We start from the raw sequence: 115,343 nt of genomic DNA, 5'->3' as shown, positions 1-115,343 counted from the left end.
ATTCCACTAGGAATTTTAACGGCATACCTGCAATCTTACTAAGAGCCAAAATATCATATCCTCCATCTCTTGTTTGCTTGGTTAAGTTTACCTCAAACCCTTTTTTAAACAGCATCTCAGCAATTATTTCTTCAAACTTAGTTGGATCTATGGTGTTAAGAAGTTCTTCATTTTTATAAATATCTGCAATAATAATTTTTGTGCTATTTACTACTTGAATAACTTGGTCTTCCTCAACTTCTTCGAACTGACCGTCCAACTGATACTCGTACCCCAACAACGTTGATAAATCACCAAAATACCGTTCAGCTTTAAAGAAATCAGACTTATCAATGAGGGTATATAATGGAGAAAACTTTATGTCAGTAACCATTCTGCTTGCACTAAGTATATCCTTAAATGGATTTTCCAATCCAAGTTTGTACATATTTAGCGCAGTGTAGTCCATCACCTTGATCGGTTTGAAAAGCTCCCGTATTTTTCTCTGCTTTTCTAAATACTCATATATATCCATAGAGAGGTAATATACAAAAAAATCTTTTCGATATGCCGGCTATTCTTGCTCACGAAACCATGTTAAATGAGCAATTGACTATTTAATTAAAGACAACCTGATCAATTTCTATTGCCGGAAGCGCATCACTGATCTTATACAGATATTTTGCTAACTTCATTCTTCCTACACTCTTTATACGTAGCATTGTCATTCTTGATTTTTTAAGTATCTATAATTCACCCAATCCACTTAACCTTGCCAGTAGCCTTGCTCTTCTAGAAACAAATGGAAGACCGCGTGCCCGAGCTTGTTCATATGGTATATCTATATTTCTCAGAGTGTATTGATCTGCCGTAATATCCTTAATATGGTTATAATTCGCTTTATCCACCTCACCGTCTTCATTTCTCCTCCATAAAAAATAATGTGTTCCTTGATTCCAATGATCGGGGTCTTGCAAGTAATTGACTTGCCATGTATGAGAGGCCCCGGTTAACCGGTATAAAACCTCCGAGGCAGCAAAGCAAAACCCAGTTGAATCAATCCCACTTTCGATGTTTTTTTCATACCAACCTATATCAAGAACTTGTCGCTTTATGTGATCATTAGAAAAAGCCTTTCTTAGCGCTTGTATAATGTCATTTTCATTCATTTAGTTATGTGTTATGTTATTCTACCAAAGGCTTTAAATATCTAGTATAAAATTAGTAAGGAATTTTATTTGCTTTTGAACGATGACTATCCAAAAAAACGAGAAATTATCGCCTAATCTTTAATTATTTAAAATAAAACAAGCTGACTTTCGTGAGATAATCGGCAAGACATTTATTTGATCAGTCCTTTCCCCAGTTCAAGTTCACTAAAAAGAACTTTCACAAAGCCACCATCAGCTTTGTACCTTTCCAGGTAGCTTGAGCATAGGTTTTCGAAAGGGTCATTCAAGGCAAACGTTTTGTCTTCAGCGTTCTTTCTGAACCTTTGTTTATTTCGTTTGTTCAGTTCATGAATTGTTATGTCAATTATTTTATCAAGGGATAGCTCCTTTTTTTGCAATTGGTTTAATCTGCTAATTAGAAAATCAATCCCGATAAACGACAACGGTTTAATCTGCTTGAATTGCAACTTCAGATCCGTACCTGAAAGTTGATTTTCAAATCCTTCTTGTAGATATTTTGCTATTCCGGGGAGTCCGAAATGAGGATCGGTATAAACAATTATTGGATAAATTACCAGATTCCTGGTTTTTATACTAAGCTCGTCATAGGATTCATTTTCAAAAGGTTTTGTCTTCAGCTTATGAAGCTGTTCGACCAATTGGTAGGTGCCTTTCCTTTTTGGTTTATCAGTATTATACTTCTTATCAATTTCCGCTTTTATACGGTCATAATTTTCCGAATCGATAGCTTCAGCCGAAAAAAACGCATCCTTAAGCTCAAAAAGAAAGATTTTTTTAGCATTTCGCACGTAAGCATCTGGGTGACCATCACATTTATCGTCATCAAAGTTGATGACGATATGCTTCTTTTTGAAGCAGCCTTTTACAAGCTTTCGAAACAAATATTTCTCAATGGCTTCCTGGCTAATGTACTGTTTGAATGAGGGAAATGTGTTAAATTTCTTTTCTTCCTTAATCCCCGATCTTTTATAGAAGTCAAATATCAGTCCATCATAGATCTTTCTTGAAAGAAAGTCCCAACTAATTATCAGATAATTATTTTCATCAATTTTTATTAATGGCTTTTCCCTAAAACCTTTGAAATTGCTCCTAACAGTTGGATAATCAGAACTGTATTTCTTCAGATTTATGCATAAGTCTTCATAGAACGAAATCCAGTAAGCATCTGCTTTAATTGAAAAAGGTTTGAACTGTCCGTTCCCTGTTCCTTGCTGTGCTAACTGAAGCGTGTTAGCAAATCGTAAGATATAGGATAGTGAATTCGTGTCGTTGAAGCGCCCGACAAAACTGTAAACGTATTTGGCATGCCCCGCCTTAAATTCGAGAGCATCAAAAAAGCATTTGGATTTTACAATAGCCAAAAAATAATTATAGGGATGATTGAGCAAAAGTTGACCAATCATCAGAGGCCATGTATTTTTTCTGAAAAAGTCATCTGGTGAACTGGTATTCAGAGCAAGATTTGCAGAACCATATACTCTGGATGATGCCACTAAATAGGCTTTAAATATATTTAACTCCTGTTCAGGTGTTGTATCTATAAATTTTGCATCCTCATGGTAGTGATGTAAAGATAGGTGCAGCAAATGGATGGCCAAATGGGTAGAAAAAACGTAATAACCGTCTGATCCCTTACGAGCATATTGCTGCATTATTTTTTTGTAAATAGCCTGCCGGACTTCATTGCTTTGCCTGCGGAGAATAAACGTTAAAATTTTTCCCTGAGATTTGATGCTTTCCTGGTTGAGATATAACTCTCCATTAATCACAGAAACAACACTAGCAATTACGACTGATGGTATTCCGGAAATAAGAGCAGAAAATTCCGGAGCGTTCCCTCCAAAAATATCTTCGTATGTTGGAATGATTCCGATTTTCATTTTAACCTTTTTGATGAATAAATTGCTAATGATTCTTGTCGTAGCATAGAATTTACACGAAAGATTTTGTTGCAACTCCATGTTTTAACTCTGTCAACATGGTTAGCTATCACATTATCAATAGGTTTACTTTCAACTGCTGCCACGGCCGTTTATTTTTATTTATTATTTACATTTGTGCACTCTACGACTCCCAACTTCTTTAATTCTCTGAAATACGGCTTATTCAGCCATATGTTCTGATCGCCTACAGCTGCGAAGCGATGTTTGGCTCGGGTAAGGGCAACATTTAGCAAGTTTGGTTTTTGAGAGGCCCACAAGGCAGCGCCCTTTGTCCTGTCATCGAGCCCGAGGCAGAGGATCACTCCCGCAGCCTGTTTGCCTTGGAAAGTATGGACTGTACCTATGCTTTTATTCAACCATTCCCATAGCTGACTACTTCCAACATTAGGCTTGTACCGTTTTACCGCGAAAAGCAGCTTAGGATAAAGAGAGGTTTTTAACTTATATGCGACTTCACTAAAAGGACTGATCACAAAAACATCTGGAAAGTCGCGGGCATGATGTGTCTCATTAAGAATAATTTCGTTTGATAACAGTGGCCTGGTTGCTGACAAAGTGCCGCCCTTCTACTTCCCCCGTGCAATGGATGAAATTCGTCTCAAAAAGAATATTGGGATTTGTGACAGGAGTAGATTGATACATTGTATTAGCATAAGCGATACTGTTGGCAATATCAAACATGGGGCTTAAACACCTCCTGTGAACAAGCAATGGTATTCCGACCCACACTGGCGCATCATCTGAGCTGAGTGTAGCGCCAAGTGGATTGATCCGATCCGCCAGTACCTGTACCGAAAGAGAATTGTTTATATTTTCCTTAGTTAGATTGTAATACTTGCTGATATTATTTGTTAATGTCGGAGCTATCGTCACCACTGGTTCTATTTGCAGCGGATCTCCAACCACCGCCACACGTTGGGACCGCCAGACCGCACCCGCTGCTGCCTGTGGCACGGCCTGGCCAGCTTCATCAATAAACAGCCAAGGAATATCTTCTTTATCCAGATCACGTAGCATACTTTGAATAGAGGCAAATGTGGAAGAGACCACGGGAATTACGAGGAAGAAGGTATCAAACATGGCCTTTACCTGTTGTTTAGTCACCTGCAAAGTTCCTTTCAGATATTCAAAGAAGGCCGCCATGGTATGTAATATGCCATTATTGGTGGAATTGGCCCGGAGAATGAACTTTTCATGAAGCTTCATAGAACTTATGAATAATTCAGACTGGAGCTGTTTAAACTTATCTGAGTACCAGGGACAAGCTTCTTGCACAAGTTTTGTTTCAATTGCCAGCCAGAATTCTTCGTCGGCATAGCTGTTTCCTAAATACTCTCTAGCTTCCCTTGTTTTAGTTTCCAGTAACTCATTCTGACGCTCCAGTTTTTCCAAATCCCCCTCGTGCTTGTTCAACTCCTCTAGGTTTCCACTAGCTTTTAGTTTACTTTCCTCACACAAACCCTCGTGTATTTCTAAATCTTTTACGAGGCTATTATAATTTAGAATTACTTTCTCAAGCGTCTCATTATAGGCTCGCCTTATGTGTCTGTTAAACCAGTATGTGAAGAAACCTGGTTTCGCAGCCTTTACAACAGACAGTTCATTCAGGGTGTTTGATTTCATCCTTTTCAGGCCATTCACTTTACTTAAAAGTGACTCCACCTCTTTATCTAGTTCCCGTTGCTGTTCCTGTAAAACCTTATACCGACTCGTTGTCTCATAAAGAGCATCTTTAACATCTAAAAAATGTTCATATTCCCTTGTAATACCCTTCAATGTCTCTCTTTCCTGATCAACCAGCTGCTGTTGCCTTCGAAAGTCAGCAACAGCCTCATGCCATTGAGCTTGTGTAATGTGATTATTCTTAAGGATTTCCCTCAGGTTATTTTCCTTAAACCAAAGGCTGTTAACCAACTTGCTGCGATTGTCGCTGTTACCTAAAATGGCAGCTATTATACCCCAGTATTCATTATCGAGACAGCTTTCTGCCACCTCCTTGAAATAGGACACATCCTTCTCATAGGGTTCAATCTCTGCTTTCAGAGGTAGTTCTTTTGAAATGTTCTCAACCGCTCCATTGTTGCTTGAAGCAATTAATATGCCTCCACGTGTAAGATTTTTGTCCAGCTGATAGATGTACGGAGAATAGTTCTCACTGATTGTAACTCTGCCCATTTCAGAAAGGGCTTCTTCCGGATCTTCTATTTTAGATAATGCCTTGGCTCGCTTTACAATGATAGGAGCAATTACATCCCGGAGCAGGGTTGTTTTACCCGTTCCTGGAGGACCGTTTACAGAGTAAATTCCAGATTGGTTTGCTCCTGACAAATTATTAAAAATAGTGTTGACTGCAAACTGTTGCATGAGGCTTAGCTTGAATGCAGATGGCCAGCAGCCATCTGGGTAATTCTCAGGTTTAAGGACTTCTTTAATTAAACTTATGTCCTTAGATAAATCGGTTCGCCGCGTGTTAATGTGGTTCATGCAACCCTTTAGATAATCTAGAAATGCTTTAGGTGACTTCTTGGGTTCAAATTGATCCATAAGTCTTTCTAAGTCTCGTATATAGAAGCTGTTTAGCAGATCTGCTGAGGAATTTTCTATAACATTTTTGGATTTGCGGACGAGTTGAGCAGTAATATATATAGTCTGATCCAATTCAAGGGGGCATGCGACTTCCTTTGATATTTTTCCTGATAAGGCCAACAACATGCTTATGTCCATAGGAAGTACTTCTTCGATGAACCCGTTATTTTGATCGCCCTTAATCGCATTAAGCAGGTCTTCCAAGTAACTCTCCACTTTTGTTTCCACTTCGTGGAAAGCCTCCACCCAATTAGGTGCATTTAGTTTGCCCTGCTTTAGTTGTCCTAGTGCCCAGGGCAGGGTGGAAATGCCCAACGAACCTCCTTTATATCGACCCTGTTCATCTAACTTCAGAGAAGCTGTACAGAGTCGATTGCTACGTTGATTAGGTTCTTCATTCCTATCTCTAAAAAACTCTTTGATAAAGACATTTACCTTAGCCTGCTCCGTAATGCCGAGGTAAATAGTATATTCAAGCGTCATCGCTTCACTAGATGCTTTTAATGGCCTTGTCCAGGGTTCTGGTGTTACCAATTCTGAACTTTCCTTTGGTAGTGACGCTGGACTGAAATGTTCAAGCTTATGCCAGCAGGCCAATACGTTGCTGTATTCTTCCATGTATTAATCCTCCACCATTAACGTGTGAACATGCCAGTCAAAATCTTGAAGTTTTTTTCTCATAGCTCTGCAGTTGAAAAACGTTTGAAATCGGCAGTAATAGTCTTTAGCTTCCTTTTATCGATCAAATCAAGACACTCAGGAAACAATGCCGTCATGTCCAGAATTGCTGCCATTAAGTATTTAGTAATTAATTGTATAGCCGTGGTGGTATATGCCAGCTCTACTTCATTTTCAAGGCCTCTTCCACGTATATTAGACTGCGTGTAAAATGCCCACGGAGTAGAATGAACTTGATTTGAGAAGAATCTATATAACGGCTTAAATTCACTAGTATCATGGCCTATACGTTTAGCTATTTCGTCATTCGAAAGGTACTTTGCCCGTACTCCTTTCAGAACACCATTCTGCTTTTGTTTATCCAATTTTTTAAAGAAAGGATGGGCCTGGAGTTTTTGTTTGTCTATGGGAAGATTCGTCTCAAAATCCTTCAAAAGGGGATCAGAAGGGTCGCATTCGTTAAAGAATTTGTACTTTTCATTGTTCAGGTGGAAGGTTAGCAATAACAGCCTGAATTCACGTTCGGGGCTCTCGATAGAATCGACGGCGATATAAAAAAGAGCATAATAATTTTCAACGAAGTTTCTCGTTAAAGAGGCTATTGAAAAGAAATCCCAGAATACCCTGTCAGTCGGAAACTGTCTATTATAGGGCATCAAGCGTATGGCGCTCAAACAGGTCATGTTTAACCTATTGAACAGCTGGTGTCCCCTGACCAAATGCCAAGGAATATTCTTTTTACCAGCGGTTGCCTCTGAAATGTCTAGGGCAAAATCGTGGTAATTCTGAAGTTTATTTAGCTGTTCTAAATATTCATTTTTTTCGGTCATTATTTTTGTTTGGTTTTGGGCTACTTGGTATTGTTAAGTATCAAACAACAGCTTCTAACTGAATACGCCGCCAGTAATCCACATCATCTTTAACTTCTCGCAGCCGGTTAATAATTTGGTTTTGCTGATTGATATCACTCAAATTAAAATTTCTGAAATATTGATTGTTGAGGCTAATGGCCGTTTCTCGTGGTATATTCAGCTCTATCATTTTTCTTGTTATAGGCATATATGCACCGATTTCTATAAAGCGCAGAAACATGTTCCCGGATGCCTTAATATCATAAATAGGTTTGAGCAGCATAGGTAGGCCATATGAGATATCCCTTTGTATCAGCGCTATCCTGTCATCTATTTTATTTGAATTGTCGAAATAAGCTGTACTTAATATTTGCTTTAGTGGTGTTTCTTTCATCCACTCCTTCGCAGTAATACAAGCAGAATAGAGTAGCCCTTCCGCAACGTTAAAATACCTTTGATAATACTGCGGAAATTCATTCAAAATTTGTGTAAGGAGAGTAGTCAGCTTTTGCTCAGTATTAATCTCGTTTATAGCAGTAGGGATATTATAGAGATTGCGTCTTTGGTACAGTGCATCAAGATCTAAAGGATCCCAATATCGGTTTTTATAGCACAGATCATGAGGAATGGAAAGTTGGTTCTGCAGGTAGTCGTAAATTTCCTGTAGTCGATCTTCACCTATATCAATGCCCACGGTCATCAAACGTTGGAAGGAGTTTTCTTTATGCCTAAGAATATTCTGACGGATGTACGTCATTAAAAATGCATACTCTTTATTATTGTCATTCTGGACAACATTTTCTGATAAGCCCTTTTGAATTTCCTTTTTAAATTGATTGTATTTTTCACCATACCCGGACCGAAGCATTTTTTCCGCTTCAGGGAATAGCTCGGCTTGTTCGGAAGCCCGTTCAAATGAATTCTCTTCCAGAATAAACGTTCTTCCAATGAAATCTTTTAACAGTCGCCCGGCGCGGCCCCTTAAATTAGCAATCTCATAGTCAGTTAATTTTGGTTTTACCCCCTTTTCTGCCCTAATTGCCAAATCAGGATTTCTCATGATTACATTTTGTGCTGGTAAGTTCACTCCTTGCATAAGTGTTGTCGTACAGACTACGTTTGATATTGTTTTATTGCGAATAGCGTGTTCCACAACAGCCCTAACATGTGATGGAGTTTTGCCATGGTGGTAGACAATTCCTTTAGGGATCGTACTGCACATGTCGTAATCGTTGTGGACAGTTTCCTTGATGTAGTTGACTAGGCTGTCGACCTCGTGGAAGCCTTTTGTTGGTTCCTTTAGCTTAGCTAATTGCACCGCCGTATTTCTGGCTTGTGAGGTAGTGGGGGAAAATATAATGTTACGCGACTGTTCGCCCAGATTGTTGGTAAACGCTGACAGATACTCTATAAAATCATTCTGGTACCGTGCTCCACCGTAACCTTTTATTAAATTAGAATTTGTAATAGTCAACCGGTTTGGCTTCGTTAGTACATCCGAATATTGGTTAAAGGAGTAACTGCTGCCTTTCTTGGATATAGCATAGGTGAAACTTGCAACGGGAGAATCGTTGGTTTTTTCTTCGTCAACTTCTCGTTCGTCGAATATTTCAACGCCAAGTTGCTTTAAACCCTCAACCCTGGGACCAGAGAGGATGGTTAAGTTAGTTGTGGTTGAATGCCTGAATTCAATCAACGTGTCATAGAGCGTTTTTGCCCGTTGATCTCCCTCAAACGGCACCTTTTCTATATTTTGGATTTCATCAACTACAAGAACTGCTACATTTTGGAATGGCTGTTCAGTTTGTGAAAAAGCAGAAATCGCTTTTTCCTGGGTTAAAATATATACGCTATCCTGCTCAATATCTTCGGAGTTGTATGTTGTGCAAATTTTATAGCGGGTAAGCTGAAACGCCTTGAGTTGGGAATTGAAGTCAGCAGAAACTTGTGCCACAAGACTTAAGGTTGGTACTATATAGATAATACTTCCGCCATTTTTCAATATCAGATCAATACACTTTAGCAGTATAATAAATGACTTTCCGGCCGAGGTGGGAGCCGAAACGCCCAATAGTTTAACCATATCAAATTTATCCCAAACGGATTTTTGGAAGTTGGTGACAAGGAATTTTCGGTTGCCAACGAAAATCTCATGATTTAATTGATGGATGGTAATCGCGAATTGATCGATGAGGCTATTGGTGCCGCCATATCTCCCGGTTCTTTGATCGAATTCGGAATCTATCATTATGGAGGAGGGAGGAAAGCCAACCCTGCAAAGTGTTACGATAAGAAAATCTTTGAGGCCTTCCCAATGATTTTCCCGGTACGTCCACAATATTGCAGCAGCAATAATTACTACCTTGCGGTTTTCGCTGTCCCTTGATAACTCATCCAGTAGGGCGACAGATCGTTTCATCAATGCATCATCTATCTTATTGCCCTTTGTTTCGACCAAACCCAGTTTGTCTGCAATCGCCTTATGTTCGATTGAGAGTAGTTCGCTAATTACCTGGCTATGTGCTTCACTAAGTTTCATGTTGTAGAGCCGACACGGAGTTGAAATGCATCTAATAACTGCTCTAAACTCCAAATGGGAAAAATGATGTAATTTATACGCCTCAATATTTTTTCATCAACAGCGTCAAAGCACTCCCTACCCAAGCTTTTACATCGATTTTCTATCACGGTTTTTATTGATTGCTTAATCTCAGTTTCAGTCATTCCATTTATATTCTCTGTTTCATTATAAGCTACCAAACAAATAAGTTCAAATTTTACGTTTTTTAACTTACCAGCTTTGTAATCCCTTGCAATTCCTTCAAGTTCTGGTTCTATAAAGTCGCCATAAAGGTATAATTCTAATTCTTTATTGAAATTCGTGACAGTGGTAACTATACTATCCAGTGACGTTTCAAAGGCTTTACGAAACTGATAATCACTCCTATAACATTTAGATTCACCTAGATATATTACATTATCCTCACCTTCTTTTTTGTAGTGAATGGCATCTGCACCAAAGCGTTCATGGCCTATGGAAGTGGTAATTCTTTGCTTTCGTAGTAAAGGTGCCGCTTTGAAGAAATATTGAATAAAGTTAAATAATAGAAGTTCACCAAACTGTCCTTGGGGATGTCCAGGGCGGAATTTTGAAAACGCCTGTGTCGTTAGGAATGTGTAAGCATTTTGGTGGTCTCCACCAGTTTCCTTAAGACGCTCATTCACTATTTCTTTTGTAATCTGCTTGTTATAGACCCAGTGAGTTACAGTGGTAATAAGCTCAGTAAGGAAGTCATGAGTTCTGTCGCTAATATCGGTCCAGTTAATAGTAGAGCCAATATGCTCTTTTTGGGGTTGAATACCAAAATCCTGATGAAACCAATAGATGTGATTTAACAGTAGTTCGGTAGAACTTAGTAGTTCTTTCATTAGTATATTATTATCAATTATTAACTATTTTATCATATTCCTCACAATCCTCACAAAGTCCAGCCTCGTTTACAGATGTTACGCGGTGCCCACAGTTATTGCATCTGTGTGCTTTAATAACTTCATACCCTTGTTGATAAATGAAACCTTTTCTATCAATGTCTGCATGAACAATCAGCATGTTGCCACATTCTGCAGCACATTCTATAGTGGTATTGTATTCGTCTATGGGTGTCAGCTCACCACAAGTACATTCCATATATTCGGCACCACACTCAGTGCATTCAGCAGTTCTTATTTTCGTCATAATTGATTTTAGAGAATCTTGAGCTGCAGTTTCAATATCGATACCTGGAAATTGAAGGGCCAATTGATCTTCATCGATAAATTCCTTATTTGGATCAACAACTTCAAAGTATTCAGAGAATTCAACAGTCGGAAAATTCATACTGTCACAAAATTTACAAAATAGCCTTTCATCTATGTGCTCTAGGAAGCGTGCTTCATCATCAGATAGAAACCGTTCTTCCAGTGAATCAACAAGTTGACGTAATGTGAAGTAAAATTCGGTATTTGTTTTGTTCAAGAAAGGTTCCAAATCTGGATGAATAACTTCTTTTTGTTCGGGTGATGAAAAATCTCCCTTATTGCTGGACACGAAAAATGATTCTGGAAAGAAATAGTCTTTACCATTTACCTCCTCAGGTAAAGGATGCTTGTGATTCTCATTAATAAATTCAATAGAGCTTAATAAAATCACAGCATCAGCCATGCTGTTTTTCTTATCTCCGATAAACGGAGCTTTTTTCAAGAGTGCCAGGTCGGTTGCTTCAATTTTACACTTGTCCGATATGGGTATCTTAATCGTTTGTTCCAGTAAGAACTTTTCGACTTTCTTAATGTGGTTCTTATGCTTTTTCAGTTTCTCCTCATATGCCTTCTTCAAGAGTGACTCTAGCATAGAAAATTCCTTAGGCTCATCCTGAATAAATCCCTTAATGGCTTTAAGCGTCTTCCTGTATGAGTTATATTTATCTCTAATATTTTTGATTTGGCTTTCGACTGTGGTCTTATTTCTTTTCCATTCTTCCAGCACTATGTCATTGATTAAAAAAACTATGCTCCCATCAGAAGTACGTCTTTCTATAATGTCAAAAACCTTCAAATGAAGTTCATCATACTTATTGGACAAAATGTTAAAACCATTTGAAAGGTGTATCCAATTATTAGTATCTAAGAATATGAACCTCATCGGCCAGTGTAGCTTTTATTAAAAAAATTAATAAATTTTTATTATTCATCAAAAATATTAGCAGTTTCTCAGCTATATATAATCGCTTACAATCAACGACAATCAGGTGCATTTAATCTAATCATCGCACTTAATAATAACCTCCTGAACTTTCCCAACAGTACGAATTACTTTGCAATGGTCATTTTTCAGTTTCCGTGCGGAATTTAAAGCTAGTAAATGCAGAACAACTTTGTCAATACCCAACCTTGGGTATTTTTGAGTTCATGTGTTGTGTTATTTGACGTTATGATCAATATTCAATCACCCCATTTTTGATCGCCCACAAGACAAGTCCAACTCTACTTTTTATATTAAATTTCTCAAAAAGCGACATTCGATAGCCGTCTACTGTCTTAGGACTGAGACACATCTGATCGGCAATCTGGTTATAGGTCATTTCCGAACAGGCGAGTTTGAGGAACTCTCTTTCTCTATCATTGATGTCGTAAAAATTGCTTTGCGTGCCTTCATTTTTTAAGGAATGGATCAATTTACCCGTAACAAAATCGGTATAGTAATAACCTTTAGCATAAATCGAAGCTAGGGCTTCTTTAAATTCACTTGGCTCGGCATCTTTGCATAGATAACCTTTAATACCCAGCTTTAGCATTTTTACTACTGTCTCCTCCTTTTCGATCATACTCAAAACCAAAATGCGAATGTCAGGAAAGTGTTGAGAAAGCCATTCCACCGTCTCAAATCCGTTCATTTCCGGCATATTAACATCCATTAATATTATATCGGGAGGATCTTGGCTATCCAGTTTTTGCTGCAGGTCAAGACCATTATCAGCTTCAAAGACGACAACATAAATATCAGAAATGGATTCGATCAAACTGCGTAGTCCACCACGGAACAGTTTGTGGTCATCTACTAAACCAAGCTTAATTGTCTGCTTCATTGGCCAGAGGGGTGTTAATTATTATTTCGGTTCCGGTGTTGACACTGCTATTTATTTGTAGGTCTGCACGTATCAATTTAGCCCGTGTCTTCAGGTTCATGAGGCCTGATCCTCCACTTTTGAGAGCTTTATCAATATTAAAACCAACACCGTCGTCTTTAAAAGTTAATTTAAGAAAATTACCAGATAGAGCAACCCCAACGGATATACAAGTTGCGTCACTATGTTTGAGTGTATTATTCAGTATTTCCTGGGACATGCGAAAAAGTATAATTGTTTTATTGGGATCAAGCCGTACATTTTTTGCGTCACCCTCGAACAAAACCTTATGTAGTCCGAGCCTTTTAATACGCTCTATTTCATCTTTCAGACCCTCTAATAATCCTGTATTAACTACATGATCACTGTTCAATGAAACACTGAGACTTTTAATATCTGATATCAGCTTTCTAATTAAGTTTTTTGTCTCATCCAGCTTTTCTTCGGCTTTTTCTCTAGCATTCAAGTCTATGATACTCAGGTTAATCTTTATCAGACTGGCTATCTGTCCAAGATTGTCGTGCAACTCATATCCAATGTGTTTTAGTGTCTGTTCACGTATTTCAAGCTGTGCCTCCAGCAGGTTCTTTGAGAATTGCTCTTTAATTTGCTGCTTTTCAAATTTGTGTTGTTGGTGCTTTCTTATAAATACAAGTGTGAATGCCACAATAAAGGCGCATAGGAGAAAAAACAATAATGAACCAGCAGTGATGGCAATAACTATATCCGATACAGGAAATTCTTTCATGGTCGTATGGGTTTTGTCTGCCTTCTATAGTCACTGTAAAAGCCAATTAAAAATACCAGATACATAATGGTGTTGAATACATCATGTATAATCCAGAGATTTTTAAGTAGACTGTCACTGTTAGCCATAATATAGTGCCACAACCCAAAGATTAGCATAGTACATGAGGTATAAAGAAATAACCCCAGAAGAAAGAGTAAATATGACCTTTGAGTACGTAGTAAACGATCATCATTTTCATAAATGTCCAATACACTCAACAATATCCAGGAGGTATAAACAAGATTATTAAAACAGAGCCATTCGGTAAGGAACTTGCTTTCAACGCCCCAATAACTGATAGAGATTACTCCCAACAAAAGACAAAGAACACCTAATATTTTGAAGATTTGTTGTTTCCTGATTGTACTGTAACTTCTTCTAAAAAAGAAGTACAAGATCAAAAGCTCTAATCCGACATTAATATTATAAAAAATATTGAGAGCAGGTATTCGCCCCAAAAAGGCCCTTGCCAATTGGGGAATACAGGCTGCTAAAACCAAAAGTAGTATCAGCCTAGACTTAACTGTAAGCCTGGTGTAAAAGAAGCATCCTGCCACAGCCGGTAGCAGGATGCTCCAAATGGATATTTTATTTATGATGTCCTGGATACATAAATTTAATATTTATTTTTTAACCTTAAATACTAATTTTTCCACTGCACCATCTCTACTTTTTAAGCCTTCGACCCGTTTCAGTTTGGAGACGACTGCCCTTGGAGGGTATTCACTTGCTGGCTCAACGGCAACGTATTCATCAGATTTTACTCCCACTGGTGTGTCGGAAGTACATCCGGCCACCACGACCGTGAATGATCCCTTGCCAAATTGTGAATATTGGGGATCTACTTTAGGATGAGCCCCAAGAACCACTATCAAATGAGTGACACCCGGCCTTAACATTTTCAAGATTTCATCCTTTTCAAATAGAAAGCCATTGAAATCGTTAATATCTTTCTTGAATGTGACAAGATCCTCCCTCGACAGACCATCGGGAAGTTCAAGGAAAGACATGGCCATTTTAGTTTTAATAGCCTTGTAAGTACCAATTATTTCGTTAGCTGTAGTCAGATTTATTGGTGCAAAAGCCTTTTCTAATGTGTTTTTGTTTGGCATGATAAAATTGTTTTAGTGTAACATTTCATCAAGTTAAGCTGAGAAATAACAACAAAATACCAACAACACCAGAAACAGGATAATTATAACAGCTTTCAGGGTTTTTCCTATTTGATTCTCAGGTGTTTTCCTCTGGAGGGCAAGCGGCAGGAAATCTACTTTTACATCATCACTAAACAACAAAAAATCATGAGAATAAAGACTATAATTATTTTAGTGGGCCTTCTGCTACCGGTTCATTTATTCGGTCAAAGTCTTAAAGCTATACTTTTTAACCCGAATGTATACAGAACCAGAGTAGATTTAACTGCAATACGTTTAATGGATGTAGATCAAAATAAAATCTACAATGATACAGTTGTTATAAATGCTGATAAGAGAAAACTAGATTACAAAGTAATAAGTCAAGACGAAAATGGTTACCTTATTATTAGAATACTTCCAAAAGCCAAAATTTTAATCCCGAAGGATAGTTCAAAGGCTATCACAGTCGTGCGTTACGATTCAACTCAATTGAAAAACGACTCCACTAATGCATACAATTACTATTTCGCGATAAAAAAAGATCAAATTAAACCTCTTGGGAAAACACTTTTGCACTCAGACATAGTCGGTACTCCTCTTGTACAACCATTTAGGCTTAGACCCGCAAAAAAAACCGAAGGCTGGACATTGGGAGGCGAATTTACCTTAAGCTACAATTTCGGTCTTCGGATAAAGCTTGGCAAAAATCCATTACGTCAAAACTTTCTTTCATTTATTCCCTATGGATTTGGTGTTGGAACAGCCCAATATTTTAAGGAAAATCCTGATGGAACCCTTTCTGAAAAGGAAGATGCATTTGCAGTGACCTATTACCAGGGGGGGGTATTGATTACTCTCGGAAAAGTAAACATTGGTGCCTTTACTGGATTTGATGCAATGATAGACAAAAAAAGAGATTGGTTTTATCAGGGTGAGCCTTGGATCTCGTTTGGCCTTGGCTATAAATTTAAAAGTGACTGATCAAAGAAATGATCATCTACTTCTCGAATTCATACGATATATAACTTAATAATCTGCAATTCACTTTTAGCTAATACTTAATGTTGCAACATATAATCCATCATAAATAAGAAAAAAATGAGAGCGTACATCCAACAAATTGACATTACAACTGATAAAAAAGTTGTTGTTTCTGGGCTACTTTCAAGAACCAATTTGAATGCTAAGCTAAAAGAACATATTTATATAAAAGAGCCTGAAGATGGACTCTGGGGCTATACACTTGAGGTAATCCCCACAACGGTCTATGGCGTTGATATGATGATCCCATTTTCTACGGAAGCACCGTGGACAGGAAATGAAAGTGCTAACGGATTAAGAATCACTCAATCAAGTCCTGACCCAGAACACAGGGATTACGAAACGACTCTGCTGAAGGTCAAAAAAGTAGAGAACTTCACAACTGAACAAGCCAACACCGTTGTGTTGCGAGGAGCATCTTTTGATGAACTAACAGGCCAATTAATTATTGATATTAATTACAGTGGTGGCTGCTTTCCTCATTCATTTGCTTTAGAATGGGACGGCTCAATTCTCAAAAGTATTCCACCTTACTATAGGCTAAATTTAGTAGATCTAAGCGATTATGACCCTTGCAAGGCACTCGTGCCAGCTCAACTACGATTCGACATAGAGACAACTGATATTCGAATTCAGAAACCTTCAGGAATTATTGTGGGAACACCCAGAGGTACCAGGCAGGTTATAATAGGTAGAAATCAAAACGGTTAAATGAAACGGCAGATCAGCCGTTGAAACAATCTTCCGCTAGTTTATACTTTTTTTTAATCACCTTTGCTATTTAGCGATCATGCTTAGCTCATAGTTGAGATATTTTGAGGAATCACAGAGCAAGTAAAAAAGAGACGGGTAGAATTATAGGCTGAAAGAGCACTAAAGCGGTACCCTAAGTGGGCATAACAAGTTGTGTTTAGAAGGCTTAACATGACTTGTTATGCCTCTTTTTTAATGCCATTCTTGATTTTTTTTATATTTATAATTCACCCAACCTCGCAGAAATCTTCCTCTTTAGAAACAAATGGAAGACCACGCCTACAAGCATTCTCGTATGGTATATCTATTTTTTTAAAGTGTATTGATTGGCAGTTTTTACAGAAAAAAGGGTGTTAAATTGTTGACACCCTTTATTTTTATAGAGATGTCTTCACTCACTAGGTATGAGAGAGAAAACGGAATCCGCTGCTTTATCAAGAACTTCATTTTCCAGATCAGCCAGATACGCTTCTGTAGAGACGTAATCAGTATGGCCGAGCATATCACCAATGACATTTGTTGAAATACCACTTTTTAAGCTTCCAGTAGCGAATGTGTGTCTTATTACATAACTTGTAAGCTTTAGTGGTAACTTAACATCCTCTCCGATTCTGTTAAGACGCTTATTAAATGTAGCACGCCGATTATTATAGATTTCGTACACCAAACTTGCCTCAAGATGAATGAATTTTTCAAGTATAGGGAAGACTAGATTTCCAGGCCGTTCTTCTTTTAAATAATATGATAAAATTTCCAAAGCCTCTTTTGGAAGTTTTACGTTTAATGTTTTCGTATTCTTTCTACTTTTGGTTTTAGTACGCATATACATTAGCCGGCCATCAACTATTTTGTCCCTTGTCAAAAAAGCTATGTCAACAAAATTCATTCCTCTACAGAAAAAAGAGAACAAAATATAGTTACGAGTATGCCACTTAGTTGTGCCTTCCTCGTAAGGAAGTTTGGCAATTTGCCGTATGTATTCAATCGGTATTGCTCTTTTCTGCGTTCTTGCGTTCTGAATAGAGTAACCAGTAGGTCCAAACGGGTAATCATTTCTGGTGACTTCGACGCTTTTGTCTTTGATTGCCAAATTATAGATTCGTCTTATATAACGAAGTTGGACACCATAACCATTAATTTTTACTCCTCGCCCTTTGCAGTGAGCTTCATAAGCCATCAACATAGTTTCATCTATATCTTTTAAATAGACATCGCCGGCGTATCTCGTAAATACGTTGATTGCCGACTCCATTCCCTTGGCCATTCCGAATCTTTTCGCCTCTCGATATACTTTAGCTACCTTTTTACCATATTCTTTTAGAGTAGTTCGTCTTATCTCGTTAATAGGAAAGTTTCTTGTACTAGTTTCGTTGATCTCTTTTTTTATAATCTCGGCTAGCTGATAAACAGACATGTCCTTCAAGTTAAAGTCATACATTGCAATTAAGCTTTCAGCAGCACTGAACTTTGAGGTTATCTGAGCATTAACCCTAGTGGAGTTTGGATAGGATTTTTTTACCCTCTGTTTTTCATTGTTCCAATCTTCAAAAGAGGTCTTGTAGCCTAATGGTATCATCTTAGGAATTCCCTTGTGAGACAGCCTTATTACTATCGGAAACTTTTTTGCTTTCTTGTTTCTTGTATCGAGTATAACTGAAATTGTTGCCATGGACTTTAATTAACTGGTTTATGAAATGCTAGAATCCATAGCTCTACCCCCTCAACACTTTGCTACTTTTTTGCTATGATTTTAACATTTAAACCAACGCTAACATATATATTTATGTTGCGAAAAAGTGCTTTAATTATTTATTAAGGCACTTTTTGTACTATTAATATAGCAAAACAATTAGATTTGGAATCCCCTGATTAAATGTGCTACAGAATGTTTGGGCACTGCCCCGGATCGGGGAGATTCCTGATATTTTCATTAAATTCCTGCATAGAATACGTTCACGTGCGAAAATTCAGGAATGACGGTTTTGGGCGTAGTTCATGCCATTTTTTGAGTGTGATATCATACGTTAAAATCAACCGAATAATTAGCAAAGTCAAAACTCCATCTCCGCGTCGGAGGGGGCATTCTGCCCAAGGCTAAACTACAAGGGGCAAAATTAGCAGCACTGTTGAGTGATGGTATGTCAGAATGTTTAATGGACCACTTGTATGTCAAATTATTATATTTGCCGCATAAAAATGATTCTAATGAAATATAGGTTGGTTTGTTTACTGTTATTGTGCTTTGTAGCTGAAATATCTTATGCTCAAGAGCTGACGAAAAAGAAGAAGAATAAGGGGGGAATTACCCAGGAGTATTACGTGCTAAAGGCTGATAAAAATATGAAGTATGGAGAGTCGCTAACCACTTTTAAAGATATTTTGAATAATCAGTTTCTCATTGAGTATGGTTATTATAAGTATGGAATAAAGGATGGTGTCTGGCTGACTTTTTATTATTCAAACCCAAGTAATTTTCTGAAATCAGCTGGCGAGTATAGGAATGGGAAGAGAGAAGGAAACTGGAGGTATTATTATCCGGGATTAAGTAATGGTAAGAGCTTACAAACTTTGCTTGGAGCCGAGAAGAGAACTTCGGCGATCAGTGGTAAGGATGGGTTCATTGTAGCGTTTGATTCCACCGGGCAGCAAATTGTGTGTTCTGGTAAGTACAGTGAAGATAAAAAGGTGGGTGTATGGAGTTATTATTCAAGATCAGGCTATTTGATTCATCAATTTGATCACTCCTCAAAGGAGTTTGTTCTGAACCGTTTGCGAGAGGAGGATAATGATTTTTTAGCCTTTTTAGGAGGGCCGGAGAGATTTTATAACAGCTACCATACACTTCAGTTTGAGATAAAAATGAAATCTCCCATATCCAAGTCCTCAGAAGTAGTTTATGAAGTAGATCAAAATGGTACTTATAAATTTATTCATGCCCATGGTGACGAGAAATTTAAAGAGCAAGTGGAACAAGTTCTAAGCGAAATCCCTAATGATTGGGTGTGGCTGGATGCTGAAAGTAACAAGAAGTTACAGATTGTCTCTAAAGTCCTATATAATCCTGATTCGTTTAACAGATATCAGTTTTCACTGGATTTAAATGTAGTAACTCCGTAGGGTTATTTTGTGCTTGAATAAACTGATACATGCTTGTGAAAATACAGCGGGAGTTTCTACCCGTCATTCCAAACGCAGCGAAGCGGAGCTTTGGAATCCCCTGATTAAATGTGCTACAGAATGTTTGGGCACTGCCCTGGATCGGGGAGATTCCTGATATTTTCATTAAATTCCTGCATAGAATACGTTCACGTACGAAAATTCAGGAATGACGGTTTTGGGCGTAGTTCATGCCATTTTTTGAGTGTGATATCATATGTTAATCAACCGAATAATTAGCAAAGTCAAAACTCCATCTCCGCGTCGGAGAGGGTTATACACCCTAAAGAAGCCGGAAATATCGGGTTTCGTATTGTATAGTTTCCTCCTTCTCCTTTATATTTTTAAAATTTTAAAAAGTTGATCGCGCTTGCGGACGGATATAGGGATCTCGGAGTGGTCTTCCAACACAACATAACCTCCTTCGCGCTTATCTATCCGCTCTATAAACTCGATATTGATTAAGTGCGAGTGGTGCACCCTGAAGAAGTTGTGATCAGATAGCAACTCATCATACTCCTTTAATGTTTTTGAGACCAATATTTTCCTGTTATGAGTCAGCGAAAACTGTGTATAATTACCCTGAGCTTCACACCGTATAATGTCAGGAATGGACACCAAGTGGATACTTTCTGTTGTTTTTAAAATGATCTTTTGTGGCGAGGAAGCTGTATGTTTATATGAATTGAGCAAAAGTGAGAACTGGTGTCGCTGATCATTGATACTATGTGCATCTATTGCTTTACTTACAGCTGCTTCAAGTTCTTCCGGGTCAATAGGCTTTAGCAGGTAATCCACAGCGCTATATTTAAAAGCTCTGAGGGCAAATTCATCGTATGCTGTAATAAAGATCAGCTTAAAGGCCGTATGGTTTACAAGCTTGAGCAGGTCAAAGCCGGTGCCTCCCTGGATATTTACATCCAGAAATACAAGATCAGGCATATACCTTTCTATTTGCATTACCGCCGAATTAACACCCTCCGCTTCTGCTACTACCTTTATTTCCGGACAGTGCACATGCAGCATATTGCGTATGGTGATACGGATATTTTCTTCATCGTCAATTATAATTGCTCGCATTATGCTAAACTATAGGGTATATAAAATGAGGCTTGTGTTCCGGTAATAAAATCATTATCATCCCGGAGTTCACTGATTTTCATCGAAGCAAGCGTGCTTTTGCCTTTGTACAGGTTGTTGAGGCGTTCACGGGTAATTTTTGTGGCTAGTGACTGGTGATCACCTGTATTATGCTGACCGGAAGCTTTAATACCTACTCCGTTGTCTGTTACACTGAAATGAATCCTGTTATCACTCATTTCAAATTTCACATTGACTATTCCTTTCTCACTTTTTTGTAAAATGCCATGCTCCAGGGAGTTTTCGATGAAGGGCTGGGCAAACATGGGAGGGATCATAACGTCTTCAGTAATTTCCGGGTCTACCGTGATGTTATACTCAAACTTGTTTTTAAACCGGAGGCGTTGTAATTCAAAGTAATACTGTAAAGCTTCCACCTCCTTGTGAATTGGCACAAAATCCAATCGCGAATTTTCCAGTATCAACCGCATTAGCCGGGCGTATTTAGACAGGTACTTCCCCGCCTCAGCCGGGTTGTTTTGATAAATAAAATGCTGGATACACATGAGCGAGTTGAACAGGAAATGTGGATTCATTTGTGTGCGGAGCAGCTTCTGCTCCAAGGTGAGGGTCTGTTGTTTAAAGCGCAACTTACGTTGGCCGATATAGGTACTGCCAGCCACCAGCAGTAAAACTGAAGTTATGGCTGATCCGATTAACCACATATTTTTTTGTTTAATTTCCAGTTGGTTGATTGAAGCCTCTTGCCGGAGGCTGTTGATTTGCTGTTCCTTTTTTTCGGTCTGATATTGTCGCTCCATTGATGCAATACGCTCTTTGTTTTGTTCACGAAAAATACTGTCGTTGAGCATGTGGAATTTTAACATGTAGCTGTAAGCCGAATCTGCATTACCTAAATTTTTATATACATCTCCCATTTGCCAATAAGAGTCTTTAATACTGGGGGTTAGCTTCAGGGTTTGTGCCAGCTTTAAAGATTCTCGGGCATAGACAAGCGCTTTCCTAAAGTTTTTAAGGGCCATGGCATTGTTTGATAGATTAAAATAGGTATCGCTTAGGTTATGCTGGTATCCAATGAGCTTGCCTATAGTTTCTGCTTCCAGCAGATATTCCCTTGCTTTGAAATGCTCATTATGGGTAGCATACAAGTTTGAAATGTTATTCAGGCACTCTACAAGATTTCTTTGGTTGTTGTTTTTCCTGTGAAGCTTTTCGGCTTTGAGCAGGTAAAACAGCGCCGAATCTCTTTCTGTTTTATAGTCAAACGTCATAGCAATGTTATTGTATCTGGATGCCATAAATTTTTCATCATTATTCATGGCATTGGCCTTTTGAAAATATCTTCTTGCCCTCTCATATTCACCCAGAGGATTACTCAGAATATTCCCAATGTTATTATAAATGGCAGAAAGCTTCTTCTTTTCGTCTATACTTTCAAGCATTTCCGCAGCTTGAAGCAGTAGTTTGAGCGCTTCCTCAGTCTGTCCTAACCTACTTGATGTTATCGAGAGAGAATTATAGGTTAACCCCATTGAGAGTGTATCTTTCAACAGTTGCGAGACGGATAGGGATTGCAGGTAATAATATTGGGCGCTATCATAAGTGCTGATGTTGTAAAAAGCATAACCAAGCCGGCCTAATAACTTAGCCTTGAGCTTTAACGCTGATAAATTTTCGGATGATTGATCCATAAGCCGGGCGGTTTTCACTAGTCCATCCCTTGCTATATCTATTGATTGGGTGTATTGTTGCTTTTCAGCATATAAGCTGCTTACATCAATCAGAGTTGTAATTTCTTTTTCAGTATTTCCCTCAAGGGAAGCATGATTGGCAATAGACAATAGGCTATCAATTTCCTGATGTTGTGCCATAACCGATACTCCCAGAGTAACCGTGAAGCAGAGACAGTAAAGGCTTCTGATAATCATTTCACAAATTAGCCAAAAACAGTGACACTCTTTATACACTGAGGCTTACTAAATTTATTGGTCAAGGGCTCCCAGTTGAGTAAGCTCTTCAAGGGTTATGCTTGGGGGCATCTCTCCCGATTCGATTTTGTTTACCATAAGTTCGGCCGTTTTCCGGGCGCTTAATTCAGATAGAAAACCTCTGTGACCGTGGATTGCCGGTATGGTGGGTTGAATAATTTTCCTCTTGCCATTAAGCCAGATCTCATAACCAAAGCTACCATCATTATTCTCTATGATTTTAATTTCTCCGGAGGTACCCTTGTGCGCTGAAATAAGGGGCGCATTTTCCACTCGGCTGCAGGCGGCCAGCGCTGTTGTCAACATAAGTAAATGAATAAGCTTTAACATATTTTTTTTGATTATGAGAGAGAAACTCCCCGCACAATGTTTATTAAAGTGCGGGGAATTTTATACATCGTTTAGTCTTCAATATATTTGAATGTAGAGCTAACAGAGCCGTTTCCTCCTATGATATAACCATATCCACCCGGAGTGCTGGTACTGGCTACCTGTTGCATGGTGTACGGCAGGTTAGATTTCATGGTCCAACTGTTTGCCACAGGGTTGTACTGATAAAAATCACTTTGAGCTACGTTAGTAACACCCAATCCCATATACCCATAAGAGCCGGTAGAAAAACCAATGCCTGAATTTCTGGCATCCCCGGGAAAATCTGTCTTTTGAGTCCAGGAGTTGGCTACAGGGTCAAATTCCCAGAAGTCTTTTAGCTTTACCGAGCCATTAAAGCCTGTACCTACATATCCTTTTCCGTTTACACTGAAGCCAGCAGCATATATTCTTACGGAAGCGGAGGCGGGCATTGATGCTTTTTCAGTCCAGGTATCACTGTCCGGGTCGTATTCCCACATATCTTTTTTGTAAGCATTATCTGATTTTCCTGTTGTAATGTACCCCTTGCCATAAATGTTAAAAGCTACAGCATGGAGTTTTGGCCCTCCCGGAAAATCCGCCTTTTGTGTCCATGTGTTTGCTGAAGGGTCGTATTGCCAGACTTCACTGAGTTGATTATAAGGGGACTCATTGTTTGCACCACCTATTACATAACCTTTGCCTGATAATGTAAATGCTGAAGCGTAAGCCCTGGATGTGCCTCCGAAATCCGCCTTTTGTGTCCAGGTGTCGGAGTCAGGGTTGTATTCCCAGAAATCTTTGGTTTGTAATTGCCCAAGTCCTGCGTAAACTTTGCTTCCGTAAGAAAAAGTGATGGCATCCATTCTGCTTGGTGACTGGGGTAACTGTGCTATCTTTTCCCATAGTCCGGGCAACACGGTGAAATCAGTTGCGGATACGCCATCAGTACCCCCGACATTCACGGTGATTTTACCCGTGGTTGCTCCTGAAGGTACTCTTACCCATACTATATTAGTACTAGGCAGGTAATAAGGCTCGGTTTCGACCCCGTTGAATTTTACCTTGATTAACTCAAGGCTGTCACCAAAATTACTGCCGTAGAGTTGTATCGTAGAGCCAATCCCTGCCTTATCAGGACCAAATGAAGTAACTACCGGTGCCAGTATTTCAAAATCCATGGCTGATATACCTGATTTTCCGGTAACCGTTATTTCAATTTTGCCGGTGGTAGTACCGTAGTTTGTTATCACTTTAAGCTGTGAGGAAGAAGCGTTGATAACTTTGGCTGCCACTCCGTTGAATTTTACAATATTATCTTCAGGAGTGAGGCTGAAGTTGGAGCCGGCAATAATAACCTGCCCACCTGCTACCCCTCCGGATGGATAAAAATTAGAGATTACGGGATTTTCAGTGATCAGGCTAAAGGTGGTGGCAGACTCTACTGCTTTACCATTGATGGTGACAGTAAATTTTCCTGTAGCTGCTCCGGTTGGAATGGAGGCTGTGATTTGAGTATCATTAACGGCAAGTACAGGAATAGAAAGGCTATTGAGAGTAAGTGTAACCAGGCTCTTGTTACTGCCAAAGTTACTTCCTGAAATAATCACTTCAGTGCCTACTTCCCCTGATCTTGGTGAAAACGAATCAACCGAATGAAGAGATAAAACAGTAAATTCAGGTCCGGTTGCTGTGTCGGCATTTGTTACTACACTTACTTTTCCTGAGGTAGCACCGGCAGGCACTGTCACGGTAAGCTTGGTTGCGGTTGCCGCCGTTAATTTTGCTGTGATAGCATTAAACCTTACCGTGTTTGTAGACATCTGGCTTCCAAAGTTAGTTCCTGTGATCTCAATGGTATCACCAACATAGCCGCTGGTGGGGGAGATGGACCGGATCTCCGAGGCTGCGGTAGGTTCAGGCTGAGGGTCAGCGTCATCTCCGGAGCAATTAGACAGGGTAATGAAAGTCATCGGCAGTACAATTATTATCAAAAGAAGCCTGATAACTGATCTGTAGCTTATGAGGTGCATAAAATTCTTATTCGTGTTCATGGGTATACTTAATTTTTACCCCGAAACTAGGTTGCCCTAACGAGCAAAACCTGACAAATGAGTAAGTGACTGCAATGAACGAGTAAGTGTTTGAGTTTTATTATTTGCTTGTGCCAGATGTATTTAGCTTGTTTTGGTTTACATTGTGTGAGAATGTGATGCAATATCAACATTAGTTTCAGAAGAGCTGGGTTTAGCTGAAAATAAAGAATGTTCAGGTTTATCATTTCGGAGGAATTTACCATTAGCTTTGCGGCTTAATTTTACCCCTATCGCGATGAAGCGTATAAATGAATACCGCAAGCTGTTTAGTGCTGATGCCAATACAGATCTTAAACAATTAAAAACCACTTACAGAAACCTTGTAAAAGAGTGGCATCCTGATAAATTTCAAGATGAGGCAGAAAAAGCTATTGCAGAGGAAAAAAGCCTTAAGATCATCGATGGATATTATTTTTTGGTGAGTATAGCTCCGGAGACCAAAGAGGCTAACCTGGAAGAATACCGCGTAACCACAAGCACATCAGGCATAGCGGACTTTAAACACAAAGGACTGCTGCTCGAAATCTCATTTCTTGATGGCACAACCTATGAGTACTTTGGAGTCAACAAAAATGTAGTTTCCAAAATGGTTAATTGTGATAACCCTTACCGATTTGCCAAGAGGAATATTTTCAATACCTATCTATATAGAAAGTCTAAGAAAGACCTCGAAGTAGCTTAGAAGCATAATTCTTTTAAAAGAAAAAACCACCCCAAAACGGAGGTGGTTTTCACTCGAGGTGCCATGCAGGAACCTTGCTTCCCCCTAATGAAGCTTTTTCTGCCGGCGCCGTTTACTACTACTACTACTGCTTTATAAAACTCTGCGTCTTTTTAATATCACCTGATTCAAATACCAGAATGTAAGTGTGACCGGCAGGCAGTCTGCTGATATCCACTTCCACGCGAGGCTCCAAAATAGTCTTGGTTTCCAGCGTCTTGCCATCAAGTGTCATTATTCTTACCAGTCCTTTATCTTCAAAACCGTCCTCAATGGTCAGCGCTATAGTTTCCGTATTGGCAGGGTTAGGAAATATCTTCATGCCCGCTGCTTCCCTGGCTGTTTCGGCGCCACCTTTTGAGGCCAGTGAGGAGCCATTGATGCTTACCGTATAATCTTCCACCTCTCCATAATCAAAACTTCCGCAGCTTGAAGGTGCATTTCTGTAGCGCATACTAACCCTCATGCGAGTAGTGACCGATGAGGCTCCGGAAGGCACGGTAAACGAGCCGGAGGAAGTGGATGAACTGGTACCACTGTACACCTGCTCTCCCGAGTCCGTAAAGTCTCCGTCGTGGTTGTAGTCGATCCATACTCTCCACACTTCACTGTAGCTGGAATACATGAAGCCGGGCGTCAGGCTAACGCTGTAGGTGTTGCCTGCTGTAAGCGAAACGGACTGGCTGGTGTTGTCAGCATAGCCACCGTCAGATGAAGAGCTGTTGTTAAGGCTGCCTACCGTTACATTTGCTATCCACTCATAGCTGACATCATTACCGGAAGAGGTGCAGTAGCTTACCGGATTGTTGCTCAAAGTGCGGAAAGTGGCACTGGAGGAATAGGCAGACTCCTGTCCTGAGCAGACGGACTTCACCTGAAACTCGTAATTAGTGTCGGCAGTCAGGCCACTTAGTGATTTTGAAGTGGAACTACTGGTAGTTGATACCCAGGAGCCTCCTGCAATACGATACCGGATGCCGTAGCTGGCAGCGCCGGAAGCTGAACTCCACGATACCGTGGCAGATGATGTAGTGATACTGGAAGAAGAAAGACCTGAAGGTACATTGCAGGTAGGGTTTGTACCACCATCTGCTTTTGCGGTTTCAATCAAAAATTCCAGCGCCAGCTTGGCAAACTTGGCAGCGTGTACCGAATTGGGCAGTGGCGCCTGGTTATAAGTGTCCGACGACGTGTGGATGTATGGATTGCTGCCGCTGAAACTGGCTTCAAAAGGGAAAGTAGCGTTGTAACCTTCAGATTCCCAACTGGCATGGTCAGAGCAACCGTAATTGCACTGTGTAGATGAGTAGGTCAGTTGATGGGGGCCGGATGAATTATAATGATTCATCAGCTGCTTCATAAAATTGTTCAGCACTGGCGTAGTGTACTGGTCCTCGATCAGGTACACATCATAGGTCGACCCCTTGTAGTTGGTCATATCAAACTGTGCATAGCCGATTACATTTACATTGTTGTTTGCATAGTCTTCAGCAATTTCTCCCGAGCCTCTCAGGCCTACCTCTTCTGCTGCATAAGCCATGATCTCGATAGTCCTTTGCGGGCGGAAGTCCATTTCAATCAGCACGCGTGCGGCCTCGGTAATGGTGGCTATTCCGGAGGCATCATCATCAGCGCCAGGAGCATTGGAATTGTTCCTGGGGTTGGTAGAATCAATATGCCCGCCGATGATAACATACTCATCAGGGTAAGTAGTACCCTGAATAGTCAGTACCGCAGAAGGCATGTTGGTAGAGGAGTGATTGACGAGCCTGGTGGAGATATCACTTCTGCCGGCAGCCATGTTGGCCCATTTGGCCCTGATGTCCACCACCGATTGTGTGGCAGAGCTGTAAGTGTGGTACCGGGTACCATAGCCCACCAGCATTTGCGTGGTGTTTTCAATCTCATAATTATCTACCAGATTAAGGCTTTGGTTTACATAAACGTCTTGGTCAATAGTATAATTAATGGCAAGCTGGACCTGTTTGGCTGCCTTTTTAGCCTTGGCCTCTTTAATTGACTCCCTGGCTTTCTCCAGCGATGGCATATACACATAACCAGGGCCATGTGTAAGCACATTATGGTGAAGGTGGTCAGCCGCATTTACAGTCATTTTTACGGCACTCACACCGTCAGCACTTTCGTGGATCACCACTTCGCCCGGATAGAGTTTTTGCAACTCACGGGCATCATCGGTGGTCACTGTGGCATAAAATGATTCCTGCTTGCTCATCTCCTGGTCCTGAGACCATACAGAATAGTTCATGAGGCATAGAAATACGATCCATGCCATGATGGGTTTACGATTTTTCATAATAAAATTGGTTTTTGGTTTTAGGTTGGCCTAAATGTATGGGAGAAGCGGCCAGAATACAATTGAAACAAGACAGGAAACTTACATGGTAGGTTAGTTGCTGATATTTGGGTTATTTTAGTATGTGGTGAGCTATTGGACAGGGGCAAAGCATGTTCAAACAAGTAAGTGGCAGGATGGAAAATGACCTGTCACGGGCAGAATAATGTGAATTGAAGGGATTGGCATGTTTATTTGCCTGACTTGGTGACCTACCCAATATAATTGTACTTTATCTTGATTATTAGAAATCGTATGTTGAGACGGATGTCTGTGACATACGAGTTAATAGCTTGAACGGCAATAAACAACCATATCAATAAAGACCATATGCCACTTCTTCTAATAAACAAAATGATTTTCTAAATTCCATGTTTGTTCATACGCCGATACAGCGCTGTTCGGGTCAACCCAAGGCTTTTAGCTGTTTGTGTTACATTGCCATTATTTTCTTCCAGTGACTGCAAAATGAAATCACGCTCCATTTCATCCAGTGTTTTGGCCTGAGAAGGTACCCGGTGTATGGAGGTAGTCGGGCTGATGAATGACTCTACCGAACTGATGGTTTCCCCTTCGCTGAGGATCACGGCACGCTCCACGGCATGCTGCAGCTCCCGGATGTTGCCCGGCCAGTGGTAATTTTTGAGTTTCTCCACGGTATGTTTATTAATGGACAAATTTTGCTTATGGTACTTTCGGGAATAAATGCCCAGGAAGTGGTCTACCAGCAAAGGAATATCTTCAATACGCTCACGCAATGAGGGTATCCTGATTTCGACTGTATTGATGCGGTACAGCAGGTCCTGTCTGAATTTTTGCTCATACACCATCTCGCTTAGCGGCATATTTGTAGCGCAAACGAGCCTGAAATCTACATCGATTTCACGGTTGGCACCCACTCTTCTGATCTTGCGGCTTTGCAATACAGTGAGCAACTTAGCCTGTAATGGCAATGAGAGGTTACCAATTTCATCAAGGAATATAGTGCCTTCATTGGCCAGCTCAAACCTTCCCGGCTTGCCCTGTTTGGCGTCTGTAAATGCCCCTTTCACATGCCCGAAAAGCTCACTTTCAAAGAGCGTTTCGCTGATAGCACCGAGGTCAACACTGATAAAGATCTCGTCCTTTCGCAGTGAAAGATTGTGTATAGCCCGTGCTACAAGCTCCTTTCCGGTGCCATTCTCGCCTAAAATCAATACGTCTGCATCTGTTTTAGCTACTTTAGTGATCAACTCCTTGACCCGCTGTATGGCTGGCGACTCACCGATAAAATCATTAAAATTATGAGGCTTGTCCCTGTTTAGCGTATTCTGTGTTTCCTTTAGGCGTACCACCTCTTTCTTTGATTTCCTAAGCTGCAATGCTGAAAGTATGGTGCCCAGTAGCTTTTGGTTCTTCCAGGGTTTAAGCACAAAATCCGTTGCCCCTTCCTTCATAGCTTTTACGGCCACATCCACCTCACCATAAGCGGTGATCAGGATTACAATCGCCTGCGGATCAATTTTGAGGATCTCACCCAGCCAGTAAAAACCCTCTTCACCGTCATTCATCCCTTTTTTGAAATTCATGTCGAGCAGGATAACATCATAATCCTTGATCTCAAAATAACCAGGTATTTTAGAAGGATCTTCCTCAATATCCACAGAAGAGAACTCCTGCTTGAGAAACATCCGTGCAGTTTCAAGCACATCCCGGTCATCATCCACAATAAGTATATTGGCAGGTACCTTCATTGGTTAGTATTTAGATTTTAGTATTGAGTATTGAGACGGTGACGGTTTACTCAAGACTCGCGACTCATTACTCATGACTACATAGGCAGGTGTCTTCATTTTTAGTATTTAGATTTTAGTATTGAGTATTGAGACAGTGGCGGTTTACTCAAGACTCGTGACTCATTACTCATAACTACACAGGCAGGTGTCTTCATTTTTGTTAGTATTTAGATTTTAGTATTGCGTATTGCGACAGTGGCGGTTTACTCAAGACTCGCGACTCATTACTCATGACTACACAGGCAGGTACCTTCATTGGTTAGTATTTAGATTTTAGTATTGAGTATTGAGACAGTGGCGGTTTACTCAAGACTCAAGACTCCAAATCTACAAAAACTGTATCATAAACAAACGTGCAGGTGTATCGTTTCCGATACATTTAATTTTGGACATGGCTTCAAATTGCTCAAAAATGGGTAATTTGTGTGGTGGCATTGATTTTGGCTATTGTCCGGTAAGATCAGAACCAGAGGAATTTATAAGCTATGCTGAAAAATTATTTACGTATCACCATCAGAAACCTGCAAAAGAACAAGTGGTATTCATTGATCAACATCATCGGGCTTACTATGGGTATTACCGCCAGCCTGATCATTTTTGTGTATATCAATCAGGAGTTGAGCTTTGACGAGTTCCATAAGGATGCCGACCGTATTTACAGAGTGATCCGGGAGTCGGAGAGTGCTACGGGTCTAGATACAGATAAAAGTGTTCCTTACCCGATGATCGGTGCGCTGAAGAATGATTTCACCGAGTTTGAAGCCTCTACACTCTACCATAGCGATGACCGCCCTTTGGCCGTGATCGGTAACGAGAAGTTTGTAGTCGACCACGTGCTGTTTGCAGATTCCAGTTTTTTTAAGGTTTTCAGTTTTGAAGTCATTTCCGGTAATCCTGAAAAAGACCTGGGAGAGCCTAATAAAGCCTTCCTTACAAAATCGCTGGCAGCAAAGTTTTTTGGCGATCAGAACCCGGTCGGTGAAAAGATCAGGTTGCGCAATAAAATAGAAGTGGAGGTAGCAGGCGTGATGGAAGACACGCCTCCTGTATCGCACCTGAGGTTTGACATGCTGGTGTCTTACCCTACCTTCTCAACGGAATACATGGGCTTTGACATGTTTGATATTACCTCGTGGGAGATGACAGCGGAGGGCTATGCCTTTGTGAAGTTAAAGCCTGAGGCCACCACGGAGCAGGCTCATGAGCAATTCAAAAATGTAGTTAAAAAGCATTTTCAGGCAAGGGATCAGGTGTCGCGGCGTTTTCTATTACAGCCATTATTAGATATTCACTTTAACCAAAAAGTAGGCAGCCCCTCATCGGTTAATCCTACATCCCTCTGGGCTTTGGGCACTATCGGCTTGTTTATATTACTCATTGCGTGTGTGAATTTCATCAACCTATCTACAGCCTTGGCCGTAAGGAAGTCTAAAGAAGTAGGGGTAAGAAAGGCGTTGGGGGCCGGACGTTCGCAGCTTGTAAGGCAGTACCTGGCAGATACTTTCATAGTGACCTTGCTCTCAGGCCTGCTGGCCGTGGGTATAGCTGAGCGAATGGTGATCATGTTTAACCAGTTTTTTGAGAAAGAGCTGGAAATGAACCCCTTCGGCAACCCTGAGATCATCGTTTTTGTAATGGTGGTAATTGTGGTTGTAGCGCTACTTTCCGGTCTTTATCCGGCCGTCGTACTCTCAGGATACAATCCTGTAAAGGCATTGAAAAACAATATCCATACGCAAAGCACAACTTCGCTTTTCCTAAGGAAGGGACTCATCATTGTCCAGTTCTTCATCTCACAGGTTTTGATCATCTCCACTATTGTTATAGCCAGTCAGATGGATTACTTCACCTCCAAGCCACTTGGGTTTGACAAGGATGCTATCATCAGCATAGATGTGGAGAAAAATGATCAGGAAACCCTGGAAACTCTGAGGAACAGGCTGATGGCCAACACCTATGTGGAGAATGTTTCTTTTGCATTGGGACCTCCTATTTCCAACAATGTTTTTAGTACGCATTACTACCTGAGCAGTAAAGGCAGAGACCAGGAATACAGGGTGCAGATCAAGCCGGTAGATTATCATTACCTCGAAACTTATGGACTGAAACTGAAGTATGGCCGCTGGTTTCTCCCGGGTGAAGAGAAAAGGTTTAGTGATATCCTTGAAAACAATAAAGCAGACATCGTGTACATACTCAACGAAACAGCAGTCAGAAAACTGGGCTTCAACAATCCTGAAGAAGCCATTGGCGAGCTGATCAGTACAGGAATAAACAATATTTCCGCACCTATTGCAGGTATTGTTGAGGATTATCACCTCGGGTCGTTCCATGAAGAGATTATGCCAGCGATCATGATTCACATGCCTATGTTTTACTACAATGCCGGTATAAAAATAAACTCATCAAACATGAAAGAGGCTATCAGCCATGTGGAAGATGTTTATGTCGATGTATACCCTGATAATATCTTTGAATATGAATTTCTTGACGACGAAGTCAGGGACTTTTATGTGGAAGAGCAGCGTACTTTTACGCTTTTCAAGATCTTCTCATCGGTTTCGATATTTATTTCATGCCTTGGGCTGCTCGGTTTGATCTCTTTTATTGTAAACCAAAGAACAAAAGAAGTAGGCGTAAGGAAAGTCCTAGGGGCCGGAGTAGGTAGCATTATCGCCCTCTTCTCCAAAGACTTTATGGTCCTGGTACTGATGGCCTTCGTGCTGGCAACACCAGCCGCCTGGTACGCCATGAACATCTGGCTCTCAGACTTCGCTTATCAGATAGACATAGAAATATGGTTCTTCGCACTGGCCATTGTGATTTCCGGAGTCATCACCTTCATCACCATAGGCTACCAGTCCTACAAAGCCGCGGTCTCTAACCCGGTGGATGCTTTGAGGGACGAGTAGGTTCGGTGATCGGTGAGCGGTGAACGAGTAAACAGTAATCAGTGCGAGTCGGAAGTAAGGAGACGGAAGATCAAAGTAAGCGTTGGTCGGTGAACAGTAACCAGTGAACGAGTAAATAGTAATCGGTAAACAATGAAAATGAAATTGGTAAAACAAGGAGTATTAGAGAATTGGGATTTGAATATTTCCACGACACTACTATCCTCTTTGGGGGATCATAGGGGTGTTTTTCAACATCAACCAACAACCAATAACCAGTAACAACAAAAAAATGCTAAAAAATTACGTCAACATAGCGATAAGAAATTTCATTAAAGACAGGTTTTATTCCCTTATCAATGTATTGGGTCTGGCAATTGGTATTGCTTCCAGCCTGATCATTTCACTTTATATACTCCAAGAGCTGAGTTATGATGATTTTCATCCTGATGTGGAGCAAAAATACCGGGTCAACCAAACCAATATATGGGATCCTGCGGGGGGAGTGATGGGGTCTTCAGTGCTGCCTTTGGCGCAGGTGTTAGTATCTGAATATCCGGAGGTTAAATCTGCTTTGCGGATAAATACCATGGGTACCCGTACGTTCCGGTCTATACAAAATAACAATACCGAAAGGGTATTTAATGAGCCTTACGTACTTGCTGCCGACTCAAACTTCTTCGCTTTTTTTGGCTTTCCTTTAGTGAAGGGCGATCCTGAAAGTGCTCTTAAAGGGAAAAATAAGGTAGTAATCTCCGAGGCTATGGCTGTAAAATATTTTGGAGAAGACGAAGCCTTGGGTAAAACGTTGTACATTGGCGATGGCAAAACAGCACTGGAGGTTACAGGTGTGGCGTTTCAGCCTGAGAATAGCCACTTTAATTTCGACTTTCTGTTATCCATATACACCAATCCTGATATTAAGCAATTTGAATGGAGCTGGATATGGACCCAGGTGGTGACTTACGTGGAACTTGAAAAGGGAACTAATCCGGTAAAACTGGAAGAAAAATTTAAAGAGATTACTGATAATCATGTAGTAGCTACTTTACAGCGATTTGGAATTGATTATGATGAATTTATGGAAGGTAAAGGAGACTGGACTTTTTATCTCCAGCCTGTTAATGATATCAACCTGTACTCTGCAGGAATAGGTAACCGGTTGGGCAATATAGGAGATATCAAATACATCTATATTTTTTCCTGTGTGGCCGTATTTGTACTTATTCTGGCAGCGATTAATTTCATGAACTTATCTACAGCAAGATCATCATTGAGGGCGAAAGAAATAGGGGTGAGAAAGGTTGTAGGGTCGTCACGAAAGCAGTTAGTGGGGCAATTTCTGGTGGAATCAGTATTGGTATCATTTGCAGCGACCGTAATAGGCCTTGGGTTGATGGAGTTGATCAGGATGTCGATGGGCCAGTTTTTTGATGTACAGGTACAGTCTTTCTGGTCAGAACCGTTCATACTGATCTTTGTAATCATCATTCCATTGGTGCTGGGGCTCGTAGCCGGAATTTATCCTGCTTTTTATCTTACGTCTTTTAAGCCTGCCAATGTTTTGAAAGGAAAAGTGAGCGCCGGCATAAAAAGTGGAGGATTCAGAAATACACTGGTGGTCATTCAGTTCACCATTTCAATAGCGCTGGCCATATGTACACTTATTGTATTTCAACAGCTCAACTATTTTAGTAAAAAGAACCTGGGCTTTGATAAAGAAAATATCCTGGTGATCAACAACGCTCAAAAGCTTGGCGATCAGTTGGAGTCGTTCAGAAATGAATTAGCGGCCCAAAATGGGGTGACAAATGCCGCCATTGCTATGGATATGATTGGCAGGGGCTCTTATGAAGATATTTTCACCAAGGAAAGTGACGATACCAGGCTGGCGATCTCTCAACTTAAGGTTGATGACTATTTCTTCAGCACTATGGGGCTGGAACTGGTGGTGGGGAGATCATTTTCAGAAGACCGGCCTTCTGACATGCAGGCCACCGTTATTAATGAAACAACCATGAAGCTCTACGGCTGGACCGAAGGCAATGTGCTGGGTCAGCGCATCGTTTATTTGGGGGATGATATTGGAGCACTGGAGGTAATTGGTGTAGCGAAAGACTTCAATTTTCAGTCGTTGCGGTATGGAATTAATCCTTTCATGTTCACTCATATAAAATCAACTATGTGGGGAAGTAACAGGATAGTGGCTATAAAAACGAAAAACCAGGAGGTTGGGGAGCTATTGAACATCGCCGAGCAGAAATGGAGAAAGTATGCTGATGATAATCCTTTTGAATACTCCTTCCTCAATGAGGAATTTCAAAACCAGTATCAGTCGGAAGAAAGATTAGGCGCCTTGTTCTCCTTGTTCTCCGGTTTTGCCCTTTTCATTGCAGCTATAGGGTTATTCGGGCTGGCAGCCTATACTGTTCACCAAAGAAGCAAAGAAATAGGTATTAGAAAGGTACTTGGTGCTTCGGTGGGACAGTTGGTAGTGATGCTGAATGGTAATTTTTCAAAACTTATACTGTTTTCATGTCTGTTGGCTTTACCAATAGCCTGGTGGGCTATGGACCAGTGGCTCGATCAGTTTGCGTACAAGGTTGAAGTGGGCTGGGAAGTGTTTGTAATCGCAAGTGCCGTTGCCCTGTTCATTTCCTGGCTCACGGTGAGCTATCAATCTGTAAAGGCAGCACTGGTTAACCCGGTGGAAACACTAAAGGATGAGTAGTTTTCGGTAAATAGTAAGCGGTAATCAGTATTCAGTAAACAGTGAATTTCCACGACACTACTATCCTCTTGAGGGATTATAGGGGTGTTTTTGCACCGCGAACAAGCAACCAGTAACCCAATAACAAGCAACAAGCAATCAGTAACCAGTAAAAAAATGCTAAAGAACTATCTAAAAACCACATTAAGAAACCTCAGGAGAAATCCCTCCAATACATTTATCAATGTCTTTGGGTTGTCGTTGGGTATTACCTGTAGCCTGGTATTGTTCCTGCTCGCTACTTTTCTGCTGAGTTATGACCGTTACCATGAGAACTTCGACCGTATTTACCGGATTGTGCATTCGGAAAATGACCAGCTGGGCAATAGGGTTTATAACAATGGTGTGCCTTCGCCGATGGCGGATGCCGTGAGGGAAGAGGTGCCTGGTATAGAAAAGCTGGCCTTTGTTTCAAACAAGTATACCAATACACTGATATCTATCGAAGATAAAGAAGCTAGCGAAGGCAGGCGGTATTTTGAAGAGCGGGAAGGAGTAGCATATATTGAAGAAACTTTTTTTGACCTGTTTACCCGGCCCATCATCAAAGGAAACAGAGCAGGTTTTGGCCAGCCCGGCAAGGTGATCCTGTCAGAAAAACTGGCAGATAAGTACTTTGGTTCTACGGATATCGTGGGCAAAGAGATTGTGCTGAACAAGGAGCAGGTACTGGAAGTGACCGGAGTGATGGAGGATGTGCCCCGCAACAGCGATTTCCCGTTTGAAATGTTTATCTCTTACTCCACCATTAAAAAAGGCTACGAAGAGCATGGCTGGGGAAGCGTTAGCAGTGATGACCAGATCTATTTGCTGCTTGATGAATCTGTAAAACCCGGAACCATTAATGAAAGCCTGGCGGCATTCAAGGAAAAGCAATTCCCTAACGATAATCAGGATCGATCCTACTTTCTTCAGCCTCTTAAAGACCTGCACTTTGATACGAGGTTTGGTAATTACCGTTATGCGACGGTTAGCAATGGCAATATTATCACCATGGTTTTGGTAGGCTTCTTTATCCTGGTTACAGCCTGCATTAACTTTATTAACCTGTCCACTGCCGTGGCAGTAAAACGTTCCAAAGAAGTAGGAGTGAGGAAGGTACTGGGCAGCACCAGGAAGGAATTGGTCAAACAGTTTATGGGCGAGACCTTCTTCATCGTTTTGCTCTCCATCATCGTTTCCCTGGGCCTGGCGGAGCTGTTGCTTATCTATATCAACCCGTTTCTAGATATCAGCCTAAGTATCAATTGGTTTACTGATGGTAAGATTGAGCTATTCATTTTGAGTACACTCATCATTGTTACGTTCATTGCCGGGCTTTATCCATCCTTTGTAATGGCGAGAATGAAGCCCGCCGTTATTATTAAAAACCAGCTTTCAAATGTCAAAACCTCAGGGATCTCACTGCGCAAAGTTCTTGTCGGTTTTCAGTTTGTGATCACACCATTCTTCATCATTGGTACGTTGGTTTTGATTGCTCAGATGAAATTCATCAAAGAGTCAGACCTTGGGTTTAAAATGGATGCCGTCATTGCTATTGATATACCGGAGAGCAAAGACTTGCAAAAGAAGACGTTGAAAAACAGCATAGAGAGAATTTCCGGAGTTCAGAAGGTGAGCCTTGCCAGCAGAACGCCCCTTTCAGGCTCCATTTCGGTCACGGATATAAAGTTGGAAAATGACCCGCGGGAGTATTATTGTGATATAAAATGGGCCGATGAAAATTATATTCCTATTTACGATATTGAACTCAAAGCAGGAGAAGGACTGAAAGCGGTTGATACTTTGACGCGGGTGGTGGTCAATGAGGAGTTTCTTAAAGTGGCGGGAATAAGTGATCCCGGGGAGGTACTGGGCAGAATGGTACAGATCTGGGGTAGTGATGTTCCAATAACTGGTGTAGTAAAGAACTTTTATTCCAGAAACCTGCGCATGAAAATAGAGCCAGTTATGCTCGTCAATGGCACTGGTAATGCCAGGACGATTTCCGTAAAGCTGAGCGGGCAAAATTTTAACGCTCAACTTGATGACATCAAAGAAGCATGGCAGCAGGTGTACCCGGAATACACCTTTGAATATGAATTTGTAGACGAGGTAGTCGCCGCTATGTATGAGTCGGAAGAAGAGATGGCCGTCATTTTTACCTTCTTTTCTTCAGTCGCCATTTTTATAGGCTGTCTGGGCTTATTTGGCCTGGTTTCTTATACCACCAATCAGAAGGTAAAAGAGATTGGCATCCGCAAAGCGCTGGGCGCATCGGTTCAGAACATCCTTGGCCTTGTGTCGAGAGAATTTATGGCACCTGTACTGGTCGGGTTTGTAATAGCAGCGCCGCTAGGCTGGTACCTGATGAACGAGTGGCTCCAAAACTATCAATACAAAATCAGCCTTGGATTTGATGTTTTTGCCATTGCACTCGCTACCACCATTGTTATAGCTTTGGTCACCACAGGCTATAAGTCATTGCAGGCCGCAAGGTCTAACCCGGTGGATAGCTTGAGGGATGATTAAGCCAGCTTGCAGGTGAGGCTAACCTGTATGAAGAAGATTGCTATCTTTGTTAAGGAAGAATTGCCTTTGCAAGGCCTTTTTTATCGAAGTCTTTAAAGTATATGAAAGTAAAACACATCATAGCAATTCAGGGATTTTTTGAATAGTTGAGGTTGAAGCTTGGTATGGAGCAAAATGACAAAGCACTAATAAATGTAGTAGAGAACAAAGTATCTGTTTCTCCGGAAGAAAAAGTACTCTTAACTGCCTCATTCCATCCCAAAAGCAGCAAGAAAAATGAGTTCCTGCTTAAATCCGGTCAAAGGCCACAGCAACTATATTTTATTGTTTCCGGCTATGTCAGGTGTTTTTATATCGATAATGAAGGCAATGAAATAACCACCGATATACTGTCAGCTCGTGAGCTGGTAACATCTTTTGAGAGCTTTCTTAAAGACATACCTTCTTCTTATAGTATCCAGTGCATTTCCGAGTGTGAGCTGCTGTTCATATCAAAGCAGGATTATCAGGCACTTTATCAGAAAGTGGAGGGATGGCCGGTATTCTGTCAGGGTGTTTATGAGAGCCATATCCTGAAGATGACCTCACGCATCAATGCCTTACAGACCCTCTCTGCGTCAGACAGGTACGAGAAATTGCTCAACAAACAGCCGGAAATAGCCCTTCACACACCAGTCAAGCATTTGGCTTCCTACCTTGGCATCAAACCACAATCCCTCAGCAGGATCAGGAAAGGCATTAAGTAACAAATGTGATTTTTTGCCGGTAGGGTGATTCATAATTTTGAATAAAAATTCGAAACTATGAGCAAAATAATCCCAATTTCTATCTGGCCAGGCGGTTTGATCAACTGCTTTCTCATCAAAGGAGCACAAAAACACATATTGGTAGATACAGGTATCCCCAATAGCGAAGGGAGGATACTCAGGCAGTTGAAGCAGCATAACATCAATGCCGGCGATATAGATCTGATTGTGGTTACCCATGGTCACATAGACCATTTTGGAAGTGCGGCTAAATTGAAAGACATATTCGGGGCATCCATACTAGCCCACAAAGCTGATGAGCGGGCTTACCAATCCGGGCTCGCAGATGTTTCAACTATGAAAGTAAACAAACCTCAATGGAAACTATTTCGGGCACTGGTAAAAGATCAGCGGGCAAAACGTTTTAATCAGGATATTTTAATCGAGGGAGAAGCGGACTATGATCTGGCCCCGTGGGGAACAAACGGTAAAGTGATCCATACCCCTGGACATACTCCTGGCTCTTTATCAGTGATACTTGAAAACGGTGAAGCTATCATTATGGATATGATGGCATCCGGCATACTGCTTGGAGGTGTTATGTTTCGTTCACGGATCAAACACCCGCCCTTTCATGATGATCTGATCGAATTAAAGTCTAGTTTTGAAAAAGTGCTGGCGGCAAAAGGAGAGTTGTACTATCTTGGGCATGGAGGGCCGGTGAGCACAAAGCAGGTGATGGATTATTATAACAAATACCTGGGGACATCCCCGGATAAGATTTCAATAAATGTCAAAAACAAATAGCCCTGAAGAACAACCCAATAACCCTCTGCACGGAGTGAAGCTGGCTGATATGCTGGAATTTCTCGTGGATAGATTAGGGTGGGCCGAAATGGGAGCTAAAATAAATATACGGTGCTTTAACAGCGATCCATCTGTAAAATCAAGCCTTAAATTTCTAAGAAAAACCCCCTGGGCAAGGGAAAAAGTGGAGCAGCTATATTTGAAAGAGGTCAGCAAGCCTAAACGGTAAGCCTTGCCATAGCAAGAGACTTTGGTTGTACTTATAAATTAGCTTCTGCTTTCCCCGATTATTCTCAATATATTTGCACCTGAAATACATCCTCATTTTAATAGAAAATCTCTCATGTCATTTGATGCTCTCGGGCTGGCCCCATCTTTACTTAATGCACTCGCCAGTCAAAAATATTTGAAGCCTTATCCCATCCAGGAGAAAGCTATACCTGCAGTTTTGCGAAGAAAAGACGTGCTCGGGATAGCCAAGACAGGTTCCGGAAAAACAGCCAGCTACGTGCTGCCCATACTTACCAACCTGGAAGGCCGGATAATGGACAAAAGCAGATATATAAGCGTATTGGTATTAGTGCCTACACGGGAACTCGCTATACAGGTCAATGACGTTTTTCACGACTTTGGTTCAGCTCTTCCCGATCAGGTCAGGTCTATGGCAGTTTACGGAGGTGTTTCCATTAACCCGCAGATGAAGTCACTTTATGGTGTAAATGTACTTGTAGCCACACCCGGCAGGCTGCTGGAGCTGGTAGAGTCTAAAGCAGTGCAGCTGTCAGCCATTGAAACTTTGGTACTCGATGAGGCGGACAAAATACTTAATCTGGGTTTTAAGGAGGAGATGAACCGGATTTTTGAACTCTTGCCGGCCAAAAGACAAAACCTTTTATTCTCAGCCACATTAAGCAACGATGTAAAAGAGATCAACCAGTTTTTACTAAATGATCCTGAAGTGATCGAAGTTGAGGCTGTTGAGGAAAACATTGATCAAATCAGGCAACTGGCCTACTTTGTGCCCCAGGAGAAGAAAGGTCCTTTGCTGAGGTATTTGATCAAAGAAAATGACATCAGGCACGTACTTGTTTTTACTTCCACAGTTCAGAAAGTAGATAACGTAACTACCAAACTGCGTAAAAACGGTATAGATGCAGAAGCCATCCATAGTAAAAAAGGACAAAATGCCAGGATCGAGGCTTTGTCTGATTTTAAAAGAGGGAGGCTTCGGGTGCTTGTGGCTACAGACCTGTTGGCAAGAGGTATAGATATAGAATTTTTACCTTACGTTATCAACTACGACCTGCCCCGGTCACCCAAAGATTATGTGCACAGAATAGGCAGAACAGGCCGTGCCGATGCTTCTGGAGATGCCATTTCATTCATCACCCCGGAAGACCAGCACCATTTTAAAGTGATTCAAAAGAAAATGGGCAAGGCCGTCACCATGATCGATAGCGAAAATTTAGACCTGAAAGGGTTTTAGAGGGATGGTGCCAGACGAAATGTACTTACTTTGGCGATAAGAGAATAGTATTTAGACTTACGGTGAACAGTAAATACGTAAACGGTAGACAGTGAACAGCCAAAACCCACGTCATCCCTGAATTTTCTTAATTAAAAGCTATTTCATTGCTGAATTAGTTGAAAATATCAGGGATCCCGCTGATCGAAGCAGTGGCAGAACCTAACTTAATACACTTAATAATGCTGAGAGCGATACAAGCTACAAGCTTACACCAGAGGCAGGTTCTGTATTTGATTAATAAATTAGTAATAAACTTATATCAAAAAAATTGTAGTGAAAGTATTTATTGCTCTATTGTTACTGTTCAATATGGTCAGTGTTGCTTTTAGCCAATATACAATTTACTATAATGAAAGAGGAGAGATTACTTTACCTGAACTTGCTACCCACTATCGAATTGCAAAAGTTAATGTAGTCGATAAACATTTTGTTGGAAAAGTACTGGAATATCGAATGGACAGTTCTTTGATTTTGGAGATTAATTACGATGACAAAGGTTTTAAAAAAGGTGAATTTCGATATGTAAATAATATAGGAGAGACCATATCCACCGACCATTGGCCATCATCTAGTAGTTTGCAGTTGGACTCACTATTAAGCATAATTAATAAAAAGAAGGAGTTTGCAAAAGCAACTTATATCAGGAGAAATGATTATCCGGATCTGAAACCGTTGCTTATAGATAAATACGTTGCTGAAACCACTGCAATAATAGAGAATGAGGAAAGGGTAGTTTTTGTAATTGTCGAAGATCCTCCCCAGTTTCCTGGGGGTATGAATAAATTTGCGGAAATGTTGGGCTACTATTTAGTATATCCGAATGAAGCTTTGGATAAGAAAATTACAGGGAAAGTATATGTTCAATTTGTCATTAATGGTGACGGAACAACTTCTGATGTCAAAGTCTTAAAAGGTATTGGGGCAGGTTGTGATGAGGCCGCGGAGTACGCGGTTCGTAAAATGCCAGATTGGCGTCCAGGCTATCAAAGAGGTAAAGCAGTACCAGTCAAAATGGTTATTCCAATTACATTTAATTAAGTATTAAGACTGGTTCTTTTCGGAATTACTTTGATACACCTCTTCCAAAGATGATACTGTTTTGTGAAGGGTATATGGATTTTAAATATTTCTACGGCACCAACTATCTCTTGGGGGGATTATATGGACGTTTTATACCGATCAATATCGGTAACTGTAAACTTTGAATAATGAACTATAAATTGAAAACGGTGAACTCAATGCTCACCGTTTTTGCTTTTATTTTTGTTTTCTGTGTTTTTCTTAGCGTTTTCCACTGTTGACTGGATTAGCCATCTGTCAAAAGGGCTTAAGTAGACATCGTCTACTTTACTGTCTGTAAGTGTCTTCATATCTTAGTTTAACTTTTGATTCACATTTATATCTTTAAATCGTAACTCAATTGGTATGCCAGTTTGTTGTGAATTTTGGTAATTCCTCAGCTACCTATTGGAGCTAAGATTACCTTTACTATAAACGGATTAGCCAGAGGAGGGTTAGGTGATAAATGAGTAAAAGTCACCACTAAATTTAACTAAAATGCCACAGATGATGACGCTATTTGATACCGCTGTAGATAACATTTTGCCGAACGATGGTGTGGCGAGGTATTTCGGTGCTGTACTTGACAAACCAAAGGCAGATAATTATCAGAAACTGTTGATGGAAACTGTTGAATGGAAGCACGATGAGGTGGTGGTATTTGGAAAAAAGCATGTTACCAAAAGAATGGTGGCGTGGTATGGAGATGATAATTTTAGCTATACTTATTCCGGTACTACCCGCCAGGCTACTCCGTGGACTAAGGAACTGCTGGAATTGAGGGACATGGTGGAGAAATTGACAGCAACAACTTATAATTCGTGCCTTTTAAATTTATACCACCACGGTGAGGAGGGCATGGGCTGGCATAGCGACAATGAGGATACCCTGGAGCCAGGGGCAACTATCGCATCACTGAGCCTGGGAGCGGAACGGAAATTTGCCTTCAAACACAGGCATACGGGAGAGACCGTCTCCATTATGCTCGAAAACGGGAGCCTGTTGACCATGATGAATGAGGTGCAGGAGTATTGGCTGCATAGTTTGCCCAAGACGAAGAAGGTGCATGAGCCGAGGGTTAATCTTACTTTTAGGCGGTTTGGTGTTTAGTGATTGTGAACGGAATGCTTAATTCAAATTTTATGAAAAGAATTCTGATAATCTTAAGTGTGTTCATTTTTTCATTCTGTAACCCTGAGCCGAGGTTGCTAATAAAAAAGACTTGGATGCCAATTAATGCGAATGATTATGAGGGGCGAAACAATATTTCAGAATATCTTCTTTATGCCCCTACTTTTAAAGATTCCGGTAATATGGTATTGAACTTACTTGGTGCCAACCATGTGTCAACCATGAACTATCAAATACTCAATGAGCAATTACTCGTATCACCTCATCAAGATTTTGACACTTTGGATATTGTTTCTGTTTCAGAGAAAGAATTAGTTATTAAGTATGATCAGTTTAATATAGTCACTTACCAACCTTTTTTTGACGGAAGGATGACTGATATTAGTGATTCTATTAGAAGGAAAGTTGTAGAGGAAAGTTGGTATTTGAGTGTTTCCAATGACTCAAACAAGTTTTTAATTGAGTTTAAAGACTCTCTTGAGAATACGATAGTGCTACCACTACTTAGAGAGCAACTTGCCACTGCTAAAATGCATTATTTTGACAAGAATTACTCAACCAGCCATCTGAATGTGGTATGGGGTGTAAGTTATTTTAAGGGATGGAATATGCTGATGTTGAGAGAATTGCTTAACAGTTATCAGGGAGTATACTACATTGAAAAAATGGGCGATGAAGAAATGTCTGGTTTTACTTACATCAATGGTATAAAGGAAGTAGTGAGTCTAAAAAAGGTTGAAAACATTAGGGAAAGAGTTGAAATGCAAATCCTTGGAAAATGGCATTTAGAGGAATATAAAAAGGTACATGATGCTATTACAGAGTTTTCATCCTCATTCTGGGACCTAGAAGGGGGTATTAGGGAGTCTGATTTTGAGATAAAACAGATCATAATGAATTTAGATGATGATGGATCTTTTTACAGATTGGTTGATTTGGATACATTGGAAAAGGGCAGATGGCGTATAGAGAACTCTGGAAAATTATTGGAACTTATTAGTGAGATTAAGGAGGGGGAAATAAGAAGGTCCCGTTCAAATTTTTTGACTGTACTAGGGCTTGATTCTGCCCGGCTGAAAATATTTAGGAATGAGTATGTTAAAGTTGAAGATAATGAGTTTGAAGTAACAAAGTTTATAGAGCAATTTAAAAAAACAGATAATTAAGAAACTGGATTTGAAACCTATACCGCTATACCAGAATCTGAGTACGGTTCTAGCAAAAAATATGAGAGTATCTCAACGGTAAATCAAAATCACATTTCACAGCTCCACTCTTTATTAGATGTAATATTATCTGTATTAATTTATTTTTTTTGGTTTTAAATAAATTGGCATTTGAGGCTTTTCTAGCTATGTTTATTTTTTGATTCTACAATTACTTATCATAAATGGAACTGACCGAGCAGGTAAAGCAAAGAGTATCAGCCAAAACCAACGATTTTACACATGAAAATGTGTCGATTTTTGCAGGTGATCACGATTTTGCTGCGAACACAAGGAGCCTTCATTCTGAGCTGAACTGGTTAAGGAAAATAATTGCCCTCCGCGTGGAAGCGTTGAATACTACCCTGGAGGAGGATGCTGAGCTTGAAGACTTGGATGAAATAGCTCCGGCTGGTGAGCAGACCTATGGCATATACGGCAATTTTATTCAGGAAAATGAATTAAAAGAAGCGGATCGCTTACTTTTGATTTTGTGCTTTGCTGCGCAATACAGCCCCCAAATACTTGATGCTTTTCTCCAAAAAAGAACAGACAATACCGGGGTTTCACGTGAGGTAGGCGGTGTTTATAGCAGGGAAAATGGTCAGTTTATTCCTACTTTACAAACAGCATTATTTCTATTGAGTGGAGGCAATGAAGCCCAAATAGCTGCGCATTATCACTACTTTCAAAATAACCATTTCCTTTTTAGAGAGCAGATTATAACCCTTGAAGGCATAAGCCAGAACTATGATTACCTGGCTGGCTACATGATCAGGCTTGAGAAGAGCTATTTCGATTATTTTCTGATTGGTAAAAAGCCTCGGCTGGACGGCTCTTCGAACTTCCCGGCTACTTTGTTGGAGACTGATAAAAAATTTGAAGACCTGGTCTTGCCCGACACCACACTAGACCAGCTTAAATCGCTGATGAACTTTATCCGCTACAGGAAAGAGCTTTTTCTTGAGAGTGATGTAATAGGTAAAATCAAGCCGGGCTTTACCACTTTACTTTATGGCAGGCCGGGAACGGGTAAGACCCTGACCGTATCGGTTATAGGTAAGCACCTGGGTGTGGATGTGTACATTGTGAACCTGTCCAGAGTGGTTTCAAAATATATAGGAGAAACGGAGAAAAACCTTGAAAAGATATTTGAAAGGCTGGAAGGGAAGGATTGTATCCTGTTTTTTGACGAAGCAGATGCCTTGTTTGGAAAACGGACTGAGGTTAAAGATGCCAAAGACCGCTATGCCAATCAGGAAGTGGCTTACCTGCTGCAACGTATTGAACGGTGCTCCTGCCCTGTAATCCTGGCCAGCAACTATAAGCAAAACCTTGACGATGCCTTTAAGAGAAGGATACTGACCTTTATTCACATCCCTCCACCCGAGTCGCACGAGCGATTACAGATGTGGCAGAAGGGATTACCATCGTCGTTTCAATATGAGCCGGTAAACCTGCCAGAAAAACTGGCCAATGATTTTCCATTGACCGGTGCCAACATTTCCAATGTGATCAAGCTGGGGTGTATACAGGCCATGTCTGAGGGCTCCAAAGAAGTTACCCTGGAGCGCCTGGAGGGGTATATCCATCAGGAAATGCGCAAAGAAAATATGAACGTGAAGCCTATGGTAAACACCACTGCCACTCGTACTATGTCGAGACCAGGGCCAAAAACCAGTCTGAGACCCCGATAGCGCGTAGATATGGAAAAGGAATTTGCAGGAGGTGTTTTATTTGATAAGCGCAAGACCCCCTTTGAAGAGGAGGGGCTTTATGGCATTCCCGGTACTAAAAACCCGAATGACATTCTTTCATTTTTAGACCAGAACCCCTTCCTGCAAGGACACCCGTATTTTGAAGAGCTTTTGGAAAAAGAGAGGCTGTTCAAGGGCTTCCCCAGAGACCCTGAGCCAGAGACAGAAGCTGAAAAAGAAGAAGCGAATAAAACCACGGCTCCACTCCAGCCTGAAAACAACCAACCTGAGAACAACCAGGAAGAGCAGGATAGGGGCAATGACCCTGAACAACTTCTGGAGAATAAACCTCAGGCAAAAGAAATTGAAGTTGCAAAAGAAGATAAGGTTGAAAAAGAAGTAGATGCTACCCAGACTAAAGAGGAAGTTGAAGAGGAAGCAGCGCCTGAAAAGGTAGAGCAACTACAGGCGAAGGATAAAGAGGCCGATCAACCTGAATCTCCGGGCAATAAGGACAAAACTAACCAGCCCAAGGTTGATGCTCCCGGAAACGAGCAGCCAGCTAATATAGAAAACAACGAAGCTGTCGCCGGCGGGGAAAAAGCAGCGGAGAAGAAAACGTTTAAGGCTGAGACTACCGATGAGTTTATGAGCGAACTGGCTTCTTCCAGTCCGTCAGACTTTATACAGGGCGTGCAACAGGCGCCGCAATTGGTGCCGGGCATTGAGGGTAAGGAAAAAGAAACCCTCAAGGAAAGCCTGCCCGAAATAGATAAACCAACCGGACTGCCTGCCAAAAATGAGGCAGGTAAGAAAAAGGAGAAAGAGAAAGCCGATGGCAAAGAGGGTAAAAAGCCTGAACTCAAAACCAAGGGAGAAGCAAAATCTGTTGATGTCAACACGCAGCATGAGGTGCCTAAAAATGCTGTTATTAGCGAGGCTAAAAAAGCCAATTTAAAAGGTAAGGAAGGTAAAGCCGACCCTGAGGAGGCCAAAGCAGAGATCAGAAAGCTGCCTGGCAACGATAAAGGAGTGAACACCAATCCCGGCAAGGCACCCAAGGTTAAACTTACCGAGGAAGCCAACCCTGTCCAGAATACCGAAAATAAAGACAAAGCAGATGAATCGGTAAACACCGAGCTGGTAGCCAATCAGAAGCAGACTCAAAATGACTTTGGTGAGCATGATATATTCCCGGAAATAGCCCCTGAAAAACTCAGCCCTAATGTTGGGCTTCAGGAGGTGCCTGCTTTGGAAAATCAAGGTCTTGAAGCCGTGCCGGAAATAGATGCCGAGACACTGGCAGCGTTCAATGCCCAGGCCAAGCAGCAGATGGACGAAAAGCTTGGGGCTGAGAAGCAGAAGCAGGAGGAGGCCTATAAAAAGATGGAGGTTGACTCCGATAAGGCCAGAAAAGACAATGAAAAGCGAATTGAAGAAGAAACTGCAAGCGTAAAAGCCCGTCAGGAAGGTGAGCAGCAGAAAGCGCAGGCCGAGGTGGGTAAACAGCGTACAGCATGGCAGGCAGAAAATGAGAAGATCACTGCCGACTATACCAAAGATGCTGCGGCGGAGAAAGCTTCTGTAGAAGAAAAGATCGATAGTGAAGTAAGCAGCACCAATGAGAAAGTAGAGCAGGAGTTCAAAACCGCTCAGGCCAAAGCCGATGCAAAGCAGGCCGAAGCTGAGAGAGACGCTCAAAATGAGAAGGACGCCGCAGAGAAAAAAGATAAAAGCTTCTGGGATCGCGCTGTTGATGCTGTATCGAGTTTTATAGATAAGGTCAAAAACGCTATTAACAAAATATTTGATGCCCTGCGTGCATTTGTGAAGCAGGTCGTTGAAGCCGCTAAGAAGCTAGCCAAATCTATTATAGAGCTGGCAAGAAAAGCCGTAGTAGGACTGATCAAGTTTTATGCAGAAGTGTTGAAGAAGCTGGTGAGCGTGGTGCTTTTCGCCTTCCCTAAGCTGGCGAAGAAATTCAATGCCCTGATAGATAAAGCGGTAGACCTGGCCGTGAAAGCGGTGAATAAGCTGGCTGATGTACTTAAAAAGGCGGTGTGTGCATTGTTGGATATTCTTGGCGCCACATTGGATGCTGTTCTGGCCGCGTACCAGCAGGTATTCAATATGGTAATGAGTGCCATCGAGCTTATCGCCGTTGGCTTACTCAGGATCATGGAGGGTATAGCCAACCTTGTGTCTTCGGCCAGATTGTCCCCGGGACATTTCTTCGGACAGATGTCGGAAGAGCTGCTTGGGCAGGATGTGACCCAGCCTTTACCTAATGAATACAAGCCGGTAACAGAAGATACTTCAGAAGCCGTAACATCAGCGTCTGCCCCTGATATGGAGCAAAGGGATGCCGAGACCCTGGATAAGCAGACTTCATACCACCCTGACCAGGTAGAAGCTGACCAGGTAGTGACTGACGCCAAACTGGATCCTGTACTGATGAGTAAACTGGCGGGAATGGAAGATGGAGCTACGGTAGAGTTTGGTGCAACTGATGATAAAGAACATAGCATGGAGGCAGTGAAGCGCGATGCCGTAGAGGCAGAGCGTGACCTTGCTGCACAGGGGCCTGAGGAGAAAGCACCGGAACCTGCGGCCGCAACGACGGCTACCGGTAAAACTGAGGCCCAGCCAACAGGTCAGGCAATGGTTGGTCCGTTCAACTCGCCTATGGAGCGTGCGGGCTATGTTATAGGTACTATGAAGGATGCCGTGGTGAAATGGTTCAGCGAGAATAAAGTAGCCATTATAGCCGGAATAATAGCGGGTATCGGAGGCGTGATCCTGGCGAATATACTCACAGGCGGAGCCATCATGGCCGCTCTGCCGCTATTGATGCAGATCATAGGGGCATACTTCGCCGCCGAGGGTATTTATCAGGCCGCCAAGCATTTTGGCGGCTATTTAGGTGCTGCATGGCCTGGTAACCTTGTAGAAGGAGCAACCAAGCTGGCCCGTGGTCTTGCTGTTATTACTATAGAGCTGATATTTGCGTTGCTGTTTGGAGGTAAAGCCGCCCTGAAAGGTGCAAAAACCGCTGTAAAAACAGTTGCCAAACAAGGTGTAAAAGGCGCAGTGAAGACAGGAGCCAAAGCCGCCAAAACTGCAGTGAAGAAATCAGTAAAAGAGACCGCCAAGGCAGCCACTGACCTCGCCAAAGTAGGCAAAAAAGGCGCCAAAGCCCTGGTGAGAAATGGCAAAGTAGCCATGAAAGGTGTACGAAAAGGCTTTGCCAAAGGCGCCAAAACTTTCGATGACCTTGGCCAGAGACTATCCAAAAAGCTGAGATTTAAGAAGTTTAGAATGCGCATTGAGAAGCGCAGATTTAAGTTGGAGGGCGAGGTTAATCCTTGGGTGATATTGGCTACGGGTGATGTTGTTTGGGATAAGCAAAAGGGGGTGAAGTCAGGAGATAAGGTAAAAGTAGTTCATAAAGGAAATAGCGTAGATGGTATTGTATTAGGAGGGAAGACCAAATCTGTTAAGCCTGTTAAAGAGACCTTAACTAATAATCAGAAAACATCTCAAGAGTTATTTAAAGCATTATCAAAAAGGGATACAAACTCAAAACAACTTATAGAGAGTCTACAGGAGTTGCCTAGAAACAAGGCAGGTAATATCAGAGCTGATAAAATTGATGAAGCGTTAGAGCTTTTGGAGAGTTCCAAAGCCCTGAGGACTAAACATTCTGAAGATTTAATAGCTCTGGAGCATATGATGAAAAGGCTTAGAAAACAGAGAGATATTAGAAAGTATTCTCCTAAGGATGGCACTGGCTTAACACCAGGGGCTCATCCTCATGTCGATAAAAGCCCATTTGAGGTAACGGGAGGTACAGTTGGTGCTGGAAAGACAAGTGTTGATGATGAGATATTAACAGGTTCTTCTACATATGCACAGGTTTCTAAAGGAAGCAAAGGTAGTGCAGTTCATCACGATAGGTATAGCTATCCTGGTACACATGGAGCTGCTAAAAATCATGCGGAGCAAACGATACTTGGTAAGGCTGCTGATAAATTTGAAAGAAAATTTAAAATACCAAAGGATCAAAGGAGAAATGTAAATATTCCTAAAAAGAGTGTTGAAGGTACTCTGAATATGCATATAGATCAGGCGGTTTGTGCAGCTTGTAGACAGGGCTTTAAAGGGTCTAAGAATAGTGCTGCTGGTATTATCAAACAGTTTAGTCAGGAGTTTCCAAATGTTCAGATAGTCGCTACCGCTGCTAATACGGGCGAAATCATTATTATTAAAAACGGAATATTATTAATTCAGTAATAGAATGAAGAGTTTGGAAAGTAAAATTCAAGAAATTAATACGCACGGTATTTTAGCATTGGTAGCCTTCATGGTCAAAAGGCTTCTTCCAAAATTTCAAGATTCAAAGGATGACTACAAATTGATTGATGAGTTGGGTAAAAGCCTGTGGAAATATCAAGAAACTTATGAGATAAAGGGGAAAAGCAATATGTCTGAGTCGAATGCAAAAAAGATGTATTCTTATAAAGTATATAGAAAGTATGTAGAGGATTTGTTGGGACAGTCAAGTTTACATTATGTCAACGGAAAGAAGGATACCCAGCTATATAAGGCTTATTGTGCAGTAATTCAGTTGTTCTTTTTTTTCTGCTGGAAACTCGACGGGAGAGAAAGGTTTCTAAATGAAGCGAAGCCTTTCGTTTTTGACTCAGATATAACGGATGGTGGATATCATTGGTTAATTGAGGGGTTGAGTTGGGCTGAGGAGGCTAGTAGTAACCCCGATGAGGAAAGAGCATGGCAAGAAGCAGTAATTTTAAGACTTGTAGAACATTATGGAATAGATACCTTTGAACAGAAAGGTGTCGAAAAAGAGTTCTTCGTATTCTAAGCAAGGGAACCAATCAGTTTTTAATTTTAAAAATAGTCAAAATTTTGATATATGGAAGCTTTTTTAATCATGGCTAAGCTAACTTTTAGGGATTTTAATTCCCTGGTAGAGCAAGAAATTATTCATGTTGACTTTGACGCTATGTCTGATAAATTTAAAATCACTTATGACCAAATGGATCAGCTAGAAAATGATTTTGTTATGGTGGTGGTTGAGGAGGATGGGGCTTTTGAAGTTGAGTTAACCCCTTTAAGTACCAATGGTATTGATGAAGCAATAACAGGAAAAATGCTCAAGGGTAATACTATTAGAGAGTTTGAAGAGATATTAAAGAAGGCAACGGCTGATACGAAGTCTCAAATTTCTGCTGTTGTTTGAACTTATTTTTTCAGATTTAGAATGTAGTATAGAAACCTTGATTCCATAGGAATTATTTTTCCAGAAGATACTTCGCCGCAGAGGGTATCTGCCAGATTTTCATATTACATTTTAATTCAACTTATGCGGGATAACGTTTTTCACAATACTAGGAGACAAATGCCATCAGTAGACGTTGGTTGTGTTCTTGGATTAAAACATAAGATTTCCAATTGTACGGGCACACCCGTTTCAGATAAGAAATTTATGTATATACCCATGTCTAATGGAATAATTAAGATAATTACTATCGAAAACCTAGAGCTTAAAAAAGAAATTGATCTTAAGGATTTTGCGGAAATACTAGAGAATAAAGGTGATTTTGAAGGGATGTACTTATTGCTTCATGAGGATATGCTCATTATTCAGATAGATGAGGCGATTTATTTATTTGAAATAAAAACAGAGAATTTTTCTCTTCTAATGAAAATGGATGACCTATTTGTTATTTATGATTCTTTTATCTATAAAAATAGTTTGTTTATTTCATTGGATATGGGCGATGAGAATAGACTTTTTCTAGCCAGTCTTGCTGAACAAAATAAAGTAGTGGAATTCGTACAAGATTCTTTTCCTAAATTTATTCTATTTGAAACCGAGCATATTTTTCTAACTGATGGTAATAATATTGTCTGTCGCAATATTGCTGGTGGTACTGTTATTTGGAAAACTGAAATAGCCAGATATGGAAATTATCGTGATGAGATTTGGGATTCCGATAGGGAGGGTGATATTACGATGTATGCTGTTATTATTGATAAACAAATTATTGTAGGCGTTGATAAAGGCCAAGTTATCTCATTAGACATTGAAAATGGTGATGTAAACTGGATCACTTCTTTAAATGCTGAGTCTGCTAAGGTGAGTTTAATTTATCAGGAAGGAGAGTCCAGCATATATGCATCTGCTAATTACTTGTATGAATTAGATATTAAAACTGGAGCAGTAAAAAAGTCAATCAATATAGATCAAGCCTTGGGTGAATTGAAGCTGGATGTAGGGCATCTGGGTATTTCAAATTCATGTCTTTTTATGGGTACTTCAAAGGGTACACCAGCACTTGTTGTAATGGATAAAGGAAATTTTGAAATCAAAGCTTCACATCCGTTGGATGACAATTGCGAACTGTATGGATACCCAGCTATAATGGGTAAATATCTGACACTGATGGATTTCTCCAAACAACTATATATTTTTGAGCCAATCCAATAGTTTCGTACACACCTGCTTAAATCAATCCTATGAAATACACCGCTCTCCTCATCATCACACTTTGCACATGGAGCAGTCTCAATGCTCAAACTTCTGATGCGGAAACGGCCATAAAAGATATCAGAACTAAATATGCAACCATTATAGGTTTAAAGGAGAAAAACGCTTTGAAAGTAGAGGAGATTGATTACGAGTGCCCTGATTATCCTGCCGGAGGTACTGTATGGTTTTACACGGAGAGTGGCGAGATTAAATTAATTGAGCACTCATTTTCGGAAGGCGATCATTATGGAGGCAAGGAGCAGTATTTTGTGTGGGGCGGGGAGTTATTCTTTTACTTTTCTGATGTTGGTTACTGGACATTTGATATGGAAACTGTGGAGGAGGGAGAGCCTGTTACGCAGACTAAGGATATTATTACTGAAAGCAGGTTTTACTTTCACAAAGGAGCGGCTGTAAGGTGTCTGGTCAAAAACTATGAAATAAGATCGCGTGATGAGGAAAAAGTGAAGCCTGAGAATATTCCCAATGAAGAAACCAACTGTCTGGAGGCTGAGGAACTGTTAAATAAATTCAAAACATTGATGGCGTTGAGAGGGCAAGGTCTGAATGGTCAATGTATTTGGGAGGAATAATGAAAATTAGCGGGGGGAGACTAATGGCTATAAGATTGATAGCCCTGCGAAGGTTTTGAAGGATGAGTATGGGGTTGCAAAGAAGAATGTGGCTATAATTGTTCTGTGCCTTTCCCCGCGCACGTCATCCTGGAATTTTCAGTGCAAAAATAAAATATCATTACCAGCCTTAATTGAAAATATCCAGGATCTCCCAATGAGGGCATTTGGACAGTAGCCAAGCCACTGCTATTCCACGGGTTAGAAAAAAACGCCATCCATCTCGAGTGTTCTTTCTCCTAAGCTTATACAGACAAGTGAAACTCCAGTCAGGAAAGGGTGCTATCTATCAGCAAAAGGTGTAGCCTTTTGTTAATTAACCGAATAGGATACAAACCCTGAAGGGGTGTAATTTCTTTAGTTTTGTTGTAATACCGCTGTCAGTAATTCTGAACAGTTAAGCTTTACCAAACTTTTGGAAGTTTAGTAAAGCCGTAGTTTAGCTTTGCTGGCTGTGATTCTTGGCAGATGTCCCAAACAGAAAGATGTAGCCTTACCCTCCGCAAAACTCATCGTTACGCACGAGTTTGATTAGATAATTTTTTTCAGCTTTTGAGGATAAAAAAAGTTGAAGGTTATAACACTCATGATGGTAGATATTTTTCATCAGTATATCCAATTCTCCATCTCGGTCTAAGTCTCCTATCCAGTCAATGAAATACCCTCCCAGAAAGTCGCCGGGAACCCATCTGGTAAGATCACGTTTTACTATTACCTGCTCAGAGATAACTCCACCTTTTTGTCTTCTGAGGATAAGCCGAAAGTCTTTTATGGAAGAAATGGGGTCTAATTCATTTTCTTGATTTAGGACTGTTGTACCTAGTACGTACAGGACATAGTTGGCAGAATCTGTTTTAAAAGAAATAGTTTGCCCAAGGGAAAGTTCTGAGTTTACCACTTTTCTTCCTATTACCTCTGCGTTGCCAGTGCTTCTGTTCATAAGAAAAGTGAGCCCTTCTTCATTCAGTTTATCTCTATTTAGAAGTTGTTGATTTTTATAATCACGAATATCAAACTCTTTTAGCTTGTACCTTGCCGTAAGACCAGCTTCCTTATGATTGGGTATTAAACCGATATATCTTCTTTGAAACCCATATGAGTTTTCTATGTTTCCTTCCAGTAGAATCATTTCGATTTCACCAAAAGACCATAAATAGAATGGTTCGGTTTCTTTGAGCCACGCACCGAAGGCATAACCGGACTTTCCCTGGTACATAACCGAAAGCCATGTTCCTTCAATGCCATTGATAGTTTCTTTTTTTGATGTGCCACAAACGCTCACTTCCTGGCCGTAAGACAAAGCAAAAAGCTTTTCCGAATCCCTACTGGGTTCTTTCCTCATGATTACTCCATCTCTACTCATCACTTTAAATAGTTGAGTACATTCAGGGTGATATTGTCCCAGGCAGACTTGAGATAGAAAGAAAGACAGGATGAGTGTAAGATGTTTTTTCATATTAGAAAATATAGTGAGGACGTCAAGACCATTGAAATAGCTTACCGTTATGTTATTATTAATGCAGGTATAAAATATCTAGTATAGAGTCATTTACATTTTTCAAATGTATTTTTTAATTTTTTATAAAACTCATCTTTATTTGCATTGTCTGGCAATCCTGCTACTTGCCCATCACCGAGTTCCATAATTATCCAATCTCCATTTTTCTTTTGTGCGACATCCATGGTAAAGAAATTGCTTTCAATATTCCGGGCAACCTCTATAAATTCATCAATTTTAGGCTTTGTATTGCCATATGCTCCTTCATCCCAATAATTGAACATCGTTACATATTGTTTTTGTGAAAAAAAGACCCTGAACTCTTTTGTTAAAGGCATTCCACTTTTTGAATGATCTGTCAAAAAATCGAGTTCTTCAAATTGTCGAAAGACTAGTCCTTTATTTAATGAATCACCTCTCAGGTTTATGAATTTCTCAACTGTAGATTTTACCTTTTCACTATCCGACGCGTCAGGTATATAACAGGCTTCATTCCAGTTGTGCTTTTCAGATTTCACATAATCTTTGATAACTATTGGGGCCTCTCCAAATTTAGAGACAAGTTTTATTAAGGTACTTAGCTCCAGTTCTGTTGTCCAAACAGATTTAGGGGTTTTACCTTTGATTTTATGATATGATTCAGGCAGATAGTGACAGTGAATGTATTCTTCAGGTGTATTGATTAGTCGAATATGCTTTACCGCAAGACCGTCGTAGAGGTTTTTATATTGATTAAGGGTTAACATCCAGCCTCTGTAAATTGCTTGTTCATTTTTTTCAGCTTTGTGGACAAGTTTTAAAGCTGTCGTTGTATTACCTGCTGCTAGCTCCTCAAAGTTTACAAGGGAAATTCGAAACCCTGCTTTTATTGCAGATTTCATTTCATCTTCATAATCTTGCTCAACTTGTTTATTGTCTATTATACTATTACAAAATATTATTCTCATTGTTGCAGATCTTAAAGTTACCCCACAAAATCCTCCTCAAAGCTCGAAATAAACTCAGAAATATACTTTTTGGACTGATCCTCAGCCCTTGAGATCAGATAATGTGTCCTTTTCAGGCCATTTTTGCCGATGCTTTTAAATACCAGCTCTTCAGGGATTCTGAACATCTTTAATGCCCAGTGGGGCATGCAGGTGATCCCCATGTTGGCGCTTACCATTTCGAGGGCTACTTCGGTGAGGGGTATGGCAGAAATGCGGACAGGGATAATGTGGTTTGGCTTTAGGAATGTCTGGTAAACTGATACTGTCTCCAGGGGGAAAGAGTGGATGATCAGGTGGGCTTTGGTGAAGTCACCGGCTTCCAGGTAAGGTTGGGTAGCCAAAGGGTGCTCCCGGTGCATGATGGCAAAGATCTCATCCTCAAACAATACCTTACAGGAGAGATCAGGAGAGGCAGGCCGTGAGGTTGCTATAGCAATATCCAGATCGTTGGAAAGTATTTTTGAGACGGGATGGTGTGTGGCATCGAGTATAAGCTCGACATCTATTTTTGGATACAGAGCGGCCATTTTTTGGATGAATGTCGGTAAGCCCTGATAGAACGAGTAGCATTCTGTACTGATCCTGACCAGTCCTTTGGTGCCCTCATTAATGTTTTTGATACTATGAAAGCCCTGCTCTATGGCTGCATGAATGGTGTTGGCCAGCTTGTGCAGCTCGGCACCCTCATCAGTAAGCTCCCATTTATTGCGTGACCGGTGAAATACTTTGAAACCCAACTGCTCTTCAAGCTCCCGGAGCTGGTGGCTCAGGGCCGATTGGGTTAGAAACAGCTTCTCAGACGAGTTGGCAATGTTGCCTTCCTCCGCTATGGTTTTGATGAGCCGGAAGTGTTTGAGTTCCATAGTTTAGTGGTTCTGACTTAAATGTGGTCATGATCTATATCAGAACCTAAAGTTATCACAAATGCGCTTCACTTTAAACTGAAAAATTTTCAGCTACATCATCAAAAACGCTCAATTATAATATATGCACTTCATCGGGAGATCCACATACTTTTGGGAAAACAAAAAATATTAAGGTTATGAACAAGCAAATTGAATTTTACGAAAGCAAGCTGGCTTATGAAATGGATCCGTCTGACTTATTTGATGCACTTGAAAATATGGAAGATGTGGTAGTGATCGATGCCCGGCAAAGCTTTGGTTATGAAAAGGAGCATATTCCCGGAGCTATCAATATTCCACACCGTGAAATGTCTGAGGGGACTACAAAACACCTCGATAAGTCCAAAACCTATGTCTGCTATTGTGACGGCATAGGTTGCAATGCATCCACCAAAGGCGCATTGAATATGGCTCGTATGGGGTTTAAGGTCAAAGAGCTGATCGGTGGAATTGAGTGGTGGAAGTTCGACGGCTATGCCACCGGGGGAACCGGTGCAACTGCCGGGTCGGAAATACAATGTGCATGCTAGGAGAGTATACAATCAGAGAGGCAAAGCCCGGTGACATGGATGAGATCATCGGGCTTAGCTATGAGCATGCAGCTTTTGAAAGAGCCGAAATCCCGGCTCATGTGGATTGGCAGGTGCTGGCGGATCATATTTTTCATCATAAGGATGTGTATTGCCTTGTGGTTGAAGATCAGGATCAGGTTGTCGGTTTCGCCACATTGATGAAGCAATTCTCTACATGGGATGCGGCTTACTACCTCTATCTCGATTGTTTGTATTTGAAAAGTATAGCCAGGGGCAAAGGACTTGGTCAGGTGATGATGCAGAAAGTAGCTGCATTGGCCAAATCTCATGAGTGTGGTTTGATGCAATGGCAGACCCCGGTTTTTAATGAGCCTGCCATCAGGTTTTATGAAAGGCTTGGGGCCGCTTCGCAGGATAAGAAAAGATTCTTTTGGAAGTTGTAAAGTGATGGGAATACTTTTTATGGGCATTGCCATTGCATATGTTACTTCCTTGTACAACGCTTCGTTTTGCGAGGGACCCAGCTCGGACATTCAAGGGATTGGCCGGAGCATATACAATCCATCAAAATCAAAAAGCCGCAGAAACACTGTTCCTGCGGCCTTAGGTTTAGGCAGGTTGATTAGGTTATTCGAAGTGTATTTTCTTAACTATTGTTTCAGCCTTACCCTTGATATGCACCAGGTATATTCCGCTTACAGGTTGGTTTATTTTTATTGCAAATGCCTCGTGGTTAGGATTTTGAGACAGTATCTGCTGCCTATGTATTACCGTACCCTGCATACTGGTAACCGTTACCTCCAAATCACCGGCCCTCTCGGGATAAGAAAGATAGAATTGAGACTGTCTTGAAGGATTTGGATATAAATTCACATTTTCCTGAGAGACCGTTTCCCCAAACTTCGTTGACGACACCACGTCTTCAACATTTAACGTATAATCTTCCACTTCGCTTAGCGCAATGCTGCCGCATGCTGTTGGTGTTGCTCCCCTGGCAACTCTTATTCTTAGGACCACCTCACCAGCTTCGGTACCTGCAGGTACGGTGATTACTGAATTGTATACATCACCCGCTCCTCCGGCACTAAGTACTTCTTCACCAAGGTCATCAAAGTCACCATCCCGGTTCCAGTCTACCCACGCTTTGGCCTTTGTTTCTGCTGTTGTCTGGTTCGGCGTTACAGCCAGCTCTGCCACGGATGCTATATTTGTGCTTTGGTCAGTGAAGTCTGAGTATCCGGTAGCATTGTGGCTTGAGTTGTTATTGATTGTACCTATGGCCACTTTACTGATATGCTGTTCGCTGGCAGAGGTATTGTTATCTGCAGCACAATGAATCAGATCAGGAGTGGTAGCACTGCTGGTGTTGGAGTACCCTGAAAAAGCATCACCGTTCTTAGCTCTTACCCGGTAAGTATAGGTAGTGTTGCTATCTAGGCCGGCATCTGCATAGTTTGTAATATCAGAAGTTACAGTTCCGATTGGCTCGAAAGCTCCTCCTGCTGCCATTCTTTCTATCTCAAAACCGTCCTCGTTGTCAGAATTATCTTCCCAGCTGAGAGTAATTGCAGTAAAAGAGGTAAGCTCGGCAGTGAGTGCAGACGGAGCTTCAGGAATAGGGTTTTCGAGAATCTCTACGCTATAATCCTCAACCTCACCATCTCCTATAAGACCGCAGGCTTCAGGAGCAGTGGCAAATTGCATACTCACTCGCATGCGTGTTGTGCCCGTCAGAGCAGTTTCAGGTACCGTGATTGTACCGGTTACGGCTGATGAGGAAGCACTGCCAGCATCAAAGGCCAGTTCACCATTGTCATCAAAGTCTCCATCCTGATTAAAGTCGACCCATACCCGGAAGTATTCATCGAAGGATACATCCAAAAAGCCCGGGGTAAGGGTTATGTTGTTATTTCCCAGGCGTAATGTCGTGGTCAGGTGGGTGAAATCACTGTATTTGGATGAGTCGGAAGGATTGGAGAATTCTTCTATTTCCACATTGGCGATGTACTCATAGGCAGCCCTCTCTGATGAAGATGCACAGTAGCCGGATGCTGCTTCTACGGTAATATATCCAGTGACAGTCTTCGTATCGCTGCCATTTGCATTGCTTGCAGTCAGCGTTACATCATATATACCGGGAGTGGTGTAGTTAACCACGGGATTTTGTGCGTTGCTGCTTGCAGGCGTGCCCCCCGGGAAGGTCCATGCCCAGGTTGTCGGAGTGTTGGATGATTGGTCCGTAAAACTAATGCTTTCTCCTGCAGCAATGGTTGTTTTTGATGCAGAAAAGGCAGCTGCCGGAGCCGATGAGGACTCTTCGCTGATTACAATTGAATAATCCTCTACCTCACCGATGTAGGTATCATCGCCGCAAGCCACTATTTTATCGGCTGAGCCGTAGCCCACCCTTATTCTCAGTGTTGTTACTCCTAAAACAGCATCTGAAGGTACATTTACAGCGGTTTCGTAAGGTCCTGCCCCATAAAGGTTGAATACCTCTTCACCGGTGTCGTCAAAGTCCCCGTCTGCATTCCAGTCAATCCAGGCGCCAACGGCATTGCCGCTCCAATAGCTGTTTTTTGTGCCTATAGTCAAGGTTTCGGAAGTTCCCGGAGTAAGGCGTGTAATTTGATTAGTGAAATCACTATAATTTTGGTATCCAGAGGGGTTGTCTAGAGAGCCGAATTTTAGCCGGTTGATGTAGTTGTCATCCCTGCTGCCTGATGCACTGCAATAAGTAAGGTCGCTCTTTTCATAAATTGTAATGTAGGAAGCCTTTGATTTACTGTATGCCCCGTCATTGCCTGTAACATTTAAGGTAACATCATAGGTGCCCGGATTATTATAAGTGATTACTGGGTTGGTCTCATTTTCAATACTTGACGGAGACCCACCGGGAAATGACCACACAAGAGATTTAATATAACCGTTGGATAAATTATTGAACCTGACCTCGCCTCCGGCAATGGCTTCTGTATTCATTGCTGAAAACTCAGGCTGTGGAGTATCAGGTATATTAGCGTCTTTAAGTGGCCCCAGAATCACAATATCAGCGGTTGGTGTCCCTGAGTTGTAGGTGAGGTTTTTAAAGTAGCCAATGGAATAGCTGAAATTATTCAGTAAAGGGTTCTCTCTCAAATTGAGCAGGATACCATCAAGAGCATCTTCAACCGAGCGGGCTGCATCGGCATTGTTGCTTACGGAGCCTGATCCGGTAATAGTGGCATCAATGCGGAAACGTCTGTTCATGGCGGTGGCATCCAGGGAGGCAGCGGCCGAAGTAAGATTGGTTATACCAATAAATTCGCTTTCAATATCTGCCACAGAACCAATGGCCAGGTAATCATCATTCAGCCAACTGGTTTCAGGCTCCCAGCCCTCTACCGTACCATTGGCTACGTCGGTGAGAAACGAGGTGAAACCAGCTTCATCATTGCTTCTCATTTGATTTACCATATTATCAAAGCCTGCAACATCATTACTCCTGGTCAGTTCAAATAAGGTTTTGATCTTACTGAAATCATTTATATAGAAGTTGTACCACACCATATTACCATAGTGATAGTGATAGAAGTTGCCACTGGAGTAACTTGAGTTTAGCACTGTATTGAGTGACGGCCACTCTCCCTGGCTATTGGCAATATTGTTTGCATTGGATGCCAGCAATTTGATACCTTCCGTTTCTGTAGAGCCGGCAAAAAACTCGGCCATACCTTCTTCAAACCACACCAAGCGGCTATCATTATAGATTTCACCTTCACCCCAATAGCCCGGGATCAAATACCTTCCCTGCAGGTAGTGGGTGTATTCATGCCTGAACAATGCTTCCAGTGACAGGGAACTTTCCACACCTACGGTGCGGTCCCAGGTGTAGAAAGTTGCACCTCGCTCTATGTACATACCTCCGTTATTGGTGGCTATATTGAAGAGGTATGTTGCATAGTCTTCATACTGCTGTTTAGAACCGAAAACTACAATGTTCAAAACTTCATTGACATCGCCGGCCACCGGTTCATCGGTTTGCAACATTCTGAAAAATTGACTTTGGGATTGCTTGGCTGCATGATAAAGGCCCTGGATTTCATTTTCATCCAGCGGAGTCCGGATCCTTATGTCGCCATCATCAAAAGTATACGAATTAGGGAATAGCATCTCATTCAGTTCGACTTTCAGGTCCTCAATGTTTTCACACAGGCTATATGCGGCACAATTGCCATATTCGTTTAGTGCCTCAATAGCTTTGAGCCAGCCGGGGCTTAGGCGGGGAGAGTTATTGATGATACTAACCAGGTGCCCTTCAACATCGTCGATCAACAATGGCGATTCGGCGGCCCGTGCTATTTCTGCCGCGGCATTTTCAGTTATATAGTTAAATTCATCATTATTTTGAAGCTCGGTACTTGAACTGATGGTATAAATAAGGTCGAAATATTCGGCATCTCCGTCCACGGCATTAATGTAAGCATCATCCTGCATACCGCGGAACATCAGGAAGAACACGCGATTGCAGGCTCTGGAGTATGTGCGAAGCAATTCATCGGGGAGTGATTGCCAGACTTTATTGATCACCAGGTCGGTCATTACACGTTTGACTACATTCAATACACTGGCCTTGTGCCTTAGGCCAGGGAAGTCAAGCAAAATGAGGTATTCATCAAGGATATCCAGCGCATCTTCAGTTAGTAAAAAAAGATTCGGGTTGTCCGTAAGTGCTTCGCAGGCCATAATATAACTGTCGGTTGTAGTTGCATTCATACTCACGGCGTCATTGTAAAAATCCTGATAGCTCGCTGCATGTAGGTAATAAACCAAACCGTAAAGCCCGCTGGCCCTGGTGCCGTCATAGCTTACAGAAAGGTTGTACATAGCTGATGCAACCGCCTGCATATTGGCGTTAGAGAATATGCCGGGAGCGTATGTAGACTCAACATTGAAAAAGCTTCCAAAGCATGCGTAATCACTGGCTTTGAGTTGATCTACCAATTCAGATGTACTAAGTGCAGCCCAGCCTGCAGCATCGGTAGGGCAGGCCGCCTGTACGATTTCATATGGGGAGAGAACACTGCGATCATATGCAGGACCAGGCACCTTTTTATGATTATTTTTTTTGTGGCTATTTGCAGTATGCATTCGGGAACAGTAATCGTCATTATGGTCCTGTAGCGTCCGAGGTGGTTGCATCTGACCTTTTGAATAAGTTTGTGCCAGCAAGAGCAGCGCAAATAGCAGGAATTTAGATTTATGGGGTAACATTTTTACAGATTGTTTTTGGTTTATAGATGATCAAATAAAATAAACCGGAGGCTGGCAATTACTTGTGCGGCTCCGGATTTCTCATATTTGGTTTATTCGAACTGAATTTTTCTTACTGCAGAAGAACTGTTGCTTTTTACCCTTACCAGAAAGGTTCCTCTTAATTTTTGATTGATCCGGATCGATATTGCACCGGCATCCGTTGTTTGCTGAGGAATGATCTCATGGTAAATGATGGCACCCTGAAGGCTCAATACGGCCACCTCAAGGTCTCCGTCATATTCAGGTAATTTGATATTAAGCCGCCCTTCTTTTGATGGATTAGGGAACATGCTAATCTCTCTTTCAAAATCACTACTCGAGGTAGATGGCCCTGAACCGGCACCGACATGGAGTGTATAATCTTCTACCTCGCTGAAGTACAGGTCATCGCATGGAGTGGGCGTTGCACTATAAGCTACCCGTACCCTTAACCTTACGGCACCAGAGATTCCCGAAGGCACGGTAACCGTAGTACTGTATGAGCCGGCAGAACCACCGGCATTAAGTACCTCTTCGTTTGTATCATCAAAGTCACCGTCTTTATTCCAGTCCACCCATGCCTTGGCTGCAGTAGCGGACCAGGTATTATGAGGGGTAACTGTGAGCGTCTCAGAAGATGAGATGTTAGTACTTTGACTGGTATAATCGGAGTAGCCATCCGCAGTATGCGTAGAGCTGTTGTCGATATCGCCTATCTGTACATTGACAATATATTGTCCTGAAGGATTGCCGTTAGTCACTTCACAGTAATCTGCTCCACCTCCTGATGTAGTGGTACTGCTGCTATTGGAGTATGCGGAGTATGAAGATCCCTTTTTGGCCCTTACCCTATAAGTGTAAGTGGTATTTGGCGTAAGGCCACTGTCATTATATGAAGTTGTGTTTGCAGCTACTGAAGATACCTGGGAGAAGCTAGTGCCGTCCGTTGATCTTTCCACTTCAAAGCCGTCTTCATTATTAGAGTTATCTGTCCAACTCAGTGAAGCAGATGATGAAGTTGCACTGGCCGTAAGGTTCCCGGGAGCGTTTATAGTAGTAGCATTGCCAATATTAACCGTATAGTCCTCCACTTCGCCGTACACGATCGAGCCACATGCCTGTGGCGCTGATCGGTACCTCATGCTTACCCTGAGCCTTGTAGTACCATCAAGGGCAGAGCCGGGGACTAAAATAGTGCCCGAAACTGCGGAAGATGAGGCACTTCCCGCGTCAAAAGCAAGCTCACCTGAGTCAGAAAAATCTCCGTCCTGATTGTAATCGATCCATACTCTGAAATACTCGTTGTAGGCACTGCCGGAAAAACCAGGCGTAAGTGTGAAGCTGTTGCTTCCTTTAACCAGATCTATGGTCAGGCCAGTATAATCACTGTAGGTTGAAGCCCCGGTAGGGTTTGAAAAACTGCCTATGGACACATTGGAGATGTGTTCATATGATGCATCATCTCCCTCCGAACTACAATAAGTAGTTGAACCACTATTTACAATAATGAAATTTGCGGCAGTTTTTGTATTGCTGCCATTTGTATTGGTAACCGTAAGCTCCACATTGTAGGAACCTGGGCTACTGTAGGTTACAGTCGGGTTTTGTTCGGTGCTTGTAGCAGGGGTTCCTCCGGGAAACGACCAGGACCAGGCTGTAGGGGTACCTGTGGACTGATCAGAGAAGGTAATGCTTTGCCCTGGGGTGATGTTGGTTGCAGAGACGGTAAACGCGGCAACAGGAGCCGGATTAACAGTGGTAGAGCCTGCTGCGATGGTTCCCTCCGGCTTGGTATAGTAAGCGTATTCATAAACTGTGAATGAGTTACCACTGGCATTTACACTCACCCTCATCCAGCCATGCAGGCTTTTCCCTTCGGGGCTGGAAAATCTGAACCCGACATACCCGGTTTTTCCATCCCAGGCGGTGTAAGATGATGAGCGTAAATCATGTTCATCAGGGTAGGCCCCGCCGTCGACCCAATTGCTGTTGGTGCCTATTGGTGTACCGCTGGTAAGTAGTGAAATATTTCTTGAGGAACCTTCACACACCAGAGGTTTCGTATAGGTTTCCAGTCTCAGCTTCCCGCCGTCATACCAGCTTCCATAAGCACCGTCGCCATACCCGACGGTGAAGTAAGTCCATGTTGCAGAACTGTTGGCAGTAATATCATTGATGTCGTTGTGTACTATGGTGTAAGGGTCTTGAAAATAAAGTGCAAAACCACTGTACGTAGGGTTTTGTATAGACGATGCACCCCCTGAGATGGCTGCATCAAGAAAGGTGATGGAAATATCAGATACGCTATTGCTGCTGGCATGGGATGAAGCATTGCCGGCGAAGGACATTTGCGCAGAAGTACTGCTTTCAATATTGATTTGCAGAGCAAGGCCTGCCGGTACGTTAGTAGCTGTATAGTGTGTACCCTGGGTAAGCATACCGGAGGTAGCAAATGTTGCTCCGTTCTTAGCGCTGATTGTGGCGTTTCCTTCAATGGCACCGCTGTTATTGTCATCTTCATAAAGCTGGGAAACAGAATAAAGCAAAATAGGCTGAGAAGCATTGTTTACGCCTGTAGCCTCCAGGTTAGACTCTTGCCAGAGTGGCTGGCGTGATGCATGGTCAAGGGCTGCAATCATTCTGGCTACCTGCCCCTGCGTAAACATTTTGTAGCAAGAAGAGTAGTCCATATAGTTTTCTCCGTTAGGGATACCAGCGCCGGAGCACATCTCAGTGGTTACATTACAAGTCCCGGAGTTTGCCGTAGTAGCGGGCGTGTCATCTACGTTGTCTCCGGGGGCACTACAGCCGTTGTCAAAAGTGTGTGCAAGGTTGAGCCAGTGCCCGAATTCATGAGTGAGTACAGAGGCAAATTCTTTATCAGTATTACCATACAGATAACGGCCATTGTAAACAACACGGGACAGGTTGTTGTCAGACATCCAGCTATCTGGGTACCAGGCCACACCGGAATTGTTGTATGCCCCGTCAGCATAGAGATCCAGCATTATATACACATTCATATACATATAATTATCCCATGCAAATTGCCGGATCTGACTGTCGTAGCCACCTCCATTACCAAAACCAGACCTTTCCGGGTAATAGTTTATACCGGTAGTAGGGTTACCGCTAGGGTCTGTTTTTGCCAGTTTAAACTCGATGTCCAGTGTGCTTCGGAGGCCTGAAAACAATGCACTTACTGTATTGTAATCATCATTAAGGCCATTAAAGTCCTCATTGACTTTTTCCAATGCCGTGATTATGGTATTATCATCTACTGTTTTTCCAGCAAAGTCAGACCCAAAGACATGGAAAACTACAGGTATAGTATAGGTCGAAGCAGTTTCCTTACCGGCTATCTGGTTTTGCTTTCGGTGTCTAATCAGTTGCTCAAACTCCTGAGCTTCTTTTCTTGACTCGGGGTGCTGATGATAAAGTTCTTTCATCCGTGTGTCAGTCTGACACATCGGTTTATCGCCTTGTCCGTGAACGGTCAGGGTGATATAAAAACTAAGTAATAGTAAAAGTATTTGTTTCATGTTTTTGGGTTTTCAGGTTGTAAGAAAAATTTGAAGTTTATGGGATAAATTTTGAAGCAAAAAATTCCCTATACAGCACATTTTTGTGCAGTTACCATAGATGTTTTACTGATCAAAGCTTGTCCTTTACGACTTGGGTCCGAAGACACTAAGGGGGTGTGAAAACAGTGATATTCATCGGTTATTTAGGTTCAGGTTGTATTTACCAAATTATAATTTCAAGGTATGGGTATTTTTTAGGTGGTGTTGATACTTTTTTAACCTATGTGTATATGTAATTATCAAATTGTTATTTTTCGTCTCTGAGAGATTGGATTCCATTATAAATATAAGCGGGGATTTGGCTTTAACTCTCAGCAGTTTTCTCTGACATTGCAAAATTGGATGGAAAATCGATTTGAAAATCAATGAATTATAAATTCAAGGCTTATTCTGAAATCAGAAATGTGATACCATATCATAAGAAATATATGCATAACATATGCATGTACTGTTAAGGCTAATATAGGAGTGTTGATGTTGAAATGTGATAAAATAGTATTGAATCTTGATTAAATAGTAATAGTAGTAAGAGCTTAAGTAATTCTGTATTGAGCAATTGAATATGTGCTACATATTTTACCTGAGAGTTGTTGAGAATAAAGTTTGAGCATATCAGATCGGTGAGGCTGATTGAAGTGTAAAGCGTTTGAAAAAAATTACCCTATAGTAATACAATATTGTCTATTATTTTCATGTATCTTGTCAAAACGTAGAATATATAATATTATTACTATCGGAAAATGCAGAGATGAGGTGAAAGTACTACCGTTTAAAGTGTCGAAAACCATAAATTCATCATTCCTTATACAGGTAGATGATCAGCCGTATTTCTATGATATACTGCATAAACATCCTGAACTCCAGCTTACTACAATTCTGGAGAGCGACGGTACCGTTTTGATAGGTGATTATGTGGGAAACTTTAAGGCTGGCGACGTATTCCTGATTAATAGTAATGTTCCCCATGTGTTTAAGAATGATAAAAAATACTATGCGGAGGCTGAAGGCCTGAGAGCTTTTGGAATCTCCATATTTTTTGAAGAGACACTTTTCGGAGAGAAATTTTTTAAACTTCCTGAAACTCAGATTGTAGGGCAATTTCTGAGTAAAAGGCAGTCCCTCAGGCTACATCCTAAAACAGCCGAGGTACTTATACCGAAAATCACCAAACTGCAGACCTTAAATAACCTGAGCAAGGTTATAGAAATGCTCTCTATATTGGAGATATTGGCTAATGCCGAGGATAGTATTACGCTAACTTCCGACATCACACATGATTATACCGAATCACAAGCCAAACGTCTCAACGATATTTATCAGTTCACTATGAATGAATTTCATCGTGAAATTACCCTTGAAGAGGTGGCTGACGTGTCCAACATGACGGTTCCTTCTTTTTGCCGTTATTTCAAAAAAAGAACAAGGAAAACATATATCGAATTTCTTACGGAAATGCGTGTAAGTTATGCGTGCAAATTATTGCAAAAAGAAGATCTCAGTATAACCGGCGTTTGCCACCTGTCAGGCTTTAACAACCTTTCTAACTTCAACAGGAAATTCAAGAAAATAACAGGATTCACACCTACAGTTTTCAGAAGAATCAACCACAATTTGTAGAAAATCAGGTTTTTTGGTGCCGGACATCCCCCAAGCTGCGGGATGGTATATGCGTATTTATTATTTAATTGATAACATATAGTTAATACTATATTTGAATAGGTTAATGCTGTATCAATATCATGTAATATTTGGTTGTAAATTGTAATTCCAAGTTTAACCACAACCGATTAATGTTATGATATTTAAAACAACATCAGTTCTCGCACCACCCTAGCGATTAAAGCCAGTTAATTAGTTTCTACTTTAAGGTCTGTTTTTTAGGCCTGTCATTCAAAATCGAGGCGCGCCAGGGTGCCAGAGGGGGATACCTATGCCTGTAGGTTGGGTGTCCCCGCTTATTCAATGTTTAATTTTAAACCCAATCTTTGTTATGAAGAGAATATTACTGATTCTGACTCTAATATTTGTGTCAGGTAATATGGCCTTTTCTCAGAATATAGTTGTAAAAGGCAAGGTTACATCTGATAGCGATGCATCGTCGTTACCAGGAGTTTCCGTATTAATAAAAGGTACCACAAGCGGTACTATAACAGATGCAGGGGGGAACTACTCCATAGAAGTTCCCTCTGATGCCACTTTGTTATTTTCCTTTATTGGCTATGAAACCCGGGAGGTCAGCGTGGCGGGCCGGTCGGTAGTAGACATAGAACTTACCAGCGATATCACCGAATTGTCAGAAGTGGTAGTGACGGCCCTCGGTGTTGAGCGGGAAAAAGCATCTCTTGCTTATGCGGTTCAGGAAGTTGATGGGGATAATGTGACCAAAACCGGGGAGCAAAACTTTATGGGAGCCCTATCCGGAAAAGTAGCAGGTGTACAGATAACCAACCCCTCTGCGGCTAGCCTTGGGGGTACCGTTAATGTCCGTATCCGTGGAGCAAACAGTATTTCAGGTAATTCCCAGCCGTTGTATGTTGTCGATGGTATTCCTATTTCCAATGCTAATTTTTCCAATACCTACAATGGGCGGGACTATGGGAATCTGGCACAGGATATAAACCCTAATGATATTGAATCTATATCAGTACTTAAGGGCCCGGCTGCATCCGCTCTTTATGGTATCCGCGGTAAGAATGGAGTTATACTCATTACCACAAAAAAAGGTACTGGCAGAAAAGGTGTAGGTATAGAATACAATGGTCAGGTGGCTTTTGATAAAGTGGCTATACTTCCCGAGTATCAAAATAAGTATGCAGGGGGGTATTCGCAAGAGCTGTCGCAAGTAGATGGTCAGGATGTAATTGATTATAATGCAGATGAGAGCTGGGGGCCCGAAATGGATGGGAGGCTGGTGCGTCACTGGGATAGCTGGTACCCCGGTACACCAGAATATGGGAAGACAAGGCCGCTGGTACCGAACCCGGATAATGTAAAGAACTTCTTTGAAACCGGTGTTACACAATCACACAACATTGCCATCACCGGTGGTAATGATAAGGCCAATTTCAGGTTGTCATATGGTTTTACCGATATCAATGGTACAGTGCCCTTCAGTGAAGGAAAGAAAAACAATGCTTCGCTAAATTTAAATTCACAATTGACGGATAGGTTAAGCGTTGAGGCTACTGTAAGCTATGCCAATAATAGTTATCAGGGCAGGCCAGGTTTTGGATACACTGGTAGTTTCAGCGGTTGGACACTGATCAATGTGGGTCCCAACCTTAACATGTGGACTCAGCGACAACTTGATTATGATCGCCTGAGGAACTACAAAGCTCCTGATGGTAGTATTAAAACATGGAATATCACCAGTACCAGTAACCTGGCGCCAAACTTCTGGGATAACATCTACTTTATGCTTGAAAATGCTTCTCCTTATGATGAACGTGACAGGGTAATAGGCGGGGCAACGCTGAACTACAAGCTTAACGATGTATTTTCTATCAAAGGTGTAGCCAAAACAGATTTTTATGATCAGCGGATCAACAACAGGATACCAACCGAAGCTAAAGCCCAGGACTTCTACTATGAGAGCTCAAGAAAAGGTATAGAAAACAACTATGAATTGCTGCTGAACTTCAACAAGTCATTTGATAAAATCTCCGTTTCCGGTTTTGCAGGGGGTAATATCCTGAAACAAAGAAGCCTTGGTATAGTGGGTAATACGGTAGGAGGTTTATCGGCCCCTAACTGGTATAACCTTGAAGCCTCCATTGACCGGCCGTTTGTAGACAACTGGGAGATAACCAAAGAGATCCGTAGCTTATATGCATCAGCCAGTTTGGGTTACAATGACCTGTTGTACCTTGATCTGACAGCAAGAAATGACTGGTCTTCTGCCCTGCCTGAAGATGATAATTCCTATTTCTACCCTTCAGCGGGTGTTAGCTTTGTATTCTCTGAGTTGATCGACTCAAAATTCCTGTCCTTTGGTAAAGTCCGAAGTAGTTTCGCGCAGGTTGGTAATGATCTGAATGCCTATGAGATTAACCAAACCTTTTTGCCGGGCGGAGCCTATGGTTCATCTACTTCGTTCGTTGTAAGAAACGATTTTGTAGATCCTGCAATAAAGCCTTCGCTTACAGAAGCTATTGAAGTGGGTGCCGAACTTAAATTCTTCAACAACAGGTTGGGTCTGGATGTCAATTATTATAACCAGATTAATGAAGATGATATTGTACGGATCAATGTTTCCGGTACATCGGGCTATGAGAGGCTTACAACTAACGGTGGTAAAATCGTGAGTAAAGGTATAGAACTTGCACTTTATGGCACACCCATACAGTCCAAGGACTTTACATGGGATATTGCTTTCAACCTTGCAAGAAACAGATCGGTTGTAGAAGATATCTATGGAGACATTACAGCCTACGCTATTCTTGAGCGGCGTGGTGCCAGTGTGGTTTTGGAAAAAGGCGAGGAGTGGGGCGTAATTAAAGGCACCAGTTTTAAAATGTTCGACGGACAGCGCGTAGTGCGGCCGGCAGGCAGCTGGTATCACTCTGGTGATGAAGATAACCTGGAGTATTTGACAGAAGACAACCAGGTCATCGGTAATGTGCTTCCGGACTTTACTGGTGGTGCAGTTAATACTTTTTCTTACAAAGGCTTTGATCTTTCCCTGAATTTTGATTTTCAAAAAGGGGGCAATTTCCACTCTGTTACAAAAATGTATGGCTTCGGAGCAGGTCAGCTGGCAGAAACTGCCGTGATGAACAACAATGGTGTTTCAGTACGCGATCGCATCAGTGAAGGTGGTGGGTTTGAGGTTTCCGGAGTGCTTGAAGATGGTACCCCGGTAAGTGGTTATGCCTCCGGGGCACAGCATACATGGAATATGGTAGGTGCTACTGGAAATTGGATCTATGACGCAAGCTATATCAAGCTTCGAGAAGTTAGGCTCGGTTACAGTCTGCCTGCAAAAGTGTTGGAAGGATTACCTTTCACCAGGATAAATATGGCACTAACAGTCAGAAATGCCTGGTTGATCCATTCCAATATTGATGGAATAGACCCGTCGGAGATTACTCCTGATGCATCCGGAGTATCTTTTCATGAGGGTGGAGGTTTGCCGGGCTTCAGAACCTACGGTTTTAATCTGAGATTAAGCCTATAAGAAAACAGCCTGTAGATTCATTAAAAATTAAAAATTACAGAAATGAAGAAATATATAATACCCCTTATTCTGATACTAACCGCATGTGGTGACTTTGGGAATACAAATGTTGACCCGAATAACCCAACAAGCGTGCCTGTATCAGGCTTCCTGACCAATGCTATTCATTTTATGCCTGCTTATGAAAGTGGCGTAACCGGATTATACTATTCGCAGTACTGGTCAGCTACCCGTTATACCGAAGACTCACGGTATAGTACAACGCAATTTGATTTTACTGCCATCTATAGCGGGCCGCTCAATGATTTGCAAAAAGTGATTGACATGAATAGTGACCCGGAAACCATGGAAATGGCATCGGAGAGTGGATCTAACGCTAACCAGATAGCTGTGGCGAGGATACTCAAGGCCTACTTTTTTCTCCATGCTACCGATCGGTGGGGAGATATACCCTATACAGAAGCGCTTATGGCACTTGAAAACCTTACTCCGTCTTATGATAAGCAGTCGGCCATTTATGCTGCTTTATTCGATGAGCTTGACAACGCCGTGGAGGAATTTGATGCAGGAGCGGCACCTAAAGGAGACATTCTGTATAACGGTGACCTGGATATGTGGAAAAAGTTTGCAAACTCCCTGCGATTAAAAATGGCACTAAGGATATCTGATGTTGATCCTGCTGCTGCAAAAGCAGAGTTTGAATCTGCAGTTGCTGACGGAGTGTTGGCCACTAATGATGATAATGCCATATATCACTACCTGGGCAATGGTGTTTTTGATAACCCCAGGTATAATGACTTTCTGACACGTACTGATAATGCTGTCAGTAAAACGATAGTGGACAAACTATTAGCCCTTGGCGACCCGCGAGTTACCGCATATGCCGATCCCATTGCGGCCAGCGCCGGAGATGTCTATGCAGGTATGCCTTACGGCCTTGGAAATGCTGAGGCCGGTGGTTACGGCTTCGATGAGGTGTCCCTGCCTCACTCAGTATATGTTAAAGCCAAAGATTCAAGTGTGCCACTGCTTACGTATGCCCAGGTGCTTTTCGGGCTAGCCGAAGGTGCTTCATACGGATGGAATGCCGGTGGCACTGCAGAGAGCTTTTATAATGCAGCGATAAAAGCCAGCATGGAGCAATGGAATGTTTTTGACCAGGATGAGTACGACAGCTATATTCAACAGGCAGAAGTTGATTTTGATGAAGCCAAAGCTATTCAGCTAATAGGTGAGCAAAAGTGGCTGGCTTTATATATGCAAGGTTATGAAGGCTGGGCTGAGTGGAGGCGTTTAGGATACCCCGAGTTGTTACCGGCTCCCGCTGCCGCAAATAACTCAGGCCAGATTCCGAAGCGTCAGGCTTATCCGGCCTCAGAGTCACAAAATAACCAGGCCAATTATGAAGCCGCAGTTGCCAGGCAGGGGGCTGATAACCTGGATACCAGAGTTTGGTGGGATGTGGAGTAAGTATAATTAGTTGATTAATGAACAGAAAGGAAAAGGCGGGATTATTCCCGTCTTTTTTTGTGTAAGGGCCGGCCAGCAATGGCTGACTGACATAATGATAAGATTATACAGTTTAAAAACTTATTCCATCTGATTCCCCGGCTTCAAGCAGAATTATCATCAATCTATTCTTAATGGCGGATTATAAGATGTTTAAACGTATAAAATAAATATTAAATAACTAATATATTTCAGTAATTACTTACATAATTTAGCGTCTTAGTTAAATTAATATTTATTTAAGGAGACAAATTTACACTACTATGACGCTTAGAAAGCACCTGTTTTTTGCTTTAATTTTATGTTTATGTTTTACCGCCTGTTCATCAGATGATGACGGAGTGAAACCTGCAGACGGTCAGGTTGATCAGGGAGATGGGGATAACAATGATGACGATGATGACAACAACGATAATGCAGCAGAGCTAACCTTTACAAAACTTACTACAGGTACGGACCTTTCTTTTTTCTCGATCCATTTTATTGATGAACAAAATGGGTTTCTGGCGGGAGGGGCAGCCTCAGTCAGTGCAGAAAAAGCCCTGGTACTGAAGTCTGAAGATGGTGGTACCACCTGGACGGAGGCATATTCAGATACTGGTTTTTATATAACTGATGTTACCGCGCTAACCGATAATATTTTGTTTGCAACCACATCGGATGGAGCCATTCTAAAAAGTGAAAATGCAGGGGGTGTGTGGGAAAAGATCGATATCGAATCAGGTATATATCTTACCGGTATCCGATTTTTGGATACTGAGACCGGATTTCTGGTTGGGTCAACTTCCGGTGGAAATGGCAAGCTTTTTACAACCTCTGATGGCGGTGAAAGCTGGGAGAGCATAATCAATACTACTCCGCTTGAAAATAACGCCCTTCATGAAATTGCCTTTTTGGATAATAATACCATATTGGCTTCCGGCGGAGCATGGGATAAAGGTGTTGTGTTAAAAAGTACCAATAAAGGTGTCGATTGGACTTCGATAAATGTCGCGGATGGAGTGAAGATACTGGATATATCCATGATTGGAAATTCAGGGTTTGCCTTGGGGGACAACGGACAGTTTAATGCCGCAACTGAAAAAGGAGTGCTATTCAAAACGACCGATGGAGGAGAAACATGGGAAAACGTTGACACCGGCTACGATAACAGGCTCAGGAAGATAGCTATAAGAGGTGATATCGGCATTGTGGCCGGTTATAATAAATCCAATAATTTAAGTGATCCCGAGTTTGTAATGATGTCTTTTGATGGCGGTGAAAAATGGAGCAGGATAAACCATGATTTTGGACTGAATAGCTGGGGTGATGTGCAATTCATCTCCGATAACAAGATAATACTTGCAGGTCATAAGGGATTGGTCGTGATGATTGAGGTTGGTGAGTAGTACAAGCAGACCCGTTATAGCCTGGGTCATTATATGAAGTTTAGAAGAGCCCGGTACATATCGGGCTTTTTGTTTTAGTAGATAAGGAAACTTCAATCAGACCGGCTTTATTAAGAAGTTCTAAAATTTGATCTTTCGTAATATTTTCAAGTTGGTTTTTATCATAAATATGAGCGAGGTCAATTTTCTTGTTTCCTGTAATGATCCTTGTCCCCTGCAGATAACCTTTTCCTTGAGTTGTAAAGATTTATGTCCCAGGATGAATTCCATCCGTGGGATTTAGGGCAAGCTTTTCCAGTAGTTTCTGAAGATCTGAACCCAGGTTAAAAAAACTATGGGGGAGCAACCTTGCAAAACTAAATTAAAACGTAACTATCCTTACAACATGCTATTACTCTGTCAGGTTGGCCCGAAACAAGTCACGAACAGGGTTCCTGGGATCGTAAGATTCAAAATAGATGTGCCGCTCATCACCGGTAATGGTAAAGTAGCTCTCCTCTCTCGGGCTGTTGATACCACTCCCCAGGTTGACCGGCTCACTCCATTTTTGCCAGCTGTCATCCAGCCTGGTAGTTTTATAAATATCGCTTAGCCCGTAACCGTCATGGCCATATGAGGAAAAATACAATGTCTTGCCATCAGTCGAAAGGAATGGCGCAAAATCAGCCTTTTGCGTATTGATAGTTGCCCCCAGGTTAACCGGCTCTGACCAGGTGGTTTCATCAACAGGAAAGCTCACATACAGATCCTGGCCTCCGTGGGTATTATCTCTGGATACAGCCATAAGTAGTACATTTGCTTCATAAGAAAGGTAAAAATCCACATAGCCACCGAGTGAATAGAAGTTCTTTACTGTAACAGGAATCGGGGTGCTCCATCCGGATTCGAATAGCGTGGTTTTTTGCAAAGGCTTGTCTCCGGAGAGGTCACTGTTGATCAGGATCATCTGTTTACCATCAGGGCTGATACTACAGATGGCGTCCCTCCCCCGCGTATTTACATGTGTACCGAGGTTTTTTGGAGAACCCCAGTTTCCATCTTCCATTTTGTTGGCAACCCATATGTCCTGATCATCTTTTTTTCCAAAAATATTTTCAGGGTGCCGTCTCCTTGCAAAGAACAGAGACTGACCATCTGCAGAAATATATGGCCTGGCCTCGTCATAAGTGCTGTTGATGTCGCCATTTAAAACCGTAAAATCTACCTTTCGAAGTTCGGGGGCAGTTACATCAAAGCCGTATTTTTTAAAGCCTGCCTCTTCACCTGCAATGCCATTTTTATATTTTAGCAGCATCACAACTATAAAAAGTATAGCCAAAGAGACTCCGGCAGAAATCCAGAGATAGGTTGGTTTAATAGTAATTTGCGGCTTGGGGCGTGTTTCTAGTTTAGCCATAGAAAATAAAAGTATTCAAGATTTAAAATTGACAAAAAACGGACTCGCGAAAGGAGCTCAACCATACCTTTAGAGAGGCGGTGTTGGCGGATTCACGCTGCCCTTATACCTCTCTGCTGTATGCGCTTGTATCCGCTAAGTGGCAAAAAGGTTACCTGCCTTAAACCATATATTTAGAAAAAAATTCTTTGGTTTCTTCAACTTTTTAGAGATTTTAAAAGTAAAAGCGTAATGATATTGTCAGATGTTAATTAAGTTACAGATAATGAGGTGGTTAATAATAGTACTTATATTCTTGTCAGCGGCAAATGCTCAGAGTCAGAGTAAATGGGAGCCTGAATTTAAAAAATTTGATGAGCAAGACAGATTGAATGATCCTCCTAAAGAAAGGGCTATTGTTTTTACAGGAAGTTCATCCATTCGTATGTGGAAGGATGTAGCCGATGCGCTGAATAATGACAAAATCATTAACAGAGGATTTGGTGGTTCAGAGTTTATAGATATCATTGAGAATTTCGAAAGGGTTATTGGCAGGTATAACCCTGCCCAGGTAGTGCTGTATTCCGGAGACAATGACATAACCCACGGAAAGAGTGCCACTGAGGTTTACGGAGATTTTTGTACAGTCTATGGTATGATAAGAGCCAGGTTTCCTGAAGCTCGTATCAGTGTATTATCTATTAAACCAAGTCCTGCCCGGTGGGCAAAAGCAGGGGAGATGGAGAAGGCCAACCAGTTGATCAAAACATACGCCGAGGGTAAACCCGGCCTCAGCTTCATAGATGTTTACACTCCTATGCTCACAGAAGAAGGTAAGCCGAGGCAGGAGCTTTATGTTGAAGATGGCATCCACATGACCCCTGCCGGCTATGAAATATGGAAAAAAGCAATAGCTCCCATGCTGGTGACTACCAATTAACTCTCATAGGGGTCTTAAGTTTATTTTTGCGAGGTTTTTGCCTATTGCAATTGCCGGTTGCCAACTTTACCCCATAAACCATATATTTGCCGGATCACACTGAACCGGGATTAGCCATATAGCTAAGGGGTTCACCTAACTACATTACATCAGATTATGGATATTTTCAAGCAGTTTACTTTTAAGCAGGACCTTCAGGTACGTTGGATGGACCTTGATCCGCTGGGCCATGTCAATAACTCTATTTACATTCAATATTTTGAATTGGGCCGAGGCAAATACATGTCTGCCTCAAGCCACACCTGGGATTGGCATAAAAATATGTTTTTGATTGCTAACATTTCCTGCGACTATAAAAGAGAGCTTAAACTGACCGATCATGATCCTACAGTTTGGGTGCGTACGATGCGTTTCGGTAGCAAAAGTTTTGACCTGGAGTACCTGATCTGTACGGAGCATGAGGGGCAAACTATACTTCACGCACAAGGCAGAAGTACACAGGTGATGTTTGACATGAAGGAAAGAAAAACCATACTCATACCTGAATGGCTCAAAAGCGAAATACTTGCCTATGAAAAAGCAGGGAGCATTGCAGAATAACACTCCCGCAGGCTCTCTATTTTAGTTGCTCAAAGGCCTTTTCTACTTCTGTTACCGGCAGTTTGCAGGTTTTGTTGTAGCAGACATATATCGTAGTTTCGTCTTCTTTGGTTATTTTGCCTGCTAAAAGAGGCAGGCCACTGCTTTGCTTTGTGCCCATCACTACTTTATTGGGATAGTACTTTTTGGCCAAGTCGATCCTGACATTATTGGCATTGGTGCCGACGATGGCTACTTCAGCTGTTGGGGCAGTAAGATAGGTGTAAAGGATACCCCAGTTGTACAAATAAGCAGGTTCACCTTCCAGTAGCGATACCATTTTCCCAATCATTGCCCTGCTTTTGGCCTTGTAATCCTCATGGTCAAAAATGACTCCCAGCAGGTACAGGTTTATAGCCATTTGTGAGTTTGAAGCCGGGATGACGTTGTCGAATACTTCCTTTTTTCTGGCTATCAGTTTTTCAGAACTATCATCAGTATAGAAAAAGAGCTTTTCACCGCTGTCATAAAAATGTTCCAAAGTATAGTCAGTCAGCTCCCGCGCTTTGGTTAGCCATTGCTCATCAAAGGTAGCCTGGTAAAGAGCCAGAAAAGCATCTATAACATGTGCATAATCTTCAAGATAGCCATCAATCGAAGCTTTGCCTTCCTTGTAGCTTCTGAACAGGCGATCACCGTCACTCATGCTCTCGGAGATAAAGGCTGCATTATTTAATGCCAGCATCAGGAATTTTTCCTCCCCAAAGGCTACGTAAGCATCCACCAGACCCTTAAGCATCAGACCGTTCCACCCTGAAAGCGCCTTGTCGTCCAGGCCCGGTCTTACTCTGTTCGTCCGTGCTTTTAAAAGCAGCGTATTGGCGTTGACCACTTTCTTAACTAGTGTTTTTTCATCTATACCTTTTTTGGTTGCAAATTCACGATCAGACACGGTCCGGTGCAAAATGTTTTTGCCTTCTTCCCAGTTGCCGTCTTCAGTGATGTTGTAGTAATCAACGATCAGATCACTGTCATTGCCTGTTATCTGTTCAATTTCATCCTTAGTCCAAACGTAGAATTTACCTTCTTCGCCTTCACTGTCAGCATCCAGTGCGGAGTAAAAGCCGCCCATGCTGTTGGTCATTTCCCTTTCGAGCCATTCTATAGTCTGGTAAACCACCTGCTTGTATAGTTCATGTCCGGTAACGGTATAAGCTTCGGAATAGAGGCTCACCAGTTGGCCGTTATCATACAGCATCTTTTCAAAGTGAGGCACAAGCCAGTCGGCATCCACGGAATACCGGGCAAAACCACCTCCGGCCTGATCGTAAATGCCACCATACGCAATTTCATTCAGCGTTACCTCTATCTGCCGAAGAGCCTCCTGGTTATCAGTAAGGTGATAATACCGAAGCAGGAAAAGCCACTGGCCGGGCATCGGAAATTTCGGTGCACGATTGAAGCCACCACGTTTCTTGTCGAAGTGTTGCGCTATATTATCATACATCATATCCAGGGCATTGATACTGTATTCAGCACCTTCATCTTTCAGCCTGTATTTTACCACTTCGCTGGTGGCAATGGCATTGGTGAGCTGCTCGGCCGACTCTTCTACTTCACTGCGTTTTTCACGGTACACTGTGGCTACCTGCTGCAGCAGTTTTGCCCACGCCTGGGGAGGAAAGTATGTGCCTCCGTAAAAAGGCTTCTGGTCAGAGGTAAGGAAAACGTTCAGTGGCCAGCCTCCATTTTGCCCCATCGCCTGCACAGCGTCCATGTAGATCTGGTCTACATCCGGCCTTTCTTCACGGTCTACCTTAATGGCCACAAAGTACTCGTTCATAATCGCAGCAATACTGTCATTTTCAAAAGACTCCCTTTCCATTACATGGCACCAGTGGCACGATGAATAACCAATGCTTACCAGTATTGGTTTATCCTCTTTACGGGCTTTTTCCAGGGCCTCTTCGCCCCAGGGATACCAGTTTACAGGATTATAGGCATGCTGCAGTAAATATGGACTGGTAGCATGGATCAGGCGGTTGGCTTTGCCTTCTTTATGGGTAGTCGCTTGGCTCATAGTATTTTCGTTTGAGGTTTTAGTATTGCAATGAGTCAGTAGTATTGCCAGCAGAATGTTTCCGGTTATTCTGAAGGCATTCATTTGTTTATCAATTGCTGCTCCAGCAGGGTAATTTCCTGGCTAATGTCAATCTTATTTTCTAAACGCCTGACCCGCGCTATAGTTTCCCGCAAAAACTTCTGGTGAGCTTCAGAGGCCGGGTTAAAAGGATGGTGGTGTATAGCTTTAAGTATTTTGTCCCACTCCTCTACAAACGAGGCCGTATCAGTGTCCAGGTAAGCCTCAGTAAACTTCTTCCAGATGTAATCTTCGGCATCCCGGGTGGGGTGGATCATATCCGTTTTGTAAAACCTGTAATCACGAAGATCGTCCATCATAATTTCGTAGCTGGGGAAGTACTGTACATTGTCATACTCCCTTGCCAGTGTGTCGCAGGTTATCCTTAATATGGATTTGCTCACACTGTTTTGCTCCATGGTATCTTTAATGTGCCTTACGGGCGAAACTGTGAGAATGACCCTGATGTCAGGGCAGGCACTCATCAACTGGCGGTGGAAAGCTTCAAATTTTTCAATGATCTGTTTCTGAGTAAGCAACTCTTTGTTAAATCGGCTGGCCGGTATTTTGTGACAGTTGGCCACTATTTCTTTGTTGCTTTTTCTTCGGTAAATGAATGAAGTGCCGAAAGTAAGGATCAGCCAGTTGGCCTTTTTCAGATGTTTATGGGCATGATCTATGGCATTTTGAATAGCCTTTTCTATCTCCATAGGCTCTTCGTGAGAGAAAGAAGAATGAAAGTCATAATTGGCATGTAGGCCATGCGTTTCTACATAAGTGGAAGACCCCGGATAGCTTTTCGAAAGTGTGTATTCCACAAGCTTGAAAATAGAAACAGGATTATAGACCGTGCCATAGGGATTTGCCAGGCTGTCAAATTTATAAGTGGTTAACCGCTGGCCCATGCAATCTGAAAAGCAGGAGCCAATAGACAGGATAGGAGATGAGATATTTATTTTTTCCTCTGATGCCTGTGGGGTGATTTCTGTTCTGAACATAAGGTAAAGTTAAAAAGGAAAACAGAAAATCTAATTTCACGAGGCAATTTACATGCTCATTAACATACAAAAAAAGCAACTATCGGCTTTGCACCATGATCCCGGATGTAGAGGTAAAATACGAAAAGTAATCCCTCTTCATCAGGTCATTAATGAAATTGCCGGATTCGGGCGAGTTGTAGTAGGCATCCGGAGAATTTTTCAGGACGTGATAGACATCGTTAAAAGAAAAATATCCCAACGGTTTGCTTAGTCCGGTCAATGTTTGTTCAGGGCCGATAAACAAGCCTATGGAATGAGGCATTTGCGCCAATACCTCACCCTGCAGGTTAAAGTACTTTTTCCATGAAACAGCCACAATCGTTGCTGAACGGCCTGAGTACATTACCCTGCGACTTTCAAAATCATCCTCACTTTCCCAGTCGTCCTCAGAGTACATAACTTCCTCACTGGCGTTGTGCAGCCACTCTTCCTTGGTCATCGGAGCGGTCAGTAAATTGTCTTTAAATATCTTGGTTATTTTACCTTCTTCTATGGCTTCTATAATAAGTGTGGGCAGCTCCTTATCTTCCATATAGAATTTGGTGTTTTCGGGATGTAAAAGGTGTATTTCTTCATTTTGGATGATCATGAAATTTTCATCAAGGGCATGTGGTGTTACGAGTTTTGAAGTTTCCCGAATTTTGGTCCTTAGCTTTTCCTCACCAAAGGCAAGATAGTCGCCGTTCTGCAGGGCCGAAGCCATGAGTTTAATTTCAGCTTTTATAGATGAGCTTCGTAAAGGTAATTCCTGAGCCAGAGTGTGGTCCATACTGTAAACCTGGAGTTTCTCATAGCTTCCATCAGCACCCTTGTAAAGGTGTATATAGCTATAGTTGGCGTCGGGGAAAGTGTTGTAAATAATATCACTTGCATAGTAACCGTTTAAATGGGCGACCTGACCTTTCCAAAACCATGAGCTACTGTTGCGGATCCATAGCGCCTTTTTTTGAATGAGGTAATCGGATAGTTCTGTAAAGGATACGGAAAATCTGGGCTGCCCAGGAGTGGCGCTGTCTTTGACTTTAAAATGAATGTAATGGATCGCAGTAATCTCATTATTCTTTTTGGATAGATCTATCTCAATAGTATTAAAGTCGTTGCCGGCATACAAAATAGTATCTGAAGAACCAAAGCCAAAGTCTTCTATACTGATGATTAGCCGGGATGAGAACTGCTCCGGGGTTAAGGTTGTGAGCGTGTTTTTGGAGTAATCAACATCGTAGGCATGGATCTCCCCCGCCCTGATTGCTTCAATGGTTAGTTCGGGCAATGAATAATCTCTGGAGAAAAAGGGAGCGTTTTCTTCTGCCGTGAGGTCAACCTGCTGAATAAACCTGCCATTTTGGGCATTTGCATTGAAAATTATAAGAGAGAATAAGAGTAACGTAAACCTATGCATGGGGGGCTTTTGGGTTTCAGATAATCTGCACAAGATAATAAAAAGCCTCCGTTTTTTTGAGATTTTTTTGTGTAAATTTTACTCTAGTCTTTGCCCAGTAGAAAGCGGAATGTCTCCTTACCTTCAACTGATTTTTTGAGATTCTCAATAAGCATAATGGCCCTGTCGAGGCGAAGGTTTGGGCTTTTCACACCTGACACATGATAGATAATGTATCGCTGCATGGCTGGTGTCAGTTTGTCAAACCGGTGCTTGCCCTCATAGTCCTGCTTTAGTAGTTCTGCCAGCTCTTCCGGTACATCCATACCATATTTGCTGTCATCCTTTTTAAGGGCCACATGCACCTCATCGCCCAACTTTACGCCAAGTTCCTTCATGCGTTTGGCATTGATGCTAATGTACGCTTTGCCTTCGCCCAGGGCCATCAGCCCGCACTGAAAGTTAAGGGAGTTGTTAACAGTACAAACCAGCCTGATTTTTAACGTGCCGAACGCATCAACTACTTCTTTGGGTACCTCAAGGTACTTCATGTTGAGATAGTCTAACTGGCCGATAGTGGTTTTGAATTTGATCATGGGTCTTTTTGGATGATTTAGAATTCAAAAAACGTGAATTATTCAGTCCAATTTTCCAGTTTGATTTTTTTTAAACGTATGAAATGCTTTTCGTTATTAGTTACAAGTGTCATTTTGTTGCTGATAGCTGTTGCGCCGATCAGCAGATCAAAGTCATCAACTAATTCTCCAGCTTTACGAAGCCGAGCCTTTTCTTGAGCAAATATGTCTAACGAACTAAAGATGGGTATTTTGCTAAATCTGTCGACAAAGTTTTGGACTGTTAACCTGTTCTTTCTTGGAAATTCACTTTTTTCTGCACCGAATTTAAGCTCGGCTATAGTAATTTCTGATATATATAAATTTCCTGAGCCCGCTTTTGCAAATTTTTCGGCAAGATTATATTTTCCTTTGAGAAAGTAAATACAAATATTGGTGTCTAAAAGGTATTTCAAGGAGTTTAAATATCTTCAATGTGGCGATTTGAGTACCTCTCCGCTTTTAGCTCCTTTATTATATCATCCGCGGTCTTTTTGGATTTAAATGAACCAAAAAGGTCACTCCATGAGTCGTCAGGTGAAGCAGCTTTACTTTTATTAAGTGATTTTTTAATTTTTTTTATAATATCAAGTTTAACATCATCACTTAGTGATTTTATCATTTCGGTAAAGTTGTCAGCGATACTTATTTCTCTGGATTTCATATATCTAAGGTAACGAAAATAATATGCTTTTGATTCTTAAAACTTTAATTAATCACTCAACTTGTGGATACTGTTTTGGTTGGAATATTGGATTAAACGCCACATTTCTTTCTATTCCTTCTGTTATTGCCTAACTTAGCATCTATAACATGGAGGAAAAAAACAGCAAGTCAAAACCTATCATAGTTATCAAGTATGGCGGTAACGCCATGGTCTCGGAAAATCTCCAACGAGCTGTCCTGAAAAATATCTGCACACTTAAGTCACAGGGATATGCTGTCGTAATCGTACACGGAGGAGGTCCCTTTATCCAGGAAATTCTTGATCAGGTTGATATCAAAAGTGAGTTTATACACGGCCACCGAAAAACAAGCCCGGAGGCACTACGCTACGTAGAAATGGCGCTGAAAGGCCGGGTCAACGGTGAGGTGGTTAATCTTATAAACAGTCTTGGCCAGACGGCTGTGGGCCTTTCCGGCCGCGATGGCAAGATCATTACTGCCAAAAGGTACTATCACGAGCACAACGATAACGGAAACATCACCCGCACAGACCTTGGGCAGGTAGGCGAAGTAAGTCAAATAGACCCTCGATTGATCTATCTTTTGCTTGAGCAGGATTTCATACCTGTCATCACCTGTATAGCTACAGATGAAGAGGGGAATAGTTACAATATTAATGCAGACCTTTTTGCCGGCAGCCTCGCCGGACACCTGAACGCACAGGTTTTTGGTGTATTGACAGATGTAGATGGCCTCATGAGGGACATTAACGACTCCGATAGCCTGATTAGGGAAATTTCTCTACAAAATATCAAACAATTCATTGATGAAGGGGTTATTAAAGGTGGAATGATACCAAAAACAGATGCCTGCCGCCTGGCAGTAGAAAAAGGAGCTTCCCGTGCCACCATTATCAATGGGAAGAAACCAGAGCAAATCCTTTCGCTCATGGATGAAAATCAATCTATAGGAACTACTATAAAACTATAACCCTAACTATTTATGGAAGCGTTAACAAACGCAACACTCAATGAACTTGACAAGGAATACTATTTACAAACTTTCAGGCGCTATCCGGTAGCTTTCAATAAAGGGAAAGGTACCAAGCTGTGGGATATTGAGGGCAACGAATACCTCGATGCCCTGGCAGGTATTGCCGTATGTAACCTCGGCCACTGCCATCCCGCTGTTACCGAGGCTATTTGTAATCAGGCTCGTGAGCTGGTGCATATTTCCAACTTCTTTGTAAGCAAGCCACAGGCTATGCTCTCCAAATTACTATGTGAGCTTTCCGGCCTTGACCGTGTATTCCTGTCCAATAGCGGAGCGGAATCGGTGGAAGGTGCCATCAAGCTGGCCAGGAAATATGCGCATAGTAAGCAAAGGGGCGGTAATGTGATCGCTATGCAGGGGTCGTTCCACGGCAGGACACTTGCAACCATCGCTATGGGGAAAAAGGCCATGCAAAACGGCTTTGAACCAATACCCCAGGGCTTTCAGCAAGTGGCTTTTAATGACATAAAAGCAGTGGAAAATACCATCGATGACCAGACTGCAGCCATTATTCTTGAGCCGGTACAGGGAGAGGGAGGTATTAACGTGGTGGACAAAGAGTATCTCCATCAGCTCAGAAAGCTTTGCGATGAAAAGGATATAGTATTGATATTCGACGAGATCCAATGTGGGATAGGAAGGACCGGTAAAATGTTTGCCAAAGAGCACTTCGGCATTGAGCCAGATATCATGACCCTGGCCAAAGGACTCGGAGGAGGTATGCCTGTTGGAGCTATTCTTTGCAATGAAAAAATAGGCTCGGCCATAGATTTTGGTGACCACGGTACAACCTTTGGCGGAAATCCGCTGGCATGTGCAGCTTCTTTGGCTACACTCAACATTATCAAGGAGCCCGAATTCCTCAAAGAAGTAGAGAAGAAAGGTGAATTTCTGAGAAACGAGATCAAAAAGAGCAATCCGGAAGGCCTGAAAGAAGTCAGGGGACTTGGCCTTATGGTTGGTGCCGAATTTGAATTTGAAGCCAAGCCGGTTGCCGCAAAAATGTTGGAACATAGAGTAATAGCCAATGCTACTGCCGACAAGGTGGTGCGTTTTGTGCCTCCATTGATCATTACAGAAGAAGAACTGAAAAAAGTAGTTGAAGTTATGGCTACATCTATTAAAGAAGTGAAAGCAAAATGAGCAAAAAGAAAGTAGGAATAATAGGAGCGACAGGTTACACAGGTTCGGAATTGGTCAGAATACTGCTTCATCACTCTGAGGTGGAAATAGCGGCCATTACTTCCGAGAGTAGAAAAGGAGACCGTTTTTCAGACGTCCATCCCTTTTTCAGGGGGTTGGTAGAAATGGAGCTGGTTTCCATTAAGGATATAGAATCCACGGATCTTGATGTGGTATTCCTTGCACTGCCCCATGGTGTATCCATGGATTTTGTCAAGGACCATGCGGAAAAACCTTATCCGATCATAGACCTTTCAGGCGATTTTCGTCTCGACAGTGCAGGAACCTATGAGGCCTGGTATAATAAGGACCATGTTTACCCCAAAGGTATTGAAGATGCCGCTTATGGCATTCCCGAGCTATTCAGGGAAGATATCAAGGGCAAAAAGCTTGTTGCTAATCCGGGTTGCTATCCCACAAGTGCAATCCTTGGGCTGGCTCCGTTGGTAGAGCACAATATGATAGAGCCCAATATTATAGTTGATTCGAAATCAGGAACAACCGGGGCAGGAGTAAAGGCTAAAACTGCCACACACTTCCCGAATGTAAATGACAACTTCAAAGCCTACAGTGTAAAAACCCACCGGCATACTATCGAAATTGAGGGCACTTTGAATAAAAAGGGAGAAGAGGATTTGATCATTCAATTCACTCCGCACCTGCTGCCGGTCGACCGGGGTATAGTTTCGACCATTTACGCTAAACCCAGAGCAGGAGTAGATACAGCCCGGATCAATGAGGTATTCAGGGATTATTATAAAGATGAGCCGTTTATTCGCCTTACGGACCAGCCTCCGGCTATCAAAGAGGTTCGAGGCACGAACTTTTGCGATATCTACTGCACCTATGATGAGCGGACCAATAACTTCATTACCATAAGTGCTATAGATAACCTGGTAAAGGGTGCCGCAGGGCAGGCAGTACAAAATATGAATTTACTATTTGGCTGGGACGAAACTGCCGGTCTCGGCCAAGTACCTATGAACCCGTAAAAACAACATCCAAACCATAAGAAGATGATTAAGAATTTAACCAATGTAAGAGGCATTACCTGTTGGGGGGCACATACCGGTGTTAAATCCATGCGTCGCGATCTGGCACTGATTTACTCAGAAGTGCCTGCCAGTGCTGCAGCTACATTCACCAAAAACCAGGTTGTGGCAGAGCCTATTAAAGTTTCAAAAAAGAATATAGCCAATGGAAAAGCCCAGGCTATTGTGATCAACGCCGGAAATGCAAATGCCTGCACCGGTGACCAGGGGAGGCAAGGCGCTGAAGCCATGGTAAAAACCACTGCCGAAGAGCTGGGGATTGATGAAGACCTGGTATTAGTGGCATCAACCGGGCTTATCGGAGAGCCATTTCCGACTGAAGATGTTGTAAATGGTATCAAAGAAAACGTAGGGAAGTTATCCAATAAGTCTAATGCTGGCTCATTTGCAGCCAATGCAATACTCACTACAGACACTTTTGCCAAAGAGGGCTTTCTGGAATTTGATGTCGATGGTATAGAAGTCAATATGGCGGGTATAGCCAAAGGCTCAGGCATGATCCATCCGAACATGGGCACCATGCTGGCTTTCATTGTATGCGATGTTGCCATATCGCCCAAGCTGCTTGACCAAACAGTGAAGGCGGCCGTAGACAAATCGTTTAACATGATCACCGTTGACGGAGATACATCTACCAATGATATGGTAGCAGTACTTTGCAATGGTATGGCGAAGAACCCCGAGCTTACCTCTAAAAAAGACCCTGGTTTCGAGAGCTTTAAAGAAAAGCTGGAAGAGATCATGATCCACCTTGCACAGACTATAGTCTCTGATGGTGAAGGCTGCTCCAAGTTTGTAAGGTATGAGGTAGTCAATGCGCCCAATGAAGAAATGGGTAGAAAGCTCATCCGTGAAATATCGAACTCCACATTGGTTAAGACAGCCCTGTTTGGCAGAGACCCGAACTGGGGAAGGATCATGTGTGCTGCAGGTAATGCGGGAGTACCCTTCGATTTTGAAAAAACTGACCTATATATGGGCAGTGATCAGGAACTGATCAAAGTGTTGAATCAGGGCAAACCTGAGGAGTTTGACCGAAACAATATGAAACGTGTGCTGAGGCAGTCACAGTTACATATCAGGGTAGACCTCAATAATGGTAAAAAGAAAGCAGAAGGCTGGGGATCAGACCTCACAACAGACTATGTGATGTTTAATTCCGTTTACACTACTTGATTTTGAGGTTTAGTTTGAAGTCAGGGACCGCTTCGTCATGTCTCCATGAAATATTGTCCTGTTTGGAGTATTGTGAGCCAGTAACAATGAACTGAAAATTGGCTGTCATTGCGTTGATGACAGGGTGAAGCGATCCCCTTGTTTTGAAGATTTTATCGATAGCAAAGTTCTCTGATTTTATATCTCTTTTAATGACAATAAACAACTTCTTTAAAACCTGTCACATTTACAAATCAAGCTCCATCTGGATATTTGATCGCTCATAAGGAGAGATTCTGCCTGCAACTTTTCGAAAGCCCATTTTCTGGTACAGACTGATGGCAGGTTTTAAGATAGTATTACTCTCAAGGTACAGTTTTTTTGCTCCTAATTGCCTGGCTTTGCTGATGACGGCCTGCCCCAGCAACCATCCGATATTCTTGCCCTGTGCTTTGGGTGAAACAGCCATTTTAGCCAGTTCGTAGTCATATTCAGGGTCGTTCATTTTTAAACCGGCACATACTCCGACAGGCTCATTATTGTATAAGGCCACAACAATAAAACCTCCATTGTCAATAATATATTGCTGAGGATTGTCCAGCGCCTTATGGTCTTCTGCCTCCATCTTAAAGAACCTGGAGATCCACTCTTCATTAAGCTTTTTGAAATCTTCCTGGTATATTGGAGAGTAGTCAATTACTTTGACCTTTTTGCTCTCATTTTCTTTTAGTTTTTCCTGTACTCTGCGGAGCAACGACTTTTCTTCCAGCAGATACTCCCACTCTTCAATGGCTTGCCACAGGTCATGCCTCGTCTGAGATATGATGTCTTCAATAACCTCATTGACATCTTTGTATTGTGCCTGTGCCTTATTGTTGACATCAATGCCCTTCTGGGTCAGGCTTACTACATTTCTGCGTCCATCGTTTTTGTCCTTAGTCTCAGCGACAAATCCTTTTTTTCCCATTTCCCTGATTATCCTGCTTACTGAAGGGTGAGAGTGCCCAATCTCCTTAGCAATAGCAGTAATTGTTTTTTGTTCGCCGTTTGATAAAACATAGAACACCGGAAACCACTTAGGCCTTAATTCTACCTGATACATTTTGTAAAGCTGGGTAGCATCTTCAGTAATTTTCTCTGTCAGCATGCGCAATCGGCTGCCGATTGCCATTTTACCTACTTGATTAAAAAATTTCATAATAAATTACGTAACTGGTTACGTAAATATAGTAAGAGTATTTGTTTTTCCAAACCACTGTTAAAATTTGTACCTGTTATATTATCCGAACTTCACTGAAGTCATATTCAATGAACCTCCGACAAGCTGATCATTAAAGAATTGAGGCTGGTCTTTCTTGTCTTGCAATGCCAGTAAATATATTAGCGGTAAGAAATGATCAGGGGTAGGGATAGCCAGTTTTGCAGCTTTTCCCAGCTTTTCGTAATGAATGAGTGCCTGATGGTCTCCTGCAGATATTTTATCTTTAAACAAAGCATGCATTTCAATAGCCCAGTCATACCCATAATCATGTTCATCAATTTTATTCCACGCTATCATACCCAGATTGTGGATCATATTTCCGCTACCTATAATGAGTACGCCTTTTTTACGGAGTTCGGTAAGTTCTCTTGCGAGGTAATAGTGATATGCTGCAGATTTGTAATAATCTATACTAAGCTGCAATACCGGAATATTAGCTTCCGGGTACATATGCCTTACGATGGTCCACGTTCCGTGATCGAGACCCCATTCATGATCCAGTCCAACAGTAGTAGAAGTAATGAGTTTTTGCGTTTCATGAGCCAGATCGGGGTTTCCGGGCGCAGGATATTGTACCTCAGATAAAGCCCGCGGAAAGCCTCTGAAATCGTGTATGGTTCTTGGGTTATTCATTGCCGTTATGTGTGTACCTCTGGTGAGCCAGTGAGCCGATATTACCAGTACGGCCTTTGGTATAGGTATTTGCCGTCCTACATCTTTCCAGCTTTTGCTGAACGCATTGTCCATAATGCCGTTCATAGGAGAGCCGTGCCCAATAAACAGTGCTGGCATTATTTGCTCCTGTTTACCGAGGCTTTCAGTATACCGCTTAAAAGTTTTAAGTGAATCCATAAGTGAAGATAATATTTAATGTTTAAACATTAAATAAAAGCCGATAATTCACATGGTATCTCAATCATTGTTTTACAGATGCTTCGAAATAGGAGTCCTTCACGATCTTCCCGTCATAAAAGTCAAATTCAGCGATCCTGCTGCTATTAGGTAGTGCTGATTTGATATGATAAACTTTATCATCGGTTAGTGTGGGAAAATTTTTTATGGTATCTCCGTTTCGATAAAAGTATACTTCTGTCACAAGTGTGTCATAAAAATAGACTGCAGAGCGAAACTGTTCACCTGATTGATAATAACTTTCAGTGTTCTGGTGTTTCAGATCATTTTTGTAATTGGTTACAGCGCACCTTGGGCCAAATTTATAATACTCAATTTTGAGAGTCCTATTACTGTCTAACCAATAAGTTACAGTTTTGAAATTTGGCTTTGTTGCCTTTATTATGGTTTTTGGAGTGTAATTCTGATTGATGAAAAATGCACTGGTTATTAAAACAAAGGCAATTGCTAATACAACAAATATAGAAAGCTGGATGAAAATCAGCTTCTTTTTTTGTTGCCTTACCTTCTTGCAGATCCGGCCAAGAGTTTCTGGGTCACAGTGTTGGTAGGTATAATTTTTTCCGTTCTTTTTAAACTCCTGATCATAGAGCTTTTTGACTTTTTCGAAGGCAGTCTTAGGTTTTCTTGTGTAAACCTCTTTTCTCATTCCAAAACCCATATATCCCATAAATCGCGCTTTAATTAGCTTTTATCTCATATAAAACACATTTACTTAGTCTTTTATCTTTAGCAAGTTCAGGGTGTACGAAATTTCCAACTTTACTCATACCGATCTTTTTCATTACGCCTTCAGATTTAGCATTTATAGCCGGAGCTATAGCGTAAATATGTGTTAGGTTTAGCTTGTCGAATGCATAATCCAGGCAGGCCTTTGCACCTTCGGTAGCATAACCATGGTTCCACATGCTTTTTTTGAGTCTCCACCCTATATCGATGCAGGGAGTGAAGTCAGCTTTAAAATCTTTGTTGGAAATGCCAATGAAGCCTATTAATTCCTGGTTTTCAAGTTTGTCAACTGCAAAATAGCAAAAACCAAATGCTTCATATTCCCTTTGCATTCTTATGATGAATGATTTTGTTTCGTATTCAGTCAGGGTTTTCGGAAAGAACTCCATAACCTCACTGTCTGAGCAGAGGCTGAACAGCTCTTTCAGGTCTTCTGCTTTCCAGTTTCGGAAACCTAACCTTTGGGATTGGAATAGATACTGCATCTATGAATGGAACGTCCGTTTTAACTCTTGGGTTGTGAAAAACAGAATGCTCTGAAAACAAAAAAGCCGTGAGGTTTTCCTCACGGCTTTGATTTCTATGTACATCTGATTTACTCAGCTACAACCTTAATAGTGATTTCGTGTTGAACTTCTTTGTGAAGATCAAGTGTAACTTTGTATTCACCGAGATCCTTAATATTTTGACCAAAAGAAATTTTCTTTTTGTCGATATCAAAACCTCTGGCTTTCAAAGCTTCAGAAACCTGATTGGTAGTGATAGCGCCAAATATTTTTCCGCTTTCACCGGCTTTGGTTCCTAACTCAATAGTAAGGTCACCAATGCTCTTAGCTAATTCTTCTGCGTCTTTTTGTATTTTCTCAGCTTTGTGAGCAGCTTGTTTGATGTTCTCAGCGATCATTTTGCTATTAGAGTTGTTAGCAATGATAGCATAACCCTGAGGGATCAAATAATTTCTGCCATAACCTGGTTTTACGTCTACTGTATCGTTTTTGTAACCAAGTCCTGCTATATCTTGTGTTAATATTACTTGCATGATAATAGTCTTATTATTTTAAAGAATCGGTTACATAAGGCAATAATGCCAGGTGTCGGGCTCTCTTTACAGCTTGAGAAACCTTTTTTTGGAATTTCAGGCTGGTGCCGGTAATTCTTCTTGGCAAGATTTTACCTTGTTCATTTACAAATTTCAACAAGAAATCAGGATCCTTGTAGTCAATATATTTTATACCATTTTTCTTAAAACGGCAATATTTGTTTTTGTTTTCGTTCCTGTTTACAGGTTCGTTCATTAATGTCATGATGCAGCCTCCTCCTTAGGTTTCTTTTTGTCTTTTCTAAATGCGCCTTTTCTTCTTTTTTCGTTGTACTCAAGAGCATGTTTGTCGAGTGCAGTAGTGAGAAATCTCATTACAGCTTCGTCTCTTCTGAACTCAGTCTCCAGTTTGTCCACCAATTGAGGGTCTGCCTTGAATTCTACCAGATTGTAAAAACCGGTTGACTTGTGCTGGATTGGATAAGCCAGCTTTCTTAAGCCCCACTGTTCTTCATTAATTACTTCGGCTTTGCCGTCAGTAAGTACCTGGATGAATTTCTTGACAGTATCCTTCATCTGTTCTTCAGACAAAACGGGATTTAAAATGAATACCGTCTCGTAATTTTTCATACTTTAAATAATTATGGTTGTTAAATTTTTGGTCTGCAAAGGTAGTTAAATACTATAATAATCAAAAGTTCTGTCTTAAAATTATGTCAGGGTAGACTACTAACAGTTTGACCTGATCTTCCTGTGAAGATAATCGTAAAGATCTGTTTACAGGAGCACGTATTATTTAGTCAGAGATATTGAAAATAAATGTTGATGAAATGAGATGGTTATTCCTTATACTATTACTGGCTGACTGCACAGGAGCTTCGCGTCAGACGGTACCCCGACCACCGTCGCATGATATATGGGATAAATTATTACAAAAACATGTGGATAAGGCCGGCTGGGTAGACTACAAGGGTTTTGAAGAGGATAGTGAGATACTGGAGCAATATCTGGAGCTGCTGGGTAGTAATGCACCTGACAAAAAGCTGTGGAGTGAAGATGAGCAACTGGTGTACTGGATCAATGCTTACAACGCCTTTACGGTTAAGCTCATCGTTGATCATTATCCTTTAAAGAGTATCCGTGATCTGGATCCTTTGCTGAGCATTCCAACCCTTAATACGGTATGGCACAGGAAGTTCTTTAAAATAGGAGGAAGGAAAACAAGCCTTGACGAAATAGAGCATGAAATATTGAGAAAGCAATTTGAAGAGCCCAGAATACATTTTGCAATCAACTGTGCTTCATATTCTTGTCCGCCCCTGCGTGCAGAAGCATACAGAGCTGACAATATAAATAATCAACTTAATGAACAGGCCACTTTGTTTATTAACGATCCGTTGAGAAATCATATAAAAGAGAATCAGGTGGCACTATCCGCTATCTTTGATTGGTTTCAAGAGGATTTCACTCAAGATGGCTCTGTAATAAAGTATGTTAACCAATACAGCCATACCCCTATATCAGAATCAGCAGATGTGGAATATTTGCCTTACAGCTGGCAGTTAAACGAGAAATAGTCAGCAATGGGTTTGTATGTTTTACATTCAAATGCCGTACTAATTAATGTTATTATTATCATTAATTATTTGTTTTTGAATTTTATTACCTTATTACTCAACCGGATTTTTCCCCTTTGTTTGTCCCGTAATTTTCCCTTTCACATTGCTTCACCTCTTTTAAACGGCAGAAAATTGCCTCGCTTTATAAATTTTTAAATACAAGGTGTCGGTGAAAAGTTACATTGGTGTGATCGGGCTCTTGTCCGGATAGATTCCATTAAATATGATTTTTAAATTTGTTTATAATATTTTTTTAATCTAACCATTATTTATTATGAAAAATTTAAAAATTAATTATTATGTATTGGCAATAGTGATTGTCAGCGTTGTTACTTTTTCCTGTAACAAGGAGGAGTATGTAGAGCCTGTGTCTGTATCAGATGCCGGAGCAATTATTACGGATGAAGTTAAAAGTCAGTTTAAGGAATTAGGATTTGATGCCAGTGACATTACCCTTACGGGCTATGAAGAGGTGCTCGATCCTGATTATGAAAGTGGGAACTACTTGCTGGAAGGAGACATAGCTATTAAGCCGGAAGACATTAAAGGTATGCTAGGGAGTAGTTTGTACTACAAAGGGCCCGTTGGTGAACAGTATCATACCTACAACCTCGTATTTTCTTTGCCCCGGACCATAAGTATCATTGGTTATACAGGGGGCAGTCTTGCTCTTGATAATACTATGAAAACGGCCTTAAGCTGGGCGGTTGCAAATTATAATGCCTTAAATATCAATATGAATTTCTCGTTGACCTTCGGGACTAACTATGGGCCTCATGATATAGTTGTATATAAGGTTTCGGGGCCCGGGGGAGGGCAGGCAGGTTTTCCATCAGGGGGTGATCCGTATAAATATGTGCGTATACAGGATGGCACCAGCGCCTACGGGACAAATGTTGTAGAACATGTAATCACGCATGAAATAGGACATTGCCTGGGACTTCGTCATACCGATTGGTTTAACAGGTCGCTTTCATGTGGAGTAGGGGGGAGTGAAGTAGATGCACCTCCGGGAGCTGTTCATATTCCTACTACACCTTCCGGTTATGATCCCAACTCGGTTATGCTGGCTTGTTTTACTACCTCTGAAAGCGGAGAGTTTGGGTATTATGACAGAGTGGCACTGGAGTATTTATATTAATCAGGATAAAATCAGGGTCATCCGGTTAATTAAAATGCCACATTAGGTATTGATTTGCTGAAAAAACCGGATGACCTTACTTCTTCAGTCCCTGCTTTTTATTTCTTAAGCGTAAGATTCATTTTCTGCTCCCGGTTGATATAAGTTAGTAAGGTCATAGCAAATTGCTGCGGCAGAGGGTCGGCTAGTCATTGAGAAAGAGATAGTTGTTTAAACACCAAGCTTAATTTTGTCTATTCATTATAGCTTTAAGGTGTTTAAAATCTGGGTTTAATTATTTAATTTTTTGTTAAACATTACATAATTTTTAAAAACTTATTTTGTTTGTATTTTTATAATTGAAATTTAATTTCGGTATTAAGCGACTCTACGAAATTAAATTTCAAAATTTCTATCATTGTTGATGTAAATATTACATGTGTAATTAAATATCAGAATTTATTTGCTTCTGTATTCCCAACAAGTCCTATCTTGCGATCGAAATTTTTTTCAACCTAAACCATTTTATGTATGAAGAATGTTAAAAACGCTCTGGCGATCGTATGTGCGTTTGCCATTGTAGCTGTCTTTGTTTCCTCTTGTTCTCAAGAAGAGGAAGTTGCACCAACCTCAAACAACAGTCAACTTGCAATTACGGATGATGTAATGGCTAAGTTCGGTGAACTTGGTTTCGATGTTGGTGATATCGATGTTACCGGTAAAACTGAAATGCTTGACCCAGCTTACGAAGCCGGAAACTATTTATTGGAAGGAGATATAGTTATCACTCCTGAAAACCTTGCTCAAATGCTTAACAGCAGTGTTTACTACAAAGGACCTGTTGGTGAGCAGTATCGTACCAATAACCTTGTGGGAGGTCTGCCCAGAACTATCAGAGTGATGGGATATACCGGAGGTTCAAACGCTTTGGACAATACTATGAGAACTGCTTTGCAGTGGGCTATTGATAACTATAATGCTTTAAACACTAACCTGAACTTCACACTTACTTTCGGTACAAACTACAGCTCTTACGACATCGTAGTTTACAGAGTTAGCGGTGGAGGTGGTGGACAAGCCGGTTTTCCTAGCGGTGGCAATCCATACAAGTTTGTTCAGATTCAGTCTGGTACCAGCAGCTATGGAACTAACGTAGTGGAGCACGTGATCACTCACGAAATTGGCCACTGCCTTGGTCTTCGTCACACTGACTACTTCAACCGTTCGCTTTCTTGCGGATCAGGTGGAAATGAAGGTGACGGTGGTGTAGGTGCAATCCACATCCCTGGTACTCCTACTGGTTTCGATGCAAATTCAATTATGCTTTCTTGCTTCTCTTCAGGAGAGGATGGCGAATTTGGCAACTATGACAGAGTAGCTTTAGAGTATCTGTATTAATACAGATTAAAGAATTAACATTGGAAGGCCGCGTTAGAAGATGCGGCCTTTTTTTATGCAAGATTTCAAGGTTGAATGGTTTTATGGCTATAAAACTATCAGCTTGAAGTTTACTGCTAAAATCACTAAAACCTGTCTGTTTCTATTTTAATCCTGATTTTACCAACTCTTTGACTGATTGCTATGAACAGCTGTGTGTCAAACACAGAGCCGAAAAGTTAGTATCTCCTTAGAAATTCCACTTGATCTTTCTTTACACTCTTACTATAGTAGAGCTTTAGTGGTATTGTGCTTCCATACAAGCTTGTATCCTTGTTCAGGATAACAGTTCATGGGCAGGGGGGCAGTCCTGTAGCACTTGCAATACATTCTTCCTGAGCCTGACCTCCTCCCGGGAAATCGCCATCAGAATTTTTTGCTGATGCAAAGTTTAAACAAACCACATCCGTATTTGCCCTTTTGGATCATCTCCCCCGCGGCACCCAGCGTGATTTTATTATTTACAAAGAATTTGGCGGGCCTCGTAATAGTAATGAGAAACCTTGTTTTTATTAGTTCATCACGTATCTCTGGTGAGCATACCCTGGTATTCTCTTCGGCAAAAGCTTGTTCTGCTTTTATGGAAATCTGTCCACTTTTGTTATTGATAATCCTTGTTCCAGTATTTCAAGGGTGCTTAGTGCTATGGTTTGCCTGTTTTTTCAGTTTTCCATTCCTGTACATCTCAGAAACGTGGACATAAAAAAAGAGGTCGTACTGAAGCCAGGGCTTTGATACAACCTCTTTTGTGGAACTGAGTGTTGATACTTTATTTCACTTCAAATTGCTTGCTTCCCATCTTATACCCTTCGGTGTACACTTCAAGAGTATAAAGTCCTTCTTCCCATTCGCTGCCTTTCTCATATTCAAAAGTCAGTTGCTGGCGGGTATTGTCAAACAATATCTCCTTATTAGAAGTAAAGAACTCCTCCTTACCCTCATACATGAAGGTCCCTGATCCTTTGGCCACATCAAAAATAACCTGGCCGTTACCATCTACAATACGTACCATAATGTCTTTACCTTCAATAGGCGCAACATTATTTTCGGCAATGTTGAATACAACTTTTATTTTATCAGCTTGTCTGCTTTTAAATGGTGCTTCCCGCTCTTTACCTCTGCTATTAACAGCATAGATCTGGATGTTCTCGACTTTTAGTTGAGATGCCAGTTCCACTTTGGATACCAATTCCTCTTTTGATTTGGTGACCTGGCTCAGGGAGTCGAAAAGCTGATTCTTTTCAGTTTTTAGTGATGTATTCTCTGTTAAAAGCTCGGTGTTTACATTTTTTAGCCTTTCTATCTCTTCGTCTTTGGCTTTAAGCAAAACTTCATAGCCACCAACTTTATCTTTCAGGTTTCTGATCGTACTTCGGTTGGCCCTCTGCTGGCGGCTCAATTCCTCTTCAATGTCGGCTTTGGCTTTCTGAAGTTCAGAGACATCGCCTCCTAACTTTTCTATTTCCGCGATCTTTTCATCGAGCTCATGGCTAATATCTGTGAGGCGTTGCATAGTAACTGCCAGCTCCTGCTCGGTACTGGCCAGCTGATTCTCCGTAGCCACGCTTTCCTGGTGATCCAGGTATATTTTAATGCCTTGAACAATGATAATAATCGCAAGAATAGCCACAATAATAGCAGTTTTTCTACTTGATTTTTTACTATCCCTGATTACAGGTTCTTTATGTTCTTCCTTTTTAATAGGATCGTTACTGGATGTATTTTCAGTCATAGTTAGTTTAAATTATAACTTGCAGCGTAAAATTATCCTTTATTTAATATAATTCAATAGAATCTCTTTCATTTGTAGCACTTAACGTTACCATTAACATGGCTGATATACAACTTGGCGAAAATTATTGGGATTCCCGATATCAGGAGGGGCAGACCCAATGGGATACCGGGGCAATAACTACACCACTTAAAGCATATTTCGATCAGTTGACGGACAAGTCTGTCTCAATACTGATCCCCGGATGTGGTAACGCCTACGAAGCGGAATATCTGCACCAGCAGGGATTTGAAAATGTATTTCTGGCAGATGTATCAGATATTCCCCTTCAGAATTTTTTTAAAAGATGCCCGGGTTTTCCTCGGGGGCACCTGCTACACAAAGACTTTTTTGATATTACTCTCAGGTTTGACTTCATTATAGAGCAAACATTCTTTTGTGCGCTGCATCCCTCGCAAAGAAGCGCGTATGCAAAAAAGTCCGCCGAATTGCTTAATAAGGGAGGTCACCTTGCGGGTGTGCTATTTAACGATTCGCTGTTTCATACTCACCCGCCCTATGGAGGTGAAAAAGATGAATATATTATATATTTCAAACCTTACTTTCACTTCAGGGTATTTGATGCATGCTATAATTCTATTAAGCCTAGGGAAGGAAGGGAACTTTTTATCAATCTGGTTAGGAAATAACAGGCTTTTGTGGGTTCATATACCCAACCTGGCTAATAATTGCAACGCCTGCAAGTCAAAAAATGATGCTATTCCCATATTCTTCTTCATGGAATAGTTTCTGCGTAGATATAATCAGACTGACCATAAAATTTATGGTTATTTCGAATTATAAAATAATCAGATATGAACACTGAAAGAAAAGCTATAAAAGAGGTACTCAATATATGCCATGACGGTGTTAAAGGATATGAACGGGCAGCAGAAGATGTAGAAAATGAAGAGTTCAGAACCATATTTCACCGGCTGGCACAGCAAAGGAAGCTGTTTATAGAAGAGCTGAAAAATGATATGAGGGACAGAGGTGCAGATCTGGAGGATTCAGGTACGGTAAAGGGCTACTTTCATCGTAACTGGCTTGATATTAAGGCAACTTTCTCCGGCAAAGAAGATTCAGCGGTAATTAGTGAAGCCAGAACGGGCGAAAAGGAGGCTTTGGATGTGTACGATGAAGCTTTAAATTCGGATGTGCCGCAGTACATCAAAGACAGGCTGCAAAAGCAACGCAGGCTGATTGCCGGGGCCATTGTACAGCTCAATGAATTTGAGAGAGAATTGGCTGGGTAAGTCATTATTTATAATGTGAATGAATGAAACAAAAAAGACCTGTGACAACAGGTCTTTTTTGTTTCAGAATAAGGTCGGGTTATGGAATTTCTTCAGGGGCTTCCAGGTAGTGTGGATCAAGGTCATGTTTTATTAAATCAGTGGTTAGCAACCGTGCCACGCCCGCAACTGCGCCGGTTAGTATACTCCAGCCTATGATGTGGATAGCCGTATGCCTGCTGCTTCTTATACTTCTGGGTGGATTTTCTTTGGCTATTTTTTTATAGCCGTAATCAAAAACCTTTTTTAAAGCAAGTCCGCTGATCATTACAGCGCCCTGAGCCAGTGCAAAATTCAAAATATCGTTTCTATTCTTAAACAGTGACATATTTCCTCTTTTTTCTGTTAACAGGTACAAATGATGTTCCATAGCATTAGTATCAGAGTAACAGGCCATTGGGGTTCCTTGTTGTGGAATCTCCGCCACATTCGGCGGTGGCGCATGCCTCGCACTACGCGCCACCTTCTTCCGTAAGCACTTTTTTAACGTTGGCATGCTTTTTACATCAGCATTATAAACTTTAAATAAAAAGCCTATGGACTGTTCCGTTAAATTAGATATGGTTGGCAAAAGGTTTACCACTACTGTTGATGGTAAAGAGGGTTATCTGCAATTCAGACAGATATCACCGCATGTATTTGACCTTAATTATATCAATGTGCATGAAGATCTGAGGGGGAAAGGAGTCGCTTCATCATTATTGCACAATGCATTGATTTTTGCCCAAAAGGAGCATATTCAGATTATACCCGGGTGCGAATTTGTAGAAACATTTCTCAGTAAACACCCGGAGTTCAGATGTGTGACCTGGCAGGAAGCTATATAATCGGGAGCGCATACTATCAACCTACAATATTTTATGACGATTAAAAAAGACACTGAAAAAAAAGAAACTGACACAGAGGAAAGTAAGAATGACATTGTTAAAAAGGCCGAAGCATATGTTTCTAAACTTTTTAATGACGATCTGCCAGATAAGTTGCTTTACCACAACCTGTCACACACGCAGGAAGTAGCGGAGATTGCTCAAAAGCTTGGAGGGATGAGTGAGATCAGTGATGAAGATATGGAAGCGCTGCTACTTGCTGCTTGGTTTCATGATACAGGCTACATAAAAAAATATAATGGCCATGAGGCCGAAAGCGTAAAGTATGCTGAGGAGTTCTTCAATAACAAGGAATATCCGGAACATCAGCAGCAGAAGGTATCAAAGCTTATTATGAGTACTGTTGCCGGGCATGAACCACAGGGATTGCTAGAAGAGCTCATTCATGATGCCGACATGGCCCATATGGGGCGCAAGCGCTTTTTCAGGAGGGGAGAATTACTCCGGGTGGAGCTTGAAAATTTCCAAAATACCTCTTACAAAGAACTGGACTGGGAAAAAAAGCAATATAGCTTTTTGGTCAACAATGTATTTTACTCTGAGGCAGGCAAGCAGGAATATGCCAAAAGGCGGGTAAAAAATATTAAAAAACAACGGCAGAACATCCTGAAGGCTCGTAAGATTACGGTTAGGACCAATACAGGTAAAGATTTTGGCCGGGGTATCGATACACTTTACAGAGCCAATTATCGCAACCACATTAATCTTAGTGCTATAGCGGATGGTAAAGCCAATATGATGATAAGCATCAATACCATCCTCATCTCAGTTATTGTTACCTTGTCTGGGGCCAGCCTTTCGGTGTTGCAGAGCTTTGCCATTGAAAATTTAAGATATACCATACCTATCATTATTTTATTGGTGGGGGCATTAATCTCTGTTTTTTTTGCAGTAATGTCTGCCAGGCCAAAGGTCACGAGTAAAGAGGTAGATATGAACGATGTTAAGGAAAACAAGATCAGCCTCTTATACTTTGGAAATTTTTTAGGCATTCCTAAGGAAGAGTTTGTAACCTATCTGAGCAATCTTAAGAAAGACCAGAAGAAACTCTATGATAGCATGTCCCTGGATCTCTATAACCTGGGGATAGTGCTTAAAGAGAAATACCGTTTGCTTACGGTATCCTATAATACATTCATTATTGGCCTTACAACCACTGTATTGGCTTTTATATTCATATTCTTTTATACAAATGCGTAAAGCGATGATCAAGTTTTTGATGAAGCCCGGGCAAGTAGTCTGTATGGCAATGGCATGTTGTTTAGCTTCTTGTAAACTATACAATAATCCTTTTGATGATTCTGTTACACAAAAAGTAATGGAGAAAAACGGGCATAACAAAGTAGTGGTACAGGCTGGCCGGACCTACCAGGCCAGTAGCTTTAAGAGACTGATGCTTGGAGACCATTATCGGGATGTATGGCTGGCGCCGGTTGAAGTACCGGTTATAAATCTCAACAAAGCCCGGGGAGGCTTGAAAATATTGGAAAAAGGGGGTGGAATGCAGACCTACTCCCTCAAACTGAAGGCGAATGACGGCCGGTTGTACTCGCTGCGTTCCATTCAAAAAGATCCTACACCAACTTTGCCGTATGCTCTTAAGTTTTCATTTGCTGATGATATTGTACAGGATCAGATCTCAGCATCGCACCCGTACGGAGCGTTTATACTTCCCCAGTTGGGAGATGCAGCAGGAATTTATCATACCAACCCTGAACTGGTCTATATTCCCGACTCACCCGAATTGGGCGAATACAGGGAGGACTTTGGGGGTATGCTGGCCATGCTTGAGGAAGATGCAGATGAGGACTGGTCCGGATATGAAGATTTCGGAGGAACCAAAAATGCAGTCAGTACAGAAACGGTTAGGGAAGAGCTGAATGATGATAACGATAATCGTGTAGATCAGGAAAACTTTCTGCGTGCACGACTTTTTGATATATGGATCGGAGATTGGGATCGGCATGGCGGACAGTTTCGGTGGGCAGAATTTGAAGATGATAATGGTAAGTATTACAGACCTATTCCCGAAGACCGTGATAATATCTTCTTTAAGTTTGATGGCTTTGTACCCTGGTGGGCCAGTAGAAAATGGGCCTTGAGAAAATTTCAGGATTTCCAGCCAGAGATCCGGGATATTGCAGGGTTTAATTTCAATGCCAGATATATAGACCGTAGGTTTCTTACGGACCTTTCTAAAGAACAATGGATAGAAATGGCCCGAGACCTACAGAGCAGGCTGACAGATGAAATTATTGAAAATGCAGTACTGTCCATGCCCGATACTGTCTTTGAGCTCAGTGGCGAGGAACTGACCAATACACTAAAGGCCAGAAGAAATAATCTGGAACGTTTTGCATTGGACTATTACCTCATTTTGGCCAAAGAGGTCAATGTAGTAGGTAGCAATAAGGAAGAATACTTTGAGGTAGTAAGAAGGGACGATGGTAATACCGAAGTAAATGTTTACGAAGCTTCCGACGAAGGTAAGAAGGAAAGGCAGTTCTACAATCGTGTATTCTACCCTGACGAAACTGATGAGGTACGGCTTTATGGGCTCGGAGGTGAAGACTACTTCTATGTTTCCGGTGAGGGTAAAAAGGGGATACGGGTGAGGATTATCGGAGGGCCTGATGAAGATACATTTGCCGACTCGTCCAAAGTTAGCGGCATCAGAGATATGACTGTCTATTATGATGACAGTGACAATGAAAATGACATTGAAGATGGCCCTGAAACCAAACTTGTGATTGATGAAGATCCGAAAAATAATCAATACGACTTCGAGGATTTTAGATATGGGTATTTGGGTCCAACAGGATACTTTGGAGCCAATAGCGACGATGGTATCTTTTTCGGTGGTGGGGTAATCATTAAAACGCAAGGCTTCAGGAAAGACCCCTATGCAAGCAAGCATCGTATCGTGGCCAATTTTGCACCTAAAACCGGAGCATGGAATTTTGAATACAATGCTGATTTTATCAGACTAGTCGGCGACCTTGGTTTTAATATGGACCTTCTTATAAGAGCCCCAAACTTCTTTACCAATTTCTATGGCTTTGGTAATGAAAGTGAAAGGACAGTAACTGACGATGATAGCTTTTATGATGTTCGTTACGAGGAATTATTGTTTTTTCCGGGGCTGCAACTTAATATGAAACATGCAACGGTTAAATTTGGCCCGTCGTATCAATACGCGAAAGTTGAAAAAGGCGGAGACCGCTTTATAGACCTGGTGGGACCTTCTCTTGATCCGGGACTTTTTGACTCAAATCACTTCTTGGGTTTCGAGTTTGATGCCGATATAAGGACCACTGAGATAGAAAGTAAACCTGAAAAAGGTGTTCGGTGGAATACCGAATTAATGTGGATGAGCGAACTGAATAACGATAACAGTAAGTTTAGCAAAATAAGAAGTGATTTCAGTGTGTATTACACCGTAGACATTCCTCTGGAAACAACTTTTGCCGTGCGCATAGGAGGGGAGAGTATATCGGGAGATTTTAATTTTTATCAGGCGGCTACCATAGGTGGCAATGCAGGCCTTAATCGCCTGGGTAATGTGCGTGGTTATGGACGAGATCGCTTTGCAGGGCGTAGCAGTATATATCAAAACAATGAGATAAGAGTGCGGCTCGCCAAAGTCCCTTTTTACTATCTTCCCTTTGAGTTTGGCATTTCCGGACATTTTGATCAGGGTCGGGTATGGTTCGATGGTGAAGACTCTGATAAATGGCATACCGGCTTTGGCGGCGGTTTCTGGATCGCCCCGTTGGGTAGGTGGGTGTTCACCGCTGTTTATACAGAGAGCGACGAAGACTCTATCTATAACATTAATCTTGGCTTTCTTTTCTGATGGTAATTTCAAAGATGCATGACTAACTCTGAAAGTCAGGCTAAGCTGATCCTTTAAGGAATAAGGGATTTTTATACATGGAAAGGCTATTGCTTATTAATAACAAAAGCAGGACATCCTAAGGCCATAAATCCATCATTTGGATTTATGGCCTTAAAAATATCCTTAAACAAATTGCTTTATAAATCCGCAAAGCATTATTTATTTTCGCTATGATGCGCGTTTTTCAAAAACTTCTCCAGCTCCAAACTAGAATCAGCTCCGTAGGCATCTACTAAGGTCCCTTTGTCACCATCCTGGGTTTCTATAGAATAGAGAATAGCCATATCAGCAGGGTCAGAGTCGCCCTCAAACCTATACTCGTCGATAATGGTCAGGTCCTCGGCCTGGTAGCTTTTTTCCTTGTCAGTTGTAAGAAGTTTATTATCCCTATAAATAAAGTCTAGCGTATAACCCCTGTCTTTTAGGGTTTTGACAACTTCAGACATTGGTTTTAAATTATGAGTAGACATGCTTTTAAAATTTTTTGAGTTAACGTTTTGCTGACAAAGTAATGTGCTAATGTTATGCCACCTGAAAAATTATGCCTGACTATTCGTTCTGGTCATATAGGGGCACCAGTCTTTGGTCTATTTCTACAAACTGTAGAAGATACTACACGGGTTTGGAGTTTAAGACCGACTAATAAAAGCTTTCCAACACCTCTAAAATTCTTTAAAATACTGATTTACATATGTTTGGAAGGGCGATATTCTTTTTGGTATGCCTTTTTCAGTGTATCTATTATACCTGGATAGAACCGGGTGATGTTAAATACAAAAAATATAAGAGTTATGGACAACAGCACAAAGATAATAGTGGGATTCGCAGCAGGAGCTTTAGCCGGTGCGCTGACAGGATTATTACTCGCCCCGGAAAGCGGTCCTAAAACAAGGAAAAGGCTTACGAAGGAATCTGAAAAACTGAAGGATTCTTTATCACAATCAATAACTGAAGCTTTGGATGCAGCCAAGGTAAAGTACAATTCCCTGCTGGGAGAATATGCCGAAGCCACTAAAAAGACTACAGATAGAGTTAAAAAGTCTGCCAGGGTCAATAGTTGATCCTTGTAGTAATCAAATAATAAAAACAATTAAAATTAAAATCAACAAACTAAAACAGATAAGGCCATGAACGATTTAAAAGTAAAAGGAAACTGGAATGTGATAAAAGGTAAGATGAAACAAAAATATGGAGAGCTTACCGATGATGATCTCACTTATGTGGAAGGTAAGGAAGAGGAACTTCTCGGCCGCCTTCAAAAGAAAACCGGAAAGACTAAGGATGCACTAAAAAGAGAGATAGAGAGCTATTAATCTTTTATGAGCCTGTACAAAAGTCCTGGGTCCGTAAATCCGGGGCTTTTTTTATTACTGATCCTGATAAGCTTTATAAAATAAAATGAAAATCAGCTTAGAGCAACCCCTTGAAAAGGTTTCGGACAAGATTAATGACTGGCTTGAGACACTGGTAGCCATGCTGCCCAATATGGCGCTGGCTATCATTCTGCTCATAGTCTTTTTCCTTTTTGCCAAAGCCATACAAAAGGTTTTTGTCAGGCTTTTTGACAAAACTTCTGATAATAAGGCTCTTCAAAACCTGTTTGGCACCATAATCTACTATCTGGTACTGGGAGTAGGTATTTTCATTATTTTGGGAGTACTTAAGCTAGATAAAACGGTTACCTCCCTGCTGGCTGGTGTGGGTGTAATAGGACTTGCGCTGGGGTTTGCTTTTCAGGATGTGGCATCCAACTTTGTCTGCGGCATTATTCTAGCCTTTAGAAGGCCCTCCAAAGTCGGAGATATTGTAAAAGTTAAGGACTTCATGGGCACGGTAGTACGCACTAACCTGCGCGTAACAGTGATCAAAACCTTCCAGGGGCAGGAAGTATACATACCCAATAAAGAAGTACTTCAGAGCCCCATCATCAACTATACAGTATTGGGTGAAAGGCGCATCGATATCCCTGTAGGCATATCATATGGAGACGATCTCGAAAAAGTAGAAAGTGTAGTGTCTGCTACCATTGCAAAACTGGAAGGTGTGATAAGGAAAGAAGACATCATCTTTGACTACTACGAGTTTGGGGACAGTTCCATTAATTTCAACATCAGATTCTGGATCAGGTACCCTGATCAGCCCGGATACCTAAACATGAAAAACGCGGCAATTATGGCAATAAAAAAGGCATTTGATGCAAATGATATTACGATTCCATTTCCTATTCGCACGCTGGATTTTGGTATTAAAGGAGGTGAAAAGTTATCAGAAATGAAGCTGATGACCGCGGAATCGTAGCGTGTGAAGAGGTAATTATAATTACAAAACAATTAAAGATGAAAGCGAAAGAAAACGAAATACTGCTAATATATAATTCTGAAAAACAGCAGGATAGAAAGGCCAAGGGCTATGCAGATTCTCTGAAAGACCACGCCCTGAATGAAAGGGATGTAGTAACAGACAACCTCACGGAAACTCAGATAGCTGAAATAGCCCGTGACATGGATATTGAGATCGCCGAAATGGTAGATAAAAACGCTGACCTGTATATGCAGGAATATAAAAACAAATCATTGTCAGACGAAGAGCTTACAAAAGTACTTGCCAAAAAACCGGAGATGATTAAAACCCCGATTGCCTATGTAGGCTCTGAGGTTTTTTTCGTGGGATCTGCTTATGATTTTGTAAATAAAGACTTTGACATTGAGGGAGTAAAGTCTCACAAAGCCAACAAGTTTGAAAAATAACCTATTGAGTTAATTAAAAGATAATTGATATGAAAACGATTAGTAAATTCTGGACTCTGTCTATAGTATGTTTTATGATGCTTTTTGCAGTACAATGTGATCCGCCGAATGAGAGGGCTGATAGTGAAGACCTGAACACTGACTATGAAGAGGTTGGTGAAGAGGCTGGTAGCGAAATAAGCGACGCTGGTGACGAAATGGCACGTGAGCGTGATGAGCTTAAGAACGAGATCAACGAGGTGCTGGCAGATATTGATGCTAAGCTTGAGAGAATCGATAATGAGATAGAAGAGGAGTCTGCCGATGCCAAAGCCAACCTTGAAAAAACAAGGGAAAACCTGAAAATGGAAAAGCAAAAGCTTGAAAAACGACTTGAAAAGGTAGAGTCGGCCGGTGAAAGTAACTGGGAGGAGATTAAACATGAAACAGAAATGGCCTTTGAAGATGTAGAAGCGAAAATCCAGCAGGCCGGGGAGGACATCGAAGAGGCTTTCGATGACGATAATAACAGATAAATCTATGCGGAGTTGTTTCAAAAACAGACAGCATCAATTCCCTCTGTGGTTAAATCCATATATTGAGGTAGTATAGATGCAAGTCTTACTTTTGAGACAGCTCCTTTTTTAAAACCATCCCTGAAATATTTCCCTCCTCAACAGCCGCACGGATGCAGCAGATTAACGATTGCCCTCACCAGCTTGTACATGTTACAGATAATGATCCCGGGTTCACACGCCACAAATGGGGACGCGGCTTTATTTACAAAGACTGCAGAGGCAAAAAAATATCCGATAAAGAGATCCTTGCCAGAATCAGTAAGTTGGTGATACCACCAATGTGGGACAAGGTATGGATATGCCCGCAGGAAAACGGTCATATGCAGGTAACAGGGTATGATGTGAAGGGGCGTAAGCAATACATCTATCACAAGTTATGGGTATACCACAGACAAAACTCGAAATATGGTAAGTTGGGCGAGTTTGGAACTATCTTGCCGGTGATCCGGAGAAAAATAGAAAAAGATATCAACCTGAAAGGCTGGCCCAAAGAAAAGATACTTTCACTGATTGTAATGCTGCTGGATGCGCACTATATCAGAATAGGTAACAGGTACTACGAAAAGGAAAATAAAACCTATGGACTTACTACTTTGAGACGCAAGCATTTGGCGGAAAAAAACGGCAAGCTTTATCTCAGCTATAAAGCTAAAAGTGGTAAATACCGGGAAGTGCAAATAGCCAGTAAAAAACTTGTAAAGCTTATTAAAAAGATTTCCGAGCTGCCCGGCTATGAGATATTCAAGTATCAGGACGAAAATAAAACCATACAGCGTCTTGACTCGCAAGAGGTAAACCGCTATCTGGAGATCGTATCCGGTGATTGCTTTACTGCCAAGGACTTCCGCACCTGGGGAGGAACAGTGCTCGCGATTAATTATTACAAAGAGGTACTTGAAGAAATAAAACACAACCCCCGGCTTAATCTGGAGACGAATATTGTAAAACGAGTAGCCGCCACTCTGGGAAATACAGTGGCAACTTGCAAAGAGTATTACATCCATCCCAAAGTGTTGGAAGTATTGGTTAATGACGAGGTCAGCAAGTTTAGTAAAAGGCCCTTGCCCCCAATGAAATATAAAAATGAACTCTCTGCTCACGAAAAGCTCGCCTTAAAGATCATCACTGCCCGGTAGCTGTTTTCCTGCCGCCGTTGTGTAAAACTCCCTCAGACGGGGGAATGAATTCTACATTGTTTATTTCGAAGAGAGCATTCTATTTTCAAAAATGGATTTTCATTCTGGCATAATATTGATGCCCTTACAGGTAACCAAAGCATTTACCTATGAAGAATCAGCAAAACCAAATTCACCTGAACAACATCCTGAGTTGCATTAACGAGATTGAGAATAATTGTACCGACCTCTCCGGGGATCTGTTAATTGATGAAGAACTTAGAATGACCTTATACAGAAACCTGACCATGCTGGGAATGGAAGCTTCAAGGGTTGATATTGCCCACCCGGCCCTCACCACCCTCAGTAGTTTTGAAAAAGCAGACTATATCGATGGGCTCGGCAAAGACGTATACGCAGTGTCTCAATTCATAATAAATGACCTGGAATATTTGAAAAAATCCCTGGTACATCTCTCATCGAGACTCACACAAAGTAAGAAAAACAAGGATTTTGCAATGGCCTGACAGGTAGCAGGTATGTTTTTTGGATTACTTAAATATAACATCACTAAAACATAAAATTAACATGGACATATTTAAGAAATCAGAATTTTTGAACCTTGCGGAAGTACAGGATGCCCACTGTGTGTCCATCTATATACCAACCCACAGGGTTAGTACGCCGGATAATATCTATAAAGACCAGACTTCACTAAAAAATAAGCTTAAAGAGACAGCACAGCAGCTTACGGGTTTCGGATTAAGCGATGAACAGGCCAGGGCATATTTAAAGCCGGGCTACGATCTGTTGGAAAATGAGAGGTTTTGGAGCAGGCTTTCCGATGGTCTGGCGATATTCATTTATAATAATGAATTTAAATTCTATGTATTGCCATCAGTTTTTGATGAGTATTCATTCGTATCGAATCATTTGTACCTCAAGCCGTTAGTGGAATTTCTTCATGGCGAAGGCAGGCATTTCATTATGATGTTGAGCCTGGGCAACGTACAATTTTTTGAGGCCACACGAAATACCATAGTGGAGGTTACTGTAGAGGGGCTTATACCACAAGCTATCGAAGAAGCAGTAGGGACCGACTATGTGCAGAAAACTTTGCAATGGAGGTCAGGTCAGGGAGAAAAAGGTGATAGTCCCGGGATGTTTCACGGGCATGGAGCCGGTAATGAAAACGAGAAAAAAAATGAAGCCCTTAAGTACTTCAGAGCTATTGATGAAGGTCTCCTGAAAATGCTTCATGATGAACACGTGCCTCTTGTAATAGCGTGTGTGGATTACCTTTTTCCCATATACAAGGAAGTAAACACATATCAACACCTCCATGATAAGCATATCAGTGGTAACCACGAAAGAACAGACCTGACCCTGTTAAAAGAAAAAGCCTGGGAGATAGTAAGAGATCAGTTCGATTATGAAAAAAGTGAAGCCGAAGGAAAATATCAGTTGCAGCTCAGCAAAGGCAGGGCAGCCTTTAATGTGGAAGAAGTCATACCCGCAGCTATTATTGGCCGGGCTGAAACGCTGTTTATCAAAAGGGGAGATCATGTGTGGGGAACTTATAATAAAGATGAAAATAAAGTAAATATTGACAGCATGCACCGGATAGGTAATACCGATCTGCTTAATAAAGCAGCCGTGGAAACTGTAAAAAATGGTGGGGAAGTTTATGTCCTTGCAGAGGATGATATGCCCGACGGTACTACATCCGCCAATGCGGTGTTCCGGTACCAGATGTAACTAACTCCCCGAAACTGTGTTACTTGTGTATCCAACTCCCCGGTGAAGTATACTATACTCCCTGTACGAATAGATGCTGATAGCAACTGGGGTTTTGGCATAATCTTTTTACTGGTATCCGGAAATCTGAGTTGATATTATTTATTCGAACAAAAAAATAAAAGACATGAACAACTTACTCGAAAATAGAAAAGTGGCCATAGTGGCCACCAACGGATTTGAAGAAATAGAGCTTACCGCGCCCAAAGAAGCACTCGAAGGTGCCGGTGCCGAGGTACATCTGGTGTCTCCCGAGTCAGGGAAAATCAAAGCCTGGGATAAAACCAATTGGGGGGCAGAATATTCCGTAGATAAAAACATTAGCGATGTAAGCTCGCATGATTACAACGCGCTGTTACTTCCGGGAGGAGTTTTAAATCCGGACCATTTGAGAACGGATGAAAAGGTGATCTCTTTTGTGAAAAGTTTTTTGGCAGATAAAAAACCGGTAGCAGCTATCTGTCACGGGCCATGGACACTGGTGGAAACAGGTCTGTTGAAAGGCAGAAAAGTGACCTCATACCCTTCAATAAAGACAGACCTGATCAATGCAGGAGCCGAATGGGTAGATCAGGAAGTAGTAGTGGATAATGGCTTGGTTACCAGCAGGAAACCTGATGATATACCGGCATTTAACAAAAAAATGATCGAAGAGTTCCGGGAAGGAATACATGAACCTCAGGTTCAGTAATGTGTTGAAAAATATTACAAAGAGGCTGTTTCATAAACATACTTTGGAGCATCCTCTTCTTTTATTAACGAGTTTAAAAAAACAAACCAGATATAAATGAAACCCATATATACAGCCGAAGTTACTGCCCAGGGTGGTCGCGACGGTAACATTAAATCTCAGGATGGAAATCTCAATCTTCAGCTGGCAAAGCCGGAATCCATGGGCGGAGATGGTTCTGCCGGTGCTAACCCTGAGCAGCTCTTTGCTGCTGCGTACGGCCCGTGTTTTCTTGAGTCAATGAAAGAAATGGCCAGGCACCTGAAAGTTGATCTAAGCGATCCGAAGGTAATAGTAAAAGTATCCTTCCATGATAACGACGGTAAATTCCATTTGTCAGCTGCATTGAACATAGTAGACGAAGCAGTGGAGGAAGACGTACTGACAGATCTTGTCAAAAAGACCCATCAGGTGTGCCCATACTCAAAAGCCACACGTGGCAACATTGAAATAATACTTACTGCCAATAAAATAGAAGTTGAAGCCTGATGGAAAACGGAGGAGAAAAACTGAGAGATGATATCGCCGCCATAGAGGTGGCGATGTTAACAACCATGGACGATAACCATAACCTGAGAAGCAGACCCATGTACACCCTCCAGCTCGACGGAGAGGGTGTACTTTGGTTTTTTACGATGCGCGACTCTCCAAAACTTGACGAAATAGAAGAGAATAACCACGTTAACCTTAATTACGCTGATGCCAACAGCCATACATACATTTCAATCACAGGTACAGCAGTGTGCGTAGATGATGAGGAGCGCAAAGAAAAATTCTGGAACCCCATACACGAGGCCTGGTTCCCCAAAGGGAAAGACGACCCAAATCTGTGCCTGCTCAAAGTCAGGATCAAACATGCGGAACTATGGGATACCGAGACCTCATCCATGAGAGAGCTGATCAAGGTGGAGGAGGTAAAATAGCACTTCTTTAAAAATATTGTGTAAATCACCTGGCAAATACTTAATTGCTAAGGCAATGTTGATTATAAAACTATTAACACTTAATAACTTTACAGCGCATGATCGATAGCTGCAATGAAAGCAGGTAAGTTTAAAACCATATTGCTCAAAATACTCAAATCAATAGGATGGTTCCTGCTTGGGGTCATCCTGTTGTTGGTGATACTGGTATTTTCTTTGAGGATACCGGCCGTTCAGCAATATGTAACTACAGAGGCAGTTAACTTTTTTAAGAGCAAGACCAATACCGAAGCCCGCATAGGAAGGTTATATGTTGATTTTCCCACTGCTATTGTTGTTGAAGACATATACATAGAGGACCTTAAAGGCGATACATTGGCATATTGCCATTATTTAAGAGTAAACACCGATCTGTGGGGATTGCTCGACAACCGTTTCGAAATTAATGATCTGGAAGTCAGACAGCTTGTCTCCAATATCCATAATCAGGAAACTGACAGCACTTTTAATTTTCAGTTCATAGCGGATGCCTTTGCCACCCCTGCCAAACCGAAGGATACAACAGCCACCCCAGCCAAACCTTTCACGTTTGCCCTGTATGAAGCCGATATTGAAAATGCAAGGGTAAACTATAATGACCTGTACAATGGCATGAAACTCTTTGTAAACCTTGGACATTTCTATGCTGATATTTCCAGGTTTGATCTCAATCAATCTGCAATTACCATTGATCAGGTTACGTTGGAAAATAGCACCGGAGCATTCACCATACTCAAAGAGACCACCTCTACGGATACCGCCTCGTCACAGGTTTTTGATATAGAAGGCAAAGAACTGCTGGTTGATCATGTGAAATTTACCTTTGAAGATAAGCCCGGGCAAATGAAGGTCCGAACGGACATTGGACATGTAGAAGCAGAAATTAAAGAACTGGATATAGCCAGCCAGGTTTACCAGGCCAAAAGTATCGCTATAGCCAATACCTTTGTTTCCATAGATCAGTTTAGCAATCCCGGCGATACGATTGGCACGGCGGTGCAGGATACCATACCTGCCGATGAACTTAAAATGCTGGCATCTGCAGAGCAGGCTTCCATTCAAAATATTGCTTTCAGATTTTACGACCATAACTATGAACCTGCCAAAGGCTTTGATCCTTACCATATGTGGTTTCAACAGCTAAGTGCAGAGCTGGGTGAAGTACAGTTCGAAAATGGGTACGCTCAGGGCAAGGTCAGCAGCCTTTCTGCTAAAGAAAAAGGAGGAATGGATTTGGAGCAATTAAAGGCTGAGTTTAAGTATGGACGAGAGGCTTCCTATGTTCGAGATCTTAATTTAATCACCCAATACTCCAATTTAAACGGAGACCTCGAAATTGCCTACCCATCAATAGAGGCTCTGCAGCAAAATCCTCAACAGGTAGAAATCAATGCAGATTTCAGAAGATCAAAATTTGATATGGAAGACCTGTATTATTTCCAGCCTGCGCTAAAATCGCAAATACCATATTTAACAGGTAATACCAGCGATATTGTATTTGAGGGCCAGATTTCGGGCAAACTGGCCGACTTACAGATAGCCGGGTTTTATGCGGAAGCACTCCACTCCACTACCGCTGCTATAGAAGGGGCAGTACAGGGCTTACCAGACATCAACCATGCCCGCTGGAATATAAAATTACAAAAGCTGGCAACCACTAAGAGGGATCTCTATACCATTTTATCGGATACACTAATACCCCCAAATATCAGCCTGCCACCTTCAATGAAGGTATCCGGTTCTTTTAAGGGTACCATGAACGATTTCAAAACAAAGGCAACAGTTACCAGTGCTTATGGAGATGTAAGTGCCGATGTAGACATGGCCATGCTTCCCGACAGTCTGTACACTTACCAGGGAAATGTCAACGTGGACAGCTTCGACCTGGGCAAGCTGATGGCTGGCGACACTACTATGGGCAAGCTTACCTTACAGGCAGAGGTGGATGGGAAGGGCTTTGCCCTGGAAGAAATCAATACCAGGATCGAAGGAAAAGTAGCTTCATTAGGCTACAATAATTACACTTATAATGACCTCACAATCAACGGAAGGGTACATGCGAGGGAGTTTAACGGTGAATTGGCTATGAATGATCCTAACCTGGATTTTGACTTTAACGGGCTGGTAAACCTGAACGACAGTGTTCCCCGGTATGAGTTTTCATTAGACTTAAGATCTGCCGACCTTAAAGCTTTGAATTTTGCTCAAAATGATCTCAGGCTTAGAGCAAAAGTAACTTCTGACATCAAAGCTTCATCCGTTGAAAATATCAACGGCACACTGGAAGTCGAAGATTTTGTAATATCCCGGGGAGAAGAGTTATATAGAATAGACACCTTTTTGTTATCATCAACCACCAATAAAGATATTACCGATATCTCTATATACTCCAGGGTACTGGAAGCAAACTTTGAGGGTAACTTTGACCTGGTAACACTTCCTCAGGTTTTGCAGCAGCATTTTAACAGGTACTACTCACTAAACGATGTGGAAAATGTCGAGAAGCTCGCCCATCAGGAGTTTACCTTTAGTATCAATATTAAACGTCCCCAGTTCTTTTCCGAAATGATTATTCCGGGGCTTGAAGAACTTCAGCCCGGCCCGATCAGAGGAAAGTACAATAGCGAGCAATGGATGCTGGATATCGATATAATCTTGCCCAAGGTAGTTTATAACGGTATAACCATCGATTCATTAAATGTTGATATACAATCTGACGAAGAATACCTTAACTATGAAACCAGGATCGGAAAACTGGCCACAGGAAGTATGGTCGTTGACCACGTTAGTCTTTCGGGAGTCGTAGAGGCAGACCACATTGAGACCGACCTCAGGATAATGGATGATGAGGGAGAAAGAAAATACCACTTTGGAGGGATCTTCATTAGCGGACCAGACTATTACAGGTTTCAGTTCACGCCCGGTGAGTTCGTTCTCAATTATGACCCGTGGGACATAAAACCAAGCAACAGCCTTGATTTTTACCCTTCCGGCCTTTGGGTAAAGAACCTGTTCCTGAACAATGGAAACCAGGAGATCAAAATTGAGTCCATCATTAATCAACGAGGAGATAGTGTGCTTACAGCCGGTATTACCGATTTTGATCTGAGTTTCCTGGGCAAACTGGAGGAAGCAAAGGGTTATCTTATCGGAGGGATATTGAACGGAGATATCGACATTAATATGGAGTCATCCAAATTTGCTTTTACCTCCGATATTAATATCAATGACTTCAGCTACAGGGGAGACACCTTGGGGAAGGTTGTGCTTCATGCCTATAACACCAATAACATAAAATATAACCTCGACCTTGATATTACCAGCCAGACCAATAACCTGAAGGTAGATGGCTATTACCTTGCCGATAGTGTGCCTACCCTAAATCTGGAGGCCAATCTTGTACGTCTCGATCTTTCCACCGTCGAGTCTTTTACCATGGGTCAGCTGCAGGATATGAATGGCCGGCTTACCGGCAACCTGAAAGTAGCAGGCACATTAACTGACCCTGATATTAATGGTAAACTGACCTTTAGCGAAGCGTCTTTCAGAGTTAGCTACTTGCAAAGCCTGCTAAGTGTAAATGAGGAAAGTATTATCTTCAATAAAACGGGGATAACCTTTAACGACTTTATTCTAAGAGATAAAGATAATAATGAAGCCCACATTGACGGAGAAATGTTAACCGATAACTATACAGCCTATGAGTTTGACCTGGAGATTAAAGCTGATAATTTCCTTCTACTTAACACA

95 protein-coding genes (2 of these 95 cut by a window edge) are annotated in these 115,343 nt (G+C 41.6%); 52 read left to right on the top strand and 43 right to left on the bottom strand.

Annotated features, from left to right (window positions below; all coding sequences use genetic code 11):
- From LVD17_RS28155 to LVD17_RS28100, 12 genes are all read right to left on the bottom strand, one after another.
- Positions 1 to 514, bottom strand: the 5' portion of a protein-coding gene (locus LVD17_RS28155; RefSeq protein WP_233763737.1) for a restriction endonuclease. It extends 215 nt beyond the left edge of the window; 514 of the gene's 729 nt are visible here — the first part of the coding sequence; its start codon is at positions 512 to 514; its stop codon lies off the left edge, out of view.
- Positions 515 to 725: 211 nt separating this feature from the next.
- The gene (locus LVD17_RS28150; protein WP_233763736.1) at positions 726 to 1,148 is read right to left on the bottom strand and encodes a hypothetical protein; all 423 of its coding nucleotides are present in this window, start codon (positions 1,146 to 1,148) and stop codon (positions 726 to 728) included.
- A gap of 173 nt (positions 1,149 to 1,321) precedes the next feature.
- Positions 1,322 to 3,052 (bottom strand): hypothetical protein, encoded by a 1,731-nt coding sequence (locus LVD17_RS28145; protein ID WP_233763734.1) that lies wholly within the window; start codon positions 3,050 to 3,052, stop codon positions 1,322 to 1,324.
- A gap of 158 nt (positions 3,053 to 3,210) precedes the next feature.
- Complete coding sequence (locus LVD17_RS28140; RefSeq protein WP_233763733.1) at positions 3,211 to 3,669, bottom strand: AAA domain-containing protein; 459 nt, start codon at positions 3,667 to 3,669, stop codon at positions 3,211 to 3,213.
- Positions 3,626 to 6,319, bottom strand: coding sequence for an AAA domain-containing protein (locus LVD17_RS28135; RefSeq protein ID WP_233763732.1), 2,694 nt, complete (start codon positions 6,317 to 6,319; stop codon positions 3,626 to 3,628). Before LVD17_RS28135 ends, LVD17_RS28140 begins: the two co-directional genes overlap by 44 nt.
- A 59-nt stretch (positions 6,320 to 6,378) precedes the next feature.
- On the bottom strand, positions 6,379 to 7,209 hold the full coding sequence (locus LVD17_RS28130; RefSeq protein WP_233763731.1) for a DUF5677 domain-containing protein: 831 nt from the start codon (positions 7,207 to 7,209) through the stop codon (positions 6,379 to 6,381).
- Positions 7,210 to 7,249: 40 nt separating this feature from the next.
- Positions 7,250 to 9,769 (bottom strand): DEAD/DEAH box helicase, encoded by a 2,520-nt coding sequence (locus tag LVD17_RS28125; RefSeq protein ID WP_233763730.1) that lies wholly within the window; start codon positions 9,767 to 9,769, stop codon positions 7,250 to 7,252.
- Entirely contained in the window at positions 9,766 to 10,659 is an 894-nt protein-coding gene (locus tag LVD17_RS28120) for a HamA C-terminal domain-containing protein (RefSeq protein WP_233763729.1), read from the bottom strand. The genes LVD17_RS28125 and LVD17_RS28120 overlap by 4 nt, the downstream gene beginning before the upstream one ends.
- Positions 10,660 to 10,672: 13 nt before the next feature.
- Positions 10,673 to 11,911 (bottom strand): PIN domain-containing protein, encoded by a 1,239-nt coding sequence (locus LVD17_RS28115; RefSeq protein WP_233763728.1) that lies wholly within the window; start codon positions 11,909 to 11,911, stop codon positions 10,673 to 10,675.
- 292 nt (positions 11,912 to 12,203) lie between these two features.
- A complete protein-coding gene (locus LVD17_RS28110; protein WP_233763726.1) occupies positions 12,204 to 12,854 on the bottom strand; it encodes a response regulator transcription factor in 651 nt (216 codons plus the stop codon).
- The gene (locus tag LVD17_RS28105) at positions 12,838 to 13,641 is read right to left on the bottom strand and encodes a sensor histidine kinase (protein ID WP_233763724.1); all 804 of its coding nucleotides are present in this window, start codon (positions 13,639 to 13,641) and stop codon (positions 12,838 to 12,840) included. Before LVD17_RS28105 ends, LVD17_RS28110 begins: the two co-directional genes overlap by 17 nt.
- Before the next feature lie 665 nt (positions 13,642 to 14,306).
- Positions 14,307 to 14,795 carry a hypothetical protein gene (locus LVD17_RS28100; protein WP_233763722.1) on the bottom strand — a complete coding sequence of 163 codons (489 nt, stop codon included), beginning with the start codon at positions 14,793 to 14,795 and terminating at the stop codon, positions 14,307 to 14,309.
- A 189-nt stretch (positions 14,796 to 14,984) separates the two neighbouring features.
- Here LVD17_RS28100 and LVD17_RS28095 point away from each other — a divergent pair, with 189 nt between their 5' ends.
- On the top strand, positions 14,985 to 15,800 hold the full coding sequence (locus LVD17_RS28095) for a hypothetical protein (RefSeq protein WP_233763720.1): 816 nt from the start codon (positions 14,985 to 14,987) through the stop codon (positions 15,798 to 15,800).
- Positions 15,801 to 15,917: 117 nt separating this feature from the next.
- Positions 15,918 to 16,571, top strand: a complete 654-nt coding sequence (locus LVD17_RS28090; protein ID WP_233763718.1) for a hypothetical protein — start codon at positions 15,918 to 15,920, stop codon at positions 16,569 to 16,571.
- A gap of 433 nt (positions 16,572 to 17,004) precedes the next feature.
- On the opposite strand, the gene LVD17_RS28085 is transcribed toward LVD17_RS28090, so the two are convergent.
- Positions 17,005 to 18,282 (bottom strand): tyrosine-type recombinase/integrase, encoded by a 1,278-nt coding sequence (locus LVD17_RS28085; RefSeq protein ID WP_233763716.1) that lies wholly within the window; start codon positions 18,280 to 18,282, stop codon positions 17,005 to 17,007.
- 536 nt (positions 18,283 to 18,818) lie between these two features.
- On the opposite strand from LVD17_RS28085, the gene LVD17_RS28080 reads away from it, so the two are divergent.
- The gene (locus tag LVD17_RS28080) at positions 18,819 to 19,730 is read left to right on the top strand and encodes a toxin-antitoxin system YwqK family antitoxin (RefSeq protein WP_233763715.1); all 912 of its coding nucleotides are present in this window, start codon (positions 18,819 to 18,821) and stop codon (positions 19,728 to 19,730) included.
- Positions 19,731 to 20,105: 375 nt separating this feature from the next.
- Here LVD17_RS28080 and LVD17_RS28075 read toward each other — a convergent pair whose 3' ends face one another.
- The 4 genes from LVD17_RS28075 to LVD17_RS28060 form a co-directional block, all read right to left on the bottom strand.
- Positions 20,106 to 20,849: a LytR/AlgR family response regulator transcription factor gene (locus tag LVD17_RS28075; protein ID WP_233763714.1), complete on the bottom strand. Its 744-nt coding sequence runs from the start codon at positions 20,847 to 20,849 to the stop codon at positions 20,106 to 20,108.
- Positions 20,849 to 22,798, bottom strand: a complete 1,950-nt coding sequence (locus tag LVD17_RS28070) for a histidine kinase (protein WP_233763713.1) — start codon at positions 22,796 to 22,798, stop codon at positions 20,849 to 20,851. Before LVD17_RS28070 ends, LVD17_RS28075 begins: the two co-directional genes overlap by 1 nt.
- 54 nt (positions 22,799 to 22,852) lie before the next feature.
- Positions 22,853 to 23,188 (bottom strand): DUF4907 domain-containing protein, encoded by a 336-nt coding sequence (locus tag LVD17_RS28065; RefSeq protein WP_233763712.1) that lies wholly within the window; start codon positions 23,186 to 23,188, stop codon positions 22,853 to 22,855.
- 71 nt (positions 23,189 to 23,259) lie between these two features.
- A complete protein-coding gene (locus LVD17_RS28060; protein WP_233763711.1) occupies positions 23,260 to 25,263 on the bottom strand; it encodes an IPT/TIG domain-containing protein in 2,004 nt (667 codons plus the stop codon).
- A gap of 277 nt (positions 25,264 to 25,540) precedes the next feature.
- On the opposite strand from LVD17_RS28060, the gene LVD17_RS28055 reads away from it, so the two are divergent.
- On the top strand, positions 25,541 to 25,987 hold the full coding sequence (locus tag LVD17_RS28055) for a KTSC domain-containing protein (RefSeq protein ID WP_233763709.1): 447 nt from the start codon (positions 25,541 to 25,543) through the stop codon (positions 25,985 to 25,987).
- Positions 25,988 to 26,111: 124 nt separating this feature from the next.
- On the opposite strand, the gene LVD17_RS28050 is transcribed toward LVD17_RS28055, so the two are convergent.
- Together LVD17_RS28050 and LVD17_RS28045 are read right to left on the bottom strand one after the other, a co-directional pair.
- Positions 26,112 to 28,340: a M20/M25/M40 family metallo-hydrolase gene (locus tag LVD17_RS28050; protein WP_233763708.1), complete on the bottom strand. Its 2,229-nt coding sequence runs from the start codon at positions 28,338 to 28,340 to the stop codon at positions 26,112 to 26,114.
- A 401-nt stretch (positions 28,341 to 28,741) separates the two neighbouring features.
- On the bottom strand, positions 28,742 to 30,112 hold the full coding sequence (locus LVD17_RS28045) for a sigma-54-dependent transcriptional regulator (RefSeq protein ID WP_233763707.1): 1,371 nt from the start codon (positions 30,110 to 30,112) through the stop codon (positions 28,742 to 28,744).
- Between the two features lie 527 nt (positions 30,113 to 30,639).
- Here LVD17_RS28045 and LVD17_RS28040 point away from each other — a divergent pair.
- The 8 genes from LVD17_RS28040 to LVD17_RS28005 all read left to right on the top strand — a co-directional run bounded on the left by LVD17_RS28040 (position 30,640) and on the right by LVD17_RS28005 (position 42,445).
- Entirely contained in the window at positions 30,640 to 33,066 is a 2,427-nt protein-coding gene (locus LVD17_RS28040; protein ID WP_233763706.1) for an ABC transporter permease, read from the top strand.
- Positions 33,067 to 33,337: 271 nt separating this feature from the next.
- Positions 33,338 to 35,776 (top strand): ABC transporter permease, encoded by a 2,439-nt coding sequence (locus LVD17_RS28035; protein WP_233763705.1) that lies wholly within the window; start codon positions 33,338 to 33,340, stop codon positions 35,774 to 35,776.
- A 156-nt stretch (positions 35,777 to 35,932) separates the two neighbouring features.
- Positions 35,933 to 38,326 (top strand): FtsX-like permease family protein, encoded by a 2,394-nt coding sequence (locus tag LVD17_RS28030; protein ID WP_233763704.1) that lies wholly within the window; start codon positions 35,933 to 35,935, stop codon positions 38,324 to 38,326.
- A 146-nt stretch (positions 38,327 to 38,472) separates the two neighbouring features.
- Positions 38,473 to 39,072 carry a Crp/Fnr family transcriptional regulator gene (locus LVD17_RS28025; RefSeq protein WP_233763703.1) on the top strand — a complete coding sequence of 200 codons (600 nt, stop codon included), beginning with the start codon at positions 38,473 to 38,475 and terminating at the stop codon, positions 39,070 to 39,072.
- A 57-nt stretch (positions 39,073 to 39,129) separates the two neighbouring features.
- Positions 39,130 to 39,879 carry an MBL fold metallo-hydrolase gene (locus LVD17_RS28020; RefSeq protein ID WP_233763701.1) on the top strand — a complete coding sequence of 250 codons (750 nt, stop codon included), beginning with the start codon at positions 39,130 to 39,132 and terminating at the stop codon, positions 39,877 to 39,879.
- Positions 39,863 to 40,108, top strand: a complete 246-nt coding sequence (locus LVD17_RS28015) for a VF530 family protein (protein WP_233763699.1) — start codon at positions 39,863 to 39,865, stop codon at positions 40,106 to 40,108. Before LVD17_RS28020 ends, LVD17_RS28015 begins: the two co-directional genes overlap by 17 nt.
- Positions 40,109 to 40,222: 114 nt before the next feature.
- Positions 40,223 to 41,365: a DEAD/DEAH box helicase gene (locus LVD17_RS28010; protein WP_233763697.1), complete on the top strand. Its 1,143-nt coding sequence runs from the start codon at positions 40,223 to 40,225 to the stop codon at positions 41,363 to 41,365.
- A gap of 315 nt (positions 41,366 to 41,680) precedes the next feature.
- Complete coding sequence (locus LVD17_RS28005) at positions 41,681 to 42,445, top strand: energy transducer TonB (RefSeq protein ID WP_233763695.1); 765 nt, start codon at positions 41,681 to 41,683, stop codon at positions 42,443 to 42,445.
- Positions 42,446 to 42,642: 197 nt separating this feature from the next.
- Here LVD17_RS28005 and LVD17_RS28550 read toward each other — a convergent pair whose 3' ends face one another.
- Complete coding sequence (locus LVD17_RS28550; RefSeq protein WP_255702552.1) at positions 42,643 to 42,777, bottom strand: hypothetical protein; 135 nt, start codon at positions 42,775 to 42,777, stop codon at positions 42,643 to 42,645.
- Positions 42,778 to 42,973: 196 nt separating this feature from the next.
- Here LVD17_RS28550 and LVD17_RS28000 point away from each other — a divergent pair, with 196 nt between their 5' ends.
- The 8 genes from LVD17_RS28000 to LVD17_RS27965 all read left to right on the top strand — a co-directional run bounded on the left by LVD17_RS28000 (position 42,974) and on the right by LVD17_RS27965 (position 53,648).
- A complete protein-coding gene (locus tag LVD17_RS28000) occupies positions 42,974 to 43,576 on the top strand; it encodes an alpha-ketoglutarate-dependent dioxygenase AlkB family protein (RefSeq protein ID WP_306415972.1) in 603 nt (200 codons plus the stop codon).
- A 32-nt stretch (positions 43,577 to 43,608) separates the two neighbouring features.
- Complete coding sequence (locus LVD17_RS27995) at positions 43,609 to 44,763, top strand: hypothetical protein (protein ID WP_233763694.1); 1,155 nt, start codon at positions 43,609 to 43,611, stop codon at positions 44,761 to 44,763.
- Positions 44,764 to 44,987: 224 nt separating this feature from the next.
- The gene (locus tag LVD17_RS27990) at positions 44,988 to 46,499 is read left to right on the top strand and encodes an ATP-binding protein (RefSeq protein ID WP_233763693.1); all 1,512 of its coding nucleotides are present in this window, start codon (positions 44,988 to 44,990) and stop codon (positions 46,497 to 46,499) included.
- 9 nt (positions 46,500 to 46,508) lie between these two features.
- Positions 46,509 to 50,792 (top strand): hypothetical protein, encoded by a 4,284-nt coding sequence (locus tag LVD17_RS27985; protein WP_233763692.1) that lies wholly within the window; start codon positions 46,509 to 46,511, stop codon positions 50,790 to 50,792.
- Between the two features lie 4 nt (positions 50,793 to 50,796).
- The gene (locus tag LVD17_RS27980) at positions 50,797 to 51,384 is read left to right on the top strand and encodes a hypothetical protein (RefSeq protein ID WP_233763691.1); all 588 of its coding nucleotides are present in this window, start codon (positions 50,797 to 50,799) and stop codon (positions 51,382 to 51,384) included.
- A gap of 51 nt (positions 51,385 to 51,435) precedes the next feature.
- Positions 51,436 to 51,762, top strand: coding sequence for a hypothetical protein (locus LVD17_RS27975; RefSeq protein WP_233763690.1), 327 nt, complete (start codon positions 51,436 to 51,438; stop codon positions 51,760 to 51,762).
- 159 nt (positions 51,763 to 51,921) lie between these two features.
- On the top strand, positions 51,922 to 53,013 hold the full coding sequence (locus tag LVD17_RS27970) for an outer membrane protein assembly factor BamB family protein (protein ID WP_233763689.1): 1,092 nt from the start codon (positions 51,922 to 51,924) through the stop codon (positions 53,011 to 53,013).
- A gap of 29 nt (positions 53,014 to 53,042) precedes the next feature.
- The gene (locus LVD17_RS27965) at positions 53,043 to 53,648 is read left to right on the top strand and encodes a hypothetical protein (RefSeq protein WP_233763688.1); all 606 of its coding nucleotides are present in this window, start codon (positions 53,043 to 53,045) and stop codon (positions 53,646 to 53,648) included.
- 532 nt (positions 53,649 to 54,180) lie between these two features.
- Here the strand turns inward: LVD17_RS27965 and LVD17_RS27960 are convergent.
- From LVD17_RS27960 to LVD17_RS27950, 3 genes are all read right to left on the bottom strand, one after another.
- Positions 54,181 to 55,143 carry an SH3 domain-containing protein gene (locus LVD17_RS27960; protein ID WP_233763686.1) on the bottom strand — a complete coding sequence of 321 codons (963 nt, stop codon included), beginning with the start codon at positions 55,141 to 55,143 and terminating at the stop codon, positions 54,181 to 54,183.
- Between the two features lie 89 nt (positions 55,144 to 55,232).
- Entirely contained in the window at positions 55,233 to 56,132 is a 900-nt protein-coding gene (locus LVD17_RS27955; RefSeq protein ID WP_233763684.1) for an ATP-grasp domain-containing protein, read from the bottom strand.
- 17 nt (positions 56,133 to 56,149) lie between these two features.
- Positions 56,150 to 57,037, bottom strand: a complete 888-nt coding sequence (locus tag LVD17_RS27950; protein WP_233763683.1) for a LysR family transcriptional regulator — start codon at positions 57,035 to 57,037, stop codon at positions 56,150 to 56,152.
- A 179-nt stretch (positions 57,038 to 57,216) separates the two neighbouring features.
- Between LVD17_RS27950 and LVD17_RS27945 the strand changes: the two genes are divergently transcribed.
- Both LVD17_RS27945 and LVD17_RS27940 read left to right on the top strand, forming a co-directional pair.
- Positions 57,217 to 57,609, top strand: coding sequence for a rhodanese-like domain-containing protein (locus LVD17_RS27945; RefSeq protein ID WP_233763682.1), 393 nt, complete (start codon positions 57,217 to 57,219; stop codon positions 57,607 to 57,609).
- Positions 57,603 to 58,055 carry a GNAT family N-acetyltransferase gene (locus tag LVD17_RS27940; protein WP_233763680.1) on the top strand — a complete coding sequence of 151 codons (453 nt, stop codon included), beginning with the start codon at positions 57,603 to 57,605 and terminating at the stop codon, positions 58,053 to 58,055. Before LVD17_RS27945 ends, LVD17_RS27940 begins: the two co-directional genes overlap by 7 nt.
- 184 nt (positions 58,056 to 58,239) lie before the next feature.
- Here the strand turns inward: LVD17_RS27940 and LVD17_RS27935 are convergent, their stop codons facing one another.
- Both LVD17_RS27935 and LVD17_RS27930 read right to left on the bottom strand, forming a co-directional pair.
- Complete coding sequence (locus LVD17_RS27935) at positions 58,240 to 62,865, bottom strand: GEVED domain-containing protein (protein ID WP_233763678.1); 4,626 nt, start codon at positions 62,863 to 62,865, stop codon at positions 58,240 to 58,242.
- A 92-nt stretch (positions 62,866 to 62,957) separates the two neighbouring features.
- Complete coding sequence (locus LVD17_RS27930; RefSeq protein ID WP_233763677.1) at positions 62,958 to 66,428, bottom strand: M43 family zinc metalloprotease; 3,471 nt, start codon at positions 66,426 to 66,428, stop codon at positions 62,958 to 62,960.
- Positions 66,429 to 67,169: 741 nt separating this feature from the next.
- On the opposite strand from LVD17_RS27930, the gene LVD17_RS27925 reads away from it, so the two are divergent.
- From LVD17_RS27925 to LVD17_RS27910, 4 genes are all read left to right on the top strand, one after another.
- Positions 67,170 to 68,087 carry an AraC family transcriptional regulator gene (locus LVD17_RS27925; RefSeq protein WP_233763676.1) on the top strand — a complete coding sequence of 306 codons (918 nt, stop codon included), beginning with the start codon at positions 67,170 to 67,172 and terminating at the stop codon, positions 68,085 to 68,087.
- Between the two features lie 373 nt (positions 68,088 to 68,460).
- The gene (locus LVD17_RS27920) at positions 68,461 to 71,646 is read left to right on the top strand and encodes a SusC/RagA family TonB-linked outer membrane protein (protein WP_233763675.1); all 3,186 of its coding nucleotides are present in this window, start codon (positions 68,461 to 68,463) and stop codon (positions 71,644 to 71,646) included.
- A gap of 42 nt (positions 71,647 to 71,688) precedes the next feature.
- Positions 71,689 to 73,116, top strand: coding sequence for a SusD/RagB family nutrient-binding outer membrane lipoprotein (locus LVD17_RS27915; protein WP_233763674.1), 1,428 nt, complete (start codon positions 71,689 to 71,691; stop codon positions 73,114 to 73,116).
- A gap of 302 nt (positions 73,117 to 73,418) precedes the next feature.
- The gene (locus LVD17_RS27910; protein ID WP_233763673.1) at positions 73,419 to 74,543 is read left to right on the top strand and encodes a WD40/YVTN/BNR-like repeat-containing protein; all 1,125 of its coding nucleotides are present in this window, start codon (positions 73,419 to 73,421) and stop codon (positions 74,541 to 74,543) included.
- A 391-nt stretch (positions 74,544 to 74,934) separates the two neighbouring features.
- Here LVD17_RS27910 and LVD17_RS27905 read toward each other — a convergent pair whose 3' ends face one another.
- Positions 74,935 to 75,939: a TolB-like translocation protein gene (locus LVD17_RS27905; protein WP_233763672.1), complete on the bottom strand. Its 1,005-nt coding sequence runs from the start codon at positions 75,937 to 75,939 to the stop codon at positions 74,935 to 74,937.
- 265 nt (positions 75,940 to 76,204) lie between these two features.
- Between LVD17_RS27905 and LVD17_RS27900 the strand changes: the two genes are divergently transcribed.
- Positions 76,205 to 76,858 carry an SGNH/GDSL hydrolase family protein gene (locus tag LVD17_RS27900; protein WP_233763671.1) on the top strand — a complete coding sequence of 218 codons (654 nt, stop codon included), beginning with the start codon at positions 76,205 to 76,207 and terminating at the stop codon, positions 76,856 to 76,858.
- 156 nt (positions 76,859 to 77,014) lie between these two features.
- On the top strand, positions 77,015 to 77,458 hold the full coding sequence (locus LVD17_RS27895; RefSeq protein WP_233763669.1) for an acyl-CoA thioesterase: 444 nt from the start codon (positions 77,015 to 77,017) through the stop codon (positions 77,456 to 77,458).
- Positions 77,459 to 77,474: 16 nt separating this feature from the next.
- On the opposite strand, the gene LVD17_RS27890 is transcribed toward LVD17_RS27895, so the two are convergent.
- The 6 genes from LVD17_RS27890 to LVD17_RS27865 form a co-directional block, all read right to left on the bottom strand.
- Entirely contained in the window at positions 77,475 to 79,517 is a 2,043-nt protein-coding gene (locus LVD17_RS27890) for a thioredoxin domain-containing protein (RefSeq protein ID WP_233763667.1), read from the bottom strand.
- 80 nt (positions 79,518 to 79,597) lie between these two features.
- Complete coding sequence (locus tag LVD17_RS27885) at positions 79,598 to 80,575, bottom strand: GSCFA domain-containing protein (RefSeq protein ID WP_233763665.1); 978 nt, start codon at positions 80,573 to 80,575, stop codon at positions 79,598 to 79,600.
- A gap of 79 nt (positions 80,576 to 80,654) precedes the next feature.
- Positions 80,655 to 82,016 (bottom strand): hypothetical protein, encoded by a 1,362-nt coding sequence (locus tag LVD17_RS27880; protein ID WP_233763663.1) that lies wholly within the window; start codon positions 82,014 to 82,016, stop codon positions 80,655 to 80,657.
- Between the two features lie 83 nt (positions 82,017 to 82,099).
- A complete protein-coding gene (locus LVD17_RS27875) occupies positions 82,100 to 82,591 on the bottom strand; it encodes a DUF1905 domain-containing protein (RefSeq protein ID WP_233763661.1) in 492 nt (163 codons plus the stop codon).
- 38 nt (positions 82,592 to 82,629) lie between these two features.
- Positions 82,630 to 83,025 carry a type II toxin-antitoxin system tRNA(fMet)-specific endonuclease VapC gene (vapC, locus tag LVD17_RS27870; protein ID WP_233763659.1) on the bottom strand — a complete coding sequence of 132 codons (396 nt, stop codon included), beginning with the start codon at positions 83,023 to 83,025 and terminating at the stop codon, positions 82,630 to 82,632.
- A 5-nt stretch (positions 83,026 to 83,030) separates the two neighbouring features.
- Entirely contained in the window at positions 83,031 to 83,273 is a 243-nt protein-coding gene (locus LVD17_RS27865; protein ID WP_233763657.1) for a hypothetical protein, read from the bottom strand.
- A gap of 149 nt (positions 83,274 to 83,422) precedes the next feature.
- On the opposite strand from LVD17_RS27865, the gene argB reads away from it, so the two are divergent.
- From argB to argJ, 4 genes are read left to right on the top strand one after another with little or no spacing between them, the layout of a single operon-like run.
- Positions 83,423 to 84,265, top strand: a complete 843-nt coding sequence (gene argB, locus LVD17_RS27860; protein WP_233763655.1) for an acetylglutamate kinase — start codon at positions 83,423 to 83,425, stop codon at positions 84,263 to 84,265.
- A gap of 12 nt (positions 84,266 to 84,277) precedes the next feature.
- A complete protein-coding gene (locus LVD17_RS27855) occupies positions 84,278 to 85,471 on the top strand; it encodes an aspartate aminotransferase family protein (RefSeq protein WP_233763653.1) in 1,194 nt (397 codons plus the stop codon).
- Positions 85,468 to 86,502, top strand: a complete 1,035-nt coding sequence (gene argC / locus LVD17_RS27850; RefSeq protein WP_233763651.1) for an N-acetyl-gamma-glutamyl-phosphate reductase — start codon at positions 85,468 to 85,470, stop codon at positions 86,500 to 86,502. The genes LVD17_RS27855 and argC overlap by 4 nt, the downstream gene beginning before the upstream one ends.
- Positions 86,503 to 86,526: 24 nt before the next feature.
- Positions 86,527 to 87,738 (top strand): bifunctional glutamate N-acetyltransferase/amino-acid acetyltransferase ArgJ, encoded by a 1,212-nt coding sequence (gene argJ, locus LVD17_RS27845; protein ID WP_233763649.1) that lies wholly within the window; start codon positions 86,527 to 86,529, stop codon positions 87,736 to 87,738.
- Between the two features lie 226 nt (positions 87,739 to 87,964).
- Here argJ and LVD17_RS27840 read toward each other — a convergent pair whose 3' ends face one another.
- From LVD17_RS27840 to rpsF, 7 genes are all read right to left on the bottom strand, one after another.
- Positions 87,965 to 88,888 (bottom strand): bifunctional helix-turn-helix transcriptional regulator/GNAT family N-acetyltransferase, encoded by a 924-nt coding sequence (locus LVD17_RS27840; protein WP_233763647.1) that lies wholly within the window; start codon positions 88,886 to 88,888, stop codon positions 87,965 to 87,967.
- Positions 88,889 to 88,996: 108 nt separating this feature from the next.
- Positions 88,997 to 89,830, bottom strand: coding sequence for a 4,5-DOPA-extradiol-dioxygenase (ygiD, locus tag LVD17_RS27835; RefSeq protein ID WP_233763645.1), 834 nt, complete (start codon positions 89,828 to 89,830; stop codon positions 88,997 to 88,999).
- 64 nt (positions 89,831 to 89,894) lie between these two features.
- Positions 89,895 to 90,560 (bottom strand): ABC transporter permease, encoded by a 666-nt coding sequence (locus LVD17_RS27830; RefSeq protein WP_233763643.1) that lies wholly within the window; start codon positions 90,558 to 90,560, stop codon positions 89,895 to 89,897.
- Positions 90,561 to 90,570: 10 nt separating this feature from the next.
- Positions 90,571 to 91,104 (bottom strand): GNAT family N-acetyltransferase, encoded by a 534-nt coding sequence (locus tag LVD17_RS27825; protein ID WP_233763642.1) that lies wholly within the window; start codon positions 91,102 to 91,104, stop codon positions 90,571 to 90,573.
- Positions 91,105 to 91,214: 110 nt separating this feature from the next.
- Complete coding sequence (gene rplI / locus LVD17_RS27820) at positions 91,215 to 91,658, bottom strand: 50S ribosomal protein L9 (RefSeq protein ID WP_233763641.1); 444 nt, start codon at positions 91,656 to 91,658, stop codon at positions 91,215 to 91,217.
- 13 nt (positions 91,659 to 91,671) lie between these two features.
- Positions 91,672 to 91,923: a 30S ribosomal protein S18 gene (rpsR, locus tag LVD17_RS27815; protein WP_040495468.1), complete on the bottom strand. Its 252-nt coding sequence runs from the start codon at positions 91,921 to 91,923 to the stop codon at positions 91,672 to 91,674.
- The gene (rpsF, locus tag LVD17_RS27810) at positions 91,920 to 92,288 is read right to left on the bottom strand and encodes a 30S ribosomal protein S6 (RefSeq protein ID WP_233763640.1); all 369 of its coding nucleotides are present in this window, start codon (positions 92,286 to 92,288) and stop codon (positions 91,920 to 91,922) included. Before rpsF ends, rpsR begins: the two co-directional genes overlap by 4 nt.
- 200 nt (positions 92,289 to 92,488) lie before the next feature.
- On the opposite strand from rpsF, the gene LVD17_RS27805 reads away from it, so the two are divergent.
- The 3 genes from LVD17_RS27805 to LVD17_RS27795 all read left to right on the top strand — a co-directional run bounded on the left by LVD17_RS27805 (position 92,489) and on the right by LVD17_RS27795 (position 95,795).
- Complete coding sequence (locus LVD17_RS27805; protein ID WP_233763639.1) at positions 92,489 to 93,235, top strand: DUF547 domain-containing protein; 747 nt, start codon at positions 92,489 to 92,491, stop codon at positions 93,233 to 93,235.
- A gap of 316 nt (positions 93,236 to 93,551) precedes the next feature.
- Complete coding sequence (locus LVD17_RS27800; RefSeq protein WP_233763638.1) at positions 93,552 to 94,418, top strand: M57 family metalloprotease; 867 nt, start codon at positions 93,552 to 93,554, stop codon at positions 94,416 to 94,418.
- Positions 94,419 to 94,928: 510 nt separating this feature from the next.
- Positions 94,929 to 95,795 (top strand): M57 family metalloprotease, encoded by an 867-nt coding sequence (locus LVD17_RS27795; RefSeq protein ID WP_233763637.1) that lies wholly within the window; start codon positions 94,929 to 94,931, stop codon positions 95,793 to 95,795.
- 329 nt (positions 95,796 to 96,124) lie between these two features.
- On the opposite strand, the gene LVD17_RS27790 is transcribed toward LVD17_RS27795, so the two are convergent.
- Positions 96,125 to 96,238: a poly(ADP-ribose) glycohydrolase domain-containing protein gene (locus LVD17_RS27790; protein WP_233763636.1), complete on the bottom strand. Its 114-nt coding sequence runs from the start codon at positions 96,236 to 96,238 to the stop codon at positions 96,125 to 96,127.
- Positions 96,239 to 96,603: 365 nt separating this feature from the next.
- The gene (locus LVD17_RS27785) at positions 96,604 to 97,566 is read right to left on the bottom strand and encodes a DUF8428 domain-containing protein (RefSeq protein WP_233763635.1); all 963 of its coding nucleotides are present in this window, start codon (positions 97,564 to 97,566) and stop codon (positions 96,604 to 96,606) included.
- Between the two features lie 98 nt (positions 97,567 to 97,664).
- Between LVD17_RS27785 and LVD17_RS27780 the strand changes: the two genes are divergently transcribed.
- The gene (locus LVD17_RS27780) at positions 97,665 to 98,255 is read left to right on the top strand and encodes a class I SAM-dependent methyltransferase (RefSeq protein ID WP_233763634.1); all 591 of its coding nucleotides are present in this window, start codon (positions 97,665 to 97,667) and stop codon (positions 98,253 to 98,255) included.
- A gap of 165 nt (positions 98,256 to 98,420) precedes the next feature.
- Positions 98,421 to 98,861: a ferritin-like domain-containing protein gene (locus LVD17_RS27775; RefSeq protein WP_233763633.1), complete on the top strand. Its 441-nt coding sequence runs from the start codon at positions 98,421 to 98,423 to the stop codon at positions 98,859 to 98,861.
- A 79-nt stretch (positions 98,862 to 98,940) separates the two neighbouring features.
- Here LVD17_RS27775 and LVD17_RS27770 read toward each other — a convergent pair whose 3' ends face one another.
- Positions 98,941 to 99,396 carry a DUF4235 domain-containing protein gene (locus tag LVD17_RS27770; protein WP_233763632.1) on the bottom strand — a complete coding sequence of 152 codons (456 nt, stop codon included), beginning with the start codon at positions 99,394 to 99,396 and terminating at the stop codon, positions 98,941 to 98,943.
- Between the two features lie 40 nt (positions 99,397 to 99,436).
- Here LVD17_RS27770 and LVD17_RS27765 point away from each other — a divergent pair, with 40 nt between their 5' ends.
- Genes LVD17_RS27765 through LVD17_RS27755 form a run of 3 tightly spaced genes read left to right on the top strand, consistent with a single transcriptional unit; the run spans position 99,437 to position 103,643 of the window.
- Positions 99,437 to 99,727 (top strand): GNAT family N-acetyltransferase, encoded by a 291-nt coding sequence (locus LVD17_RS27765; RefSeq protein WP_233763631.1) that lies wholly within the window; start codon positions 99,437 to 99,439, stop codon positions 99,725 to 99,727.
- Between the two features lie 33 nt (positions 99,728 to 99,760).
- Entirely contained in the window at positions 99,761 to 100,987 is a 1,227-nt protein-coding gene (locus tag LVD17_RS27760) for a Pycsar system effector family protein (RefSeq protein ID WP_233763630.1), read from the top strand.
- On the top strand, positions 100,980 to 103,643 hold the full coding sequence (locus LVD17_RS27755) for a BamA/TamA family outer membrane protein (protein ID WP_233763629.1): 2,664 nt from the start codon (positions 100,980 to 100,982) through the stop codon (positions 103,641 to 103,643). Before LVD17_RS27760 ends, LVD17_RS27755 begins: the two co-directional genes overlap by 8 nt.
- A gap of 197 nt (positions 103,644 to 103,840) precedes the next feature.
- On the opposite strand, the gene LVD17_RS27750 is transcribed toward LVD17_RS27755, so the two are convergent.
- The gene (locus LVD17_RS27750; protein ID WP_233763628.1) at positions 103,841 to 104,131 is read right to left on the bottom strand and encodes a hypothetical protein; all 291 of its coding nucleotides are present in this window, start codon (positions 104,129 to 104,131) and stop codon (positions 103,841 to 103,843) included.
- Positions 104,132 to 104,476: 345 nt separating this feature from the next.
- Between LVD17_RS27750 and LVD17_RS27745 the strand changes: the two genes are divergently transcribed.
- The 12 genes from LVD17_RS27745 to LVD17_RS27690 all read left to right on the top strand — a co-directional run.
- Positions 104,477 to 104,746: a YtxH domain-containing protein gene (locus tag LVD17_RS27745; protein ID WP_233763626.1), complete on the top strand. Its 270-nt coding sequence runs from the start codon at positions 104,477 to 104,479 to the stop codon at positions 104,744 to 104,746.
- Positions 104,747 to 104,812: 66 nt separating this feature from the next.
- Complete coding sequence (locus tag LVD17_RS27740) at positions 104,813 to 104,998, top strand: CsbD family protein (RefSeq protein ID WP_233763624.1); 186 nt, start codon at positions 104,813 to 104,815, stop codon at positions 104,996 to 104,998.
- Positions 104,999 to 105,083: 85 nt separating this feature from the next.
- Entirely contained in the window at positions 105,084 to 105,983 is a 900-nt protein-coding gene (locus tag LVD17_RS27735; protein ID WP_233763622.1) for a mechanosensitive ion channel family protein, read from the top strand.
- Positions 105,984 to 106,021: 38 nt separating this feature from the next.
- Complete coding sequence (locus LVD17_RS27730) at positions 106,022 to 106,432, top strand: arsenate reductase family protein (RefSeq protein ID WP_233763621.1); 411 nt, start codon at positions 106,022 to 106,024, stop codon at positions 106,430 to 106,432.
- A 29-nt stretch (positions 106,433 to 106,461) separates the two neighbouring features.
- Entirely contained in the window at positions 106,462 to 106,947 is a 486-nt protein-coding gene (locus tag LVD17_RS27725) for a sll1863 family stress response protein (protein ID WP_233763620.1), read from the top strand.
- Positions 106,948 to 107,099: 152 nt separating this feature from the next.
- Positions 107,100 to 108,125 carry a DNA topoisomerase IB gene (locus tag LVD17_RS27720; protein WP_233763617.1) on the top strand — a complete coding sequence of 342 codons (1,026 nt, stop codon included), beginning with the start codon at positions 107,100 to 107,102 and terminating at the stop codon, positions 108,123 to 108,125.
- Between the two features lie 149 nt (positions 108,126 to 108,274).
- A complete protein-coding gene (locus LVD17_RS27715; protein ID WP_233763615.1) occupies positions 108,275 to 108,631 on the top strand; it encodes a hypothetical protein in 357 nt (118 codons plus the stop codon).
- 61 nt (positions 108,632 to 108,692) lie between these two features.
- Complete coding sequence (locus LVD17_RS27710) at positions 108,693 to 109,862, top strand: baeRF7 domain-containing protein (protein ID WP_233763613.1); 1,170 nt, start codon at positions 108,693 to 108,695, stop codon at positions 109,860 to 109,862.
- A gap of 166 nt (positions 109,863 to 110,028) precedes the next feature.
- On the top strand, positions 110,029 to 110,592 hold the full coding sequence (locus LVD17_RS27705) for a type 1 glutamine amidotransferase domain-containing protein (RefSeq protein WP_233763611.1): 564 nt from the start codon (positions 110,029 to 110,031) through the stop codon (positions 110,590 to 110,592).
- A gap of 96 nt (positions 110,593 to 110,688) precedes the next feature.
- Positions 110,689 to 111,120 carry an Ohr family peroxiredoxin gene (locus LVD17_RS27700; protein WP_233763609.1) on the top strand — a complete coding sequence of 144 codons (432 nt, stop codon included), beginning with the start codon at positions 110,689 to 110,691 and terminating at the stop codon, positions 111,118 to 111,120.
- The gene (locus LVD17_RS27695; RefSeq protein WP_233763607.1) at positions 111,120 to 111,554 is read left to right on the top strand and encodes a pyridoxamine 5'-phosphate oxidase family protein; all 435 of its coding nucleotides are present in this window, start codon (positions 111,120 to 111,122) and stop codon (positions 111,552 to 111,554) included. Before LVD17_RS27700 ends, LVD17_RS27695 begins: the two co-directional genes overlap by 1 nt.
- A gap of 114 nt (positions 111,555 to 111,668) precedes the next feature.
- Positions 111,669 to 115,343: the 5' portion of a translocation/assembly module TamB domain-containing protein gene (locus LVD17_RS27690; RefSeq protein ID WP_233763604.1), read on the top strand. The gene runs 1,338 nt beyond the window's last position; 3,675 of the gene's 5,013 nt are visible here — the first part of the coding sequence; it begins with the start codon at positions 111,669 to 111,671; its stop codon lies beyond the right edge, outside the window.

Origin of the sequence: Fulvivirga ulvae (assembly GCF_021389975.1) — a bacterium.
Classification (GTDB): Bacteria; Bacteroidota; Bacteroidia; order Cytophagales; family Cyclobacteriaceae; genus Fulvivirga; species Fulvivirga ulvae.
Note: the sequence above shows the minus strand (reverse complement) of the source record. Positions and strands in the feature narration are given on the sequence as shown.

Bases quoted from the DNA above. Each gene is read 5' to 3' on its own strand.
- LVD17_RS28080 (WP_233763715.1), top strand. From the start codon at position 18,819: ATGAAATATAGGTTGGTTTGTTTACTGTTATTGTGCTTTGTAGCTGAA.
- LVD17_RS27895 (WP_233763669.1), top strand. From the start codon at position 77,015: ATGGATATTTTCAAGCAGTTTACTTTTAAGCAGGACCTTCAGGTACGT.
- LVD17_RS28055 (WP_233763709.1), top strand. From the start codon at position 25,541: ATGAAGCGTATAAATGAATACCGCAAGCTGTTTAGTGCTGATGCCAAT.
- LVD17_RS27830 (WP_233763643.1), bottom strand. From the start codon at position 90,560: ATGGGATATATGGGTTTTGGAATGAGAAAAGAGGTTTACACAAGAAAA.
- LVD17_RS28110 (WP_233763726.1), bottom strand. From the start codon at position 12,854: ATGAAGCAGACAATTAAGCTTGGTTTAGTAGATGACCACAAACTGTTC.
- LVD17_RS27795 (WP_233763637.1), top strand. From the start codon at position 94,929: ATGAAGAATGTTAAAAACGCTCTGGCGATCGTATGTGCGTTTGCCATT.
- LVD17_RS27930 (WP_233763677.1), bottom strand. From the start codon at position 66,428: ATGAAACAAATACTTTTACTATTACTTAGTTTTTATATCACCCTGACC.
- LVD17_RS28020 (WP_233763701.1), top strand. From the start codon at position 39,130: ATGAGCAAAATAATCCCAATTTCTATCTGGCCAGGCGGTTTGATCAAC.
- LVD17_RS28095 (WP_233763720.1), top strand. From the start codon at position 14,985: ATGAGAATAAAGACTATAATTATTTTAGTGGGCCTTCTGCTACCGGTT.
- LVD17_RS27910 (WP_233763673.1), top strand. From the start codon at position 73,419: ATGACGCTTAGAAAGCACCTGTTTTTTGCTTTAATTTTATGTTTATGT.
- LVD17_RS28085 (WP_233763716.1), bottom strand. From the start codon at position 18,282: ATGGCAACAATTTCAGTTATACTCGATACAAGAAACAAGAAAGCAAAA.
- LVD17_RS27710 (WP_233763613.1), top strand. From the start codon at position 108,693: ATGGACATATTTAAGAAATCAGAATTTTTGAACCTTGCGGAAGTACAG.
- LVD17_RS28040 (WP_233763706.1), top strand. From the start codon at position 30,640: ATGCTGAAAAATTATTTACGTATCACCATCAGAAACCTGCAAAAGAAC.
- LVD17_RS28045 (WP_233763707.1), bottom strand. From the start codon at position 30,112: ATGAAGGTACCTGCCAATATACTTATTGTGGATGATGACCGGGATGTG.
- LVD17_RS28050 (WP_233763708.1), bottom strand. From the start codon at position 28,340: ATGAAAAATCGTAAACCCATCATGGCATGGATCGTATTTCTATGCCTC.
- LVD17_RS27965 (WP_233763688.1), top strand. From the start codon at position 53,043: ATGAAATACACCGCTCTCCTCATCATCACACTTTGCACATGGAGCAGT.
- LVD17_RS27940 (WP_233763680.1), top strand. From the start codon at position 57,603: ATGCTAGGAGAGTATACAATCAGAGAGGCAAAGCCCGGTGACATGGAT.
- LVD17_RS28030 (WP_233763704.1), top strand. From the start codon at position 35,933: ATGCTAAAGAACTATCTAAAAACCACATTAAGAAACCTCAGGAGAAAT.
- LVD17_RS27920 (WP_233763675.1), top strand. From the start codon at position 68,461: ATGAAGAGAATATTACTGATTCTGACTCTAATATTTGTGTCAGGTAAT.
- LVD17_RS27700 (WP_233763609.1), top strand. From the start codon at position 110,689: ATGAAACCCATATATACAGCCGAAGTTACTGCCCAGGGTGGTCGCGAC.
- argB (WP_233763655.1), top strand. From the start codon at position 83,423: ATGGAGGAAAAAAACAGCAAGTCAAAACCTATCATAGTTATCAAGTAT.
- LVD17_RS27745 (WP_233763626.1), top strand. From the start codon at position 104,477: ATGGACAACAGCACAAAGATAATAGTGGGATTCGCAGCAGGAGCTTTA.
- LVD17_RS28075 (WP_233763714.1), bottom strand. From the start codon at position 20,849: ATGCGAGCAATTATAATTGACGATGAAGAAAATATCCGTATCACCATA.
- LVD17_RS27980 (WP_233763691.1), top strand. From the start codon at position 50,797: ATGAAGAGTTTGGAAAGTAAAATTCAAGAAATTAATACGCACGGTATT.
- LVD17_RS27725 (WP_233763620.1), top strand. From the start codon at position 106,462: ATGAAAACGATTAGTAAATTCTGGACTCTGTCTATAGTATGTTTTATG.
- LVD17_RS27905 (WP_233763672.1), bottom strand. From the start codon at position 75,939: ATGGCTAAACTAGAAACACGCCCCAAGCCGCAAATTACTATTAAACCA.
- LVD17_RS27955 (WP_233763684.1), bottom strand. From the start codon at position 56,132: ATGAGAATAATATTTTGTAATAGTATAATAGACAATAAACAAGTTGAG.
- LVD17_RS28130 (WP_233763731.1), bottom strand. From the start codon at position 7,209: ATGACCGAAAAAAATGAATATTTAGAACAGCTAAATAAACTTCAGAAT.
- LVD17_RS28100 (WP_233763722.1), bottom strand. From the start codon at position 14,795: ATGCCAAACAAAAACACATTAGAAAAGGCTTTTGCACCAATAAATCTG.
- LVD17_RS27750 (WP_233763628.1), bottom strand. From the start codon at position 104,131: ATGTCTGAAGTTGTCAAAACCCTAAAAGACAGGGGTTATACGCTAGAC.
- LVD17_RS27760 (WP_233763630.1), top strand. From the start codon at position 99,761: ATGACGATTAAAAAAGACACTGAAAAAAAAGAAACTGACACAGAGGAA.
- rpsR (WP_040495468.1), bottom strand. From the start codon at position 91,923: ATGACATTAATGAACGAACCTGTAAACAGGAACGAAAACAAAAACAAA.
- LVD17_RS27915 (WP_233763674.1), top strand. From the start codon at position 71,689: ATGAAGAAATATATAATACCCCTTATTCTGATACTAACCGCATGTGGT.
- LVD17_RS27780 (WP_233763634.1), top strand. From the start codon at position 97,665: ATGGCTGATATACAACTTGGCGAAAATTATTGGGATTCCCGATATCAG.
- LVD17_RS27855 (WP_233763653.1), top strand. From the start codon at position 84,278: ATGGAAGCGTTAACAAACGCAACACTCAATGAACTTGACAAGGAATAC.
- LVD17_RS28115 (WP_233763728.1), bottom strand. From the start codon at position 11,911: ATGAGGTTCATATTCTTAGATACTAATAATTGGATACACCTTTCAAAT.
- LVD17_RS27880 (WP_233763663.1), bottom strand. From the start codon at position 82,016: ATGCATAGGTTTACGTTACTCTTATTCTCTCTTATAATTTTCAATGCA.
- LVD17_RS28015 (WP_233763699.1), top strand. From the start codon at position 39,863: ATGTCAAAAACAAATAGCCCTGAAGAACAACCCAATAACCCTCTGCAC.
- LVD17_RS27995 (WP_233763694.1), top strand. From the start codon at position 43,609: ATGAAAAGAATTCTGATAATCTTAAGTGTGTTCATTTTTTCATTCTGT.
- LVD17_RS28060 (WP_233763711.1), bottom strand. From the start codon at position 25,263: ATGAACACGAATAAGAATTTTATGCACCTCATAAGCTACAGATCAGTT.
- LVD17_RS27970 (WP_233763689.1), top strand. From the start codon at position 51,922: ATGCCATCAGTAGACGTTGGTTGTGTTCTTGGATTAAAACATAAGATT.
- LVD17_RS27825 (WP_233763642.1), bottom strand. From the start codon at position 91,104: ATGCAGTATCTATTCCAATCCCAAAGGTTAGGTTTCCGAAACTGGAAA.
- LVD17_RS28010 (WP_233763697.1), top strand. From the start codon at position 40,223: ATGTCATTTGATGCTCTCGGGCTGGCCCCATCTTTACTTAATGCACTC.
- LVD17_RS27775 (WP_233763633.1), top strand. From the start codon at position 98,421: ATGAACACTGAAAGAAAAGCTATAAAAGAGGTACTCAATATATGCCAT.
- LVD17_RS28090 (WP_233763718.1), top strand. From the start codon at position 15,918: ATGAGAGCGTACATCCAACAAATTGACATTACAACTGATAAAAAAGTT.
- LVD17_RS27960 (WP_233763686.1), bottom strand. From the start codon at position 55,143: ATGAAAAAACATCTTACACTCATCCTGTCTTTCTTTCTATCTCAAGTC.
- LVD17_RS27990 (WP_233763693.1), top strand. From the start codon at position 44,988: ATGGAACTGACCGAGCAGGTAAAGCAAAGAGTATCAGCCAAAACCAAC.
- LVD17_RS27785 (WP_233763635.1), bottom strand. From the start codon at position 97,566: ATGACTGAAAATACATCCAGTAACGATCCTATTAAAAAGGAAGAACAT.
- rplI (WP_233763641.1), bottom strand. From the start codon at position 91,658: ATGCAAGTAATATTAACACAAGATATAGCAGGACTTGGTTACAAAAAC.
- LVD17_RS28120 (WP_233763729.1), bottom strand. From the start codon at position 10,659: ATGAAAGAACTACTAAGTTCTACCGAACTACTGTTAAATCACATCTAT.
- LVD17_RS27770 (WP_233763632.1), bottom strand. From the start codon at position 99,396: ATGCCAACGTTAAAAAAGTGCTTACGGAAGAAGGTGGCGCGTAGTGCG.
- LVD17_RS28000 (WP_306415972.1), top strand. From the start codon at position 42,974: ATGATGACGCTATTTGATACCGCTGTAGATAACATTTTGCCGAACGAT.
- LVD17_RS27715 (WP_233763615.1), top strand. From the start codon at position 108,275: ATGAAGAATCAGCAAAACCAAATTCACCTGAACAACATCCTGAGTTGC.
- LVD17_RS27730 (WP_233763621.1), top strand. From the start codon at position 106,022: ATGAAAGCGAAAGAAAACGAAATACTGCTAATATATAATTCTGAAAAA.
- LVD17_RS27740 (WP_233763624.1), top strand. From the start codon at position 104,813: ATGAACGATTTAAAAGTAAAAGGAAACTGGAATGTGATAAAAGGTAAG.
- LVD17_RS27950 (WP_233763683.1), bottom strand. From the start codon at position 57,037: ATGGAACTCAAACACTTCCGGCTCATCAAAACCATAGCGGAGGAAGGC.
- LVD17_RS28145 (WP_233763734.1), bottom strand. From the start codon at position 3,052: ATGAAAATCGGAATCATTCCAACATACGAAGATATTTTTGGAGGGAAC.
- LVD17_RS28065 (WP_233763712.1), bottom strand. From the start codon at position 23,188: ATGTTAAAGCTTATTCATTTACTTATGTTGACAACAGCGCTGGCCGCC.
- ygiD (WP_233763645.1), bottom strand. From the start codon at position 89,830: ATGGATTCACTTAAAACTTTTAAGCGGTATACTGAAAGCCTCGGTAAA.
- LVD17_RS28125 (WP_233763730.1), bottom strand. From the start codon at position 9,769: ATGAAACTTAGTGAAGCACATAGCCAGGTAATTAGCGAACTACTCTCA.
- LVD17_RS28150 (WP_233763736.1), bottom strand. From the start codon at position 1,148: ATGAATGAAAATGACATTATACAAGCGCTAAGAAAGGCTTTTTCTAAT.
- LVD17_RS27705 (WP_233763611.1), top strand. From the start codon at position 110,029: ATGAACAACTTACTCGAAAATAGAAAAGTGGCCATAGTGGCCACCAAC.
- LVD17_RS27755 (WP_233763629.1), top strand. From the start codon at position 100,980: ATGCGTAAAGCGATGATCAAGTTTTTGATGAAGCCCGGGCAAGTAGTC.
- LVD17_RS27865 (WP_233763657.1), bottom strand. From the start codon at position 83,273: ATGAAATCCAGAGAAATAAGTATCGCTGACAACTTTACCGAAATGATA.
- LVD17_RS28550 (WP_255702552.1), bottom strand. From the start codon at position 42,777: ATGAAGACACTTACAGACAGTAAAGTAGACGATGTCTACTTAAGCCCT.
- argJ (WP_233763649.1), top strand. From the start codon at position 86,527: ATGATTAAGAATTTAACCAATGTAAGAGGCATTACCTGTTGGGGGGCA.
- rpsF (WP_233763640.1), bottom strand. From the start codon at position 92,288: ATGAAAAATTACGAGACGGTATTCATTTTAAATCCCGTTTTGTCTGAA.
- LVD17_RS27695 (WP_233763607.1), top strand. From the start codon at position 111,120: ATGGAAAACGGAGGAGAAAAACTGAGAGATGATATCGCCGCCATAGAG.
- LVD17_RS27805 (WP_233763639.1), top strand. From the start codon at position 92,489: ATGAGATGGTTATTCCTTATACTATTACTGGCTGACTGCACAGGAGCT.
- LVD17_RS27875 (WP_233763661.1), bottom strand. From the start codon at position 82,591: ATGATCAAATTCAAAACCACTATCGGCCAGTTAGACTATCTCAACATG.
- LVD17_RS27765 (WP_233763631.1), top strand. From the start codon at position 99,437: ATGGACTGTTCCGTTAAATTAGATATGGTTGGCAAAAGGTTTACCACT.
- LVD17_RS27885 (WP_233763665.1), bottom strand. From the start codon at position 80,575: ATGTTCAGAACAGAAATCACCCCACAGGCATCAGAGGAAAAAATAAAT.
- LVD17_RS27800 (WP_233763638.1), top strand. From the start codon at position 93,552: ATGAAAAATTTAAAAATTAATTATTATGTATTGGCAATAGTGATTGTC.
- LVD17_RS27720 (WP_233763617.1), top strand. From the start codon at position 107,100: ATGCAGCAGATTAACGATTGCCCTCACCAGCTTGTACATGTTACAGAT.
- LVD17_RS28035 (WP_233763705.1), top strand. From the start codon at position 33,338: ATGCTAAAAAATTACGTCAACATAGCGATAAGAAATTTCATTAAAGAC.
- argC (WP_233763651.1), top strand. From the start codon at position 85,468: ATGAGCAAAAAGAAAGTAGGAATAATAGGAGCGACAGGTTACACAGGT.
- LVD17_RS27935 (WP_233763678.1), bottom strand. From the start codon at position 62,865: ATGTTACCCCATAAATCTAAATTCCTGCTATTTGCGCTGCTCTTGCTG.
- LVD17_RS27735 (WP_233763622.1), top strand. From the start codon at position 105,084: ATGAAAATCAGCTTAGAGCAACCCCTTGAAAAGGTTTCGGACAAGATT.
- LVD17_RS27840 (WP_233763647.1), bottom strand. From the start codon at position 88,888: ATGGCAATCGGCAGCCGATTGCGCATGCTGACAGAGAAAATTACTGAA.
- LVD17_RS28135 (WP_233763732.1), bottom strand. From the start codon at position 6,319: ATGGAAGAATACAGCAACGTATTGGCCTGCTGGCATAAGCTTGAACAT.
- LVD17_RS27975 (WP_233763690.1), top strand. From the start codon at position 51,436: ATGGAAGCTTTTTTAATCATGGCTAAGCTAACTTTTAGGGATTTTAAT.
- LVD17_RS28070 (WP_233763713.1), bottom strand. From the start codon at position 22,798: ATGATTATCAGAAGCCTTTACTGTCTCTGCTTCACGGTTACTCTGGGA.
- LVD17_RS27945 (WP_233763682.1), top strand. From the start codon at position 57,217: ATGAACAAGCAAATTGAATTTTACGAAAGCAAGCTGGCTTATGAAATG.
- LVD17_RS27890 (WP_233763667.1), bottom strand. From the start codon at position 79,517: ATGAGCCAAGCGACTACCCATAAAGAAGGCAAAGCCAACCGCCTGATC.
- LVD17_RS28105 (WP_233763724.1), bottom strand. From the start codon at position 13,641: ATGAAAGAATTTCCTGTATCGGATATAGTTATTGCCATCACTGCTGGT.
- LVD17_RS27985 (WP_233763692.1), top strand. From the start codon at position 46,509: ATGGAAAAGGAATTTGCAGGAGGTGTTTTATTTGATAAGCGCAAGACC.
- LVD17_RS27900 (WP_233763671.1), top strand. From the start codon at position 76,205: ATGAGGTGGTTAATAATAGTACTTATATTCTTGTCAGCGGCAAATGCT.